Origin of the sequence: Streptomyces sp. NPDC002176 (genome assembly GCF_044903645.1) — a bacterium.
Taxonomy (GTDB): Bacteria; Actinomycetota; Actinomycetes; order Streptomycetales; family Streptomycetaceae; genus Streptomyces.
Map to the genome: position 1 here is coordinate 506,746 of NZ_JBJDQW010000003.1, position 111,348 is coordinate 618,093.

Sequence of the window (111,348 nt, forward strand, 5' to 3'; positions counted from 1 at the left end):
GCCCGCGGTGAGGGTGGCCAGCAACTGACGCAGCGACGTGGCGAAGTCCATCTTCCGGGCGGCGAGAGAGGGATCGGCCTCGTATGCGGTGAGCATCGCCTGTGACGGCCGGGCGTGGGTCCACACCGCCCCGATGCTCATGATCGTGAACGCCGCCAACTCCGATGCCTCGTCGCCCAGTTCGGGCAGGTGGGCGTCGGCGAGGGCGGCGAGCTCCGCCACGTTGGCGAGGGCGGCCCTCTTGTAGCGGGCCGCGACTTCGGAGGAGACGTTGTGCTCCAGCACCCCTGCCTGGGCACTGAAGAGGTCGCACAGCACGCTGCGGCCGGTGACGGACGCCGTGATGGCGGCGGCGAACTGCTCACCGCGCTCGCCCACTCCCGCCGTCGGGTCGATCCGGTCGGACAGGAGAGCGGGCAGGCCGGTCGTCCACCCCGTCCAGGCCCGGTCCAGCAGTTCCAGCAGGATTGCCTCGCGGGACTCGAAGTAGCGCATGACGTTCGACTTGGCCAGCCCGGCGCGACGGCTCAGTTCATTGAGGCTGACGGCGCTGACGGGCATTTCGTCGAGCATGGCGGCGGCGGTGTCGAGGATGGCCTGACGCCGGATCTCGCGCTGCTCCTCACTGCGTGCCCGCTGGAAGGATGTCATGCCCCGCATATTACAGACTCCCGGTCTTTTGACTTGAGACCGGCGGTCCCTTACGTTGGCGCACATAAGAGACCGCCGGTCTGCTCAATCCGAAGGAGTTCCCGCATGACACGCACCGCCGTCATCACCGGCACCACGTCAGGCTTCGGCCTCGACAGCGTGCGTCTGTTCGCATCCCAGGGATGGAACGTCGTGGCGACCGTCCGCAAGGAGGAGGACCTCGGCATCCACAGCGACGTGCCGAACGTCAGGACCCTCCTGCTGGACGTCGACGACGAATCGGCCGACGCCGCCTTCGCCGAAGAGGCCATCGCGCAGTTCGGCGGCGTCGACGCCCTCGTCAACAACGCCGGCTACTACCACATGGGCCCCGTCGAGGCTGCTTCCATGCGGCAGATCCACGGCCAGTTCCAGACCAACGTCTTCGGCCTGATGGCCCTGACCAAGGGTTTTCTGCCGCACTTCCGCAAGCAGCGCTCCGGCGTGATCGTCAACATCTCCTCGATCAGCGCCGATCAGGGGTACCCCTACACGGCCGTCTACGCCGCGTCCAAGGCCGCGGTCGCGGCCTTCTCCGAGGGCCTCCATGTCGAGATGGCCGACTTCGGTGTCTCGGTCAAGGCGATCTTCCCCGGCACCCACGCCACCCGCATCTTCACCAAGATCGACCAGGCCGCGGACGTACCCGAGGACTACCAGCCCGGCATCCGGCGCTTCTTCGGCGCCCAGGGCACCGGCTCCAGCCCTGCCGTCACCGCGAAGGTCATCTACGAGGCCGTCACCGACGGCAAGCTGGAGAAGGTGCGCTACTACACCGGTCCCGATGGCGTCGCCATCCCCCGCGCCAAGCAGCTCCTCGGCGCCGACTGGTACTGGGAGGAGTTCCGCAACGCCGCCACCGGCAACCCGAGCGACCTGTGGAAAAGCCTCGTGACGCAAGGCGAGGAACCCGTCGAGTTCGCTCTCTGAGCACCCCGACCGGCCGACCGGGGCCCAGTCGAGGGACGGCGACGCGGGCTAGTCGTCCCCCAGCGGCGGCCAGGCGTCGCCCCACTCGGCGTCACGGGCCGCCTTGTACAGCGTGCCGTGCCGCTTGGTGACGGTGGTCCGCCGCAGCTGCTCGTCCGCCTCGCAGAGATCGAGCAGCACCTGCCCCTTGCGGATCTGCGGGCGCCGGACGATCCGGGCGGGCGCCGGGTCGGCGGGCAGCCGGGTCGCGGCGACGTAGCTGAACTTCTCGTCCTCGTACGCCAGGGAGCCGCCCTTGACCTGGCGGTGCAGCGAGGAGCGGCTGACGCGTGCGGCGAAGTGGCACCAGTCGGTGCCGGGCACGATCGGGCACGGCGCGCTGTGCGGGCAGGGCGCGGCGATCCGGAACCCGGCCGCGATCAGCCGGTCACGGGCCTCGATGATCCGCTCGTACCCCGCCGGGGTGCCCGCCTCCACGATGACGACGGACCGCGCGGCGGTGGCCGCCGCGTCGACGAGGGCGGCCCGGTCGGGTTCGGACAGCTCGTTGAGGACGTAGGAGACGGTGACCAGGTCGGTGTCCGGCAACTCCAGCGCCGCCCCGATGCGGGCCCGCCGCCACTCGGCGCCGCGCAGCGCGGGGTGCGCCCCGGCGATCTCCCGGCCGAGGGCGAGGGCGGGCTCGGCCCAGTCCAGCACGGTCACCGGGCGTTCCCCGTCCCAGGTGGCGGCCACGGCCCAGGTCGCGGCGCCCGTACCGCCGCCGATGTCCACATGGCTGCCGGGCACCCACTCGGGCACCGCGTCGGCGAACGCCTCCAGTGCGGAGCGCACCGCCTCGAACGTCGCGGGCATCCGGTACGCGGCATAGGCCGCCACATCGGCCCGGTCCCGCAGGATCGGCGCGTTCGTCGGGGTGTCCCCCCGGTAGTTGGCGATGAGCCGCTCGACAGCGGACGCCGCCTGCCGCGGCGGCAGACCGTCCAGCACCCCGGCGAGGGTGGAACGGAGGGTATCGGCGGTGGGGGTGGGGGCGTTCACCGGACGATTCTCTCAGGTGCGGGGAGACAGGCCCTAGGAGACAACCCCTAGGCGTCCCGTACCGCCTTGGCCAGGCGGCTCGCCAGGGCCGCGCGGGGGTGGCTGTCGGGTCCGCGGCGTACCGGGTGGACCGTGTTCGCCAGCAGGACGAGGAACGTGTCCGTCGCCGGGTCCAGGACCAGGGAGGTGCCGGTGAAGCCGGTGTGACCTGCGGCGCCCTGTCCCGCCAGGGTGCCCATGAACCAGGGCTGGTCGATGGCGAAGCCCAGGCCGGGCGGGGTGAGGAGGAGTTCCACGAAGTCGGGGCCGAGGACGCGGGCGGGGCCGTACGCGCCGCCCGCGAGGAGGGCGCGGCAGAAGACGGCGAGGTCGGGGCCGGTGGAGAAGAGTCCGGCGTGGCCCGCGACCCCGCCGAGCGCCCAGGCGTTCTCGTCGTGGACGACACCCCGCAGCATCCCCCGGTCCGCCTTGGCCCACGGTCTGCGCTGGTCCTCGGTGGCCGCCGCCTCGGGGCGTGGCCCGTAGGAGGTCGCCGTCATGCCCAGCGGGCGGGTGATGCCGTCGGCGATCAGGACGTCCAGGGTGCGCCCGGTGATCCGCTCCAGCACGAACTGGACGAGCAGCATGCCGAGGTCGGAGTACAGGTACTCCCCCACCTTCTCGGTGGGCGGCTCGGCGCGCAGGCGGGCGAGGCGGGCGGTGAGGTCGGGGCAGTCGTAGAGCGGGAGTTCGGGCGCGAACCCGGCCGTGTGGGTGAGCAACTGCCGCACGGTGACGCCGTGTTCGGCAGCCCCGGTGAACTCGGGCAGGTACGCGCCCACCCGGGCGTCGATGCCGAGGGTGCCCCGCTCGATCTGCTGGAGGGCCGCGACGGACGTGAACAGCTTGGTGAGCGAGGCCAGGTCGAAGGGGGTGTCGAGGGTGACCGGCACCCGTTCGGCGGGCGGGAGTTCGACGCCGGTGCCGGACTCCGGGTCCCAGGCGGCGTACCGCACGGCCCAGCCCGACGGTTCGGCGACGGCGATCACCGGGCCGCGTCCGGCCACGGCCACGGCTCCGGCCGCCCAGGGATGCGTCCCGGCGGTGAGGGCGTGCAGGTCGTCGGTGAGGCGGGCCATCCCCGCGGGGTCCAGTCCGGCCCGCTCGGGGGTGCCGAGCCGGAGTTTCGGTGCGCTCAGTGGTCTCCTCCTTCTGGTCCCTCCGGGCCCGCGCCCGCCTTCCAGGGACGGCACAGTCCCATGAAGCAGGCGCCCGCCACCAGCGCGGCGGCCAGCTGGACGACGGCCATCGGGACGGCGGTGCCCTCCCCGGCGATCCCGACGAGCGGGGAGGCGACCGCGCCGATGAGGAACGAGGTCGTCCCGAGCAGCGCGGAGGCGGAACCGGCTGCGTGCCGGGTGCGCAGCAGGGCGAGGGCCTGGGTGTTGGGCAGGGTGAAGCCCATCGCCGACATCAGCACGAACAGCGCGGCGGCGACGGGCGCGAGCCCGACCTCGCCGAACACCCCGGTGGCCATCAGCAGCAGCGCGGTCGCGGCCAGCACGATCACCGCGAGACCGCAGCCGAGCACCCGGTCCAGCCGGACCCGGCCCACCAGGAGCTTGCCGTTGATCTGCCCGGCGGCGACCAGGCCGACCGAGTTGAGCCCGAACAGCAGACTGAAGGTCTGCGGGGAGGCGCCGTAGACCTCCTGGACGACGAAGGGCGACGCCGAGACGTAGGCGAACAGCGCGGCGAAGGCGAAGCCGCCGGTGAGGAGGAAGCCGGTGAAGGGCAGGTCGGCGAGGAGGCCGCGCATGGTGCGCAGGGACTCCTTCACGCCGCCCCGGTGCCGTTCGGCGGGCGGCAGCGTCTCGGGCAGCCGCAGCCAGACCAGCGCGGTGAGCACGGCGCCGATGCCGGTGAGGACGACGAAGACGCCCCGCCAGTCGGTCACCCGGAGGATCTGCCCGCCGATCAGCGGGGCGACGATCGGGGCGACCCCGGATATCAGCATCAGGGTGGAGAAGAAGCGGGCCATGGCGACCCCGTCGTAGAGGTCGCGTACGACGGCCCGCGCGATGACGATCCCGGCCGCGCCCGCGAGGCCCTGCGCCAGCCGGAAGGCGACCAGGGTCTCGACGGTGGGCGCGAGCGCGCACAGGGCGGTGGCGACGAGGTACACGGCGAGCCCGGTGAGCAGCGGGCGCCGCCGCCCCCAACGGTCGCTCATCGGCCCGACGACCAGCTGGCCGAGCGCCATCCCGGCCAGGCAGGCGGTGAGGGTGAGCTGCACGGTCGCGGCGGGCGCGTGCAGGGTGCGGGTGACCTCCGGCAGCGAGGGCAGGTACATGTCCATCGCGAGCGGGGTGGTCGCGGTGAGCGCCCCCAGCAGGAAGGTGACGAGCACCCCGCGCGGCGGCCCCGCGACCACGGCCGTCTCCTGGACGGCCGCCACCTCCGAAGCCGTCACGGCCTGCCGCTCACCCATGAAACCCCTCCCAGCCAACACCCCGGACGACGCCCCCCATGGTCTCAGCTCGAACAGGGTGCGGGGGACGTGTGTGCGAAGGTCGCCGACGGCCTCGGCGGACCGCCCGCCGCCGAGAGGTGTCAGCGGCGGTGGCGGCCGCCCTGCTGGGGGGCTTCGGTGGGCGTTTCCGTCGTACGGGCCCGGCGGCGGCCGCCCTGGCGCGGGACGGCTTCGGCGGGGGCGCCCGCCGTGCTCGCCCGGCGGCGGCGCAGCAGGGCCCAGGCGCCCGCGCCCAGCAGGGCCGCGGTGCCCGCCGCGCCCTCGGTTAGGCGGAGGGCGGACGGGCCGGGCGGGGTGGCGTCCGCGTGGGACGGATTCCGCTCCGGGACCGGGCTGACGGTCGGGCGGCTGCCGTTCGTGCCGCCGGGTGCGGCGAGCAAGCCGACCGGCTGGGCGGCGCGGCCGGGGCCGAAGCCCCAGTCGAGGAGGGCGGCGGTCTGCTCGTAGACGGCGTTGCTGCCCTCGGTGGGGTGCATCACGGTGACCAGCAGGGTGCGGCCGCCCCGGGTGGCGGCGCCGGTGAAGGTGTTGCCCGCGTGGCTGGTGTAGCCGTTCTTGACGCCGAGCAGCCCCGGGTACGGCGTGAGTCCGAACGCGCCCGTGAGCAGGCGGTCGGTGTTCTGGATCTGGAAGGTCTTCTTGCCGCCCGCCGGGAAGTCGGCGGTGCGGGTCCCGCAGTGGCGCCGGAAGTCGGGGTTCTCGAGCCCGGCGCGGGCGAACAGCGTGAGGTCGTACGCCGAGGAGATCTGGCCCTTGTGGTCGAAGCCGTCCGGGCTGACCACGTGGGTGTCGAGGGCGTGCAGGTACTCGGCCCTGGCCTGCATCTCGGCGACCGTGCGGGCGACACCGCCGTTCAGGTGGGCCAGCACGTGCACGGCGTCGTTGCCGGAGCGCAGGAACACGCCCTGCCAGAGCTGCTCGACGGTGTACGTGGTCCCGGCCTGGACGCCGACGAGGCTGGACCCGGACGGTATGTCGGCGAGGTCGGCGTCGGTGACCCGGTGGCGGACCGTCGGGTCGAACTTGGGCAGCACGGTGTCCGCGAACAGCATCTTCAGCGTGGACGCGGGCGCGAGGCGGCGGTGCGCGTTGAAGGAGGCGAGCACCTCCCCGGTGTCCCGGTCGGCGACGAGCCACGCCGCGGCGGTGAGCTTCCTCGGCAGACCGGCCGCGCGCACCTGGACCCCGCCGCGGGCCAGCCGTTCACCGCCGACGACGTTCGTCCCCGCGGATCTCGCCCCGGCGGCGGAGGCGGGGGCGGTGGCGGTCAGGGGGACGGCGGCGGCCGCGAGACCGAGGAGGGCACGTCGGCTGAGCGGGGAACATTCACGCACCCGGGGACCGTACACCGGCTCCGAAGGGCCCTTACCCCGGGGAGGTGTTTCCCCGGCCAGGACTTTGCACTCTTATGAAAGTCCGATGGACCGATGGCATGCCGTAGGTCGTGTGCCCTATGCCTGGCCTGTCTCAAAGCGGGAGATCCGGCCGTCGTCGGCCACGGTGAAGGTCCACCGGGTGCGCATCTCGCCCCAGGTGTCGTTGCGGTACCGGGCGACGAGCGCGCGGCCGCCCCGGGACTCGTTGTCCACCTCCAGGTGGCCGTGGCTGGAGAAGATCTCCTGGTCGATCCAGACGGCGAGGTCGTGGTCGGCGCCGTCGTCGGCCATGGTCGCGCCGGGCGCGAGGAGGGACATGAAGCCTTCGCGGTCATGGGAGTTGACGGCGTGCACGAAGGCCCTCACGGCCGGGTCGCGCAGCTTGGCGGGCTGAATCGTCATGGCGTCAGGCTCACACCGCTCCCCGCGCCCTGCCACCGGACGTCCGCCACCCGCGCCACCCGGACGCCCGGCCCGGGAGGCCGGACGGGGGACCCGGTGCGACGGTGGACGCAAGGGAAGGGAGTGACCATGACCTGTTACGACCGACGCGATGTGGGCCTGCTGCTGCTCCGGCTGAGCACCGGCGGGGTACTGGCCGCGCACGGCGCGCAGAAGCTGTTCGGCTGGTTCGGCGGACACGGCCTGGAGGGCACCGGCCAGTTCATGGAGTCGGTGGGCTTCGCACCGGGCAAGGCGAGCGCGACGGCGGCGGGCGCGGCGGAGGCGGGCGGCGGCGTCCTGCTGGCCCTGGGCCTCGCGACCCCCGCGGCGGGCGCGGCGGCGGCCGGCGCGATGGCCGGGGCGGCGGCCCTGCACGTCCCCAACGGCTTCTTCGCCCAGGAGGGCGGCTACGAGTACGCGGCGAGCCTCGGCCTGGCCGCGGCGGGCCTCGCCGTCACGGGCCCCGGCCGCCTCTCCCTGGACCATCTCCTCGGCCACGTCTTCGACCGCAACTGGATGGTCCCAGCCGCCCTCGGCGTCACGGCGGCGGCCACCGCGGTGGTCATCGGCGCCCGGAACCGGCGGCTGCGGGAGACGGTGGTGACGGAGCAGGAGGTGCTGTTCGAGGAGTAGAGCCCTCGGGGCTCGAGGTGGGGGTACGACAGACGAGTCGGGCTGTACGCCGAAGGAGAGCCACCGCAACGCTATGAACTGCGCGAACGTGTAGGGAGCGCACATGTGTGGCTACCTCGATGGCTACGAGGGATGCCATCACGCCCTGCAGTGCTCCCGAGGCGGTCTTCGTCGCTTTCGGTTACATGGTCTACCGATACGCCCGGAAGGGACTGGTCGCGCGCCGGAGCTGGAACCGGCCGAGGGGGGTCTTGCGGGAGTTCGCGAGTCCCGTCGCACGCGCACGCCATCCCGGTCGCGCACCGCGATCTGAAGCCGGACAACGTGCTGATCGCCGCTGACGGCACGGTCAAGGTGCTGGATTTCGGCATCGCGAAATCGACTGCGCGCAGATCAACCCGCTCGGCTGCATGTTGCACGACCTTCTCGCCGGGGAGTTGGTGTTCAGTGGCGACAACGAGTACCAGCTTCTGCACCAGCACATGAACGTGCCGCACTTGCAGCAACTGGGATCGGCAGCCGATTCCCGGCCCTCGCCCATGGCGGCTCTCTTTCCGAACTTCCCGACCCGACAGTGGTCTACCGCCAACCGAACGCACCCCTGCGACGGACCACGCCGCCCGTGCCCTCGCTCGGGCCGGTGGCGCCCGTCCCCGGTCCCGGCACGCGTCGACACCACGCTGTGGGACGCGATCCGGGACGTCTGCGCCAGGTCCGCGGACCTCGCCGAAAGCGGACGGTTCGCTCAGGCCGCGAATGTCCTCAACCGGTGATCGCCACGGCGGGACCGGGTGATGAAAGCACGCTGGAGTGCCGTCGGCACGCCGCCTACTTCCGGGCCAACCTGGGTCAGGCCACAGTCGCCTTACGGGAGTTCCAGGAGGTTCTGGAAGTCGTGTCCGAAGCGGCCGGGGACGCCTCCGAAACCGCTCTCGACCTGCGGCGCAGTATCGGCTTGCTCCTCTTCTCCGAGGGGCGCCGCACCGAGGCCGAGGGGGTCCTCGACGCCCTCCACGAGGACATGTGCGTCCTCCTCGGTGAGGACCATGAGGAGACTCGCGAGATCGCCGATCTCCTCGCTCGGCCGCGCGACCCGAAGGGACCACTCCCTTACTGACGTCCTGCCGGTGCGGTGCACACGCCGTCAGGCCTCGTCCTCGGCCTCTTCGCCGTGGATGCGCTGAGCCAGATTCCACAGACTCAGGCCATCCGACTGGAACCAGCGAGCCGTTCCCTGGTTGGCCACGGGTCGCTCGTCCCAGTCGGCGTCCGCCCACATCTTCGACACCAGCCCGGACGGCGAGTACTGCTGCTTGTCGTGCGCCCAGAGGATGGGCTTCGTCCGGTGATTGACCCAGGTCGCCTGACGTCGGCTTTCGTCTCCGGCAAGCCACTCTTCCATGGCGTCACGTTCGGGCTCGGTCTGAGCTACGTAACGAAGGGGGGATCCGTCCTTGATGGCACGACGGTCGACCAGGAGCGGCACGGTGTTCGGACGACGCGGCTTGCGCTCCTTCGCGGGAGGTGCGGGAATGGCGACGCCATCGGCCAGGTCACCGAGGACCTGCTTCGCGAGATCCCGGCACGTATCCACGCCCTGGAAAGCGGTCCTGATCTGGGGACGCGGCCCGTAGCGAGTGACGATCTGGTGCGTCAGCCGACGCACCAGGTCCGGTACGAGGGCGGGAATCTTCTCCAGCACCTCGCTCTCCCAATCGAAGTCGGGGTCATCGATGCTGGTGGCGCCGAGATGCTGAAAAAGCAGGTGAGTGACGAGAAAGCTACCGTGCTCGGTAGTAGCGGCCTCGCGGCTGTTCTGACCACTGCCCAGTTTGTAGACCGCGCTTCGTGCCGCGCGCAGCGTGAGCACGGAGCGCCACACCTTTTGCGGCGAGGGCTCGCGTTTGAACAACAGGGTGTGACTGCCCTTGGGGCCCTGTTCCCAGAGGTTCTCCGTCGAACTGGCGGCCCGGGCGGCCTGTTCCGCATCCGGGTACAGGCACGCGAGCGCGAGAGCAAGTTCGTCCAGTGAACAACCCGTCTGAGGCGCGGCGACCGGCTCACCCCGCTTGATCACGTACTGCTTGCGCAGTTCGGCGCGCAGGTTGGCCTTGATCGCCTGGTGCACAGGCTCGAGCGCGATGTGATCGCGCTGCTCGATGGCGTTCTGCCGGTTAGCCGCCTGCGAGACCTGGATGCCGAATTCCCGGTCTTCATGCGTGTTGATGACCTTGATGCTCAGAGTAGCGTTGGCCGCAGCCTCACCGTCGTCGTGCATGGCTCTGGCGACAGCCCGTACCGTCTGAGCGCCGTTGACGATACTTGCTCCACTCACGGTGAGAGTGGTCGGCCTGCTCTGCGGCGCCTTGGCGCTGTCGTGCTTCGCCGTGAGCGAGTCGCAGATCATGGTGATGCCGTTATTCAGGTGCCAGAACTTGGTTGGATCGGACGTGAGGGTCTGGCCGATCTCCGCATTGGTGACGGTCGTCCCGAGTGGGGCCCGGAGATTCTGCTCGAACAGGCCGGTACCGTGACTCTCGTACCACTCGGCCACGCTCTCGGCAGAAACCGTGCCCTGATAGGCGTCGAGCGGTCCCTTCTGCTGGTACCAGTCGTCAAGGCGGACGTCCAGGCAGATCGGGTCCGGCCGAAGATCTGCGTGGATCTGGTCATGGAAATCTGCCGCGTACAGCACCTCCACGCTCAAGCGGGCACCGTGCTTGTTGAACTCGTCGAGAGCGTTGTTGAGAACCTCGAGCGCTGGCGGAGAAGGCTCCGCCGTGCCCATCAGCGCGATGAGCAGGGTGGCCCTTTTGTTGATGATGAACGGCCTGGCTTCAAGCGCGAGGGCGCCGGCACGCTGGTTGAACTGGTCGTACAGTTCGTTCTCGATACGGTTCAGGCCGTCCACCATCGCCTTGGCGGCATCCACGTCGAAGGTAGCTGAGCCCTTGTCGCTCCACTTTGCCTGGACGAGCAGAGCCTGCCCGCTCTCCGGCAGGGGCGCGATGGCATCCAAGCCCTGATCCGCAATGCCGTCCGTGACGAACCGGGCCGCCTCGGCTACAGAGCATTGGGCCACGCGTCGTACCGCGAGGGCTGCGAGGGCGCGGGAGAGGAAGCGCTGCTCGTAGTTGCCCCCGCGGAAATGGGCGATGTCGCTGTCGAATATCACCCCGCCAAATGTCTCGTGCAGCTGCTCGCGCACCTGCGTGACCTGGCGAGGTGTGTCCGCCCCCGAGGTGGCCATGGGTGGTTTGCCTTCCTGCTGGTGGTGTCTTGTAGATGGCCTAGGCCGACGTCTTGATGCCTGAACCGTTGCCGCGCTGCCGGAGGCTGAAGTCCACGACCAATAAGGCAACACCAGCCGAGTGGATCGTGGCTTCCACCCAGTCCAAGACCGCTTCGAAGGGCACGCCGCTCGCGCCGAACCAACCGTCGCGCACCAGCTGGGCGAAGTGGGTCGGTGCCAAGTGGCGGGTGAGCGTGCTCGCGGAAGGGCCTGGGGTATTGGGTTCCGCCGCGGCTGAGATCGCTGCGGCGACCTGCTCGTAAGGGTAGATCGCACCGGAGCTCGTCCGCTGCAGAGCGGCGGTAAAGGGCACGGGCTCATGAATGCGGAGAAAGAGAGGGTTGTCCAGCAAGCTGAAATCGTCGGCGCTCCGCCGGTCGTGTCTCGGCAGGTGGTGAAAGCGGCTGTGGAACTCGTCCAGACTGTGCCGGGCGTCAGGCGTCAAGAGCCCGTTCGGGCCGGGACGTACATAACGCAGTATGACGAGCGTCCGGGTGTCGACGTGGTAGTAGTACGCATCGAGGGAGCCCTCCTCACCGTCCACCACCCGCTGATCGACTATCGACGTGGCCTCGAAGTCATAACTTCGGTTGCCTCCGCGATTCGCGAAGGCTTGGACGACAGTCTCACTGACGCCACTGAACCTCGTCGCTGCCCGCCCACGGACGTCGTCGAGCATCGGCTGAACCGCAGTCCCGACAAGCCCGCTGATAAAGGCTGTCCCGGCGACTGTCCTGTCCCAGAGACGTACCTCCGAGAAGTCGTTCGGGGCCAACCCCGCTATCTTGGCGAAGAGTAGAAGAGCGTCACGCTCGTCACGCCAGCGAAGCTCCCCCTCGGTCCAGCCTTCTGCGTCATCGAGTAGAGGCATCAGCCTCTGAACTTCGGCTTCGACATCAGAAGAGATCTGGCGGAGATTGGCAAACACGGTGTCCGCACCAACAGTGACAGGACCGCTTTCCGGCAACGACTTGGAAAGAGCGGCGTCTCGCTCAACGCCGGCGCCCCAGAGCCCTGAGACAAGCACCAGGTCTCGAAACCTTCGCGCACGGGCGACAATGACCTTCCGGTCTCGGTCGGTCTCATGAGCAGGGCGCACGATCCCCAGCCCCCAGATCCGCTCCGATTGCTCCCCTCCCCGTTCGTCGCCGTGCTGGTCTACAGGGGCCAGCAGGATCGCGAGGTGTGTCTTGACCTCGGGCCAGTCACGGCAGGATTGGGAGTACGACCTTTCCTTGGCGTCGTCGGCATCGAGCAGACGAAGCAAGTCATTGTCAGGGCGCAGAATCGCCAGCCGCGGCGAACGGGCCGAGGACGGGGATTCAGCCCGCCTCGATTGTGCGAATGTCATCCACTCCCCCGTACCGACCGCCACCGCAACAAGCCAGGCTCAAGGAGATCTTAGCGCGCCGGTCCGGCTTCCATGATCTAAATCTTCGCCGCCTGGACCCGCTTCGTGACGTTTTCGCACAAGTCGGGAGAGGGTCAGCAAACGCACCGATCGTCCGTTGTCCCGTACGGCCGCCGAGCTGAGCACCGAGGCTCTCGACCGCCACTTCGCAGTCCTTTGTCGGCCATGTCGGCTTGCACGGGACAGGTACGCCATCGGCGTCACGCCCAGCTCCGCGATCCTCGCCGCGCCTCCCTCGGTCCTGCCACTCAACCCAACGGTCAACGGCCTCCCGCAGCGCTCCAGGACTTGACCATCAGCCAAGCGTCGAAGCTCAAACCTGCGCAACACTTTGAAATTAGCCTAGTCCGAGGCAACACCTCGAGGTCAAAGCCATAGCGACAGACGAGTCGGGCTGTACGCCGGGTTCTGTACCGGGGGCCCTCGCGGGCGTCCCGGTGACGGCCATCCATCTAGGGCCGGTGTTGCCACCGGCCTCGTGCGGTCTACCCGCGGACTCGGGCGGGCAGCCCTCGATCGTCCGCGCAGAAACACCGGGGTGTTTCCTTTTGACCTTGCTCCGGGTGGGGTTTACCTAGCTGCCCAGGTCACCCTGGGCACTGGTGGTCTCTTACACCACCGTTTCACCCTTACCCCGCGCCGAGGCGCGAGGCGGTCTGTTCTCTGTGGCACTGTCCCGCGAGTCGCCTCGGGTGGCCGTTAGCCACCACCCTGCCCTGTGGAGCCCGGACGTTCCTCGGGAAGCCCCTTAAGGGACTCCACGCGGCCGTCCGCCCGGCTCGTCTGCCGTGCCGACCATGGTACCGGGCCGGGCGGGCGGCGCCGACCGCCGCCGGGGGCCCGTACGCTGGCGCGGAGGCCGAGAAGCGCCGAGAAACAAGGAGTTCGTCCGTGCTGGTCCTGTTGCCCCCGTCGGAGGGAAAGGCGTCCTCGGGCCGGGGTGCCCCATTGAAGCCCGAGTCGCTGTCCCTGCCCGGTCTCGCCGCCGCCCGGCAGGCCGTGCTCGCCGAACTGGTCGAGCTGTGCGCCGGGGACGAGGAGAAGGCCCGCGAGGTGCTGGGCCTGAGCGAGGGGCTGCGCGGCGAGGTCGCCAAGAACGCCGGGTTGCGCACGGCCGGAGCCCGTCCGGCGGGCGAGATCTACACCGGTGTCCTCTACGACGCCCTCGGCCTGGCCACCCTCGACCCCGCCGCCAAGCGCCGCGCGGCCCGCTCCCTGCTGGTGTTCTCCGGCCTCTGGGGCGCGATCGGCGTCACCGACCGCATCCCCTCCTACCGTTGCTCCATGGGCGTCAAGCTGCCCGGCCTCGGCGCGCTGGCCGGACACTGGCGGGCACCGATGGCCGAGGTGCTGCCCGAGGCGGCCGGGGACGGGCTCGTACTGGACCTGCGCTCCGCCGCGTACGCCGCCGCCTGGAAGCCCAAGGGCGAGATCGCGGGGCGCACGGCGACCGTACGGGTGCTGCACGCGCCCACCCGCAAGGTGGTCAGCCACTTCAACAAGGCGACCAAGGGCCGTATCGTCCGCGCCCTGCTCACCGAGGGCACCGCGCCGAAGGACCCGGCCGAGCTGGTCGTCGCGCTGCGGGACCTCGGGTACGAGGTGGAGGCGGCGGCGCCGGAGAAGGCCGGGAAGCCGTGGGCGCTGGACGTGCTGGTGGACGAGGTTCACTGAACGCGTTGCAGCATGTGCAACGTTCGTTGCGCACGCTGCTCCCCCTGGGCACGATGGCGTCCATGACCTCACCCTCCGTACTGGATCTCGCGCCCGTCCTCCCCGTCGTCGTGCTCTCCGACGCCGCCGACGCCGTGCCGCTGGCGCGGGCGCTGGTCGCCGGGGGGCTGCCCGCGATCGAGGTCACGCTGCGTACGCCCGCCGCGCTGGACAGCATCCGGGCCATCGCGGCGGAGGTGCCCGAGGCGGTGGTGGGTGCCGGGACGGTGATCACGCCGGAGCAGGTGACCCGGTGCGTGGCGGCCGGGGCGCGGTTCCTGGTCTCCCCCGGCTGGACCGAGTCACTGCTCGCGGCGATGCGGGGGTCAGGGGTGCCGTTCCTGCCGGGGGTGTCGACCACCTCCGAGGTGGTGGCGCTGCTGGAGCGCGGGGTACGCGAGATGAAGTTCTTCCCGGCCCAGGCGGCGGGCGGTACGGCGTATCTGAAGTCGCTCGCCGGGCCGCTGCCCGACGCCCGCTTCTGTCCCACGGGCGGGATCGCCGAGGCGAGTGCGCCGGAGTATCTGGCGCTGCCCAACGTGGGCTGTGTGGGCGGCAGTTGGATGGTCCCGGCGGACGCGGTGGCCGCCGGGGACTGGGCCCGGATCGAGGAGCTGGCGCGGGGTGCGGCCGGGCTCAGGGACGCAGGTGGGACGTGTCGTTGAAGAGCCGTACGCTCGCGTTGCCGTCGCCGTAGTACGCCACCGCCGACAGCGAGGCGGCCGACAGCTCCATCCGGAACAGGGACTCCGGCGGAGCGCCCAGGGCGAGCCGCAGCAGGGTCTTGATCGGCGTGACATGGGTGACCAGCAGGACCGTACGGCCCTTGTACTCGGCGACCAGCCGGGCGCGGGCCTCCTCGATCCGCTCGGCGGTCTCCGCGAAGCTCTCCCCGCCACCGGTGGGACGCGCCTCGGGGTCGCCTAGCCAGGCGTTCAGGTCGTCGGGGTAGCGCTCGCGGGCCTCCCCGAAGGTCAGCCCCTCCCACGCGCCGAAGTCCGTCTCGCGCAGCCCGTCGTCGACGCTCACGTCCAGCCCGAGCCGGGCGGCGACGATCGCGGCGGTCTCCCGCGTACGGGCCAGCGGCGAGGCGACGACCGCCTGCACGGTCCCCCGCCGCGCCAGCGACCCGGCCACCAGCCGGGCCTGCTCCCGCCCCACCTCGGACAGCGCGGGATCGCTCCCCCCGCTCCCGGAGAACCGCTTCTGCGGGGTGAGCGGCGTCTCCCCGTGCCGCAGCAGCACGAAGGTGGCGGGCGCCCCGAGATCGGGAGCGGCGCTCCAGCCGGGCGAGGAGGTGGTGGTCGCGGAGGCGACGGTACGGGCGGCACGGGTGTCGCTCCGCGCGGCATCGGGCGACTCCACCGGCTCGGCAGCGGGTACGGCCCGCCCCTTGGACAGAGCTGCCCTTGCGGCCGCTGCCCCGGCCCGGGCGTCCCCCGGGGGACCCTCGGGCTCAAGAACCGCCGGAACCCGAGGCGTCCACGTCTCGCCCTTCGCCCCCGCGTCCATCGCCTCGTTGGCCAGCCGGTCCGCGTGCTTGTTGCGCTCGCGCGGAATCCACTCGTAGGTGACCCGGCCGGGCGGGAAGACCGAGCGGGCCTCGGTGGCCAGCGGCCGCATGTCGGGGTGCTTGATCTTCCAGCGGCCCGACATCTGCTCGACGACGAGCTTGGAGTCCATCCGGACGGCGACCCGCGCCTCGGGGTCGAGGGCGTGGGCGGCGCGCAGGCCCGCGAGGAGGCCCCGGTACTCGGCGACGTTGTTGGTGGCGACGCCGATGAACTCGGCGGCCTCGGCCAGGGTCTCCCCCGTGGCCGCGTCACTCACCGCGGCCCCGTACCCGGCCGGGCCGGGGTTGCCGCGCGACCCGCCGTCGGCCTCGACCACGAACTCCCGCACGCCCAGCGCTCCCTACAGTCCGACTACAGACCCGACTCCGCCGTGCGCACCAAAATGCGGTGGCAGTTCTCGCAGCGGACCACGGCGTTGCGCGCGGCCGCGCGGATCTCGCTCAGCTCCGTGATCGCCAGCTCCTGGCGGCAGCCCTGGCAGGTACGGGCGTACAGCTTGGCCGCGCCGACACCGCCGCCCTGGCCGCGCAGACGGTCGTAGAGCTTGAGGAGGTCGGCCGGGACGGAGGCGGAGACGACCTCGCGCTCCTTGGTCACCGCGGCGGCCTCGTCGTCCAGCTCGCGGAACGCGGCGTCGCGGCGCCCGGTGGCGTCGTCGGTCTTGGCCTGCACGGAGGCGACGCGCTCGGTCAGCTCGGCGACCCGTGCCTGGGCGGACTCACGGCGCTCCATGACCTCGAGGACGACGTCCTCCAGGTCGCCCTGGCGCTTGGCGAGGGAGGTGATCTCGTGCTGGAGGCTGGCGAGGTCCTTGGGCGAGCTGACCGCGCCGGAGTCCAGGCGCTGCTGGTCGCGGGTGGCGCGGCGGCGCACCTGGTCCACGTCCTGCTCGGCCTTGGTCTGCTCGCGGGCGCAGTCACCCTCCTCGGTCTGCGCGGCCACCAGCAGGTCGCGCAGCTGGACGAGGTCCTTGCCCAGCGTCTCGATCTCGGCGTGCTCCGGGAGCGACGTCCGCTTGTACGCGAGCTGCTGCAGGCGGACGTCGAGGGCCTGGACGTCGAGGAGTCGGATCTGGTCGGCGGGCTCGGCGTTCAGTTGGGGGCTCCCATGGGGCTAGAGGTGACGGGGGACGCCGCGTGGGCGGTCCAGGGGTCGGTGACCGTCGTGGACACGTGGACCCGGAGGCCCCAGCCGTGACGGTCGGAGATCTGGTCGAGTTCGGCCGCGGCCAGCTCGCACCAGGGCCACTCGGTGGCCCAGTGGGCCGCGTCGATGAGCGCGAGGGGGCGCTCTCCGACGGACGCGGCGAACTCGGATGCCGGGTGGTGGCGCAGGTCGGCGGTGAGGAAGGCGTCCACACCGGCCGCGCGGACCCGGTCGAAGAGGCTGTCGCCGGAGCCGCCGCTGACGGCGACCTTGCGCACGACGGCGTCGGGGTCGCCGGCCACCCGGATGCCCTGCGCGGTGGCGGGCAGCCGCTCGGCGGCGCGCTCGGCCAGTTCGCGGACGGTCAGCGGGTGGTCCAGCTCGCAGATCCGGCCCAGGCCCCGGCGCCCGTCCGGGTCGTCGGGGTCGGGCACGAGGGGGCCGGTGACCCGGAGGTCCAGCGCGCCCGCGAGGGCGTCGGAGACTCCGGGGTCGGCCTTGTCGGCGTTGGTGTGCGCGACGTGCAGGGCGACGTCGTTCTTGATCAGCGTGTGCACGACCCGGCCCTTGGGGGTGTCGGCGGCCACCGTGGTCGTCCCCCGCAGATAGAGCGGGTGGTGGGTGACGAGCAGGTCGGCGCCGAGCCGTACGGCCTCGTCGGCGACCTCCTGGACCGGGTCCACGGCGAACAGGACGCGGGTGACCTCCTGGCCGGGATCGCCCACGACCGTGCCGACCGCGTCCCAGGACTCGGCCCGCTCGGCGGGCCACAGGGTCTCCAGCGCGGCGATGACTTCAGACAGACGGGGCACGAGGAAAGGCTACCTGTCCGTCCAGGGGGGCCGTACCGCGTACGGCGGCCTCGGGCCGGTACGCCCACCCCCGCCCTTTCCTCAGAGGAATCGCTTCTGCGCCACCCGTATGTGTGAAGTGGGCCGGACCCGGCCCCCCGGCCGTGCGTACGAAAACTAGCTTCGTCGCCGGAGGTGACCGAACGATGACGGCCTGTGCGATCGAATCCCCGTCGACCGGTGCGGAACACGAGGCGCCCACGACGCGGTACGCCATCACGGCGGACGGCGCGTACGCCGCGCGGCTCGCGCTGGACGGCGAGAGCTGGTTCCCGGAGCGCTGGACGCTGGACGGCCCGGAGCCGTACGCGGTGCCGCTGCCCGGCGGCCAGCCGGAGGAGCCGGGCACCGAGGTGCAGCCGATGGGCGACGGGCGGGTGCTGATCCACCGCCTGGTGGACCGGCGGCACGCCTTCTCCCTGCTGTACCCGACCGGTCCCGGCACCGGTGAGCTCCAGGTGGGCGCGGTCGAGTGCGACGCCGACACCTACGTCACGCTGCTGCCGCCCGCGCCGGGGGGCGAGCGGGCGTACGCGCTGGCGGTGTGCGAGACGTCCACGGCGGTGTGGCTGGTGGCGGGGGGCGCCGCCGGGCCGGAGCGGGTGGCCCAGGTGCCGGGGCGGTGCTCGGGCGGGGTCTGGCTGGACACGGCGGGGCGGATGCTGGCGCTCGACCGGGAGCTGGGCGGCCGGACCAAGACGGTCGTGGTGGACCTGGGGCGGGACGGCGCGGTCTCGCCGCTGCTCCAGATCACGCCCGACAGCGACGACCGGCTGCTGCTGGCCGACCCGGACAGCGGGCTGGTGGTGATCTCCTCGGACGCGGCCTCGCCGGGGCAGGAACGATTGGGCTGGGGGGTGATGGGCGGCACGCTGCCGGTCCGCTTCCCCGGCGCGCTGCGGCTGCCGGACTGCGTGGTGACACCGTTCGCCATCCAGCCGGGCCAGGTGCTGACGCCGGAGAACTGCGCGGTGGCGCTGCGGGTGGACGGCCCGCTGGGCACGTGGGTGGGCACCTGGCGCCCGGCCGAGCGCCGGGTACGGCACCTGCCCGCGCCCGAGGGCTGGCTGGCGGGGTCGGGGCTGTGGACGGCGGAGGGGGTGCTGCGGCTGCCGTACGCCACGGCGCAGACGCCGTGCGGGGTGGCGGAGCTGAACCCGCCGGGGGCGGAGGCGGCCATCGAGGAGCAGGAGCCCGCGGAACCGGAGGAGCCTCCGGCCCCGCGCCCGGTCCCGCTGCGGGAGGCCCCGCTCGGCAAGGTCGCGGTGGGGTAGCGGAGATCGGCATGGCCGCCTGGACCGGACCCCCGGTGGGTTGGTTACACTCTCCCGGCTGCAAGACGATCATGTTGACGGGGTGAATGCTTCCGATGACCGACACCAGCACGACGCAGCCGCTGTCCGCATCCGCGGATTCCGGGCTCCACCAGCCGGAATCCGTCTCCGCAGAGGCGGATGGGCACGGTCGCCACCGGGGCCCGGTCACCGACCGGGACGGGGAGAGCACCCCCCACGGGCGCCATCGCCGTCCGTCCGGCGGGACCGGCGACACGGCTGTCTGATCGATACGGCGAGGGGCGGGGTACGGGCCGGATGGCTCGCACCCCGCCCCTCCGCCTTTCCCGGCCGGGACATTTGTACTGCCGGAGTCCGTACGTACGCCTCTGCCCGGGGCCGCTGCCCGCTTCTACCGTCGTAGACATGACACAGACGCGATCGTCGTCCCGACGCGGGCAGCGGCTCTCGTTCCCTACCCTGGAGCGTCGACCCGCCGACCGGCGGGACGCGGTGGGGCGGGAGAAGCCGAGGGACACGGACATGACGTGGTGGGCGCGGGCGCGGCGCCGGGCCGGGGCGAGGCGGGCGCGGCGCGTCGGGCACGCGGGACCCCCGCCGACCGGCTTCGCGCTGCTGCCCTGGCTGCTGATGGGCCTGGGCTCGTTCTCCAACCTCCTCCAGGGCAAGACCGAGAGTCCGTGGATCGGCGGCCTGGGTCTGTTCACCTTCAACTCGCTCTACATCTACGTCACGTTCCGCGCCTTCGACCGCGTCAAGCGCGAGTCCCTCTCGACCCGGCTGGCGCTGCTGACGATGGGCCTGCTGACCACGGGGCTGGCGGTCGGTTACGGCGGGAACTGGCTGCTGTTCTTCCCGCTGCTGGGCCTCGCCACGGGCGCCACCCTGCGTGGCCGGTACCTGGGGCGGATCGGGCTGCTGCTCGCGGCGTACGGCGCGGTTCTCGCGGGCCTGCGCGAAGGCTGGCGGGAGGCGCCGAACATCGGGTACGCGACCTTCCTGTCCTGCATGGTCACGGCGGCGATCCTGAGCCTGTCGGAGGCGGTGCGGGAGCTGCGGGCGGCGCGGGAGGAGCTGGCGCGGCGGGCGGTGGAGAAGGAGCGGCTGCGGTTCTCCCGCGATCTGCACGACCTGCTGGGGCACACGCTGTCGGTGATCGTGGTGAAGTCGGAGGCAGCGCGGCGGCTGGCCGGGCGGGACCTGGACGCGGCGCTGGCGCAGATCGGGGACATCGAGTCGGTGGGACGGCAGGCGCTGACCGAGATCCGGGAGGCGGTGACCGGTTACCGCGAGGGCAGCCTGTCCACCGAGCTGACCCGGGCCCGTTCGGCGCTGGCGGCGGCGAGCGTGGAGCCGGTGGTCCGGCAGACGGGGGCGCCGCTGGCCCCGCAGACCGAGGCGCTGCTCGGCTGGGTGGTGCGCGAGGCGGTGACCAACGTGGTCCGGCACAGCCGCGCGACCCGCTGCGAGATCACCGTGGAAAGCGCGGAGGAACGGGTCCGGCTCACCGTCACCGACGACGGCACCGGCCCGGCGGTCGCGGGCACCGACGGCAACGGCCTGACGGGGCTGACCGAGCGCCTGGCCACGGCGGGCGGTTCGCTGACGGCCGGTCCGGCGCCACAGGGCGGCTTCACGGTGACGGCGGAGCTGCCGGTGGGTCCGCCGGACCCGTGTGCCGAGGACGCGGTGCCGGTCGCGCTGGAGTCCTGACGGCCGGGCGTCCCCTCGTTACCCTGGCGCGGTGAACGAGATCCGGCTCCTGCTGGCCGAGGACCAGGGCATGATGCGCGGCGCCCTGGCCCTGCTGCTGGGCATGGAGGACGACATCGAGGTGGTCGCGCAGGTGTCGGCGGGGGACGCGATCGTGGCGGCCGCCGTGGAGCACCGGCCGGACGTGGCGCTGCTGGACATCGAGCTGCCGGGCCTGAGCGGTCTGGACGCGGCCGCGCTGCTGCGGGAGCGGGTGCCCGGGTGCCGGGTGCTGATCCTGACCACGTTCGGGCGGCCGGGCTATCTGCGCCGGGCGATGGAGGCGGGGGCGGCCGGGTTCCTGGTCAAGGACGGCCCGGTGGAGGAGCTGGCCCGGGCGGTGCGCCGGGTGCTGGCCGGGGAGACGGTGGTCGACCCGGTGCTGGCGGCGGCCGCGCTGAGCGCCGGACCGAATCCGCTCACGGCAAGGGAGTGCGAGGTGCTGACCGCCTCCGTGGACGGCGCGACGGTCGCCGACATCGCCGCCCGGCTGCACCTCTCGGAGTCCACGGTCCGCAACTACCTCTCCTCGGCGATCGGCAAGACCGGCACCCGCAATCGGGCCGAGGCCGTGAGAGAAGCCCGTCAGCGCGGCTGGCTGTAAAGCACTGACACCCGGTCAGAAACCCATGTCTCGGTCAAGGATTCATTAGCGTCCCGAAGCAACGGAATAGTTTCCCGTGCATACGAGGTTCACCCTGCACGTATTCACGCGGGAGGACCCCATTTCCATGACCCACACCACGCCCGACCACGCCACCAGGAGAGCGGGCGGGGCCGTCGTCCCGGTGCTCGCCTTCGCGGGCATCGTGGTCGCGGTGATGCAGACCCTGCTCGTGCCGGTCATCAAGGACCTGCCGCAGCTGCTCGGCACCGAGCCGAGCAACGCGACCTGGGTCCTCACCTCCACCCTGCTCTCCGGCGCCGTCGCCACCCCGATCATGGGCCGCCTCGGCGACCTGTACGGCAAGCGCCGGATGCTGATCCTCAGCCTGTCCGTGATGGTGGTCGGCGCGCTGGTCAGCGCCTTCACCAGCCAGCTGCTCCTGATGATCGTGGGCCGGGTCCTCCAGGGCTTCGCCATGGGCGCGATCCCGCTGGGCATCGGCCTGATGCGCGACATGCTCCCGCGTGAGCGGCTCGCCTCGGCCATGGCGCTGATGAGTTCCTCGATCGGCGTCGGCGGCGGTCTCGCGCTGCCCGCCGCCGCCTTGGTCGCCCAGCACACCGACTGGCACGCCCTGTTCTACGGCGCCGCCGGGCTGGGCGCGCTCGCCATCGGCCTCACCCTGCTCGTCGTCCCCGAGTCCCCGGCCCGCGCGAAGGGCTCCTTCGACTACCCGGGCGCCGTCGGCCTCTCCGCCGGACTGGTGCTGCTCCTGCTGCCGATCACCAAGGGCAGCGACTGGGGCTGGTCCTCCGGCACCACGCTCGGCCTGTTCGGCGGCGCGCTCGCCGTGCTGCTGCTGTGGGGCGTGTACGAGCTGCGCGTACCGGCCCCGCTGGTCGACCTGCGCACCACCGCCCGCCGCGAGGTGCTGCTCACCAACCTCGCCTCGATCATGGTCGGCGTCAGCTTCTACGTCGTCTCGCTGGTCCTCCCCCAGCTGCTCCAGCTCCCCACCGCCACCGGCTACGGCCTCGGTCAGTCGATGGTGGTCGCGGGTCTGTGCGTGGCTCCGCTGGGCCTGACGATGATGTTCACCGCCCCGGTCTACGCCCGCCTCTCGGCCCGCTACGGACCCCGGACGACCCTGATCATCGGCCTGCTGGTCATCGCCGTCGGCTACGCGGGCGGGCTCGGCCTGATGCACGCCGCCTGGCAGACGATCATCACCTCGGTGGTCCTCGGCGCGGGCATCGGCCTGGCCTACTCCTCGCTGCCCGCGCTGATCGTGGGCGCGGTCCCGGCCTCCGAGACGGGTGCCGCCAACGGTCTCAACACCTTGATGCGCTCCATCGGCACCTCGGTCTCCAGCGCCGTCATCGGCATGGTGCTGGCCAACACCGCGCACGACATGGGCGGGGTCACGGTGCCGACGATGCACGGGTTCCGGGTGTCGTTCCTGATCGCCACCGCGGCCGTGCTGGTGGGCCTGACGCTCGCGCTGTTCCTGCCGCGCACCCCGCGTCCGACCCCTCCGCACACCCAGCTGCGGGCCAGCAGCGAGGAGGACGCGGTGCTGGAGCGCGCCGAGGAGGTGCTGCGCGGTTTCCGGGGCCGGGTGCTGGACGCGTCCGGCGCCCCGGTGGCCCGCGCCAAGGTCACCCTGATCGACCGCCGGGGCCGCCAGGCGGGCTCCACCCTGTCCGGCCATGACGGCGGCTACGCCCTCGCGGTGCCGTCCGAGGGCCCGTACGTGCTGGCCGCCCGCGCCGCCGGGCACGGCCCGCTGGCCTCGGCGGCCACGCACGCCGGGGACGAGCGCCCGGTCGAGCTGGACCTGCCGCTGCCGGGCGAGACCGTCACGGCGTAACCCCGTACGAGTCCCCCGCCACCGCACCCCCCGTCGTTCCTCGGCGGGGGGTGCGGCAGCATGAGGCGCCGAGAAGGACGTACGTCGAGAGGAACCCCCATGCCCGCGGTACAGAAGCCCGAGATCCTGGTCGCGTTCGAGGCGGCGAAGGGGTTCATGCCCGTGGACGAGGGGCTGGCGCTGTACGCGGCGGCGGTGGAGGCCGGGCGGCTGGGGCTGCCGCTGCTGGAGGTCGGCACCTACTGCGGGCGCTCCACCCTCCTGCTCGCGGACGCCGCCCGTAGGGCCGGGGTCACCGCGCTCACCGTCGACCACCACCGGGGCAGCGAGGAGCAGCAGCCGGGCTGGGACTACCACGACCCGGAGACCGTCGACCCCGAGATCGGCCTGATGGACACCCTGCCCACCTTCCGCCGCACCCTGCACCGGGCGGGCCTGGAGGACCATGTGATCGCGCTGGTCGGCCGCTCCCCGCGGGTCGCCGCGGTGTGGAACTCCCCCGTGGCGCTGGTGTTCGTGGACGGCGGCCACACCGACGAGCACGCGAACGCCGACTACGAGGGCTGGGCCCCGCACCTCGCGCCCGGCGGCCTGCTGGTCATCCACGACGTGTTCCCGGAGCCGGAGGACGAGTTCACCGGCCAGGCGCCCTACCGCGTGTACCTCCGGGCGCTGGCGTCGGGAGCCTTCACCGAGGTCTCCGCGACGGGTTCGCTGCGGGTGCTGAAGCGCACCGGGGACGGCATCTGACGAGCCGTCAGGGATGCGCGGGCCGGGCCGGTCCTGCCGTTAGGGTGGCCGGGTGTCGTACGAAGGCCCGGAAGACGAAGCCCCCCAGCCGCGCTCCCGGCGCGCGCTGACCCTCACGTTCGCCGCGCTGGTGCCGGTCGCCCTGCTGGGCTGGCTGGGCTGGTCGGCGCTCGGCGACGAGCCGGACCGCCCGGCGGCCGCCGCGAGCCCGTCGGCGTCCGCGGCGCCGGGCGGCACGAGTAGTCCCTCACCGAGTACGGGCTCGCTCGCCGGGAAGGTCGTCGTCATCGACCCCGGCCACAACACGGGCAACTTCCAGCACACGGCCGAGATCAACAAGCAGGTCGATGTCGGCAACGGCAAGAAGGAGTGCGACACCACCGGTACCGCCACCAACGCCGGTTATCCGGAGGCGAAGTTCACCCTCGACGTCGCCCACCGGCTGCGGGCGCTGCTGGAGAAGCAGGGCGCCACGGTGAAGCTGACCCACGACGGCGACCGGAAGTGGGGGCCGTGCGTGGACGAGCGGGCCCGGATCGGCAACACCGCCCACGCGGACGCGGCGATCTCGCTGCACGCGGACGGCTCGGCCGAGGGCAACCACGGTTTCCATGTGATCATGCCGGGCGCGGTGCACGCGGGCGCCGCGGACACCCGGCCGATCGTCGCCCCCTCCAAGAAGCTGGGCGCGCGGGTCGCGGACGGCTACCGCCGGGCCACCGGTGAGCCCTTCTCCAACTATCTGGGCGACGGCACCGGGATGGTCACGCGCACGGACCTCGGCGGTCTCAATCTGTCAACGGTTCCGAAGGTGTTCATCGAGTGCGGGAACATGCGGGACAAGTCCGATGTCGCCCTGCTGACCAGCGGTCCCTGGCGGCAGAAGGCCGCGCAGGGGATCTCTGAGGGAATCGTGAGTTTCCTGCACGAGTCGTGACCGCCGGGCGAAACCGTCCGCACGGCGGATCACACGGACGGTACTGTCTACCGACGACGAGACGACCTACGAAGGACCTGATGAAGTGAATATCCGATCCCTCACCAGAGGCGACGGCGTGGTGATCGGAGCGGCGCTGCTGCTGCTCATCGCGTCGTTCTTCGACAACTTTTCGTACGACGACCTTTCCGGCGACGTCGACATGCCGAACCTCTGGGAGAGCGGCCCGGTCCTGCTCAGCGTCGTCCTGGCAGGGCTGATCGCGGCCGCGCTCGTCGTCACCGCCCGCGCGCTGCCGCAGCCCCGCAAGGTCGCCGGTCTCGAACTCGGCGTCGTCGGCGTGGCGTTCGCGGTGTTCGCCGCGTGGAGCGCGCTGGGCAATGTGATCGATCCCGTGGGCGGCCTGGACAACATCGCCTCCGGCTCGAAGTCGCCGAGCGCCGGTACCGGCCTGATCCTGGCGCTGGTCGCGACGCTGCTGATGGCGGGCGCCGCCATCGCCACCCCGCTCGTCCCGGCGCTGCAGGCCGGGCTGATCCCGGCGCCGAAGCCCGTCGCCCCGCAGCCGTACGGCGCCCAGCCGCCCCAGGGCTACGGCTACCCCGGCGCCCAGGCCGCGTCGTTCGGCGGTCAGCCGCAGCAGGGGCAGCAGCAGAGCCAGGCATTCGGGCAGGGTGCTCCGGCGCAGCAGCAGCAGCCGCCCGCCGCCTTCTCCCCGTTCTGGTTCGCCGTGCCGGTGGCCCGCCCGCTGTACGCGGAGGACGGTTCGCCCAGCCCGGTCGCCGAGCTGGCTCCCGGCACCTGGTACCTGGCGGTCGAGCACCGCGGTGACGCGCTGGTCGCGCAGACCCAGGACGGCCGTCGCGGTGTCCTCCAGGACACCTCGGGCATCCAGCGCGGCTGAGCCCCCCGGACCGTCGTGCACGGCCCCTCGCCCCTTCCGGGCGGGGGGCCGTCGCCGTTCCGGGCCCGGCCCTAATCGTGTTGACCGCCCCCGGCGGACGGTGCTGGAGTCGGCGCGTGGACAGCATCCCCGCCAACCGGCGGCTCTGGAACCGGATCAGCGGCACCTACCAGCGCGCGCACGACCCGCGGATCGGCGCCGCGCCCCGGCTGTGGGGCATGTACTCCATCCCCGACGCGCAGCTGCGTGCCCTGGGCGACGTCACCGGCAAGCGCGTCCTCGAACTCGGCTGCGGTGCGGGCCAGTGGTCCCGGGCGCTGGCCGCCGAGGGCGCCGCCGTGGTCGGGCTCGACCTGTCCGAAGCCCAACTCGCCGCGGCGGCCGGGGCGATGGGAGCGGCCCGCTATCCGCTGGTGCAGGGCGCCGCCGAGCGGCTCCCGTTCGCCGCCGACAGCTTCGACCTGGTGTTCTGCGACTTCGGCGGGCTCAGCTGGGCGCCCCCGCACCTGGCGGTCCCCGAGGCCGCCCGCGTCCTGCGCCGGGGCGGGCGGCTGGTGTTCAACGTCGCCAGCCCCTGGTTCGAAGCCTGCTACGACGAGCCCGCCGCCCGCGTGACCACGACGCTGCGGCAGGACTACTTCGGGCTGGACACCATCGCCGAGGGCGACGGCGCGACCAGCTATCAGCTCACCTACGGCGACTGGGTCAGGGTCCTGCGCGGCGCGGGTCTCCTCATCGACGACCTCATCGAGCCACGGCCCGGAGTCGGAACACCCAACGGCTACAACGAGACCGACCCGCCCGACTGGGCACACCGCTGGCCCGCGGAACTGCTCTGGGTGACCCACAAACAGGATGTTCTCTAGCCCTTGGAGAGGTCCGAGGAGGACGGCACCTGGTCCTTGACCGGGGCACCCGCACTCGCGCCGGCGCTCTTCACCTCGTTGATGGTGTCCTCGAACGAACTCATCGCGTCCGTATCGCCGTTGCGCAGTTTGGACGGCAGGTTCTTCAGACTCTCGATGCCCGCGGTGAGCGGGGCGAGCGCCTTGGCGAGAGTGGGGTCGCCCTGGGCGTTCTTCTGGGCGGCCTTGAGCCGGTTGTAGGCGAAGGCACCGGCGAGTCCGGCCTTGACGAGGGCCACCTTGCGGCCGTCGGCACCCTTCTTGAAGGTGCCCGCCCGCCAGGGCTTCACGATCCACTGGTAGGTCGCCCCGGCCGCGAGGCCCGCGTTGGCGACGAAGCGGGTCTTGGCGAACTTCTGGCGTTCGGCGGACGTGCTGGGGCTCGGGGTGGCCGCGGCGGGGGTCTTGGTGCTGGTCTTGTCGTCACTGCCGCAGGCGGCGGTACCGGCCAGCAGGGCGCAGCACAAGATGAGCGCCACCCAGGTGCGGCGCAGCGGAACGGGCACGCGGTCCTCCGGACGTGATTCCCCGAGCGGGTGTCTCTGGTCCGAAGCCTTGCCCGGCCTCCGGGCCACCGCCAGCCGGGAGGCCCGTACGGGTCGTCAGGCCCGGTATTACGGGCCTGTGGCCGGTTTCAGCGGGCGTCCGGCGGCAATTCGAACACCATGTCTCGACACCACTCAGGCACCAACCAGGCCGGCCGTGTCATCGCCGTCATAGCGGACGTGATGGCCTTCATCCTCGGCCTCTGGATCTTGATGTACCTGTTGGACGCGAACCGGGCCAACGCCCTGGTCGACTTCGTCCATGACGCCGCGGCGTTCCTGGCGGGCTGGTCGCACGACCTGTTCACCTTCGACGAGGCGTGGGCCCGCGTCGTGGCGGGCTACGGCCTGGCCGCCGTGGTCTACCTCTTCATCGGCCACTTCATCGCGGGCCGCCTGCACCGCTGACCCGGCACCCCGGCTCGAGGGGCCCCGCCTGCGGCTAGTCGCAGCAGTCGGGGTCCAGGCCGCGGGGCAGGAGGTCGCCGCCGAAGACGGCGCCGGTCGCGTCGTGGCCGCCGAGGGCAGCGACCGCGAGCAGCAGGGAGCCTGCGGTCCAACTGGTCAGTTCCTGCGGCCAGATGGCGTCGTCGTCGAAGACGTAGCCGGTCCAGTACAGGCCGGACTCGGTGTCGCGCAGGTGCTGGATGGACTGGAGGATCTCCAGCGCGCGGTCGGACTCGCCCACCGCCCAGAGGGCCAGGGCGAGTTCGCAGGACTCGCCGCCGGTCACCCAGGGGTTGGGCACGACGCAGCGCACGCCGAGACCGGGTACGACGAAGCGGTCCCAGTCGGCCTCGACGCGCTCCTTGGCCTCCGCGCCGGTGACGGCGCCGCCGAGGACCGGGTAGTACCAGTCCATCGAGTACTGGTTCTTGTCGAGGAAGCGCTCGGGGTGCCTGCGGATGGCGTGCCGGAGCGCGCCCACCGCCAACTCCCAGTCGGGCTGCGGTTCTTCGCGCTGTTCGGCGATGGCGAGCGCGCAGCGCAGGGCGTGGTGGACCGACGAGCTGCCGGTGAGCAGGGCGTCCGTCGCGGGGGTGCCGTCCTCGGCGCGCCGCCAGCCGATCTCCCCGCCGGGCTGCTGGAGCCGCAGCACCCATTCGACGGCCGCGTACACGGTGGGCCACATCCGGTCCAGGAACGTGTCGTCCCCGGTGGACAGGTAGTGGTGCCAGACGCCGACGGCTATGTAGGCGACGAAGTTGGACTCGCGGGCGCGGTCGGTGACGTCGTCGTGGGCGCCGTCGGCGTAGGCGGCGTACCAGGAGCCGTCCTCGTTCTGGTGGTCGGCGAGCCAGCGGTAGGCGCGCTCGGCGGCCGCGTGCTCCCCGGCCGCGTCGAGGGCCATGGCGGCCTCGGTGTGGTCCCAGGGGTCGAGGTGGTGGCCCCGGAACCAGGGGATCGCGCCGTCGGGGCGCTGTACCGCGAGGATGCCCCGGACGGTGTCGGCGGCCTGCTCGGCGGTGAGGACCCCGTTCAGTACGAGGTGGTCGGTCCTGGGCGTCGTCACCGGGCGTCCGTCCCGGCCTCGTCGAGGCGGGGCAGGTGCGGCTTGGTGGCGTAGGCGACGAAGCTCTTGCCGATCAGCGGGTTGAGCGCCTGCTCGGCCACGCGCGTGGCCAACGGCTTCTTCATGATGTCCCAGACCAGCAGCTTGTGGTACGCCCGGACCGGCAGCGCCTTGTCGTTGTCGACACCGAAGGCGCACTTGAGCCACCAGTACGGGGAGTGCAGGGCGTGCGCGTGGTGGGTGCCGTACGGCTTGAGACCGGCGCCGCGCATCTTGGCGAGGAGTTCCTCGGCCCGGTAGATGCGGATGTGGCCGCCCTCGACCTCGTGGTAGGCGTCGGACAGCGCCCAGCAGACCTTCTCGGGACCGTACCGGGGCACGGTGACGGCTATCCGGCCGCCGGGCTTGAGGACGCGGACCATCTCGGCGAGGACACCCTTGTCGTCGGGGATGTGCTCCATCACCTCGGAGATGATGACGACGTCGAAGGACTCGTCGGGGAAGGGCAGCGCCAGCGCGTCGCCCTCCATCGCGGTGGCGGTGGCGCCCTCGGGGGCCTCACCGGCCTCCTTCATCGCCGCGAACCACTTGGCGACCTCGCGGATTTCCTCCGCGTTCTGGTCCAGGGCCACGACCTGGGCGCCGCGCCGGTAGCACTCGAAGGCGTGCCGGCCGGCCCCGCAGCCGAGGTCCAGGACACGGTCGCCGGGGGCGAGCGGGAACCGGGAGAAGTCGACGGTCAGCACGTGGCCCTGCTTTCGGAGGAGCTTTCGAGAGGTGCGGTGGAGACGCTTGCGACGGGGCGGCCGGGGACCGCTGCGGGAAGGGGGCGGCCGGTACGCGGGTAGGCCCGGTCGATCTCCTCGCGGTAGCGGGCCACGGTGCCCTCGGCCGCGCGGGCCCAGGTGAAGCGGGCGAGCACCCGCTCGCGACCGGCCGCGCCGAGGCGGGCGCGCAGTTCGCGGTCGCCGAGCAGCCGGGTCAGGGCGGCGGCGAGCGCGCCCGCGTCGCCGGGGGGTACGGCCAGGCAGGTCTCGCCGTCGGTCCCGGCGACCTCGGGGATCGCGCCGCCGGTGGTGGCGACCAGCGGGGTGCCGGTGGCCATGGCCTCGGCGGCGGGCAGCGAGAACCCCTCGTACAGCGAGGGCACGCAGGCGACTTCGGCGGAGCGGATCAGGTCGACCAGCTCGGCGTCGGAGATGCCCTTGACGAACTCGACGGCGTCCTCGAGGCCGTAGCGCTCGATGGCCTGGGCGACCGGGCCCTCCTCGGCGCGCTTGCCGACGACGACGAGGTGGGCGTGCGGCTGTTCGGCGCGCACCTTGGCGAGCGCCTCCACCAGGAAGACCAGGCCCTTGAGGGGCACGTCGGCGCTGGAGGTGGTGACGATCCGGCCCGGTATCTCGGGCACGGCCGGATTCGGCGCGAACAGGGTGGTGTCGGCGCCGATGTGCACGACGTGCACGCGGTCCTGGCGTACGCCGAGGTGGTCCGTGATCTCCTGGCGGGAGCTGCCGGAGACGGTGAGCACGGAGGGCAGGCGGCGGGCGACGCGCTTCTGCATGCGGGTGAAGGCGTACCAACGGCGCACGGAGAGGCGGCGCTTGAGGTCTTCGGCGGCGTCGAGTTCGAGCTGCCGGTCGACGGTGATGGGGTGGTGGATGGTGGTGACCAGGGGGGCGCCGAGGTCGCCGAGCAGGCCGTAGCCGAGCGTCTGGTTGTCGTGGACGACGTCGAACTCGCCTCTGCGGGCGCGCAGTTGGCGTCCGGCGCGCAGGGAGAAGGTGAGGGGCTCGGGGAAGCCGCCGGTCCACATGGTGGCCACTTCGAGGGCGTCGACCCAGTCGCGGTACTCGCCCCGCCCCGGGGTGCGGAAGGGGTCGGGCTGGCGGTAGAGGTCGAGGCTGGGCAGCTCGGTGAGGCTCAACCGGCCCGCGTAGTCGTCGTGTTCGTCCAGCACGGGGTAGGGCTGGGAGCCGATGACCTCCACCCGGTGGCCCAAGCGGGCGAGTTCACGGGAGAGGTGCCGGACGTAGACGCCCTGGCCGCCGCAGAACGGATTGCCCTTGTAGGTGAGGAGCGCGATACGCAGCGGTCGCTCGCCGTCGGCCGCGGTGCCCGGGAGAGCCGCCTGACTGGCCTCAGCGGTCACTCTGGGCCCCCTTCTGCCTGCACGGTCCCGCGAGACTACGACGGGACGACAATCCGGAACAAGTTTCGGACTTGATCATCCAAGAAGCTCTGAATCTACCGGCAGGTAGGGGCGCTGTGAGCAGTGGATCAGGTGATTCACGCCACGACCGGCGGCTTTGCGGCCCCCGGTAAAGTGGCGGGGTCGTCATACACCCGTACGGGGGGAAGCCGGTGTGATTCCGGCGCTGACCCGCAACCGTCATCCGGCGCCCCAGGGCCCGGTGAGCCGGAACGCCTCGGCGGGACGTTGACCGGCTCACGTGCGGGGCGCTGTGCCCCGCACGGCACCGTCGAGGCATACGGGGCCGGGCCGCCGGGGTCGTTCCCGCGCGCGTCGGCTCCTCGCAGGAGAGGCAGTCGCCGACCATGAACGTCCGCCGCAGTGCCGCGGCTCTCGCCGCCATAGGCGTGCTGGCCGCAGCCGCGCCCGCCACGGCCGCCGAGACCGCCCCGTCCCCGAAGGCGACGGTCCCGGACGGGCTGTTCGGCAAGGCCGACCCCACGTACGACGGCGTCTGGCGCCAGTCCCTCGCCCTGCTCGCGCAGCACACCGTCGGCGAGAAGCCCGCGGACCAGGCCGTGAAGTGGCTGACCGGCCAGCAGTGCGCCGACGGCGGCTTCGCCTCCTTCCGCGCCGACACCGGCACGGCGTGCGGCGGCAAGGGCGCCCAGACGGACACCAACAGCACGGCCGCCGCCGTCCAGGCGCTCGCCGCGCTCGGCGGGCACGACGACGTGACCGGCAAGGCCGTGCGGTGGCTGAAGGACCAGCAGAACAAGGACGGCGGCTGGGGCTACTCCCCCGGCACCCCGAGCGACACCAACTCCACCTCCGTCGTGGTCGGCGCGCTGGCCGCCACCGGTACGAAGCCGGCCGAACTGCGCGGCAAGGGGAGGACCCCGGACGAGGCGCTGGCCTCGCTGGCCGTGCCCTGCGCCGAGAAGGGCGGCGGCGCGCTCGCCTTCCAGCCGGACAAGAAGGGCAAGCTGGAGGCCAACGCGGACGCCACGGCCGCCGGTGTGCTCGGCGCGCTCGGCAAGGGCTTCGTGGTGGAGCCCGGCAAGGCCCGCGACAAGGCGCCCGCCTGCGCCGCCGACGGCAAGGCGACCCCGGCCCGCCTGGCCGACAACGCCTCCGCCTACCTCATCGGCGCCGTCTCCAAGTCCGGCCACCTGATGTCCACGATGCCCGGTGCCGAGCAGCAGCCCGACTACGGCAACACCGCCGACACCGTGGTGGCGCTGGCCGCCGACGGCTGGACGGAGCAGGCGAAGGCCCCGTACGCCTGGCTGGAGAAGAACGCCTCGAAGTGGGCGGAGCAGAGCGGTCCGGCCGCCTACGCCCAGCTGATCCTGAGCGCGCACGCCGTCGGCGCCGACCCGCGCCACTTCGGCGGCACCGACCTGGTCCGGAGCCTGGACAAGCTGAGCACGGTCCCGGCGAAGCAGGCCGTCGCGCCGGAGAAGAAGGCCGCCGAGAAGTCCGGCAACAGCGTCTGGTGGATCATCGGTGTCGGCCTGGTCGCGGGCATCGGCGTCGGCTTCCTGTTCAGCGGCCGGAAGAAGAACCGCCCGTGACCTCGGTCCGCCGTGCCGCGGCCCTGCTGGTCGCGTCCCTCCTCGTGCTGGCCGCCGCCGCGCAGGCGCAGGCCGCCGGATACCGGTACTGGTCCTTCTGGGACCGCTCCGGCGACCGGTGGACCTACGCCACCCAGGGCCCGGCGATGGAGCGTCCCGACGACGGCGAGGTGCGGGGCTTCCGGTTCGCGGTCAGCGCGGACTCCTCGGACGCCCACCAGCCGCGCGGCACGGCGGACTTCGGCTCGATCTGCGCGAAGACGCCCGCGAAGGCGGGCACCAAGCGCGTCGCCCTCGTCCTCGACTTCGGCACCCCGGCCGACGCCCCGTCCGGGGAGACCCCGCCCGCCGAGCGCACGGTCTGCGCCCGTCTCGCCCCGGACGCGACGACCGCCGACGCCCTGGCCGAGACGGCCAAGCCCCTGCGCTACGACACCAACGCCCTGCTGTGCGCCATCGCCGGTTACCCGGCACGCGGCTGCGGGGAGCAGGTGGCGGCCGGGGAGAAGAAGTCCGTGCAGGCGCCTGCCGACGACGGCCCCTCCCTCGGCCTCCCGCTGGGCGTCGGCGTGGTCGTGGTGCTCGGCGGGGCGGCGTTCTGGCAGGCGCGGCGGCGCCGGAATGCCTGACACCGGCGTCCGCGCCGCCCGCACCACCGTGCCCGTCCGCAGCCGGGCGCGCTTCGAACTGCACCCCGGCGCCTGGTGGTTGTGGTCGCTTGGGCTCGGCACGGCCGCCACCCGCACCACCAACCCGCTGCTGCTCGCCCTGCTGATGGCGGTGGCGGGCTATGTGGTGGCCGTCCACCGCTCCAGCGCGCCCTGGGCCCGGTCGTACACGGCGTTCGCCAAGCTGGCCGCCGCCGTGCTGCTGATCCGGCTCGCGTTCACGGCCGTGCTCGGTTCGCCGGTGCCGGGTACGCACATCCTGTTCACGCTGCCCGAGATCCCGCTGCCCGGCTGGGCGCAGGGCATCCGGCTGGGCGGGCCGGTGTCGGCGGAGGCGCTGCTGTTCTCCGGCTACAACGGCCTGAAACTGGCCGCCCTGCTGGTCTGTGTGGGCGCCGCGAACGCCCTGGCCAGTCCGGCCAAGCTGCTGAAGTCGCTGCCGGGCGCGCTGTACGAGGCGGGGGTCGCGGTGGTGGTCGCGCTGACCTTCGCGCCGCATCTCATCGCCGACGTGCAGCGGCTGCGCGCCGCCCGCCGTCTGCGCGGGCGCCCGGACCGGGGGGTGCGGGGCCTGTTTCAGGTCGGACTGCCGGTGCTGGAGGGCGCGTTGGAGCGCTCGGTCGCGCTGGCCGCCGCGATGGACGCCCGTGGCTACGGCCGCACCGCCGAGGTGCCCGCGCCGGTGCGCCGTACGACGACCGCGCTCACCCTGGGCGGGCTGCTCGGGGTGTGCGCGGGCACGTACGGGCTGCTCACCGCCGAGGGCGGGGTGTACGGGCTGCCGTTGCTGCTCGCCGGGGCGCTGTCCGCGCTCGCCGGGCTGCGCCTGGGCGGCCGCCGCTCGCCGCGCACCCGGTACCGCCCGGCACCGTGGGGGGTGCGGGCGTGGCTGGTGGCGGGGTCGGGCGCGGCCGTCACCGCGCTGCTGACGCTGGCGGCGGTGCGCGAGCCGGGCGCGCTGAACCCCGGTGTCGTCCCGCTGGCCGCCCCCGCGCTGCCCCTGTGGCCCGCGGCCGCCGTGCTGCTGGGGCTGCTGCCCGTGCTCGTCGTACCCCAGGACCGCAAGGAGCCGTCGTGATCCGCTTCGAGGACGTCGCCGTCACGTACGACGGGGCGGCCGGACCGACCGTCCAGGGCGTGGACCTCGAGGTGCCCGAGGGGGAACTCGTGCTGCTCGTCGGGCCGTCCGGGGTGGGCAAGTCGACGATCCTGAACGCGGTCAGCGGCCTGGTCCCGCACTTCACCGGGGGCACCCTGCGCGGCCGGGTCACGGTGGCGGGCCGGGACACCCGCACCCACCAGCCGCGCGAACTGGCCGACGTGGTCGGCACGGTGGGCCAGGACCCGCTCGCACACTTCGTGACGGACACCGTGGAGGACGAACTCGCCTACGGCATGGAGTCGTTGGGCCTGCCCCCGGAGGTGATGCGGCGCCGGGTGGAGGAGACGCTCGACCTGCTGGGCCTCGCCGATCTGCGGGACCGTCCCATCGCCACGCTGTCCGGTGGTCAGCGCCAGCGGGTGGCCATCGGCTCGGTGCTCACCCCGCACCCCCGCGTCCTGGTCCTGGACGAGCCGACCTCGGCGCTCGACCCGGCGGCGGCAGAGGAGGTCCTCGCGGTCCTCCAGCGCCTGGTGCACGACCTGGGCACCACGGTCCTCATGGCGGAACACCGGCTGGAGCGGGTCGTCCAGTACGCCGACCAGGTCGTCCTGCTGCCCGCGCCGGGCACTCCCCCGCTGCTCGGCGCCCCGGCCGACATGATGGCCGTCTCCCCGGTGATCCCCCCGGTGGTCGAGCTGGGCCGCCTGGCCGACTGGAGCCCGCTCCCGCTGACCGTCCGGGACGCGCGGCGCCGGGCGGGCCCGCTGCGGGAGCGGCTCGCCGGATGCGAGCGGGACCTCCCCCCGGCCGCCGTCCCGGCACCCCGCCGCCGTTTCCGGCGCGCCGCCGCCCCCGCCGAGCCGCAGGTCGCCGAGGTCCGGGACCTCGCCGTACGCCGGGGCCGGGTCGACGCGCTGCGCGGTGTGGACCTCACCGTCGCCCCCGGCGAGACCGTCGCCCTCATGGGCCGCAACGGCGCCGGGAAGTCGACCCTGCTGGGCTCCCTGGTCGGGCTGGTCGCGCCCACCTCCGGTTCCGTCCAGGTCGGCGGGGCCGCCCCGCACCGGCTGAAGCCCGCCGAACTGGTCCGCCGGGTCGGCCTGGTGCCGCAGGAGCCGCGCGATCTGCTGTACGCCGACACGGTGGGCGCCGAGTGCGTCGCCGCCGACAAGGACGCGGGCGCCGCTCCCGGCACCTGCCGGGCCCTGGTGTCGGAGCTGCTGCCGGGCATCGGCGACGACACCCACCCCCGCGACCTCTCCGAGGGCCAGCGTCTCGCCCTCGCCCTCGCCGTCGTCCTGACGGCGCGCCCCCCGCTGCTCCTGCTGGACGAGCCGACGCGCGGCCTGGACTACGCGGCCAAGGCCCGCCTGGTCGCCGTGCTGCGCGGGCTGGCGGCCGAGGGGCACGCCCTGGTGCTGGCCACCCACGACGTGGAACTGGCCGCCGAGATCGCGCACCGGGTGGTGCTGCTGGCGGACGGCGAGGTGATAGCGGACGGCGCCACGGCCGACATCGTGGTGTCCTCGCCGTCCTTCGCCCCCCAGGTCACCAAGATCCTGGCCCCGCAGCCCTGGCTGACGGTCTCCGAGGTACGGAAGGCACTGGCATGAGCCGTACCGCCGTCCGGGCCGTCCGGCTCGGCCCCCGTTCCGTCCTCGCGCTCGTGCTGGTCGGCGCGGTGGGGGTGGCCGCGTTCGGGTGGCCGTTCCTCGCGCCGCCGGACTCGCAGGTCGGCGCGCACGCCGAGGACGCGCCCTGGCTGTTCGCGGGGCTGCTGGTGCTGCTGGTCGCGGTGGTGGCGGCGACCATCTCCGAGTCGGGGCTCGGCCCGAAGGCCGTCGCCATGCTGGGGGTGCTCGCGGCGACCGGTGCGGCCCTGCGGCCGATCGGCGCGGGGACGGCGGGCATCGAGCCGATGTTCTTCCTGCTGGTGCTCAGCGGGCGGGTGCTCGGCCCCGGCTTCGGCTTCGTGCTGGGCTCGGTGACGATGTTCGCGTCCGCGCTGCTGACCGGCGGGGTCGGGCCGTGGATGCCGTTCCAGATGCTGGCGATGGGCTGGTTCACCATGGGCGCGGGCCTGCTGCCGGGCGCCGTCCGCCTGCGCGGCCGGGCGGAGCTGGCGATGCTCGCCTGCTACGGCTTCCTCGCGGCCTTCGCCTACGGCACGATCATGAACCTGGCGGGCTGGCCCTTCATGGGCGCCATGGCGTCGAACATCTCCTTCGACCCGCACGCGGCGGTCCCCGCCAATCTGGCCCGCTTCCTCGCGTACTGCCTGGCCACCTCCATGGGCTGGGACCTGGGCCGGGCCGTCTGCACGGTCGTCCTCACCCTGACCCTCGGCCCGGCCGTGCTGCGCGCCCTGCGCCGGGCCACCCGCCGGGCCGCCTTCGAGGCACCGGTCACCTTCGACGCGCCCGGTGCGTGAGGCACCCCATATGACCGAGGTCACCTACGGTCTCACATAGTAGACCGCTACGCCCTTTATGCACCTTCTTGCAACCCCGCTGACCTGCACTTTGAGAGCCCAGTCACACGAGGAGGCGGCTTCGGCGGTCCGGCCGCAACTAGTAAAAGGGGGTATTGCGGACGTTTCGGAAGCTTGCTTCTCTGGAGCCCGTCGCCTGGCGCCACGGTCCTCACGGGTCGCGGCGCCGACGCATGCGGCCACCACGCGGAGCGTGCTGGGACGCGAACGGCGACCCATCGTCCCCAACGTAAGAGGTTCTCGTGTCGTTCTCCGCCATCCGCCGCATCGCTTCCCCGAAGAAGGCCCTCACCGTGGCCGCCCTGGCCGCCGGTGTCGCCGGTGTCGCGCTCGGCGCCGCCCCGGCCCAGGCCGCGACCGCCCCGTCGCCGTCCGCGGCGCAGTCCGTCGCGCACAAGATGATCCCGAACTCCGCGCAGTACAACGCGTTCAGCAAGATCGTCGAGCACGAGAGCGGCTGGAACGTCTCCGCCAAGAACAGCTCTTCCGGCGCCTACGGCCTGGTGCAGGCCCTCCCGGCATCCAAGATGTCCTCGGCCGGTGCCGACTGGAAGACCAACCCCAAGACCCAGATCAAGTGGGGCCTGGACTACATGAACTCCCGCTACGGCAGCCCCGTGCAGGCGTGGAACTTCTGGCAGGCCAACGGCTGGTACTGAGCCGCCCCCACACTCGGGCCGTTCCCCCACCGGACTCACCCGGCGCACGACCACCCGCGGTCGACGGCCCATCCCTCCTTTTCTTTCGCGTACCCCCTTTCTTTCGCGCACCCTCGCCACCGCTCGGCGAGGGTGCGCGCGCATGTCCGCACCCCCGTGGTCCACTGGTCCGGCCCCGCCCGCCCGACCGGAGGACCGGATGCCGACGACGACCGCTCCGGCGCCGGAGCCCCGGCAGCGCGGGATGCGGCTCCCGCTGGTCCTGCTGGTGCTGACCGTGGTGAGCGGGCTGATCGACGCGGTCGGCTATCTGGGCCTCGGCCGCGTCTTCACGGCCAACATGACCGGCAATGTGATCGTCCTCGGCTTCGCCGCCGTCGGCGCCCCCGGCTTCTCCGTACCCCTCACGGCCACCTCGCTCGGCTGCTTCCTGCTCGGCGCGGCGGCGGGCGGGCGGCTCACCTCCCGCGTCCGGCGCGCGACCCGGCTGCGCTGGACCCGGCTGACCCTGACGGCGGAAGCGCTGCTGGTCGGCGCCTCGGCAGCCGTCGCCTTCGCGTGGCCCGAGGAGCCGGGCACCCGGTACGCGCTGATCGCCCTGACCGCGCTCGCCATGGGCCTGCGCAACGCGACCGTCCGCGCGCTGGGCGTCCCCGACCTCACCACCACCGTGCTCACGATGACCCTGACCGGCCTGGCCGCCGAGTCCCGGCTCGGCAGCGGCACCGCGCACCGCTCCCCGCGCCGGACGGCCGCCGTGCTGGCCATGTTCGGCGGAGCCTGCCTGGGCGCCTGGCTGGTCCTCCACCACGGCCTGGGCATCCCGCTGCTGCTCGCGGCACTGGCCTCAGCGGCGCTGGCAGCCCTCGCCTCGGACCGCGACTGAGCCGGGGCCCTCGCGGACATAGACCACGACCTGCGCACCCCACACCCGGACCCGCGCGCACTCCCGGAAGTAGGCCGCCAGCGTCCGCCGCTTCACGGCCTCCCACGGAAAGGGGTCGAGCGGCTGGCCGTCGGGGTCCGTCAGGGCGAGCACCCGGTGCGTGGCCAGGAGGCGGGCCCGGATGGCGTCCGGCGGCAGCTCGGTGCCCTGGAGGGTGCGGGAGGCGGCCGGGGAGCGGGCGAGCGCCAGATCGTCGAGGCGGGCGTGGAGCGCGGGGTACGACAGCAGCCACTCGCGGCGCCGGGACGGCAGGAACAGGACCCCGTCACCGGGCCGCGCCAGCTCCCGCACGGTCCGGGCGACCGCGGCCACGTCGTCCTTACGGCTCTCCGGCGCCCGGACCGCGAGGGACGCGGGCAGCCACGCGGCGACCAGGGCGGCGGCCAGCAGACAGGCAGCGCCCTTGCGCGGGCCGGTCCCGAGCAGCCCCGGCAGCCGGTCCAGCGCCACCCCGCCGAGCAGGGCGAGCCCGGCCAGGGCGTAGAGGACGTACCGGTCGACATACCAGGGCCGCAGCAGCGAACCGGTGATCAGCAGGCCGGGCGGGACGATCAGCAGCGGCAGGGCGAGCGCGGTCACCGTGCGGTCGGCCAGGGCGTGTCCGCAAAGTAGCGCCGTCTGCCCGGAGGGCAGGGCTCGCGGCGTCTGGTGCGTGCGATCGCAAGGCGGAGGGTCGCCCTCGTACTGGGCGTACGAGGGCGATCCCGACAACGCGGCGAGCGTGCATGCCAGGCGTCGCGAGCCAGGCGGGACTTTGCGGACACGCCCTGGGACCGGGACCCGGCTCAGCAGCAGGCCCAGCGCGGACACGGCCAGGAACGACAGCCACATGGCGAGGCTCGGGCGGCCCAGCCAGCCGAGCTGCCGGTCCGCCTGCCCGGCGCTGACCACCACCAGCGGCCCCACCGCGACCAGCGCCCCGGCCGCCGCCACGGCCCACCGGCGCCACGGTGCCCCCAGCAGCCGCAGGGTCACCGCGTGGGCGCACAGCACCAGCGCGGCGAACTCGTGCAGCCAGCACGCCACGGCCAGCAGCACCCCGTACCCCACCCACCAGCCGCGCGCGGTGGAGCCGAGCCCGCGCAGGAAGAGGTAGGTCGCCCAGACGACACCGGCGGTGACCAGGGCGTACGACCGGCCCTCCTGCGCGTACTGCTGGGTCGCCGGTAGCAGGGCGAACAGCGTGCCCGCGAGGACACCGGTCCGGGGTCCGGCGAGCCGGGTGCCGAGGGCGCCGACCCCGGCGGCGGCGAGGGCGGTGGCCAGCACCGAGGGCAGGCGCAGCGCGGGGAGTCCGCCGTCCCAGAGGGCGAAGACGCCATGCATCAGTAGGTAGTACAGCCCGTGCACGGCGTCGATACGGCCCAGCAGCGCGAGGAGTTCGCCGAGGGGGCGGTGGGCGACCTGGTAGGTGACGGACTCGTCGCGCCACATGCTGTCGTGGCGGGTCAGGCCCCACAGTCCGAGGGCCGTCGCGAGGACGGCGGGCACGATAATCGGTGCCGTGGCGCGCCTGTCCGCAGCGCGGGATGGGGTGATCGGGGGGGCGAGGTCACGCGTCGGGGTGGGCACGGCCGGGCGGATCAGCCGGAGGTGACCGGCTGTTCCCGCTTCCGGGGCTGGCGCTGGCCGGGGGGCCGTCCGACCTCGCCGGTGTCGGCGGCGATCCCGCGCGGTCCGATCAGCGCGTACCCGACGGCGAGGCCGCCGCCCACCACCAGCGCTCCGCCGACCGCGTCCAGCACCCAGTGGTTGGCGGTGGCGACGATCGCGGTGAGGGTGAGCAGCGGGTGCAGCAGCCCGAGCGCCTTCATCCACCAGCGGGGCGCGAGCAGGGCGATGACCAGCCCGCACCACAGGGACCAGCCGAAGTGCAGCGAGGGCATCGCCGCGTACTGGTTGGTGATCTCGGTCATCGCGCCGTAGTCGGGGTTGGCGAGGTCCTGGGCGCCGTGCACGGTGTCGACGAAGCCGAGGCCCGGCATCAGGCGCGGCGGGGCCAGCGGGAAGAGCCAGAAGCCGATCAGCGCGAGCAGGGTGGTGAAGCCGAGGGAGGTGCGGGCCCAGCGGTAGTCGACCGGGCGGCGCCGGTAGAGGACGGCGAGGACGGTCAGCGGGACGACGAAGTGGAAGGACTCGTAGTAGAAGTCCAGGAACCCGCGCAGCCAGCCCACCTGGACGACCGCGTGGTTCACGGCGTGCTCGACGTCGATGTGCAGGAACCGCTCGGCGTGGAGCACCAGCCGCCCGTGGTGCTCGGCGGTCTCGCGGGCGAGTTCGTCGCTGCCGCCGGTCGCGGCGAGCCGTACCTGCTGGTAGGCGGCGTAGGTGACGCGGATGAGCAGCAGCTCCAGCAGCAGGTTGGGCCGGGTGAGCGAGCGGCGCAGGTACGGCAGCAGCGGTACGTGCCGCGGCCGGGCCGGGACCTGGCGGGCGTACTCGGTGGGTACCGGGGCGTCGTAATAGGGGGAGGTGCGGGACAGGAAGGGGACGGCGGTGGCGGCGGCCAGGGCCGCGAGGAGGACGAGGTTGTCCCGCAGCGGGTACATCACCGGGGTGTTCGGCAGCATCATCGTCGCCGGGAGGGTGGTCACCAGGACCACCGCGACCGGCCAGACGGTACGGTCGGCGGCCCGCGTGCCGACCCGGCCGACCACCGCGAGCAGCACCCACAGCAGCTGGTGCTGCCAGCTCGTCGGGGAGACGGCGACGGCCGCGCAGCCGGTGACGGCCACGGCGAGCAGCAGCTGTCCGTCGCGGGCGTAGCCCACGGCCCGGCGCAGCGCGAGGACGGCGACGGCGGCGCCGAGCAGCAGGAAGAGCGCGATCTCCAGCGGGCCGCTGAGCCCGAGCCGGAGCAGGGCGCCGTGCAGCGACTGGTTGGCGACGGCGTCGGCGCTGCCGCCGAGGCCGACGCCCGCCATGTGGTGCACCCAGTAGGTGAGGGAGTCGCCCGGCATCGCGGCCCAGGCGAGCAGGGTGCCTCCGGCGAAGGTGGCGGCGGCGCTCGACGCGGCCCGGCGGCGGCCGGTGAACCAGAGCAGCGGCGCGAAGAGCAGTACGGTCGGCTGGAGGGCGGCGGCCAGGCCGACCAGCACGCCCGATGGGCGTTCGCCGCGCACGGTGAAGCAGCCCAGCAGGACCAGCAGCACCGGGATCACGCTGGTCTGGCCGAGCCACAGGGTGCTGCGGACCGGCAGCGAGACCATGAGCAGGCTGATGGCGACCGGGGCGGCCAGCAGGGCGGTACGGCGCCCCACGGGCCGGGGCAGCGCGCGGGCGGCGACCAGGCCGAGGGCGACGACCAGCAGCAGGGTGCCGAAGGTCCAGCCCCAGCCGAGGGCCTGTTCGGCGGCGCGGGTGAGCGGCTTGAGGACCAGCCCGGCGAAGGGGGTGCCGGTGAACCGGGTGGAGTCGTACAGGGAGCCGTTGACGTGCAGGACGCCCTCCGGGCCGACCCAGGTCTCCAGGTCGGTGAGGCGCTGTCCGCTCGGGGTGGTGAGGACGACGGCCAGCTGCCGGACGGCGAGTATGGCGGCCACCGCCCACAGGGCGAGCCGTGCGGCGCGCAGCCGTGCTCCGGGTCCGGGTGCCGCCAGGGCGTCCGCCGGCCGTCCGCCGTGCTCCACGTCCACCACGCCTCGTGGCCTCCCGCCCCATCGCGTCACCTGAGGTCCGTCACCCATTTGTCCGGATGACGATAGTCCGAAGGAGGGGCGGTTTCCGCTTCATGGCGCGATATGGATCACATTTTTGACGGGGATCATGCTCGGCGAACGGGGCAGAAGTCCCTGCGTAGAGCTGGTTTCTTTGCAGAATGCAACGTTCCGCTCGCAGGACGTAAGGGGTCCAAACTCTCCTATCGTCTCTTTTCTGCCTGACGCACGTCATCGCCGTCGTCGTCCGGCGTTGCCCGTGTCCCCGTCGAAAGGCAGGCGAGTTCCGTTTTGGCCGCCACCGCTGTCAGTCCCCGTCCGAAGAACCTTCGGACCTCGAAGACCCAGGCAGAGCCGACGGTCACCGATCCCGCACTCGTCAAGCGTGCCGTCAAGGCGGCCGCGCTGGGCAACGCGATGGAGTGGTTCGACTTCGGCGTCTACAGCTACATCGCGGTCACCCTGGGCAAAGTCTTCTTCCCTTCCGGGAACGCGACTGCACAGCTCCTCTCGACGTTCGGCGCCTTCGCCGCGGCCTTCCTGGTCCGCCCGCTGGGTGGCATGATCTTCGGCCCGCTGGGCGACCGGGTGGGGCGCCAGAAGGTCCTCGCCGTCACGATGATCATGATGGCGGCGGGCACGTTCGCCATCGGCCTGATCCCGTCCTACGCCTCGATCGGCGTCGGCGCCCCGCTGCTGCTGCTGGCGGCCCGTCTGGTGCAGGGCTTCTCCACCGGCGGTGAGTACGCGGGCGCCTCGACCTTCATCGCCGAGTACGCCCCGGACAAGAAGCGCGGCTTCCTCGGCAGCTGGCTGGAGTTCGGCACGCTGGCCGGTTACATCGGCGGCGCGGGCCTGGTCACGCTGATGACCGCCCTGCTCTCCACCGACGACCTGCTCTCCTGGGGCTGGCGCATCCCGTTCCTGATCGCCGGTCCGATGGGCATCATCGGCCTGTACCTGCGGATGCGCCTGGAGGAGACCCCGGCGTTCGCCGCCGAGGTCGAGAAGGCCGAGACCAACCGGCCGAAGGTGCCGCTGCGCGAGATGGTCACGGGCCAGTGGAAGTCGCTGCTGCTGTGCATGGGCCTGGTGCTGGTCTTCAACGTCACCGACTACATGCTGCTGTCGTACATGCCGAGCTTCCTCACCAGTGAGCTGAAGTACGACGAGACGCACGGTCTGCTGGTCGTCCTCGGTGTGATGGCGCTGATGATGATCGTCCAGCCGTTCGCGGGCGCCCTGACCGACCGGGTCGGCCGCCGTCCGGTCATCGCCGCGGGCTGTGCGGGCTTCCTGTTCCTGTCGATCCCCGCGATCCTGCTGATCCGCCAGGGCAGCCTGCTCGCCGTCGCGCTCGGCATGGGCGCGCTGGGTCTGCTGCTGGTCTGCTTCACCGCGGCCATGCCCGCCGCGCTCCCGGCGCTCTTCCCGACCCGGGTGCGCTACGGCTCGCTGTCGATCGGCTTCAACGTCTCGGTGTCCCTGTTCGGCGGCACGACCCCGCTGGTGGTCACCGCGCTGATCGGCGCGACCGGCAACCTGATGATGCCCGCGTACTACATGATGGCGGCCGCCGTCATCGGTGGTTTCGCGGTGTGGCGGATGAGCGAGTCCGCCGGACGCCCGCTGCCGGGCTCGCCGCCCGCGGTGGAGGCCAAGTAAGCACAGAACTGGGCGCGGGAACCGTTCGTACGGTTCCCGCGCCCACTTCTGTCTTTCCGGGGCGCGGCGCTGGGACCATCCGGAGGGAGCACCATGGACCCTGGCAGAGGGCCTTGGGCAGACACTCGGGAAAGGCAGCACACGCATGAGCGAGTCGCAGCGGTGGGACGACGTCGACCTCTACTTCGCCAGCCGTCTCGCACCGGACGACGACGCGCTGCTGGCGGCCCTGCGCGACTCGGACGCGGCCGGGCTGCCGTCCATCGCGGTGACCTCCACCCAGGGCAAGTTCCTCCAGCTCCTGGCGCAGATCCAGGGCGCCCGGACGGTGCTGGAGATCGGCACCCTCGGCGGTTACAGCACCATCTGGCTGGCTCGCGCCCTCCCGGCGGAGGGCCGGGTGGTCACCCTGGAGCACAGCGCGAAACACGCCGACGTGGCCCTCCGCAACATCGCGCGGGCGGGCCTGGAGCGGATGGTGGACGTGCGGGTCGGCCCGGCCCTGGAGTCCCTGCCCCAGCTGGCCGACGAGAACCCGGCCCCCTTCGACCTGGTCTTCATCGACGCCGACAAGGCGAACAACCCGCACTACGTCGAGTGGGCGCTGCGCCTGTCCCGCACCGGCAGCCTGATCGTCCTCGACAACGTCGTCCGCGGCGGCCAGGTCACCGACGCCACCAGCACCGACCCCGCCATCACCGGCACCCGCACCGCCATCGACCTCATCTCCACCCACCCCCGCCTGACCGGCACCGCCCTCCAGACGGTGGGCGCCAAGGGCTACGACGGCTTCGCGCTGGCGCGGGTGGTGGAGTAGCCGGTTCACGCAGCCGGTTCACGCCTCGTGGTAGAAGCCCACGTTGACGCTGCGCGGGGCGGTGCGGTCCTGGACGACGACCTCGCCGGAGGCTCCCCGGGGGAGGCGGACCGTGCCGCCGTAGGGGACGGTCTGGGCGTATTCGCCGACCGTGAGACGGACCTCGGAGGAGGGGTCGGGCTGGGAGCCGTGCAGCCAGGAGAGCTGCCAGCCGCCGTCGGGGCCGCAGAGGAACTCCAGATGGACCCGGGAGACGAAGAGCCAGTCCTCCGGGGTGACCAGTCGGCACACGGCGCCGTCCCGGCCCACGCGCAGCGCGGCGCCCGGTTCGCTGGGCGCCTCGGCCATGGTCATGCCTGCCGTGGCACCCGCGTCCTCGCTCGAGACGGCGGCCATGGTGAGTTCGAGCACGCGAGTTCCCCCTGAAGCCTCCTGGTGCGGGCCCCAGATCGCCGCACCGCCGCCGCATGATAGAACGCCCGGCTCGCCCACGTCCGGCACAATGGGGGTCATGACCGAGCGAAAGCCACCGGGTGTCCCGTTCGAGTCCTGGGTCGACCACCAGATCAACGCGGCGCAGCGCCGCGGGGAGTTCGACGAGCTGCCCGGCACGGGCGAGCCGCTGCCCGCCGGACTGGACGGCGCGTACGACGAACTGTGGTGGGTCAAGCGGAAGATGGCCCGCGAGGGCCTGGCCGTGCTGCCCCCGTCGCTCGCCCTGCGCAAGGAGGCCGAGGACGCGCTCGCGGCGGCGTACGCGGCCCCCTCGGAGCGGCGCGTCCGGGAGATCATCACCGCGGTCAACGTCAAGATCCGGGACATGATGTTCCGGCCGCCGCCGGGCCCGCCGCTGGGGAAGAAGCCGTACGACGTGGACGAGGTCGTCGCCGAGTGGCGGCGCCGACGCGGCACCGGCGCCTGAAACCCGCTTGCCCGCGCCCCGCGCGCCCCGCTGGGATGGCCCGCATGACGACGTGGACCATCGCCCCGGAGCCGTACGACTCCCCCGTGGCCGCCGCCCTCTGGCGGGCCTACTACACCGAGGTCAGCGACCGCTGGTACCTCCTGCACGAGGGACACCGCACGGACCCGGCCGAGCTGGAGCGCGAGATCGCGGCCCGCACCGGCGCCGAACTCGCCCACCCGACCGGCGAGTTGCTGGTGGCCCGGTGCGACGGCGCCCCGGCCGGGTCGGCGGGCGTACGCCTCCTCGCCCCGGACACGGCGGAACTGACCCGCGTCTTCCTGTACGAGGACACGCGCGGCCGGGGCGGCGCCACCCCGCTGGTCCGCGCCGCCGAGGAGGCGGCCCGCGCGCTCGGCGCCCGCCGGATGATCCTGGACACCCGCACGGACCTGGTCGAGGCCCGCACCCTGTACGCCCGGCTCGGCTACACCGAGACGGAACGGCACAACGAGGACCCGTACGCCGAGCACTGGTTCACCAAGGACCTCAGCCCGGCCTCCGCACCTGCGGGCGCTCCCGCGCCGACCCGCACAGCTCGGCGGTGAGTTCCTTCACCAACTGCACCAGATCCGTGGGCCGTCCGGGCTCCCACCAGTCCCCCAGCAGCTCCGACAGGGAGTCCTCGCGGGCCTTCGCCAGCCGCTCGGCGACCTCCGCACCGGCCGGGGTGAGCGACAGCTCCAGCCCGTCGCGCGCGGCCAGCCGCCGTTCCTCGACCTGGCGGGCGGCGGCCAGCACCGTGCTGAGCGGGACGGGACAGCGCTCGGCGAGCATGTACGGCTCCACGCGGCCGTTCCTGCGCATCCGCAGCAGCATCCAGCTCGCGGCGGGCAGCAGGTCGTACCCGGCGCGGGCGGTGATCTCCTCGTAGATCTCCCGCCGCCCCTCGCGGGTGCCGAGCGTGGACAGGGCGCGGCACACCTCCTCGTAGGAGGAGCGGTGGACCGGGTTGGGCGGGATGGTCTCGGAGGCGTCCGGCGCGGTGACCGAGCCGCGCAGCGGGTCCTCCTTGAGGAACCAGGCCAGCACGAAACCGGCGAACGCGACCGGTGCCGCGTAGAGGAAGACGTCGGTGATGGACGAGGAGAAGGCGTGCAGCGCGGCCGGGCGCAGCGGGGGTGGCAGCGCGCCGATGCCGCGCGGGTCGGCCTCCAGCGCGTCGGGCGAGATGCCGGGCGGCAGCCGGACGCCCCGGAAGGCTTCCGTCAGCTTGTCGCCGAGGCGGCTGGAGAAGACGGTGCCGAAGATGGCGACGCCGAAGGAGGCGCCGATGGAGCGGAAGAAGGTCGCGCCGGAGGTGGCGACGCCGAGGTCCTGGTAGGACACCGCGTTCTGCACGATGAGGATGAGCACCTGGAGGACCAGGCCGAGCCCGAGGCCGAAGACGAAGAAGTACAGGCTCATCTCCAGCGTGGAGCTGCGTTCGTCGAGCTGGTGCAGCAGGAGCAGGCCGAGCGCGGTGACGGCGGTGCCCGCGACCGGGAACACCTTCCAGCGGCCGGTACGGCTGACGATCTGCCCGGAGACGGTGGAGGTCAGCAGCAGCCCGACCACCATCGGCAGCATGTGCACGCCGGACATGGTGGGCGAGATGCCGTGCACGATCTGGAGGAAGGTCGGCAGGTAGGTCATCGCGCCGAACATGGCGAAGCCGACGATGAAGCTGATCACGGCGGCGAGGGTGAAGGTGCGGATGCCGAACAGCCCCAGCGGGAGCACCGGTTCGGCGGCCCGCCGCTCCACCGCGACGAACGCGACGGCGAGCACCACGCCCACCACGGCCAGCCCGATGATCTGCGCCGACGCCCACGGCCAGGTCGTCCCGCCGAGCGAGGCCACCAGCACCAGACAGGTGGCGACGGAGGCGATCAGCAGGGTGCCGAGGTAGTCGATGGTGTGCCGTTCGGTGCGGCGCGGGATGTGCAGGGCGGTGGCGATGACGACGAGCGCGACGATGCCGATGGGCAGGTTGACGTAGAACACCCAGCGCCAGCTCAGGTGCTCGGTGAACAGCCCGCCGAGCAGCGGCCCGAGCACGCTGGTCGCACCGAACACGGCCCCGAAGAGCCCCTGGTACCGGCCGCGTTCACGGGGCGGGACGATGTCGCCGACGATCGCCATCGACAACACCATCAGCCCGCCGCCCCCGAGCCCCTGGAGCGCCCGGAACCCGATCAGCTCGGGCATGTTCCGCGCCATCCCGCACAGCGCGGACCCGATCAGAAAGATCACGATGGCCAACTGGAACAGCCGCTTCCGCCCGTACTGGTCCCCGAGCTTCCCCCACAGCGGGGTCGCCGCGGTGGACGCCAGCAGATACGCCGTGACGACCCAGGACAGATGGTCCAGCCCGCCCAGATCGCTCACGATCGTCGGCAGCGCCGTCGACACGATCGTCTGATCCAGCGCGGCCAGCAGCAGCCCGAGCAACAGAGCCCCGATGGAGACCAGCACATTCCCGCTCACGCGCTCACCCCGGCGCACCTCCTCGGCAGCGCCATGCGTATCCAGGGCCATGAAGACCTCCCGAGGCTCGGATGCCCGGCTTCCATGGTCGGCGGTGGGAGGGGTTATGGCCTGTCGGGGGCGGGGGCGGACGAAGCGTTCGGGGACGGGGGGACCGGGGGTACGGCAGGGCAGCCGGGCGTGGCTCGCGTACGGCCGTATGGGGGACGGGAAGCCGCGAGCACCGGGATGGAAGCGATCTTCGCCGCGTCCAGGTGCTCCCAGATCAGCCCGGACGGCCGGTGCGGCGAGGAGCAGGTGATGATCTCGTCCGGCGTCACGATCACATCGACGCCGACGTCGTGCAGGGTCGCGGGCAGCTCCTCGTCGAGGACCTGAAGCGGATGCACGGTGGTGACGACGACGGTGTGGTCACCGATGAGCCCTGCCTCGGTGAGGAAGGCGAACTCCAGGTCGGAGTAACCGGCGCCCTTGCCGATACGCACCCCGGCCCGGTTCACGGCGACGCTTCCCAGCACGACCATGTCCACGGGGCGCAGGGCGTCCACACCCACCTTGGGGGCGATGACGGCGGCGACCCGGCTGGAGGCCGCTTCCTCCGGCGGGACGGTCAGGGCCGTGGGGTCGAGCAGATAGAAGGGGTGGCGGTCGGCGAGCCTGGGCACGGCCATGAAGACGGTCTTGCCTTCGGCCAGCGCGAGCGCCCGCACCGGGAGCTGGGCCCTGTCGGGCACAGCCTTGATCACCCCGGCCTGCTTCCAGACGGCCAGCCCACCGAGCGCGGCAGCCGCCTCCCGCGACCCGACGAAGTCCGGGATGCGCCCGTACGCGGTGTCGTCACGAACGGCCCCACCCGCGTCCAGCGCGCCCCAGACGCGTTCACGCACGCGCTGCTTTTCGCGGTCCATGTCCGTGAACATGTGGTCGTCGGTCATGCCGCCTCCATCAACCGCCGCACGGGAGTGGACGCCGTCGCTCGGTGTCCACCACCGTCGAGCGACCCGTGGACCCTCTCGGACTCAGCCCACCGTGAGCTGAACCCGGCCGTCGGGCAGCGCCGTGACCCGCACCTCGGTCAGGTCCCGTACCGTCACGTCCGGCCCGTGCTGAGCGGCGCGTGGGCCCACGCCCACCACGCGCATCCCCGCCGCCCGGCCCGCCGCGATGCCCGCGCCGGAGTCCTCGAAGACCACGCAGTCGGCGGGGTCGATGCCGAGTTCCGCCGCGCCCTTGAGGAAGCCCTCGGGGTCGGGCTTGCTGGCGCCGACGGACTCGGCGGTGACGCGGATCGCGGGGAGGGGGAGCCCGGCGGCGGCCATGCGCGCGGTGGAGAGGGCCACGTCGGCGGAGGTGACCAGGGCGTGCGGGGTGCCGGTGAGGGCGGCGAGGAAGGCGGTGGCGCCGGGGACCTCGATCACGCCGTCCATGTCGGCGGTCTCCGCGGCGAGCATGCGGGCGTTGTCCGCGAGGTTCTGCTCGACCGGGCGGTCGGGGAGCAGCAGCGCCATGGAGGCGTGCCCCTGCCTGCCGTGCACGACGCTCATCACGTGGTCGCCGTCGAGCCCCTGGTCGGCGGCCCAGCGCCGCCAGATGCGCTCGACCACGGCATCGGAGTTGACGAGGGTGCCGTCCATGTCGAGCAGGAGGGCGCGGGCGGTGAGAACGACGGGTTCGGTGGCCATCGGCAGCTCCAAAGACGCGAGGCCCCCGTGGGAGGGGGCCCGGAAGGGGACAAGGCGGCCCCGCCCGCCGGTCAGGGGAAGCGGGCGGGAGCCACTTTGTTCCTCTACGGTACAAAACGCGGACCGCATCCCGCCACCACGCCTCCCGCGAGCCGGACCGGCCGGGCTCAGCCGACGATCGCCTCGTACAGGCTCCACACGCCGAGGCCGACCATCAGCAGGGCCGCGATCTGGGTGATCAGCCGCAGCGGCACCCGCTTCATCAGGGCCTTCCCGCCGACGATGCCGAGCCCGGCGACCGCCCACAGGCCGAGCACCGCACCGAGGCCGACCGACAGCGGGTCGTCGTAGCGGGCGGCCAGGTTGGCGGTCATGATCTGGGTGAGGTCACCGAACTCGGCGACCAGGATGAGCATGAAGCCCGTACCCGCGACCTTCCAGAAGGACTGGTCGGCGGGCTTCTTGATCTCCTCCTCGCCCTCGTCCCGCTTCAGCAGCAGCACGGCCGCGCCGCCGAGGAAGAGGACGCCGGTGAGGGCGTGCACGATCTGCTGCGGCAGCAGGGTCAGTACGCTGCCCGCCGCGACGGCCAGTACGACATGCACCAGGAAGGCCGCGGCGACGCCGACGAACACGTACGAGGCGCGGTAACGGGCGCCGAGGACGAGACCGGCGAGCGCGGTCTTGTCCGGCAGTTCGGCGAGGAAGATGACGCCGAAGACGAGCGCCGTCACGGTGATACTGATCAAGGTTCCTCAATCGGTCGGGCCACCCCACCGAGAGTCGCGCTGAGCAGCGCGTGAGACACCTCGGCACGGCAGCACACGGTCCACCCGCGCCTGGTGGCACGGGCGTGCACTGCTTGCCGAAGGTCTCGCTGGCGGGTCCCACGGGATTCCGCCTCCGGGCGCCGGCTCAGGCTCGCTGAGCAGTATGTCGACGGTCCGGCGAAGAGCTACTCCCCTTCTGCACCGTCCATCGTACGGGACGTGAAAGTTCCGTCGTGAACCTTGTCGTGTCATGAACGCGTCACTAGCTTCTAACCGGGCGCTCACCCCACCGCAACGCCGCCTGGCGAGCATTCCCCTGCCTGCCCGCCAACACTCCTACCCCACAAGGGAGTTCATATGTTCCGCATGTCCCGCTCGTCCCGGTTCTACGCGCGTCGACGGCTCGGCGTCGTCGCCGCGGCGACCTGTCTGCTCGCCTCCGCCGCCCTGCTCAACTCACCGAGCGCCTCGGCCGCCCTGCCCACCCCGGTCAGCGGCGCCACCGCCCGCAGCTACCTCTCGCAGCTCACCGTGGCCACCGAGAACCGCACCGGCTACAACCGGGACCTGTTCCCGACCTGGATCACGATCAGCGGCACCTGCAACACCCGCGAGTACATCCTCAAGCGGGACGGTACGAACGTCACCACCGACTCCGCCTGTGTGGCGACCGGCGGCAGCTGGTACTCCCCGTACGACGGCGCGACCTGGGGCGCGGCCTCCGACGTGGACATCGACCACCTCGTCCCGCTGGCCGAGGCATGGGACTCCGGCGCGAGCAAATGGACGACCGCGCAGCGCCAGGGCTTCGCCAACGACGTCACCCGGCCGCAGCTCCTCGCGGTCACCGACAACGTCAACCAGGCCAAGGGCGACCAGGACCCGGCCACGTGGATGCCGAGCCTCACCTCGTACCGGTGCACCTATGTCCGGGCGTGGGTGCAGGTGAAGTACTACTACAACCTCTCGGTGGACTCCGCCGAGAAGAGCGCGCTGACGAGCTACCTGTCGGGCTGCTGACGGCGACCCGCCCCGACGGCCCGCCCCGCCACCCGGCCGGGGCGGGCCGTCGGCGTTCCCGGGGGGGTCCCGCACGACTCTCGGGGGTTCTCCCGCGACTTCCGGGGGTCCACCCGTGCGACTTCGGCCTCACCCGTCACGATCATGGCTGAATGTTGAACTTGCAAGTATGAGTGAGGCATACCTAACCTAGGTCCTCGTTCGGTACCCGCCGCCCCACATCCGGCCCCGAAAGAGGAGACCTCCCCCCATGTCCGCACGCCTCAACGCCGCCCAGCCCTACGCGCTCGGGCTCTTCCGCATCGTCATCGGCCTGCTGTTCGCCGTGCACGGCGCCGCCTCGCTCTTCGGCGTCCTCGGCGGTGCCGCGGGCACCCACGGAGGCACGATCGAGGCGGGCACCTGGCCCGGCTGGTACGCGGCGGTGATCCAGCTCGTCGCGGGCGGCCTGGTCCTGCTGGGCCTCGGCACCCGCGGCGCCGCCCTGATCGCCTCCGGTTCGATGGCCTTCGCCTACTTCGACGTCCACCAGCAGGCGGCGTTCTGGCCCATCCAGAACGGTGGCGAGCTGTCGGTCCTGTTCTGCTGGACCTTCTTCCTGCTGATCTTCACCGGCTCGGGCGCCTTCGGCCTGGACCGCGTGGTGGCAGCCCGCCGGGTGACTCCGGCCGAGGAGCGGACGCGGGAGCCGATAGCGGCCTGAGGGTCGGGTACGACACATGGGGCGGGACCACATATGGTTCCGCCCCATGTGTGCTGTGCGGGCGGTGACGCCCCCCCCTCAGCCCAGCAGTCCCAGTACCTCCGCCGCCGCCCGCCGCGCCCTCCATATAGCCGTTCCACACATCCGCGGTCTCCGCGCCCGCCCAGTGGACGCGTCCGCAGGGCTCGGCGAGGGCATGGCCGCACTGGGTCCAGACGCCCGCGCCAAGGCGGCCGCCATAACAGCCGCGAGTGAACTCCTCGTCCATCCAGTTCAGTTCGGCGTAGTCCACCGGCTCGGCCGCCTCCGGGCCGAACAGTTTGACCAGCGCGGCCAGTGCCGCCGCCCGGCGCTCGGCGGCGGGCAGCAGGGCGGCGCGGCGGGCGTGGGCGCCCTCGAAGAAGCCGACCAGGACGCCCGAAGACCCCTCCGGCGGGGAGTTGTCCAGGGTGACGCCGAGTGCGTCGTCCAGGTCGATGGCCCCCTGGGCGCCAACATCATCGTCGACCCGCGTACCGCCCGGGCCCTCGGCGCGCGTCTGGACGACGTGCGGAGCGGCCGGGGTGTGGTGCACAACGCGCTGCTGCTGGACCAGGTGGAACGCACCGTCGTACGGGGGCCGTTCCGTCCGGCGCCGCGCACCCTACTTAGCGGGGGCCGGCCGCTGATGCCCAAGCCGCCATGGTTCGTGGACAACCGGACGGCGGCGACGACCGGACGCCGCCTCACCGCCTTCGCCGCGCGCCCGAGTTGGCGAGCACTGCCGGGCATCTTCGCGTCGGCGCTGCGCGGTTAGCCGGTGACCCAGCCGAAGGGCACGGTGAAGCAGGCGACACGGGTGGCGCCGTCGCCTAGCCGGTCCTGAATGACCACGGAGGCGGCCTCCCCGCGCCGTAGCCCCCAGGTGTGCCGGTCGCTCGCGGCGCCCGCGCCCTGGGCGTCGGTGGTGAAGTCGAGCCGGACCTCGTTGTCGTCGGGGGCGCCGGGCTGGTTCTCGTAGCGGGCACCGGAGTCGGCGGGGAGGGCGCCGCAGGGACGCTGGTGGACCGACGCCCCGAACGAGTGATGGGGGCGTACGCCGGTGATGAGCAGGTCGATGGTGGTGACACCGCCCGCGCCGGTGTGCTGGCGTACCCGGATGGAGGCGGCGGCCGGGACATAGGACTGGTCGTACGTCACCGCCGCGGAGGGGATGAAGGCGGTGGGCGGCGCGAACCGGCCCTCGGCGTCGACGGTGTAGCCGCTGGTGGTGCCGCCCAACAGCACCGCCGCCGCCACCACGCTCAGGGTTGCCAGCATGGAGCACACCTTCTTTCCCGTAGCCGTCGCCGAAGCCGTAGTCGCTCCCCACATGTTGGTAAGCGACATGAGACCCGGCCGCCTCATGGGCGCGCCGCATGGGTGAAACGCGGCCTATGGGGCGGTCCTTCACCCTGGTGACGTGAACATGTTGTGTTGATCACTTGGTCCCCCCATGAACCTCCTGTCACGGGTCAGGCGTACGCTGTATGGCTGTAATCGGGGGAACGACGGGGAGTCATCGTGCTGGAGAGCGTGGGGTCACTGACCGCCGGTCCATGGATCTACGCCGTGGTGGCCGTCTCGGTCCTGCTCGACGTCTTCCTGCCGGTGCTGCCCAGCGGTGTCCTGGTCATCGCGGCGGCCACCGCGGCGGCGGCCGGTACGGGCGCGGCGGCGGGCCAGGTCCCGCACGACGTGCCGGACATCCTGGTCCTGATCCTGCTGGCGACGACGGCCTCCGTACTGGGCGACCTGGTCGCGTACCGCCTCGCCTGGCGCGGCGGTGAGCGGCTGGACCGCGCCATCGCCCGCTCCCGACGGCTGACCAAGGCGCAGGAACGTCTCGGCGAGGCGCTGTCGCGCGGCGGCGGCGCCCTGGTCGTCCTCGCCCGCTTCGCCCCCGCCGGCCGCTCGGTCGTCTCCTTCTGCGCGGGCGCCGCCCACCGCCGCGCCCGCGACTTCGTCCCCTGGTCCGCCCTCGCGGGCCTCTCCTGGGCCGCCTACAGCGCCGCCCTCGGCTACTACGGCACCCGCTGGCTGGGCACAGCCTGGCTGGCGACGGCGGTCTCGGTGGCAGCCCTGTGCGGCGCGGGCGCCGTGGCGGCGTACTTCATGCGACGACAGCCCGCGGAGTCCTGAGCGGACACTCCGCGAACCGGGCCACGTCGGCGCACACGGGGCAGACGGACGCGACACCTATGCGGCTGGCTCCGGACGACCCGGAGCTACTCCTCCTCGTGGGCGTGCTTCAGCTTCGCGCGGGCCTGGACGCGGTCCGTGACGGCTACCTCGGTCCAGTAGCGGTGGCCGGTGATGAAGACGGACAGTTCGTGTTCGCGGCGGCGGAGTTTCTCCACCTCGGCCTGTTCGTCGGGGGTCCAGCCGGGGGACGCGGGGCGTTCGATCTTGCGCCAGCCGGTGTCGTCGGTGAAGCCGTCCAGCGGCACGACCGACCAGGGCAGCCGCTTGAGCAGGGCCGACAGCTCGGCCCTGATCTGATGCAGCTCCTCCTGCCCGGCGAGCAGGTCACTGGGGAATTCATGGGACGCAGGCACACGGCAATGGTACGCCTGTTCGATTTTCAGTGGCGAGCTTCGCCGGGCAGTTCATTCGAACGAGTGGCCTCAGCCGATGCCGCCGCCCAGCTCCTTCACCAACCGCGCCGCCACCGGCACCGCCACCCCGTGCCGGTCGGCCGCGCGCAGCAACGCCCCGCCGATCGCGTCGAGTTCGAGGGCCCGGCCCGCCTCCGCGTCCCGCAGCATCGAGGACTTGGCCGCCGCCGGGAACAGGTCGTAGCGGGCGAGGGACCCGGCCGGGTCCGTCGGGGCACCGCAGGCCCGGCCGACCGCCGCCGTCTCGGCCACCAGGGCCTCAAGCTCCGCGCGGTAGCGCGTGCGGATCTCACCGATCGGGACCCCGTACCGCGTCGTGAGCAGGGCGGCCGGGGCGAGGAACGCCATCTTGGCCCACAGGGCCGCCGTCTCGTCGTCCACCACCCGCGTCGTCACCCCGGCCGCCGAGAGGGCCGTCGCCAGGGCGTCCAAGCGGGGCCGTACCGTCGCCGCGCCCGCGAGGTCGACCTCGGCGAAGGGGCTGCCGTGTTCGATCACCACACCCTCGCCCGCCCCGGCCGGGGTACGCGTGGACTCGACGCGGATCGTCGCGGGAGCGACCAGCTCGGGCGCGTAGACGGTGCGCAGCCTCGCCGGGTGTTCGACGCCGTTCAGCAGCGGTACGACCAGGGCGTCACCCAGTACGGCGGGCGGTACGCGGGTCAGCGCCGCGTCCAGCGTCGTGTGCTTGACGGTGATCAGGCAGGCGTCGACGGGCTCGCGCAGCTCGGTGTCCGCCTCCACGGCCGCGCCGAAGTCCCCGAACTGCCCGCTGCGCACCTGGATTCCGTCCCGGCGCAGCACCTCCGCCGTACCCTCCCGCGCCAGGCAGATCACCCGGTGCCCGGAACGGGACAGCAGGGCGGCGAGCAGGCCGCCGACCCCGCCGGGGCCCAGTATCGCGATGGTGGGCTTGTTCGTCATGAGGTGTCCTCTCCATCGGTCGGCCCCGAGATCCGGTGGCCGCCTGGAGCGATCATCGTTCACGCGCGGCCCGGTGGGAGGAGACTTGACACATGTGCCGGAGTATCAAGACGTTGCGGCCGCCCGTGTTGCCCGGTGAGGCCACCGAGGACGACATCCGCGCCGCCGCGCTGCAGTACGTACGCAAGGTCTCGGGCTTCCGGGCCCCCGCCGCCCACAACCGCGAGGCGTTCGATCGCGCCGTGGACGCCGTCGCCCGGGCCACGGCGGAGCTGCTGGACACCCTGGAGGTGCGGGGGCGGCCGGTACGGGAGGAGCCGGTCGGCGGACGACCATGAAAAAACGGCCCCCCGGACACTCCCGGAGGGCCGTCGCAAGCCTCTGACCTGCCACTTCTCACTGTGGGCGCGGACGGTTTCGAACCGCCGACATCCTGCTTGTAAGGCAGGCGCTCTACCCCTGAGCTACGCACCCGTGGTCCGGGCGCGTGGCCGGGACGAGTCGACAGCCTACCTTGCCCCGGCCGGTGTCCCGCAAACGCCGGAAACGCCGGGGCAGAGGTGAACTGACCGGGCCGTGTGTTCGTCTTCAACGGGTGGGAGAATGACACCCCCAGGGCCAACCGCAGCACGGGAGAGGGATGTGACGGCGAAACCGGGCACGTCAGCAACGCAGACCCACCCGCACCCGCCGTCCCCCGTGCGCGACGCCCTCACCCTGATGAGCCTCCCCGTACTCGCCGCCCTCACCCTGGCCGGCGCGTTCGCCGGGGGCGGCACCCGGCGCTGGTTCGGCGGGCGGGCCGAGAGCCAGCGGGCCGAGGCGCAGGCGGCGAAGGACGCCGCGGCGGCCGCGTTCTACGAACTCGACACCGCCCAGCGGGACCTGCGCATCTCCATCGAGACCATCTCCGCGGTCGACGACTCCCCCGCGGCCCGCCGCGCCGTCACCGACTTCGAGGCGCTGGGCCGCCGTATAGACGAGGCCAGCCAGACGTACATCCAGGCCGTCGACGCCCAGGACCTCGACCGCGACGACCTCGACGCGGGCACCGCGAACCGTGCCCGTGCCGAGCTGACCGCCGCCAAGGACGAGCTGGTCCGGGTCAAGGGGGAGCTGGACCGGTTCAGCACCTCCCTCGGCCCCCTCCTCGGCACCGCCGAGACCCAGCTGGCCCGGCTCGCCCCCGCCGTGGAGCGCGCCCGGCAGGCCCTGCTCGGCGCGAGCAACGCCCTGGACGCCGTACGCGAGCACCGGCTGAGCGCGGACGACCTCGCCGCCCGTCTCGCCGCCCTCGCCCCCGAGCTGACCCGGCTGAACCAGGGCGCCGGACAGCACGGCGTGACGGCCACGCTGGAGCGGGCCGAGCGGGTGCAGCGGGAGGCCGGGGCGATCCGGGCCGAGGCCGAGCGGCTGCCGGAGCGCGCCGCCGAGATCGACCGGCGCCTGGTCAGCCTCGGCACCCGCGCCCAGGCCCTGACCACCCGCAGCGGCCAGGTCGAGCCGGTGCTGAGCGAACTGCGGCGCCGGTTCGCGGCCGCCTGCTGGCAGGACCTCCAGCACGTGCCCGAGCAGGCCGCCGAGAACGTCCGCCAGGCCGAGCGCAAGCTGAGCGAGGCCAGTGCCGCGCGGGACGCCCAGCGCTGGCCGGACGCCACCTCGCTGCTGTCGACCGTACGGGCCCTGCTGAACACCACCGACGAGGCCGTCTCGGCCGCCGGGGACCGGCTGACCAGGCTGAACGCCGTCCAGAAGGACCCCCGGCAGGAGATCGAGCGGACCCGGTTCGCGCTGCGTGACGCCCAGCGGCTCGCCATGACGGGCCGCAGCGCGCCCGACCCCCGGCACGCCCGCCCGCTGGACGAGGCGGTGGCCCGGCTGGACCGCGCGGTCGCCGGTCTGGACAGTGGCCGACACCCCGACTACTGGCACTTCCTCACCGAGACCGAGGCCGTGCGGAGCACGGTGGCGCGGGTGGTCGCGCAGATCCGTGAGGAGCGCGGCGGCCCCGGCCAGTGACCCCGCACGGCCGCGCCCCTGTTGCCGGTGCGTGGGGTGCTGGTGAGTATTGAGGGGTACGGGACGGCCTCCGCACGCGCCCCCGAGGAGGCGACATGGCCGCACAAGCAGTGCACTCGCACGACAAACAGTCCACCCGGCGCCGGACGGTGCTCGACGAGCACCTGCCCGTCGACCACAAACTGAACCTCGTCTACCGCATCGGCGCCGGGCTCATCGGACTGTTCCTGCTGGTCTTCGGCATCCTCGGCGTGGTCGGCCACATCGGTGCCTTCAACGTCGGCAGCGACACCGTGGCGGGCCTGAACACCAACGGCGCGCTGAGCGTGCTCTCCATCTGCGTCGGCGTGATCCTGCTGGTCGGCATGGTGATCGGCGGCAACTTCGCCTCGACCCTGAACATGGTCTTCGGCGTGCTGTTCATCCTGAGCGGCTTCCTGAACCTGGGCCTGCTGGACACCGAGAACAACTTCCTGGCGTTCAAGATCCAGAACGTGTTCTTCACCTTCATCGTCGGCCTGCTGCTGATGACCTTCGGCATGTACGGCCGGGTCGGCTCGTCCCTCCCGCACGACAACCCGTACTGGCGCTCCCGGCACCCCGAGGCGGAGCGCGAACAGCCCGCCCTCACCACCCCGGACAAGCGCGCCGTCACCGGGCCGGACACCAAGGCCGAGTGACCTCCCCTCCCCACGGTCCGGCGGCTAACCTGTGCGCATGCCTCGCTACGAGTACCGCTGCCGGACCTGCGGCGACACCTTCGAACTCAGCCGCCCCATGGCGGAGTCCGCCGCGCCCGCCACCTGCCCCGAGGGCCACGACGACACGGTCAAGCTGCTGTCGGCGGTGGCCGTCGGCGGCTCCTCCGCCGCCCCGGCCCCCTCGGGCGGAGGCGGCGGCGGTGGCTGCTGCGGGGGCGGCTGCTGCGGCTGAGCGGCAGGTGAGAACGGCACCGGACATCCGGTGCCGTTTCGCTGTCCGCCGTACTCCTACGCGGGCTGCCGGGCCGGAACCACCGCGCCCCGCGCCACCCGCAGGAACTCGCGGGTGATCCGCTCCCCCGCCAGCACCCCGCGCTCGGCCACCGCGCCGACCGCGGCCGCGCTCCACCCGCTGTCGGCCAGCTCGCCGTGCCCGGGGCGCCAGCCGCGGTCGGCGGCCAGCAGCAGGTCGGCGTCCAGATGCGAGTCACCGGCGGCGAGCGTCAGCTCCGCGCCGGTGCGCCGGGCCACCTCGCGCACCGCCGCGCCCTTGGTGAGCGGCTGCGGCACGGCGTAGATCTTGCGGCCCTGGAGCGACACCGTCCAGCCCCGCTCCCCGGCCCACTCGGCCAGCTCGCCCACCCAGTCCTCGGGCAGCAGCTCCCGCTCGACCACCAGATACGCGAACAGGTCCTCCGCCACCCGCTGCTTGCGCAGCCAGACCGGGTCGGTGGCCCGGCGCAGATGGTCGGTGATCTCCGCGAGCGGCGCGCACTCGTCGGCCAGCCGGGCCTGTACCGAGGCGTGCCAGTCCTGGTCGGTGACGCCGTCGACCAGGAGATGGCCGCCGTTGGCGCAGATCGCGTACCGGGCGGGCGGGCCGGGCAGGTTGATCCGCCCGTACTGGGTACGGGTGCGGGTGGTCGTCGGCACGAACACCGCCGCGTCCGCCAGCTCGGTCAGCAGGGCGGCCGCCGTCTCCGTCATGAAGGACAGCGGACGGGCCTCGTGCACCTCCACGCAGAGCAGCCGGGGCGCCCGCGCGTCGGGCATGGTGAGGGCGAGGGCGCCCGCCGAGTAGATCAGGGTGCGGTCGAGGTCGCTGGCCACGAGTACCGTCATCAGACGTTCACCGCCCGGCCGTCGGCGCCGGTGGCGCCCCGCGTGTACTGGGGGTGGATCAGCCCGACGCAGGTGTACGGCAGGTCGTCGACCTCCTCCACCGGCACCCCGCGCTGTTCGGCGAGCAGCCGCACATGGTCGAGGTCGGTGCCCGCGCCCGCCTTGGCGAGGATCTTCCAGGGCACCCGGCGCAGCAGCACCCGCGTGGTCTCGCCGACGCCGGGCTTGACCAGGTTCACGTCGTGGATGCCGTACGCCTCGCTGATCCGCTCGACGGCCCGCCAGCCCTCCCAGGTGGGTGAGCGGTCCTCGGCGAGCAGCTCCTTCACGGCCGCGTCCACCTCGTCCCGGACCTCCGGGAAGCGGGCGGAGACGGTGTCGAGGAAGGCCACCGACACATCGGCGTCCGCGAGTTCGCGGTAGAACTTCGCGCCGTGGAAGTCGTCCGGGCCGACCAGGTCGGCGCGCAGCACGGTGCGCGATATCAGGCCGGAGACCGTGGAGTTGAGGCAGGCGGAGGGTATGAGGAAGTCGTCGCGGGTGCCGTAGGTGCGCACGCAGGAGCCGGGGTCGGCGAGGACGGCGATCTCCGGGTCGAAGCCGGTGACGCCCTCCGCGCGCTCGAACTCCTCGATGGCGTCCGCGAGTTCGCGGGTGATGGCACCCTTGCCGGTCCAGCCGTCGACGAAGACGACATCGCGCGGGTCGTGGTGCGCGGCCAGCCAGCGCAGCGCGTTGGCGTCGATGCCCCGGCCCCGGACGATCGAGACGGCGTAGTGCGGGAGTTCGACCCCGTACCGCTGCTCGGCCCAGCGGCGCATGAGCACGCCGACCGGGGTTCCGGCGCGGGCGAGCGAGACCAGGACCGGGGTGCCGCCGCGCTCGGTGAGGACGGTCTCGGTGACCACGCCGACCGCGCGGGCGATGCGGTCGGCGGAGGTGTCCAGGGCGGCGTGGAAGAGGGCCTGGTAGCGCTCGCTGGGCTGGTACTCCACCGGCAGCGACTCCGCGTAGTGCGCGCCGCCGCTCTGCACGGCCTCCTCGCGCTCCTCGGTCGGCGCCTCCAGGCTGACCGCGGAGAGGTCCTGGAGCAGCCAGCCGACCTCGTCGGGGGCGTACGAGGAGAAGGCGGGGCCGCGGAGGGGCTCGGGCAGCATGGCCGGCCTTTCGGGAAGGTGAGGCTGGTGGGCGGGCACGACCGCGAGCAGGACGTGCGGGGCGTGCGCCGCGAGGCGGGCGAGCAGGCCGTCCGGGGCGTGCAGGGCGGGGGTGTCGGCGGCGGAGTCGACGACGGCGACCACGGTGTCGAAGCCCGCGCCCGCCACGTTGTACGCGTACCGCTCGCCGGGGCCGTCCGCCGGGTCGTCGTGGGCGGGGAAGGCGAGCCGGGTGCGTATCGCGTAGCCGGGGTCGTCCACGGCGAGGACGGGTGAGCGGGTGGTGGTGGAGTAGCGCACCTCGGCACCGGCGGTCCGCTCCAGCTCGGCCGCGAGCCGCAGCGGGGCGTACATCAGCTCCTCGAAGCCGAGCACCAGCACGCGCCGGGAGCCCTCGGGCAGCGCCTCGGCGATCCGGGCGGCCATGGCGGGCAGCGCGGTCTCCAGCCGGGCGCGGTGGTCGGGGGTGAAGCCGTGCCGTCCGCCGTCCGGCAGCCCGGCCGGCCAGTCCAGCTCGACCCGCGTCACCTCGCCGTGCGGCGCCGGGGCGGGCGCGGCGCCCGCCGTCTCGTGCTCCGCGACCAGCGCCTGCCCCTTCTGCAGCACGCCCTCGGGCAGCCGTACGGTCCCGGAGGCGGTCGCGACCAGGTCGACGCGGGCGCCGATCTCGGCGGCGAACTCGTCCAGCCGGGCGGCGTCCTCGGCGGAGCGCATGTCGACCAGGGCGACCACCACATAGCGGCGGCGGGGGTGGCGGGCGTGCAGTTCGCGGATGGTGTTGAGGACGGTGTTGCCGGTGGAGAACTCGTCGTCCACCAGCACCAGCGGGCCGTCCCCGGCCAGCAGCGCCGGGTCTTCGGGGAGCAGCAGATGGGAGGTGGCGTGGGAGTGGGACTCCTCGAAGCCGCCTGCCGGGGTGACCCCGGCGACCGGGCGGCGGGTGGAGTGCAGGTACGGGGCGAGGGCGAGGCCGTCCGCGACCGAGTGGCCGAGGCCGGTGGCGGTCTCCGCGTAACCGAGGACGACCGCGCGGGCCGCCTCCGCGTCCCCGAGCAGGGCGCGCACCCGGTGGCCGAGCCGGAGCCCGTGCCCGTGGACCACGGCGGGCGACTGCGGGACGTGCTTGCCGAGCACCTTCGAGACCAGCAGATGGGCCCGCTTGGGGTTGCGGCGCAACGCCATCCCCAGCAGGTCGGTCAGGTGCTCGTCGCCCTCCAGTTCGACACCGAGTCGCCGTGCGACCCAGGTGCCGGACCAGACGCCGTCGTTCACTGCGTTTCTCATGCGTTCCTTGCGGCTCGGGGGGTGAGGAAGAAGAGGCTCTGTGCGAGGGGAAAGGGGCTCAGCCGGTCACACCGGCGGCCAGCAGGTCCACGAAGCCAATGTCCTCGTTGGCCACGCCGAAGACCTCCGCGCGCAGCAGGGTCCGCTCGGCCCAGGCGCGGTGCGGCTTCACCTCGTTCATCTTGTTCGTGTACGCGGACCTGAGGACTCCGCCGCCGTCGCTGTCCGGCCGGAGGATGTCCGCCGCGTCGCTGAACTCCTCGTGGCTGACCACGGACAGCGCGTGCACGGGCAGGACGTGGGAGGGATGGATGCAGGTCTTGCCGAGCAGACCGTTGGCCTGGTCCAGGGAGATCTCCCGCAGCAGGCCGTCCATGGCGTGTTCGATCAGCTTCTCGCGCAGTTCGACGGCGCGCACCTCCAGGAAGGGGCTCGCCCGCAGCTGGGGCTTGAACACCCGCTCGGGGACCCGGAAGTACTCCCACACCGGCCCGGTCACGGTGAACCCGCTGCCGTCGGCCCGGCCCAGCCTGTTGACCACGTCGGCGATGACGGAGGCGACGATCAGGACGTCGTACGCGGTCATGTCGGGGGCGCGGCGCAGCCCGTAGGAGGAGCAGAAGTCGGTGACGCCGAGGCGCAGGGCCAGCACCCGGTCGCGGTACTTGCCGACCGCGCGGGCGATGCCCTCCAGGGTCTCCACGCGGGACTCGCGGTACATCAGCTCGGGCGATTCGAGCACCGGCATGGCGAAGAGCCGTCTGCCGCAGGCGGTCTCGGCCGCGCCGAGCGCCTCCAGGAAGAGGACGCCGCGTTCCTCGGTGAACTTGGGCAGCACGAATCCGGACAGCAGCCGGACGCTGGAGCCGAGCCGCCGGACCAGGTCGGGGATCTGCTCGGGCGTGCGCACCCGGACGAACAGCAGGGGCGGCTCGGCGCCGGTCCGGGCGTTCAGCGCGTCCAGCTCGGCGAACTGCCGGACCAGGTTCTCCTCACCGGCCGGTACGTCCTCGTCGGCGATGGAGTCCTCCAGGCACAGCACCATCGAGACGACGCCGTTCCCGGTCTGCTTGACGATGTCGGCGGCGAGCCGGGGCCGCGTCGCCGGGCTGTACAGGGTGGCCCCCAGGGCCGCGGACAGCACCCGGGCCGGGGAGTCGGCGGTGAAGGCGCACGGCTCCTGGTGGAAGAGACGCTCCCGCGCTTCAGGGGCGATCTGCCCGAAATGACGCATAGGACTCCCTCATGGCGCCGAGTCTGAAACTGATGAGTCTGTGATTTCCGCAAAGGGTGGCCGGTAATAGTACGTAGAGACGCATGTCCGGGGTTCCCGGCCGGCATGAATTTCCGGTTACCCGCCCGTGTCCGACAGAACACCCCCCGCATTGTCGTGGCCAGGACCGAGAAGGCAGGATGAACCGCATGACGCACGCGATGCTGAAGGGGTCGAACGTCCCACTGGACGCCGCCACGGTCCGAGCCGTGCTGCGCTGGACGCCGGGGCAGGACGTCCCGGAGGTGGACGCCTCGGCGCTGCTGCTGGGCTCCGGCGGCCGGGTGCGCTCGGACGAGGACTTCGTCTTCTACAACCAGCCCCGCCACCCCTCCGGCACGGTGTGGGGGCTCGGCAAGAAGCCGGTCGCCGGGGGCCTGACCGACACCATCCAGGTGGACCTGGCCGGGGTCGAGCCCGGTGTGGACCGCATCCTGCTGGTGGCCTCCGCCGACGACGTCCCCTTCGACCGCGTCCCCTCGCTGTGCGTGCTGCTGTACGACGCCTCGGTGACCGACGCCGAGGCGCTGGCCCGGTTCGAGGTCAAGCCGGAGACCGGCGCGGAGACGGCGCTGATCTGCGGCGAGCTGTACCGGCGCGGGGACGCCTGGAAGTTCCGCGCGCTGGGCGAGGGCTACTCCAACGGTCTGGAGGGGCTGGCCACGGACTTCGGCATCTCGGTGGACGAGGCGGAGGCGGTGGCCGAGGAGCCGCGCCGCCAGGAGTCCCTGTCGGTGCCGCTGCCCCCGGAGCAGCCCGTGCCGCTGCCGCCGCTCCCGACCCAGCCGCCCGCCTACGGCTACCCGCAACCGGTCTCCGCCCAGCCCTCCGCCTACGGCTACCCGCAGCCCGCCTCCGCGAGCCAGGCCACCTACGGCTATCCCCAGCCCGCCACGACGCAGGCGCCGCCCGCCTACGGCTACCCCCAGCCCCAGCCGGTGCCCGCCGCGGCCCCGCTGGACCCGGACTTCCGGCTGCCACCGCAGGGGCCGCAGTTCCTCGGCCGCTAGGGCGGGCCCGGCGCGGTCACCGGTCCGCCTTGGACTTGTATCCGCGCCCCCAGGTCAGTCCCCAGCCGTAGAGCCGGTCCAGCTCGCCCTGGAAGCCGTAGACGAACTTCACCTCGCGGCGCACGACCAGCTCGCCCTTGACGTTCTCTATCATCACCACCGCGCACGAGCGGGCCTGCGGATGGCGTTCGTCGAGGCCGATCTCGATGCGCGGGCCGTTGCTCGGGTAGAGCGTGACCACCGCGTGGGTGCGGTCGAAGGCCGGGGTCTGGTCGTAGATGTACACGAAGACCAGCAGGCGTTTGATGGCGTCCCGGTGGTCCAGGTTCACGTACATCGTCTCGCCCGACGCGGAGCCGAACCGGTCGTCGCCGCTGAGCTTGACGTACGGCGGGGCGTTGACGTCGCCGAGATAGCCGCCGAGGGGCTGGACGACGCCCTTGGTGCCGTCGGTCAGCTCGAACAGGCAGCCGAGGTCCAGGTCGACGTTGACCATGCTCTGGCCGTGTCCCAGCACTTCCGGTGGTTTCAGCGCCTTGAAGGGATGCCGGAACAGGCTGCCGCGCTGGGGGCCGCCGAAGTCGGAGGTACGCATCCGCCAGGTCAGGTTGACCCGCAGGTTCCCGGTCGCCGCGCCCTGTCTGGTCAGTGACACCTGCTGGTGCCGCTTGGTGAGTTCGATCGCGTTGGACGCGGAGCTGCCCGAGTCGAAGTCGGCGGTCCGGCCGCCCAGCAGTCCGTCGAGAAATCCCATTCCCGCCCCCCTGGAAAAGTCGTCGGGGCGGCCGACCCGAGTCGGCCGCCCCATTCGAAGCGTTCCTCGCAGGGCGGGATGCCACACCCCGCCACGTCCCTGATCTTGCCCCTAGGGGATCGTCAGACCCCGGAGGAGATCTCCGTCTTCTCGCTCGACCCCGCGTCGCCCCCGGCGGCCGCCAGCGCGCGGTTGCGGCGCACCGAGGACCAGAAGGACCAGGCGATCAGGACGACGCCGACCAGACCGGTGACGACCTCGTTGATCTCGTACTGGATGGTGATCATGAGGATCACCGCGAGGGCGCCGATCGCGTAGTGGGCGCCGTGCTCCAGGTAGACGTAGTCGTCGAGGGTGCCCTGGCGGACCAGGTAGACGGTCAGCGAACGGACGTACATCGCGCCGATGCCGAGGCCCAGCGCCATCAGGACGATGTCGTTGGTGATGGCGAAGGCGCCGATGACGCCGTCGAAGGAGAAGGACGCGTCCAGGACCTCCAGGTAGAGGAACATGAAGAACGCGGCCTGGCCCGCGAGCTGCACCGCCGAGCGTGGCTTGCCGGAGCGGGCGGCCTGCTCCTCGGCCTCGTGCTCGGCTTCCTCCTCCGCCTCCAGCTTGTCCTCGAAGTAGCCGGAGAGACCGCCGACGACCATGTAGGTGATCAGTCCCGCGATGCCCGCGATCAGGACCGTCTGGGCCTTGTCGACATGGGCGCCGCCGTGCTGGTGGGCGTGGGTGGCGAAGGTGAAGGAGGTGATCAGCAGGACGATCAGGGCGATGCAGACCGACAGCATGTCGACCTTGCCGAGCTTGGCCAGCGGCCGTTCGATCCAGCGCAGCCACTGGATGTCCCGGTCCTCGAAGATGAAGTCGAGGAAGATCATCAAAAGGAACATGCCACCGAACGCGGCGATCGCCGGGTGGGCGTCGGTGACGAGTTCCTGATAGCGGTCCTTGTTGTTCAGCGCGAGATTGACGGCCTCGATCGGACCCATCTTGGCGCTGATGGCGACGATGACGACGGGAAAGACCAGCCGCATGCCGAAGACCGCGATGAGCACGCCGACCGTGAGGAAGATCTTCTGCCAGAAGGCGCTCATCTTCTTCAGGATTCCGGCGTTGACCACCGCGTTGTCGAACGACAGCGAAATCTCGAGGATGGAAAGGATCGCCACGATGCCGAAGCCCTGCCACCCCCCGTAGAAGACCGCCGCGACCAGGCCGAGCGCGGTCACCGCGAACGACCAGCCGAAGGTTTTCAGAAGCACTGGCTACCCCATCATCTTCCGGGGGTCCCCCCAGACCGCATCTGGGAGCGGGTTTCCCCCTTGCCGTACCCGGCTTTACGAAACGTTGACTCCGAAGTCTAGAGCGATGCCCCGAAGTCCGGACGCGTACCCCTGTCCGACCGCACGGAACTTCCATTCGCCCTGGTACCGGTAGAGCTCGCCGAAGATCATGGCCGTTTCGGTGGAGGCGTCCTCGCTGAGGTCGTAGCGGGCGAGTTCCTGGCCGTCGGCCTGATTGACGACGCGGATGAACGCGTTGGACACCTGGCCGAAGGACTGGCCGCGTTCGTCGGCCGCGTGGATCGAGACCGGGAAAATGATCTTCTCGCACTGGGGAGGTACCCGGGAAAGGTCCACCAGAATCGATTCGTCATCGCCCTCGCCCTCACCGGTGAGGTTGTCGCCGGTGTGCTCCACCGAGCCGTCGGGGCTGGTGAGCTGGTTGTAGAAGACGAACCACTCGTCCCCCAGCACCCGGTTCCCGGCGCCGCACAGCAGGGCGCTGGCGTCCAGGTCGAAGGCCGCGCCGGTGGTCGAGCGGGCGTCCCAGCCGAGGCCGATCGAGACGTTGGTGAGATTCGGTGCGGCCTTGGAGAGGGAGACATTGCCTCCCTTGGCGAGCGTGACACCCATGCTGATCCTCCCCTGTGGTGTTCTTGGTTCTCCTGCGCCTCCGGCGCCGCCCGCAAACGCGGAACGGCGCCGGAGGAGGTGCTGCCCGTACGGCGTCAGACGTTGACGCCGAAGTCCTGGGCGATGCCGCGCAGGCCCGAGGCGTACCCCTGGCCGATGGCGCGGAACTTCCACTCCGGGCCGTTGCGGTACAGCTCGCCGAAGACCATGGCCGTCTCGGTGGAGGCGTCCTCGCTGAGGTCGTAGCGGGCGAGTTCCTGACCGTCGGCCTGGTTGACGACGCGGATGAAGGCGTTGCGGACCTGGCCGAAGGACTGCTGGCGGTTCTCGGCCTCGTAGATCGAGACCGGGAAGACGATCTTGTCCACGTCGGCCGGGACCGTGGCGAGGTCCACCTTGACCTGCTCGTCGTCGCCCTCGCCCTCACCGGTGAGGTTGTCGCCGGTGTGCTCGACCGAGCCGTCGGGGCTCTTGAGGTTGTTGAAGAAGACGAAGTGCTGGTCGCTGGCCACCTTGCCGGCGTTGTTCACCAGCAGCGCGCTGGCATCGAGGTCGAAGTCGGTGCCGGTCGTGGTGCGCACGTCCCAGCCCAGACCGACGATGACGGCGGTCAGGCCGGGAGCCTCCTTGGTCAGCGAGACGTTGCCACCCTTGCTGAGGCTGACTCCCACGGGTCCTCCATGTGGTGTCCTGGGGCCGACAGCCCCGTAGTGCATCGGATACGGGATCAACGTGCCGATCCTAGTGACGGGTTCCCGCGAACCGCGGGGCCGTCACAGGGTGTCGAGCGCCTTCACGTAGTCGGTGAGGTCGCGGGCGTCGGGCAGACCGTTGACCACGGTCCAGCGCACGGTGCCCGTCTTGTCGAGGATGAAGGTGCCCCGCACGGCGCACCCCTTGTCCTCGTCGAAGACGCCGTAGCCCCGGCTGACGTTGCCGTGCGGCCAGAAGTCGCTGAGCAGCGGGTACTCCAGGCCCTCCTGCTCACCGAAGACGCGCAGGGTGTGCATGGAGTCGTTGGAGACGGCGAGCAGCTGGGTGTCGCGGTCGGTGAACTGCGGAAGGTTGTCACGCAGCTCGCACAACTCGCCGGTGCAGACGCCGGTGAAGGCGAAGGGGTAGAAGAGCAGCACCACGTTCTTCTCGCCCCGGAAGTCCGAGAGCCGCACGGTGCGGCCGTGGTTGTCCTTCAGTTCGAAGTCGGGTGCCTCGTCGCCGACCTGGATCGCCATCGTCCTGCATCCCTTCGCTGGGCTGTTCGGGTGGGCGCGGGTCACACGCCCGGTCCCACCCTACGCAGCGATCACGCCGGGGCCGCCGGGCGGACCGGGGAGTCCCGGCCCGCTCGGCGCGGCGATGACGCGTTCTTTCTAACGCTTGCCGGACTTGGCGGCCTTCGGCGTCGCGAGACGCGAGCCGCTCCAGTCCTTGCCGACGCTGACGCTCTTCGAAGCGGTCAGCCCTGCGGTGGTTGCGGCCTCCGAGATGTCGCTCGGCTCCACGTACCCCGTACGGCCGGTCTTCGGCGTCAGAAGCAGGATGGCGCCGCCCTCTTCGATGTACGTGGTGGCATCCACGAGTACATCGGTGAGGTCTCCGTCGTCATCACGGAACCACAGCACAACGGCGTCGGCCACGTCGTCGTATTCCTCGTCCATCAGGTCGCCTTCGACGGCTTCCTCGATGGCCTCGCGGAGCTCCTGGTCGACGTCCTCGTCGTAGCCGATCTCCTGGACCACCTGTCCGGGCTGGAACCCCAGCCTGGCGGCAGGGTTCGTCCGCTCCTCCGCGTGGTCCGCGGTCGCGCTCACGGGTTGCCTCCTGATCATGTCTTGGTGAATATCTGAGCCACGCGCGTGCGCGAAGCATTGGCCGTAGTCCACACGGGCGGGACGGATCGCGCAAGTACCCGGCCTTCTTGACCGCCGAAACGGTGACGTTCCGGGCCGCTTCGCCGCCCCGCACCGCCCTTCATGGCACCGTATCCCGTTTCCCGGGGAACCACATCACACCGATGTGCCCCTTATGCGCACTTCGGAATCATCCGTCGTTACGCCCATCGAACAACTTTGCCATGCCCGTCACACCCCGGGCGTATCGTCATGATTTGAGCGGTCAGGCATCAGCAACGGGGGGAACCAGTGGATGACGTACCACGTTCCCCAGGTACACGATGGGGAACGGTGTAGGCAGGTCCCTCCGACAGGTAAGGAACAGCGTGGCTTCCGGTTCCGATCGCAATCCGATCATCATTGGCGGCCTTCCGAGTCAGGTTCCTGACTTCGATCCCGAGGAAACGCAGGAGTGGCTCGACTCCCTCGACGCCGCCGTGGACGAGCGCGGCCGGGAGCGGGCCAGGTATCTGATGCTGCGGCTGATCGAGCGGGCCCGCGAGAAGCGCGTGGCCGTGCCCGAGATGCGCAGCACGGACTACGTGAACACGATCCCCACCAAGAGCGAGCCGTTCTTCCCCGGCAACGAGGAGATCGAGCGCCGCATCCTCAACGCGACCCGGTGGAACGCGGCCGTGATGGTCTCGCGCGCCCAGCGGCCCGGCATCGGCGTCGGCGGCCACATCGCCACCTTCGCCTCCTCCGCCTCCCTGTACGACGTGGGCTTCAACCACTTCTTCCGGGGCAAGGACGGCGGTGACGGCGGCGACCAGGTCTTCTTCCAGGGCCACGCCTCGCCGGGCATCTACGCCCGCGCGTATCTGCTGGACCGGCTCTCGGAGAACCAGCTCGACGGGTTCCGCCAGGAGCACTCCAAGTTCCCGGACGGGCTGTCCAGCTACCCCCACCCGCGCTCCATGCCGGACTTCTGGGAGTTCCCGACCGTCTCCATGGGCCTCGGCCCGCTCGGCGCGATCTACCAGGCCCGGATGAACCGGTACATGGAGGCGCGAGGCATCGCGGACACCTCGGACTCGCATGTGTGGGCGTTCCTCGGCGACGGCGAGATGGACGAGCCGGAGTCGCTGGGCCAGCTGTCCATCGCGGCCCGTGAGGGGCTGGACAACCTGACCTTCGTGGTCAACTGCAACCTCCAGCGGCTCGACGGCCCGGTGCGCGGCAACGGCAAGATCATCCAGGAGCTGGAGTCGCAGTTCCGGGGCGCCGGGTGGAACGTGATCAAGCTGGTGTGGGACCGGAGCTGGGACCCGCTGCTGGCCCAGGACCGCGACGGCGTGCTGGTCAACCGGATGAACACCACCCCGGACGGCCAGTTCCAGACGTACGCCACCGAGTCCGGCGCCTACATCCGGGACCACTTCTTCGGTGACGACCACCGGCTGCGCGCCATGGTCGAGAACATGACCGACGACCAGGTGCTGCACCTCGGCCGCGGCGGCCACGACCACCGCAAGATCTACGCGGCGTTCAAGGCGGCCAAGGAGCACAAGGGCCAGCCGACGGTCATCCTGGCCAAGACGATCAAGGGCTGGACGCTGGGTCCCAACTTCGAGGGCCGCAACGCCACCCACCAGATGAAGAAGCTGACGGTCGACGACCTCAAGGGCTTCCGCGACCGGCTGCACCTGCCGATCTCCGACCGTGAGCTGGAGTCCGGCGCCCCGCCGTACTACCACCCCGGCCGGGACTCGGAGGAGATGCAGTACATGCACGACCGGCGCAAGTCGCTCGGGGGCTACGTCCCGACGCGCGTCGTGCGCTCCAAGCCGCTCGCGCTGCCCGACGAGAAGGCGTACGCGAGTGTGAAGAAGGGGTCGGGTCAGCAGTCCATCGCCACCACCATGGCGTTCGTACGACTGCTGAAGGACCTCATGCGGGACAAGGAGATCGGCAAGCGGTTCGTGCTGATCGCGCCGGACGAGTACCGCACGTTCGGCATGGACTCCTTCTTCCCGAGCGCGAAGATCTACAACCCGCTGGGCCAGCAGTACGAGGCGGTGGACCGCGATCTGCTGCTCGCCTACAAGGAGTCCCCGACCGGACAGATGCTGCACGACGGCATCTCCGAGGCGGGCTGCACGGCCTCGCTGATCGCCGCCGGTTCGGCCTACGCCACCCACGGCGAGCCGCTGATCCCGGTGTACGTCTTCTACTCGATGTTCGGTTTCCAGCGCACCGGTGACCAGTTCTGGCAGATGGCCGACCAGCTCTCGCGTGGTTTCGTGCTGGGCGCGACCGCGGGCCGCACGACCCTGACCGGTGAGGGCCTCCAGCACGCGGACGGCCACTCCCAGCTCCTCGCCTCCACCAACCCGGCCTGCGTGGCCTACGACCCGGCGTACGGGTACGAGATCGCGCACATCGTCGAGGACGGGCTGCGGCGGATGTACGGCGGGGACGAAGAGCACCCGCACGGTGAGGACGTCTTCTACTACCTCACCGTCTACAACGAGCCGATCCAGCACCCGGCCGAACCGGCGGACGTGGACGTCGAGGGCATCCTCAAGGGCATCCACCGGCTGAGCGAGGGCTCCGGCGGCTCGATCCCGGCGCAGATCATGGCGTCCGGTGTCGCGGTGCCGTGGGCGCTGGAGGCGCAGCGGATTCTCGCCGACGAGTGGGACGTCCGGGCGGACGTCTGGTCGGCGACCTCCTGGAGCGAGCTGCGGCGGGAGGCGGTGGCCTGCGAGGAGCACAACATGCTGCATCCCGAGGAGGAGCAGCGGGTGCCGTTCGTGACGCGCAAGCTCGGCGGGGCGGAGGGGCCGTTCGTCGCGGTGTCCGACTGGATGCGGGCGGTGCCGGATCAGATCGCTCGGTGGGTGCCGGGGCCTTACCAGTCGCTCGGGGCTGACGGGTTCGGGTTCGCGGATACGCGCGGGGCGGCTCGGCGGTTCTTCCACATCGATGCTCAGTCGATCGTGGTGGGGGTGCTGACGGAGCTGGCGAAGGAGGGGAAGGTTGATCGGTCTGTGCTGAAGCAGGCGATCGATCGGTATCAGTTGCTCGATGTGAAGGCGGCTGCGCCAGGAGCTGCCGGCGGCGACGCGTAGCGCTGCGCGGCTTGGACGTGGCCGCGCGATCACCGTTCGTACTTCGGTGATCGCGCGGCTGCGGGAGCGTCGTGGCTGGTCGCGCAGTTCCCCGCGCCCCTAAAAGCGCCACCAGTACCCGGAACCTAGATGTGGCCCACTGCCGCGCCCGCCTCTGCGTTTTCGCCTCGGCGGGTCAGGAGGGCTACCAGGATCGCTACCGCCGCTACGCCTGCCGCTACCAGGGAGGCGAGGCTCATGCCGGAGATGAAGGTGTCGTGGGCGACGCCGGTGATCTTCTCGATCAGTGGCGGGGGCATCTGCTTGGTGACCGGGGCCACGCCGACCTGGACGGCCTGGGACGCCTGGTCGAGTTGAGTGGGGGTCAGCGGGGGCAGGCCCGCGCCGGTCCAGTTGCCCGCGAGGTCGCTGTCGACCTTGGAGGCCATCACGGCGCCCAGTACGGCGGTGCCGAGGCTGCCGCCGATCTGCATGGCCGCCTGCTGGAGGCCGCCCGCCACGCCGGAGAGGGCCATGGGGGCGTTGCCGACGATGACCTCGGTGGCGCCGACCATGACGGGGGCGAGGCCGAGGCCGAGCAGGGCGAACCAGATCGACATGGTGGCGCTGCCGGTGTCCGCCTTCAGGGTGGACATGCCGTACATGGCGACCGCGGTGAGCGTCATGCCGCCCGCGAGCGGGATGCGCGGGCCCAGCTTGGTGATGGCGAAGCCCGCCAGCGGGGAGCCGACGATCATCATGCCGGTGAGCGGGAGCAGGTGCAGACCGGCGTCGACCGGGCTGAGGCCGTGCACGTTCTGGAGATAGAAGGTCACGAAGAACAGACCGCCCATGAAGGCGATGGCCATCATCACCATCAGCACCACGCCCGCCGAGAGCGGGACCGAGCGGAACAGGGTCAGCGGGATCAGCGGTTCGGCGACCCTCGTCTCCCACCAGGCGAAGGCCACGAAGAGCACCGCCGAGGCGCCGATGAAGCCCCAGGTCCGGCCGTCGCCCCAGCCCCAGGCCGGGGCCTTGATCAGCGCCCAGACCAGGCAGAACATGGCGCCGGAGAGCAGCGCGATGCCGGGCAGGTCGAAGGAGCGCGGGGCGTTCTCCGCGCGGTGGTCGAGCAGGATCAGCGTGCCGAGCAGCAGGGCGAGCAGGCCGACGGGCACGTTGATGAAGAACACCGACTGCCAGTTGACGTGCTGGACCAGGACACCGCCGAGGATCGGGCCGCCCGCCGTGGAGGCGCCGATGACCATGCCCCAGATGCCGATCGCCATGTTGAGCTTCTCGGCCGGGAAGGTGGCCCGCAGCAGGCCGAGCGCGGCCGGCATCAGCAGGGCGCCGAACAGGCCCTGCAGGACCCGGAAGGTGACGACCGCCGGGATGCTGTCGGACAGCCCGATGGCGCCGGAGGCCAGCGCGAAGCCGGTCACGCCGATGAGGAAGGTCTGCCGGTGCCCGAAGCGGTCACCGAGCTTGCCCGCGGTGATCAGGGCGACCGCGAGGGCGAGGAAGTAGGCGTTGGTGATCCACTGCACGTCGGAGAAGCTCGCGTGCAGGTCCTTGGCGATGGCCGGGTTGGCGATGGCCACGATGGTGCCGTCGAGGGCCACCATCATGACGCCCACGGCGACGGTGATCAGGGTGAACCAGGGGTGCCCGCGCAGGCCCGCCGGTGCGGGCGGCGACACGTCGGTGGGTGACCCGTCCTCCGGTCCCGTCTTGTCGATGGTGGTCTGACTAGTCATGTAATGAGGCTAGTGACAGTCTCTGACAGTTGACAAACGCATTCACCAGTCAGTGGCTGACATATGACCGCCGTTCGCCCGAGCGCATAGGCTGAGCTGGAAGGACGTACAGGGAGAGGCCATGGAGACGCTGCGCGAGCGCAAGAAGCGGCGTACCCGCGAGGCGCTGGTACGCGCCGCCCTCGAGCTGTTCACCACCCAGGGGTACGAGCGGACCACCGTCGACGAGATCGTCGAGGCCGTCGATGTCTCGCAGCGCACCTTCTTCCGCTACTTCGCGGGGAAGGAGGACGCGGCCTTCGCCGTGCAGGAGGTGACGGAGGCCCGCTTCGTGGCCGCCGTACGCGCCCGGCCGCCGCACGAACCGCCGATGGAGGCGCTGCGGCAGGCCATGCTGGAGGGCTGGGACGACATACGGGAGACCGTGGAGTCGGTCGTACCGGTCGAGCTGTATCTGCGGATGTACCGCATGATCGAGTCCACGCCCGCGCTGCTCGCCGCGCATCTGCGCCGTTCGGCGGAGACCGAGCAGACCATCGCCCGGCTGCTCGCGGAGCGCGAGGGCGTCGACCTGGAGACCGACCCCCGCCCGCGGCTCACCGTGGCCGTGTTCGCCGGGGTGATACGGGTCACCGAGCGGCAGTGGAGCACCGGGGACGACTTCAGCCTGGCGGCCATCCGGGGGCTCACGGAGGCGTACCTCGATCAGGTGGGCCCGGCGCTGACGGGGAACTGGCGCGCGGCCTGAAATCGTTGGCGGACCAGGGGAGATCGTTTAGAAAGATCGTCCGTGGACCGGCCCCCGGCCCACGAAACGTGATCCCCGCCACTCGATTGCCCCGAGACCCTTCCGTTCTCCTAGTGTGTCCTCCCAGTGACTTCCTTCGACACCTCTCCCCAGCTCAGCGTATGGCGCACGCTCCTCGCGATGGCCGTCGTCTTCGTGATGCTCGCGACCACCGGCTGGACCGCGCTGCACACCCACCGCGAGTCGACCGCGCTCAGGTCCTCGCTCTCCGAGTGGGTGCGCGACAGCGTGCACGGCAAGCCGCTGCCGGACCCGGCGAAGACCTCTCCGGACCGGCTGGCCCGCTTCTTCGGCTCGCTCACCGCCCACGACCGCCACGACCTGGCGTCGCGCTACCCGCTGGCGGTGGGCAACATGAACGGCGCCCCCGTCTCGCTGCGCTACGAGGCCAACCGGGTGGCGCTGGAGCGGGAACGGGACGTGGAGTCGCGGCGCATGCACGACAACCGGCTCAGTACGGCCGGCCAGCAGGACGCCTCCCGCAGGCTGCACCGGTACGAGGCGCTGATGCGGCCCGAGCGGCACATCCTCGCCTTCGACCCCGAGGGCTCGGGCCGGATCGCCGAGGTCTTCGGTGATCTGCGCCGGGCCGACCGGATCTCCGTGGTGGTGCCCGGTGTCGACACCGACCTGCTCACCTTCGAGAAGTCCTACCGCCCGTACAGCGCCCCGGTCGGCATGGCCAAGTCGCTGTACTCCGCCGAGCGGCAGGCGGCGCCCGCCACCCGGACCGCCGTGATCGCCTGGGCCGACTACACCGCGCCCGCCGGGCTCGGCGTGGACGCGGCGACCGCGATGCGCGCCGAGGACGGCGCCGTCCGGCTGAACGCGCTGCTGCGCGGGCTGCCCGGCCGGGCCGAGGTGTCGATGTTCTGCCACAGCTACGGCTCGGTGGTCTGCGGGGTCGCCGCGCCCGGCATGCCCCGCCGGGTCAGCGACATCGCGGTGGCCGCGAGCCCCGGCATGCGGGTGGCCACGGCCGCCCATCTGAACCGCACCGCCCGGGTGTGGGCGATGCGGGACGCCACCGACTGGGTGCAGGACGTGCCGTATCTGGAGGTCGGCGGGCTCGGGCACGGCGCGGACCCGGTGTCCCGCGCCTTCGGCGCCCGGGTGCTGTCCTCGCGCGACGCGCAGGGCCACGCCGGTTATTTCCAGCCGGGCACGGACAGCCTGCGCAATCTCGCCGAGGTCGGCGTGGGGGCGTACGGCGACGTGACGTGCGCCCGCGGGGACGAGGCGTGCCGGGCCGATGTGCCGGACGCGCCCGCCGCGGGACGCGCGTAGAGACAGCAGGAAGTGCGGTCCGCGCGGGTGGCGACGGAGGGACATGTGCCGCATACGATGAGCCGCATGGGTGACGTACTGGCGGGTTTTCAGGCCGTCTGGGAGTTCGAATCCGACTCCGTGCTCATCCGCTACGAGCGGGGGGTACGCACACCGAAACTCTTCCAGGCGCTCGGTGAACGGCGGGTCCCGCTCACCGCGCTGGAGGGCGTGAGCCTGGCCGAGGGAAAGCGGGGAACCGTCGTGCTGCGGCTGGAGCCGCGCGCCGGAGCCGACCCGCTGCTGGAGGCGGCGGCCGGGCAGCTCCCCGAGGGCCTGGACCCGTACCGGCTGGTCATGCCCGCCGAGCGGGAGACCCTGGCCGAGTACTACGCCGACGAGCTGAAGGCCGCGCTGACCGAATCCGGCCCCGCCGACCGGCATCTGATCGACGCCCCCGAGGCCCCGCGCCGGTTCAAGGCGTACGACGGCAAGGCGTCCTTCGACGGCACCTCGGTGCGTTTCCGCTGGTCGTGGACGGGTGCGTCCTCGGCGAAGTGGAAGGCGGGCGACCAGCGGTTCGCGGTCACGGACCTCGGCGGGGTCGAGTGGCGCTCACCGGAGGCGTTCGAGGGGTATCTGCGGCTGCTGCCGAACGGCCCGGCGGCCACCGGCGACCCGGTGCCGCCCGACCAGGACGCGGCGACCGTGGTCTTCGGGCTCGGGTACGGGCCGGTGCACGAGTCGCTGCCGTTCGCGGCGGCCGTCCTCGCGGCGGTACGGACCCGAGGGGCGGTACCGGCGATTCCGGCCGCGCCCCGACGGGACCCCGCCGACATCGCCGAGCGCATCCGCCACCTGGGCGAGCTGCACCAGGCCGGTCTGGTGACCGACGAGGAGTTCTCCGCGAAGAAGGCCGAACTGCTGGCGGAGCTGTAGGCGTTACTGCTCCCGGCCCGCCGAGGTGAACGTCATGTCGGCGTACCGGTCGCCCGCGACCTGCCCGGCGATCGGCTCCAGCAGGGCCAGCTCCTCCTCGGTCAGGACGAGGTGCGCGGCACCCGCGTTCTCGGTGACCCGCTCGGCCTTGCGGGTGCCCGGGATCGGCACCACCGCGAGGCCGTACACCGCCGCCCGCTGGTGCGCCCAGGCCAGCGCGACCTGGCCGAGGGTCGCCCCGTGCGCCTCGGCCACCTGGCGGACCGGCTCCAGCAGGGCCGCGTTGGCGGTCGCGTTGTCGCCGGTGAAGCGGGGCTGGGAGCGGCGGAAGTCGCCGTCGGTCAGCTCCTTGGCGGCGTCGGTGAAGGCGCCGGTGAGGAAGCCCCGGCCCAGCGGGGAGTAGGGCACCAGGCCGACGCCCAGCTCGCGGGCGGCCGGGACCACGTGAGCCTCGATGTCCCGGCTGAACAGGGACCACTCGGACTGCACGGCCGCAATCGGGTGGACGGCGTGCGCGGTGCGCAGTTCCTCCGCGGTGACCTCGCTCAGCCCCAGGTGCTTCACCTTGCCCTCGCGCACCAGGTCGGCCATGACGCCGACGGTCTCCTCGATGGGCACGTTCACATCGCGGCGGTGCATGTAATAGAGGTCGATGACGTCGACGTCGAGCCGCTTCAGGCTGTCCTCGATGGCCTGCCGGATGTACGGGGCGTCGTTGCGGATGATCCGCTTGCTCGGGTCCTCCGGCGGGATGGACAGGGCGAACTTGGTGGCGATGACCACCTCGTCGCGGTGCGCCTTGAAGAAGGGGGCGAGGAACCGCTCGTTGTCCCCGTTCCCGTAGGCGTCCGCCGTGTCGTACAGCGTGACGCCGAGGTCGAAGGCGCGCTCCAGGGCGGCCCGCGACTGCTCGGTGTCGGCGGGGCCGTAGCCGAAGCTCATGCCCATGCAGCCGAGGCCCTGGACGCTGGTCTCCGGGCCGGTCTCGCCCAGGCGTACGGTCGGCATCGTGCGGTCGGTCATCGGGGGGTCCCCTCCGTGGCGTAGAAACCGATCTTCAGGTCGAGCACGGCGAGCGTGTCGCGCAGCTCGTCGATCCGGGCGAGCACGTCCCGGCGGGTCGACTCCAGCAGCTCGCGCCGCTCGTCGTAGGTGCTCTCCCCCTGCCGCACCAGCTCGGCGTAGCGGACCATGTCGGCGACCGGCATGCCGGTGAGCCGGAGCTTGGTGACGAAGACCAGCCAGTCCAGGTCGCGGTTGGTGTAGCGGCGCTGACCGGTGTGCGAGCGGTCGACGTGCGGCATCAGGCCGATCCGCTCGTACCAGCGCAGGGTGTGCGCGGTCAGTCCGGTGAAGGCGACGACCTCGCTGATCGTGTACCGGTCCTGCCCGTCGGGCCGGGGATGGCGCGGCGGGGGGCCGGAGCAGATGTCCTGGCCGACCGGCGCCGCTTGCGTGGTCTGCATCACCGTCATGCCCTCAACGCTATGACCTTCGAGCGCACTCCAAGCAAGCGGTATCCGGCAGAAATGGCCAGGACGGGAGCCGGGACGGGACGCTAGCGTGCCGCGCATGAGTCTCGTACGCCGGGCCGTGCCCGAGGACGCGCGGGAAGTGCTCCGCCTGCGCCAGGTGATGATCGACTCCGTCTCCGGGGGTGACGCGGGGACCTGGCACGAGGAGTCCCTGCCCGCCCTGCGCGCCCGGCTGGCCGACCCGGAGGGCACCTTCGCCGCCTTCGTGGTGGACCACCCGGAGCGGCCGGGCGTGCTGGCCGCGCTCGCGGTCGGGACGGTGGAGTACCGGATCGGGCGCGAGACCAACCCCGGGGGCATCGTCGGCTTCGTCTTCAGCGTCGCCACCGACCCCGGCACCCGCCGCCGGGGCTACTCCCGCGCGTGCGTGGACGCGCTGCTGGCCTGGTTCCGCGAGCGCGGCGCCCGGCAGATCCAGCTGACCGCGTCCGCCGACGCCCGCCCGCTGTACGAGTCGCTGGGGTTCAAGCCCAAGCCGGACCCCTTGATGGAGCTGCGGCTGTGACCCGCATAGGCTCGTCGGCATGTCGTTGCAGAGCCTGGCGCTGATCGAGAACTGGCCCGTCCCCACCGCCGCCGCGGGCGTCGTACGAGCCGACGGGACCGTACGGGGCACCCACGGCCCGGTGGACCACCGCTTCCCGCTGGCCTCGGTGACCAAGCCGCTGGCCGCCTACGCGGCGCTGGTCGCGTACGAGGAGGGTGCCGTCGAGCTGGACGAGCCCGCCGGGCCGCCCGGGGCGACGGTCCGCCATCTGCTGGCGCACACCTCCGGGCTGGCCTTCGACGAGCACCGCACGATGGGGGCGCCCGGTGAGCGGCGGCTGTACTCCAACGCCGGGTTCGAGCAGCTCGGCGACCACATCGCCAAGGCCACCGACATCCCCTTCGCCGAGTATCTGCGCCAGGCGGTGCTGGAGCCGCTGGGCATGACGTCGACCGCGCTGGAGGGCTCGCCCGCCAAGGACGGGGTGTCCACGGTGGCGGACCTGCTGCGCTTCGCGGCCGAGCTCCAGGCGCCGCGCCTGCTGGACCCCAGGACGGTCGCGGAGGCGATGACCGTGCAGTACCCGGGTACCAAGGGCGTACTACCGGGATACGGACACCAGAACCCCAACGACTGGGGCCTCGGCTTCGAGATCCGGGGCGCCAAGTCCCCGCACTGGACCGGGAGTTCGTCCTCCCCGCGCACCTTCGGCCACTTCGGCCAGTCCGGCACCTTCCTGTGGACCGACCCGGACGCCCGGGTGGCCGCCGTCGCCCTCACCGACCGCGCCTTCGGGCCCTGGGCGATCGAGGCGTGGCCGGTGTTCACGGAAGCGGTGCTGGCGGAAGTCCGCGGCTGACCCTAGGGACCCATCTCCCACACCAGCACCTCGGCCGCCGTCACCCCCAGCGCCGCGAGCCCCTCGGCGCCGGTGATCCGGGCCGAGTCGCCGGGGCCCAGCGTCTCCCCGGCGAGGCCGACCTCGCCGCGCACCACGTGGACGTACAGGTGCGCGGCGTCCGGCAGCGCCGTCCGCTCCCCCGCCGCCAGCCGCCGCACGTGCAGCATCGCCCCCGCGCCGGGCAGGGCGTACGGGGTGGAGTCGGCGATGCCCGGCACCACCTCGTAGGACGGTTCGCCGCCGGGCTTCAGCGGGGCCAGCCACATCTGCACGAAGGTCAGCGGGACCGGGCCGTCGTTGCGCTCGACGTGCCGGACGCCCGCCGCCGCGCTCAGGTGCTGTACGTCACCGGGGCGGACCACGCTCTCGTGCCCGGCGGAGTCGCGGTGGGTCAGCTCGCCCTCGACGACCCAGGTGACGATCTCGGTGTGGCTGTGCGGGTGCTCGTCGAACCCGGCGCCGGGCGCGAGCCGTTCCTCGTTGCAGGCGATCACCGCGCCGAAGCGCAGGTTCGCGGGGTCGTAGTGCGGCCCGAACGACAGGGCGTGCCGGGAGTCGATGCCCGCCTCCGGGTCTCCTCCGTGGTAACGCTCAGCGGCGCGCCGTACCTCCATCACGGCCCCCACGGTAGTGCGCGCGGTGCCCGTGCCGCAGGCATGTACCAGCCGGTGCGAAAGAGCGGGACGGACCCGGCGGCACATGCGCGCGTCCCGATAAGGCAGTCTTGTCCACGTGCCCGAACCCGAATCCCACCCCGGCGACCCCGCAGGACATGTCGTCCACCCGCACACCGCGACCCTGAGGCGGCTGGAGAAGTCCTCCGGGAATCTCGCCGCGCAGGCCATCGCGCGGATGGACGACACCCTGCCGTGGTACCGGGCCATGCCCCCGGAGAACCGGTCCTGGATCGGACTCGTGGCGCAGGCCGGTATCGCCGCCTTCACCGAGTGGTTCCGGCACCCCGAGGCGCCCCAGGCCATCTCGACCGACGTCTTCGGCACCGCGCCCCGTGAGCTGACCCGCGCGATCACGCTGCGCCAGACCGTGGAGATGGTGCGCACCACCATCGAGGTCATGGAGAGCGCCATCGACGAGGTGGCCGCGCCCGGCGACGAGCGCGTGCTCCGCGAGGCGCTGCTGGTCTACGCCCGCGAGATCGCCTTCGCCACCGCCCAGGTCTACGCCCAGGCCGCCGAGGCACGCGGTGCCTGGGACGCCCGGCTGGAGTCCCTGGTGGTGAACGCGGTGCTCAGCGGCGAGGCCGACGAGGGCGCCGTGAGCCGGGCGGCCGCGCTGGGCTGGAACTCGCCGGAGCACGTCTGCGTGGTGCTCGGCACCGCCCCGGACGGGGACAGCGAGCTGACCGTGGAGGCGATCCGGCGGGCCGCCCGGCACGCCAAGCTCCAGGTGCTCACCGGGGTCCTCGGGGACCGGCTGGTGGTGATCGCGGGCGGCAGCTCGGTGCAGCCGCTGAACGTGGCCAAGTCGCTGATCGGGCCGTTCGCGCCGGGTCCGGTGGTGGCGGGGCCGGTCATGCACGACCTCCAGGCCGCGACCCGGTCCGCGCAGGCCGCGGCGGCGGGGCTGAAGGCGTGTACCGCCTGGCAGGACGCGCCCCGGCCGGTACTGGCGGACGATCTGCTTCCGGAGCGCGCCATCGCGGGTGATCCCAGTGCGCGCGAGCAACTGGTGGAGGAGATCTACAGACCGCTGGAGGAAGCGGGCTCGGCGCTCCTGGAGACCCTGAGTGTCTACCTGGAGCAGGCGAGCAGCCTGGAGGGCGCGGCGAGGATGCTCTTCGTTCACCCGAACACCGTGCGCTACCGGCTGCGACGTGTGACTGACGTCACCGGCTGGTCGCCCTCCGATGTACGATCCGCCTTCACGTTGCGGATCGCCCTGATCCTGGGGCGGCTCACCGATGGGGAGTCCCAGCCCTAGCCTTTTGTCGGGGGCCCACAAAAGCCTTCCGAGTTATTCGTCCCTGTCCCCACGGGCGGCTGCGGCCGTCTCCAAGAGAGAGTGTGAGAGTGCTCGTACTCGTCGCTCCCGGCCAGGGTGCCCAGACGCCCGGCTTCCTGACCCCCTGGCTCGAACTCCCCGGTGCCGCTGACCGCGTCGCCGCGTGGTCCGACGCCATCGGACTGGACCTCGTCCACTACGGAACCCAAGGCGACGCGGACGCGATCCGCGACACCGCCGTGGCGCAGCCGCTGCTGGTCGCCGCCGGACTGCTGTCCGCCGCGGCACTGGGTGACATCGCGCCGGGCGCGGTCGCGGGCCACAGCGTCGGCGAGATCACCGCCGCCGCCTTCGCGGGCGTGCTGGACGACATCTCCGCCCTGAACCTGGTCCGCAAGCGGGGTCTGGCCATGGCCGACGCCGCCGCGATCACCGAGACCGGCATGTCGGCGCTGCTCGGCGGCGACCCGGAGGTCTCCGTCGCGCACCTGGAGAAGCTGGGCCTGACCCCGGCCAACATCAACGGCGCGGGCCAGATCGTCGCCGCGGGCACGCTGGAGCAGCTGGCCGCGCTGATGGAGGACAAGCCGGAGGGCGTCCGCAAGGTCGTCCCGCTGAAGGTGGCCGGTGCCTTCCACACCCGTCACATGGCGCCCGCCGTCGAGACGCTGGCCGCGGCCGCGGCCGAGCTGGCTCCGGCGGACCCGAAGGTGACCTACGTCTCCAACAAGGACGGCGGTACGGTCGCGTCGGGCACCGAGGTGCTCCAGCGGCTGGTCGGCCAGGTCGCCAACCCGGTCCGCTGGGACCTGTGCATGGAGACCTTCAAGGAACTGGGCGTCACCGCGCTGATCGAGGTGTGCCCGGGCGGCACCCTGACCGGCCTGGCCAAGCGCGCGCTGCCCGGTGTACGGACGCTCGCCCTGAAGACCCCCGAGGATCTCGACGCGGCGCGCGCGCTCATCGCCGAGACCGCGACTCCTGCCGCTGACGCGGCGGGCGCCTGACAAGGAGCCCATGCCAATGGCGAAGATCAAGCCCAGCAAGGGCGCCCCGTACGCGCGCATCCTCGGGGTCGGCGGCTACCGTCCGACCCGGGTGGTGCCCAACGAGGTGATCCTGGAGACGATCGACTCCTCCGACGAGTGGATTCGTTCCCGCTCCGGTATCGAGACCCGGCACTGGGCGGGCCCGGACGAGACGGTCGCCGCGATGTCGATCGAGGCGGCGGGCAAGGCGATCGCGGACGCGGGCATCGCCGCCGAGCAGATCGGCGCCGTGGTGGTCTCCACCGTGTCGCACTTCAGCCAGACCCCGGCCGTGGCCACGGAGATCGCGGACAAGCTGGGCACCGACAAGGCCGCCGCGTTCGACATCTCGGCGGGCTGCGCGGGCTTCGGCTACGGCCTGACCCTCGCCAAGGGCATGGTGGTGGAAGGTTCCGCCGAGTACGTGCTCGTCATCGGCGTGGAGCGGCTCAGCGACCTGACCGACCTGGAGGACCGCGCGACGGCCTTCCTGTTCGGCGACGGCGCGGGCGCGGTCGTGGTCGGTCCGTCCCAGGAGCCCGCCATCGGCCCCACCGTGTGGGGTTCGGAGGGCGACAAGGCCGGGACCATCAAGCAGACCGTGCCGTGGGACCGCTTCCGGATCGGCGACGTCTCCCAACTCCCCCTGGACAGCGAGGGGAACATCAAGTTCCCCGCGATCACCCAGGAGGGCCAGGCGGTGTTCCGCTGGGCCGTGTTCGAGATGGCGAAGGTCGCCCAGCAGGCGCTGGAAGCGGCCGGGATCTCCTCGGACGACCTGGACGTCTTCATCCCGCACCAGGCCAATGTGCGGATCATCGACTCGATGGTGAAGACTCTGAAGCTGCCGGAGCATGTCACGGTCGCCCGTGACATCCGCACCACCGGCAACACCTCGGCCGCGTCGATCCCGCTCGCCATGGAGCGGCTTCTGGCGACCGGCGAGGCGAAGAGCGGCGACACGGCGCTCGTCATCGGTTTCGGGGCGGGTCTGGTCTACGCCGCCACGGTCGTTACCCTCCCCTAGGCACTCCGTGCCGGGCCATCCGGTCCGCTGCGGGGAAAAATGCCAACAATTGTCTGAACATCGAAGAACACCGAAGAAGGAGAGCGCCTGACATGGCCGCCACCCAGGAAGAGATCGTCGCGGGCCTTGCCGAGATCGTGAACGAGATCGCCGGCATCCCCACCGAGGACGTCCAGCTGGACAAGTCCTTCACCGACGACCTCGACGTCGACTCCCTGTCCATGGTCGAGGTCGTCGTCGCCGCCGAAGAGCGCTTCGACGTGAAGATCCCGGACGAGGACGTCAAGAACCTCAAGACCGTCGGTGACGCCACCGAGTACATCCGCACGCACCAGGCCTGAGTCACCCCTCGGTCCTAGCTGCTAGGCCCCGCCACCCGGCGGTGGCGCCGTAGATCCCGCATCTGTTGGAGAAAGAATTCCCGTGAGCCCGACCAATCGCACCGTGGTCGTCACCGGTATCGGCGCAACCACACCGCTGGGTGGCGACGCAGCTTCCACCTGGGAGGCCATGCTGGCCGGCCGGTCCGGCGTCAGCCGCCTCGAGCAGGAGTGGGCGGCCGAACTGCCGGTCAAGATCGCCGCGCAGATCGCCGTCGAGCCGGGTGAGATCATCCCCCGGCCGCAGGCCCGAAAGCTGGACCGGTCGGCGCAGTTCGCGCTGATCGCCGCTCAGGAAGCCTGGAAGGACGCCGGTTTCACCGCCAAGGCCGGTGAGGACCAGTCCGTGAATCCCGACCGGCTGGGCGCGGTCGTCGCCTCCGGCATCGGTGGCGTGACGACCCTCCTGGACCAGTACGACGTACTCCGGGAGAAGGGCGTACGCCGTGTCTCCCCGCACACCGTGCCGATGCTGATGCCCAACTCCCCGGCGGCCAACGTCGGCATCGAGCTGGGCGCGCGCGCCGGTGTGCACACCCCGGTCTCGGCCTGCGCCTCGGGCGCGGAGGCCATCGGGTACGCGATCGAGATGATCCGCACCGGGCGTGCGGACGTGGTCGTGGCCGGTGGTACCGAGGCCGCCATCCACCCGCTTCCCATCGCCGCCTTCGGCAACATGATGGCGATGTCCAAGAACAACGACGACCCCGAGGGCGCCTCCCGCCCCTACGACGCGGGCCGTGACGGCTTCGTGCTCGGTGAGGGCGCCGGTGTGATCGTGCTGGAGTCCGAGGAGCACGCCAAGGCGCGTGGCGCCCGGATCTACGCCGAGGCGGTCGGCCAGGGCATCTCCGCCGACGCCCACCACATCACGCAGCCGGAGCCCTCGGGCAACGGCATCGCGCAGGCCCTGCAGAACCTGCTGGACTCCACCGACCTGAAGCCCGCGGAGATCGTGCACGTGAACGCGCACGCCACCTCGACGCCCCAGGGTGATGTGGCGGAGATCAAGGCGCTGCGGAAGGTCTTCGGCGACGACGTCGACCACATGGCCATCTCCGCGACCAAGTCGATGACGGGTCACCTGCTGGGCGGCGCGGGCGGTATCGAGACCGTCGCGTCCATCCTGGCCCTGGTGAACCGGACGGCCCCGCCGACCATCAACGTCACCGAGCTGGACGCGGAGGTCAACGCGGATGTCGTCGTCGGCGAGCCGCGGCAGCTTCCCGAGGGCCGGATCGCGGCCCTGAACGACTCGTTCGGCTTCGGCGGCCACAATGTCGTTCTGGCGTTCCGGACGGTCTGAGTCGCCGTAAAGCTGTGATGGCCCGGTCTCCTTCGGTGGAGGCCGGGCCATTCGCCGTTGATGGATCTTCTCGTCGCCGGGTGCGGGTGCGTCGTGGCTTGTCGCGCAGTTCCCCGCGCCCCTGGGGTCGGCTGCCCTTGACCCCGTCGAAGAAGCTCGCTCACACCACCTGGTGCAGCCAGCGGACCGGGGCGCCCTCGCCAGCGTGGCGGAAGGTCTCCAGTTCGTCGTCCCAGGGCTTGCCGAGGAGCTTGGACAGTTCGGCCTCAAGGTCGGTCTCGCCCTGTCTGCTGCGCTGGAGGGCGGCGCGGAGGCGGTCCTCGGGGATGAGGATGTCGCCGTGGATGCCGGTGACGGCGTGGAAGATGCCGAGTTCGGGGGTGCAGCTGTAGCGCTCGCCCTCGGCGGCGGCGGAGGGCTCGGCGGTGACCTCGAAGCGGAGCAGCTGCCAGCCGCGCAGCGCGGAGGCGAGCTTGGAGGCGGTGGCCGCCTCGCCCTGCCAGGAGAACTCCGAGCGCCAGGTGCCGGGGGCGGCGGGCTGCCTGATCCAGTCGAGGCTGACGCGCGTGCCCAGCACCCCGGCGATGGCCCACTCGACATGCGGGCACAGCGCGCGCGGCGCGGAGTGCACGTACAGAACTCCACGTGTCGTCACCGGAACCTCCGGGCTGAGCGGGACATCTTGCGGGCTGGCGACGCGGCCGTGACGCGACGGCCGCGTTGATGGCGAGGCTACCCTGCGGGGATGCAAGGAGTGTGACGTACCGTCGGTCCCGGTGCCAGGAATCCTCTGCCATTCACCCAGGGGGACGCTTGTACGGGGGTGTGCCGTTCCCGCCCGGCCGGACGGGAACCCTCGCACGTTGTGAAGGGTGGGCGTACCGGCGGTCGGTGCGCGGACGAGCGAGGGGACCTGCGGGGATGCGGAAACCAGGCCACCGGGCGCGAGCCGTGCTCGCGGTGCTGACGGCGGCCGTGCTGGCGACGGGGTGTGACTCCATCCGGGGCGGCGGCGCGGGTACGGGCGTGTCCCGGCCCTCCGCGAAGCCCTCGCCGGTGTGGGACGCGCACCCGGACTCGATCGCGGCGGTGGGTGATTCGATCACCCGTGGCTTCGACGCCTGCCAGGTGCTGTCGGACTGCCCCAGCGTCTCCTGGGCGACCGGCGGCGACGCGGCGGTGGACAGTCTGGCGGTGCGGCTGCTGGGCACGCAGGGGGCGGCCGAGCGGGGCTGGAACTACGCGGTGACCGGCGCCCGGATGGCGGACCTGCCCGGCCAGCTGGCGCAGGCGGCCACGCGCAGGCCGGAGCTGGTGACGGTGATGGTGGGCGCCAACGACGCCTGCCGTCGCTCGGTGTCGGCGATGACCCCGGTGGCGGACTTCCGCAGGGACTTCGAGCGGTCGATGGCGGCGCTGCGCGAGAAGCTGCCGAGGACGCAGGTGTACGTGGCGAGCGTGCCGAATCTGCTGCGGCTGTGGTCGGAGGGGCGGGCCGATCCGCTGGGCAAGGAGGTGTGGAAGCTGGGCATCTGCCCCTCCATGCTGCGCGGCGCGGACGATCTGACCGAGGCGGCGACGGTGCGCCGGGAGGAGGTCCAGCGGCGGGTGGAGGCGTACAACGCGGTGCTGGCCGAGGTGTGCGCGAAGGACGAGCGCTGCCGCTCCGACGGCAACGCGGTCTTCGACTACCGCTTCGGCACCGGGCAGTTGAGCCGGTGGGACTGGTTCCATCCGAGCCGGGACGGTCAGGCGAGGCTCGCCGAGATCGCGTACCGGACGGTCACGGAGAGCGGACCGTGACCTAAGGTTTCCCACATGGGCGAACTTTTCGGCACACTTTCCGACGGGACCCCGGTGCACCGCTGGACGCTCGAGCGCGGTGGGGTACGGGTCCGGGTGCTGTCGTACGGCGGGATCGTGCAGTCGGTCGAGGTGCCGGACCGGGAGGGGCGCACCGCTGACGTGGTGCTGGGGTTCCCCTCCGTCGAGGGCTATGTGGACCATCCGGGGCCGTATCTGGGCGCGTTGGTGGGCCGGTACGCCAACCGGATCGCGGGCGGCCGGTTCCCGCTCGACGGGCTGACGTACGCGCTGGCGGTGAACAACGGGCCCAACTCGCTGCACGGCGGTGAGCGTGGCTTCGACCGGTACGTGTGGGAGGCGGAGCCGGTCGCGCACGGGGTGCGGCTGAGCCGGGTCAGCCCGCACGGCGAGGAGGGCTTTCCGGGGCGTCTGGAGGTCTCCGCGACGTACACGCTGGACGAGCGGGGCGCGCTGCGGATCGCCTACGAGGCGGTGACGGACGCGCCGACGGTCGTGAACCTCACCAATCACTCGTACTGGAACCTGGGCGGTTCGGGGCACGCGGGCGGTCAGGAGCTGCGGCTGGACGCCTCGCGGTACACGCCGGTGGACGACGGGCTGATCCCGGTGGGCGAGCCGCTGGACGTGACGGACTCGCGCTTCGACTTCCGCGTCTCCCGCAAGATCGGCTCGGGGTACGACCACAACTACGTGCTGGACAAGGGTGTGACGGCGGCGGCCGAGGAGGTGGCCGAGCTGTACGACCCGGCGTCGGGGCGGGTGCTGACGGTGGCGACGACCGAGCCCGGCCTCCAGCTGTACACCGCCGACCATCTGGGCGCTCCGTTCGCGCCGGGCGACGGGATCGCGCTGGAGACCCAGCACTTCCCGGACTCGCCCAACCGTCCGGACTTCCCGACCACCCGGCTGGAGCCGGGCGAGGTGTACCGCTCCGCGACGGTGTACGGCTTCGGGACGCGCTGAGCCGCCCCGGACGCATTCAGCCCCGGTCCGGGGGTCAGGTTCCGGGACCGGGGCTGATGTCGACGGTAGTCCGCGCCGGGCGGCCGGGGCTGCGGTTCGGGGGTCCGGGCGGCTTCCCCTACGAACCCTTCACGCGCGGGTCACGAGTTCGCCGCGTCGGCCGCCCCGCGGGTTCAGGCGGTGATCGGCTGGTCGCTCTCCGACTGCTCCTCCGCGCGGGGTTCGCCGAGGAGGTCGCGGGTGAGGAGGGTGGCCCCGGCGACCGCGCCGGGCATCAGGAACACCGCGACGACGGGCACCAGGAAGGCGAGGCCCAGCGGGACGCCGAAGCCCCAGGCGAGCATCTTGCGCGAGCGCAGCAGGGTGAGCCGGGCGCGCAGGTCGACGTCCCGGCGCTGGAGGGCGACGGCGGTCAGCTCCTCGGTGAGGAAGAACCCGGTGACGAAGAAGCCGAGGACGGGGACGACGGTCTGGCCGACGACGGGCAGGAAGCCGAGCGCGAAGAGCAGCACGCCCCAGACGCAGGCGCGCACCAGGATGCGCAGGCTGTCGCGGGCGGATATCCACAGCTCGTGCCCCATGGACCGGTCGGAGCTGGGCGCGGTGCCGTCGGGCGAGACGTCGGCGTCGGTCCGCTCGGACAGGCTCTCGTAGAAGGGCTGGCCGATCAGCAGGGTGGCCGCGGTGAAGGTGAGGACGGCCAGCAGCAGGCCGAGGGCGAACAGGACGACGGCGAGGAAGCCCCGGAACACGCCCTGCCAGGGGCTGGACCAGTCGTCGGCGAACGGGGTCGCCCAGGAGACGGCGTCCGTGCCCCACAGGGCGAGCGCGACCAGCGCCGCCGTGTAGAGGACGAGTGTGATCAGGCCGGGCAGCAGCCCGAAGCCGTACTGCCGTCCATGCCGGGCCACCCACCGCTGACCGGCCAGGAGATACCGGAACCCCACCCCGAAGTCACGCATGCCGGGGACTTTACCCGGAGCCCCGTGTTTCAGGCGTCCAGCATCCGGCGCAGCAGGTCGCGCAGGGAGGAGCGTTCGGCGGTGGAGAGGCCGGCCAGGGGTTCGCGGGCGAAGCGCAGGCCCTCGCGCAGTTCGCGGGCGACCCGCTGGCCCTCGTCGGTGGCGGCGGCGAGCTTGATCCGGCGGTCGGCGGGGTCGGGGCGGCGCTCGACCAGGCCGCGCGTCTCCAGCCGGTCCACGATCCCGGTCACGTTGGACGGCTCGCACTTCAGCCGGTGGGCGAGCTTGCGCATGGGCAGCGGCTGCAGGGCGAGGAGGCTGAGCAGGCGGGCCTGGGGTCCGGTGAGGGTGTGGGTGGCCGCGGCCTCCTCGTAGTCCGCGTGGAAGCGGGCCACGACGTCGCCGATCAGCTCGACGACCTCCATGGTCAGGGGGTCGGCGGCGCGGTGACGGGCGGCGGGACGCGGCGGCTGGGTGGACATGCCGTCCAGGATACCGGGTTACTTGACATCATGAAATATTCAGGCGCATGGTTGTTTCAGGTACTGAAGCTTTTGAGGAAGAAGGTCGACCCCCCATGTCCGACTCCCCCACCCTTCCCGCCGTGAGCCGCGAGTGGCAGCTGCTGGAGCGCCCGGTCGGCTGGCCGAAGCCCGAGGACTTCGCGCTCGTCGAGGTGCCGATGCCGGTGCCCGGCGAGGGCCAGGTGCTGGTGCGGAACGAATACCTCTCGGTGGACCCGTACATGCGGGGCCGGATGAGTGCCGCGAAGTCCTACGCCCAGCCGTTCGGGCTGGGCGAGCCGATGGAGGGCGGCGCGGTGGGCGTGGTCGTCGCCTCCGACTTCGACGGCATCGAGGTCGGTGACCACCTGCTGCACTTCCTCGGCTGGCGCGAGTACGCGGCGGTGGACGCGAAGAAGGCCGTCAAGGTCGACCCGGACGCCGCGCCGCTCTCCACGTACCTCGGGGTGCTCGGCATGACCGGCCTGACCGCGTACGCCGGTCTGCTGCGCACCGCCGGGTTCAAGGAGGGCGACGTCGTCTTCGTCTCCGGCGCGGCCGGTGCGGTGGGCAGCCAGGTCGGGCAGCTCGCCAAGCTGAAGGGCGCCTCGCGGGTCGTCGGCTCGGCCGGGTCCGACGACAAGGTCCGTCTGCTGGTGGACGAGTACGGCTTCGACGCCGCGTTCAATTACAAGGACGGCCCGGTGGGCGAGCAGCTCCGCGAGGCCGCCCCGGACGGCATCGACGTGTACTTCGACAACGTCGGCGGCGACCACCTCCAGGCGGCCATCGCCGAGCTGAACCTGCACGGCCGGATCGCCATCTGCGGCGCGATCTCGGTGTACAACAACACCGAGCCCGCCCCCGGCCCGAACAACCTCACCCGGCTGATCCAGACCCGCGGCCGCATCGAGGGCTTCCTGGTCGGCGACCACTACGACCTCCAGCCCGAGTTCGTCCGCGAGATCGCGCCCCTGGTCGCCTCGGGCGAGCTGAAGTACCGCGAGACGGTCGTGGACGGCATCCAGAACATGGTGGAGGCGTTCCTCGGGATGCTGCGCGGCGAGAACACCGGGAAGATGATCGTCAAGCTCTGAGCCCGGCCCGGTGACTTCTCGCCGGTACCGGTCGTTGGACCTCGCGGAGGCCGCATCCCTGGACGTGGGGTGCGGCCTCCGCCATGTCCCGCGGTGACTCTGCTCAGCCGCCGAGCGCCGCCCGGTGCACCGCGGCCGCCAGCCGGTCGTTCTCCGGGGCCGCGCCGCCGGGGTGGGCGAAGCGGCGGCGGGTGTAGCCGTAGGCGAGGCCCGCGCGCGGGTCGGCGAACGCCTGCGAGCCCGCCGCGCCGCAGTGGCCGACGGTGCCCGCGCCGAGGAACGGGTGCCAGACCTCAGCCGTGCACTCGAAGCCGAGGCCGAAAACCCCGTGAGCACGGTTCACCAGGTCATGTCCGGCCGAGTGCGGCTGCCCGAACTCCGCGAGGGTGTCGCTCTTCAGCAACGGCGCCTTCTCGTCGACCTCGCTGATCATCGCCGCGTACATCCCGGCCAGACCGCGCGCCGAGGCGACGCCGCCCACGGATGCCGGGCCGCTCGCACGGACGGCGCGGTCGTTCGGCAGCGACGGCAGGTCGGTGGGGATCGGGGCGTGCTGGTTGACGGCGATGGACGGGAGGGAGTGCGGGCCGGTGCGGCGCAGCTCGGCCTCCGCCTGCTGGGCCGGGGTGGGCATCATCGGCTGGGTGCTGCGGAAGCGGGGCTCGCGCGAGGCGGGCAGACCGAGGTGGAAGTCCAGCCCGTAGGGGACGCGGACCCGCTCCTCGTACAGCTCCTGGATGGTGTGGCCGGTGGCCCGGCGGACCACCTCGCCGGTGAGGGCGCCCATCGTCAGCGCGTGGTAGCCGAAGGCGGTGCCGGGGCGCCAGAACGGGCGCTGGTCGGCGAGGCGTTCGGCGAGCGCCCGGTCGTCGGCCAGCTCGGCCGCGCTGAAGCCGGTGTCGGTGCCGACGAGTCCGGCGCGGTGCGCGAGCAGGTCGCGCAGGGTCAGGGCGCCCTTGCCCTCGACGCCGAACTCGGGCCAGTAGTAGGTGATCTTGCGGTCCAGTTCCAGGGTGCCGTCCTGGACCAGGAGGGCCGTGACCAGGTGGGCGGCGCCCTTGGTGGAGGAGAAGACGCCGTACAGCGAGCCGCCGTCGACGTCCTCACCGGCCCACAGGTCGACGACCCGGCGGCCGTCCACATAGGCGCACAACTGGCCTTCGTAGTCCGGCTGTTCACCGGCGACGAAGGCGGTGAACTCCTCGCGGACCGCCTCGAACCCGTCGGCGACCGTGCCCTGGACGGTGCTGTTCTGCCTCATCCGTTCTCCTCAACTGAGCCGCTGCTCGCTGCTCCTCCTCGCACGGCGCCGGGCCCGGCCGACGCATTCCGAGGTCGTGTACGGCGAGATGTACCTGTTCGACTCAACCGCCGCGGGGCCCGCTCGGTCGCCTACCCGCGACCTGGCCGCCCACCACAGGTCATGACGTTCGCCGGGAGCGGTCCGGCATGACCTAGGCGCACCACCACAGGAAGCGGTCGCAGGTCTTGGTGGGAGTGGGGGCCGGGGTGGGTTTCGAGGTGGTGGGGGCCGCGGTGGGGGTGGGGGTGGCTTTGGCGGGAGCGGGGTCGGCGGGGGCCGGGGCCGTGTTCCGGGGGGTGGTGGCGGCCGGGCGCTCGGTGGTCGGTGTGGACGACGGGGTCTCGGACGCCGTCTCGCTCGCGGACTCGGACGGCGACGCGGAGGGCGAGTCCGACGGTGAGGCGGAGGGGCTGCCGGTGCTGGACGCGCCGGGCGAGGCGTCGGCGCGCGGGGCGCCGGTCGGGTCCGGGGAGGCGTCGGAGGACGCGCCGCCGTCCGGGGAGGCGTCGGAGGACGCGGGCCGGTCGAAGGAGAAGGGCGCGTCGGTGCCGAGTTCGGCGAGGCTCAGCGCGGCCGCCGCCAGCACGAACCCGGTCACCACCAGGAGGGTGCGGCGCCTGCGGCGGCGGTGCGCGGCGGCCTTGCGGTCGCGGCGGCTGCCGTCGAAGGCGGGGCCGGGGGCGTCGGACGGGCCCTCGGGGGCGGTGTCCTCGGGGGCGGTGGGTTCGGTGGGCGGCTCGTACGCGCCGCGTCGGTCGGCCTGCCGGGGCACCTTCGGCTGTTCGGGGGCGGGCGGGGCGTCCTGCCCGTAGGGGGCGGCGGGGGTGCTCTGCCCGTAGGGGTCCGCCGCCGTGCCCGCGGGGACGGTGGCGACCGGCGTGACGGCTGTCAGCACGGGAGCGCCGCAGCCGGGGCAGGCCAGGGCGCCGTTGAGGTGCCGTCGGCACGGGTGGCAGTAGTCCATGACGCGGGAAGACTAGGTTCCACTCGGGTCACGTTCCTAGATGCCGCTGTGAAGGTTTGGTGCGGGAGAGACGCCTGCGTACACGCCTTTGCCGGAACCGTTACGTGTTCGACCCATTGACACCCCCCGCACCCCCTCCCTACTGTCACGCCAGCATTTCGAACGCATGACGAAATTTCGAACACCGAGGGGTGGACGGGCGTGCGTATCACCGGAATCAGCACCCATGTGGTCGGCACACCATGGCGCAATCTGACCTATGTGCAGGTCCACACGGACGAGGGGCTCACCGGGGTCGGGGAGACCCGAATGCTCGGCCATACGGACGCCCTGCTGGGCTACTTGCGGGAGGCGGAGGCCAACCACATTGCGGGCTCGGACCCGTTCGCCGTGGAGGACCTGGTGCGCCGGATGAAGTACGGCGACTTCGGGCGGGCCGGGGAGATCGTGATGTCCGGGATCGCGGTGGTCGAGATGGCCTGCTGGGACATCAAGGGCAAGGCACTCGGCGTACCGGTGTGGCAGCTGCTCGGCGGGAAGGTCACCGACCGGGTCAAGGCGTACGCGAACGGCTGGTACACCACCGAGCGCACCCCGGAGGCGTACCACGAGGCGGCCCGCGCGGTGGTGGCGCGGGGGTACCGGGCGCTGAAGATCGACCCGTTCGGCACCGGCCACTTCGAGCTGGACCACGAGCGCTCGCGGTACGCGGTCTCCCTGATCGAGGCCGTACGGGACGCGATCGGGCCGTACACCGAGCTGATGCTGGAGATGCACGGCCGCTTCTCCCCCGCCACCGCGATCCGCCTCGCCCGCGAGCTGGCGCCCTTCGACCCCGCCTGGCTGGAGGAGCCGGTGCCGCCGGAGAACCTGAAGGCGCTGGAGAAGGTGGCCGGGAAAGTGGACGTCCCGGTCGCCACCGGGGAGCGGATGCACGACCGGATCGAGTTCCGGGAGCTGTTCGAGAGCCAGGCGGCGGACATCATCCAGCCGGACGTCGGCCACATCGGCGGCATCTGGGAGACCCGCAAGCTGGCCGCGACCGCCGAGACCCACTACGTCCTCGTCGCCCCGCACAATGTGGGCGGCCCGGTCCTCACCGCCGCCTCGCTCCAAGTCGGCTTCAGCACACCGAACTTCAAGATCCTGGAGCACTTCAACGATTTCGCGGACACGGAGATCAAGAACGTGGTGAAGGGTGCCCCCGAGGTGGTCGACGGCTACTTCCAGCTCTCCGACGCCCCCGGTCTCGGCGTCGAGCTGGACACCGACGCGGCCGCCGAATTCCCGCAGCAGCAGGCCCGGTTCGACCTGTGGGCCGAGGGCTGGGAGCGGCGGCGGCCGAAGGGGACGAAGTGAGCGTCCAGGTGGCGGTCGAGGCGCCGGGCGCACACCGGCTGGAGCCGCACACACCCCGCCCGCCCGGCCCCGGCGAGGCGCTGGTCGCCGTGCACGCGGTGGGGATCTGCGGCAGCGACCGCGAGCTGTACCGGGGCAACCGGCCCGCGCCGTACGTGCGTTACCCCGTGGTCCCCGGCCATGAGTGGTCCGGCACGGTACGGGAGGTGGGCGCCGGGGTGCCGGAGCGGCTGGTCGGCCGCAAGGTGGTCGGCGAGGGCTTCCGCAACTGCCAGGTGTGCGCCCGCTGTCACGCGGGCGAGACCACGCTGTGCGAGGCGGGGTACGAGGAGACCGGCTTCACCCACCCCGGCGCGATGGCCCCCACCCTCACCCTGCCCGCCCGGCTGCTGCATTCGCTGCCCGACGACGCCGACCTCACCGCGGCCGCCCTGCTGGAGCCCGCCGCCTGTGTCGCGGCCGCCGCCCTCCTGGCCGACGCCCGGCCCGGCGAACGGGTCGCGGTGGTCGGCACGGGGACGCTGGGGATGCTCGCGGTGCGGTTCCTCGCCGCGGTCTCGCCGAGGGAGCTGCTGGTGGTGGGCCTGGACCGTGAACGGGAGGCGCTGGCAAAGGAGTTCGGCGCCACGGACTTCGCGCTGAGCGGCCCGGATCTGCCCGGCGGCTACGACGTGGTCATCGAGGCCGCGGGCTCCGCCGAGGCAGCCCGCACGTCCGCCGCGCTGCTCCGGCGCGGCGGGCGCCTGGTCCTGACCGGCATCCCGGCGCCGGGCGCCGTCGGCCTGGACCCGGCCGACCTCGTCCTGCGGCGACTGGAGGTGCGCACGGTCTTCGGGGCGCCCCCGGCCGCCTGGGCGCACGCGGTGCGGCTGTTCGGCGCCGGGCTGCTGGACCCGCTGCCCCTGGTGTCGCACCGGCTGCCGCTGACCGAGTTCGCGCGTGCGGTGGAGACAGCCGGGCCCGGAAAGGTGCTGCTGCTGCCCTGACATGCACTTTTCCGGCCGAAGTTCCGAACCCTGTCCGGCATACCGAACACGAAAGGCAGCCCGTGACCGACCTTTCCGCTCCGGCAGTCCGCAGGCCCGGTGAGCAGGCGCTCGCCGCTCTGGGGCTGGCCGCGCCCGCCCCCGACCCCGCCGACGCCTCCCCGCACCGCTTCCCGGGCGGCGGGAGCTGGCGTACCGAGATCCCGTCGTGCGAGGGCCCCGAGGCGCTGGCCGTCGTGCTGGCCGAGGCGGCGCGGCTGGACGTGCCGGTGCACCGGATCAGCCAGGGCAGCGGCGTCTGGATGCTCACGGACGCCGAGATCACCGAGATGGCCGGGGCGACCCGCGAGCGTGGCATCGAGCTGTGTCTGTTCACCGGGCCGCGCGGCACCTGGGACACCGGCGGCGCGGTGCGCTCCGACTCGGGCGGCGGCGGCCCGCGCGCCCGGGGTCACGACGCGGTGGCCGGTTGTGTCGAGGACGCGGTCCGCGCGACCGAGCTGGGCGTGCGCTGCCTGCTGGTGGCCGACGAGGGCGTGCTGTGGGCGCTGCACCGGGCGCGGGAGTCTGGGGTGCTCCCGGCGGACACCACGCTGAAGGTCTCCGCGCTGATCGGCCCGGTCAACCCGGTCTCCTACGCGGTGTTCGAGCGACTGGGCGCCGACTCGATCAACGTGCCCGGCGATCTCACCCTCGCCCATCTCACCGAGATCCGCCGGGTGTCCGGCGCCCCCATGGACATGTACATCGAGGCACCGGACGACCTCGGTGGCCAGGTACGGATGTACGAGGTGGCCGAGCTGATCCGGCGCGGCGCCCCGCTGTATCTGAAGTTCGGCCTGTCCCGCGCGCCCGGCATCTATCCCTGGGGCGCCCACCTCCGGACCGTCGCCCTGGACACCGCGCGGGAGCGGGTACGGCGCGGCCGACTGGTCCTCGACCTGCTCGCCCGGCACGGCGCGGACCACGGCATGGCCCCGCTCGGCACCCGCCTCCCCGGCCCCCTGCACCGCTTCCCCACGACCGCGTGACCCCGCTCCACCGCACGGCCCGACCCGCTCAACGCCGAGACGAACAAGGACGGTTCCCCATGCGCGACCGGTACACCGCACGCCCCCGCAGAGTCGCCCTCGCCGCGACCGCCGTACTCGCCCTCACCCTGACCGCCTGCGGGCAGAGCGGGGAGGGCGGGAGTGACGACAAGGGCGGTGACGCGAAGGGCGGCACCATCGGCGTCGCCATGCCGACCAAGTCCTCCGAGCGCTGGATCGCGGACGGCGCCAACGTCGTCAAGAACCTGCGCGCCAAGGGCTACCGGACCAAGCTGGTCTACGGCGAGGACGACCCGGACCAGCAGGTCGCCCAGATCGAGAACCTGATCACGCAGGGCGTCAAGGGCCTGATCATCGCGGCGATCGACAACAAGTCCCTGAACAACGTGCTCCAGGAGGCCGCCGACGCCCACATCCCGGTCATCGCCTACGACCGGCTGATCCTCGGCTCCAAGAACGTCGACTACTACGCCTCCTTCGACAACGAGAAGGTCGGCGAGCTGCAAGGCACGTACATCACCCACAAGTTGGGGCTGGACAGCGGCAAGAAGGGGCCGTACTCCCTGGAGTTGTTCGCCGGGTCCAACGACGACAACAACACCAAGTACTTCTTCGGCGGCGCGATGAAGGTGCTCCAGCCGTACATCGACAAGAAGCAGCTCGTGGTGAAGTCCGGGCAGACCTCGCTCAACCAGGTCACCACGCTGCGCTGGGACGGCACCACCGCCCAGCACCGCATGGAGGACGTGCTGACCTCGGCGTACCGGTCCGGCCGGGTCGACGCGGTGCTCTCGCCGTACGACGGCATCTCCATCGGCATCCTGTCCGCGCTGAAGTCGGACGGGTACGGCGGGAAGGGCAAGCCGCTGCCGGTCGTCACCGGGCAGGACGCGGAGCTGGCCTCGGTGAAGTCGATCATCGCCGGGGAGCAGACGCAGACCGTCTACAAGGACACCCGCAAGCTCGCCGAGGTGGCCGCGAACATGGTCGACGCCACCCTGGGCGGCAAGAAGCCCGAGGTCAACGACTCCAAGACCTATGACAACGGTGCCAAGGTGGTGCCCGCCTACCTCCTCCAGCCGGTCAGCGTCGACAAGGGCAACTACCGCGAGGTGCTGGTCGACGGCGGCTACTACACCGAGTCCCAGCTCAAGTGACGGCGGCCATGACGGGACCCGTCCTCGAGATGCGCTCGATCGTCAAGACGTTCCCCGGCGTCAAGGCCCTCTCCGACGTCACCCTGACCGTCCGGCCCGGCGAGGTGCACGCCATCTGCGGGGAGAACGGCGCCGGGAAGTCCACCCTGATGAAGGTGCTCTCCGGGGTTCATCCGTACGGCAGTTACGAGGGCGAGGTGCTCTTCGAGGGCGAGGAGTGCCGGTTCCGGGACATCCGGGCCAGTGAGCGGCAGGGCATCGTCATCATCCACCAGGAGCTGGCGCTGGTGCCCTATCTCTCCCTCGCGGAGAACCTGTTCCTCGGCAACGAGCACGCCCGGCGCGGTCTGATCGACTGGACCGAGACCCTGCGGCACGCCACGAAGTTGCTGCGCCGGGTCGGCCTGGACGAGCATCCGGAGACCCGGGTCGCGGACATCGGGGTCGGCAAGCAGCAGTTGGTGGAGATCGCCAAGGCGCTGGCGAAGTCGGTGCGGCTGCTGATCCTGGACGAGCCGACGGCCGCCCTGAACGACGAGGACAGCGGCAAACTCCTGGATCTCATACTGGAGTTGAAGGCCCAGGGCATCACCTGCATCGTGATCTCGCACAAGCTGAACGAGATCCGCCGGGTCGCCGACTCGGTGACCGTGCTGCGCGACGGCCGCTCGGTGGAGACGCTGGACGTGCGGGCGCCGGAGACCACCGAGGAGCGGATCATCGCGGGCATGGTCGGCCGCGACCTCGACCACCGCTTCCCCGAACGCCCGCCGCACCAGGCGGAGTCGGGCGCGGCACCGGCGCTGGAGGTGCGCGGCTGGACCGTGCGGCATCCGATCGACCGGCAGCGCAAGGTCGTCGACGACGTGTCCATCGAGGTGCGCCGGGGCGAGATCGTCGGCATCGCCGGGCTGATGGGCGCGGGCCGCACCGAGCTGGCGATGAGCGTGTTCGGCCTCTCCTACGGCCGGTACGCGGGCGGCACGGTGCTCAAGGACGGCCGGGAGATCCGCACCCGGACGGTGGCGGAGGCGGTCGGGCACGGGATCGCGTACGTCACCGAGGACCGCAAGCACTACGGGCTGAACCTCATCGACACCGTGCACCGCAATGTCTCGCTGACCGCGCTGGGCAAGGTGGCCCGGCGCGGGATCGTGGACGAGCACGCGGAGCGGCGGGCGGCGGAGGGGTTCCGTACCGCGATGAACATCAAGGCGCCGACCGTGCTGGAGCCGGTCGGGCGGCTGTCCGGCGGAAACCAGCAGAAGGTCGTCCTCAGCAAGTGGATCTTCGCGGACCCGGACGTGCTGATCCTGGACGAGCCGACGCGGGGCATCGACGTGGGCGCCAAGTACGAGATCTACACCGTGATCGGGCGGCTCGCGGCGGAGGGCCGGGCGGTGGTCTTCATCTCCTCCGAACTGCCCGAGCTGCTCGGCATGTGCGACCGGATCTACACCATGGCCGCAGGCCGGCTGACCGGCGAGGTGCCACGGGCCGGGGCCACGCAGGAAGCGCTGATGCGCCTGATGACCAGAGACGAAGAGGTGACGCCATGAGCGCGGACGTGACCGCCCCGGCCCCGCCGGAGCGCGGCGGGCCGCCCGCCGGGCCGGGCGTGCTCCGGCTGATGCTGGACGGCCTGCGCCGCAACATGCGCCAGTACGGGATGGTGATCGCGCTCGGCCTGATCGTGGTCCTGTTCGCGGTATGGACTGATGGGGACCTGCTGCTGCCACGCAACGTCTCCAACCTGGTACTGCAGAACAGCTACATCCTGGTACTGGCGATCGGGATGATGCTGGTGATCATCTCGGGGCACATCGATCTGTCGGTGGGCTCGCTGACCGCGTTCGTCGGGGCGTTCCTGGCGGTGCTGAACGTACGGCACGACGTGCCCTGGCCGCTGGCGCTGGTGCTGTGTCTGCTGGTGGGCGCGGCGGCGGGGGCGGTACAGGGATATCTGATCGCCTATCTCGGTATCCCGTCGTTCATCGTGACGCTCGCCGGGATGCTGCTGTTCCGGGGGCTGACGGAGATCCTGCTGAAGGGGCAGACCCTAGGACCGTTCCCGGACGGGCTGCAGAAGATCGGCAACGGCTTCCTGCCCGCGTTCGGCCCCGACACCGACTACCACAATCCAACGCTGCTGCTGGGGCTGGTGCTGATCGCGGCCGTGGTCTGGCAGGAGGTCCAAGGCAGGCGCAGGCAGCGGGAGTTCGCGCTCCAGGTGCCGCCGCTGAGGCTGTTCGCGCTGAAGCTGGCCGCGCTGGTCGCCGCGATCCTCGCCCTCACCCTGCTGCTCGCCAGCTACAAGGGCGCCCCGATCATCCTGATCGCCCTCGGCGCCCTGGTCGTCGGCTACGGGTACCTCATGCGCAACGCGGTCTTCGGCCGCCATGTGTACGCGATCGGCGGCAACCTGCCCGCGGCGAAGCTGTCCGGGGTGAAGGACAAGAAGGTCACCTTCCTGGTCTTCCTGAACATGGGCGTCCTCGCGGCGCTGGCCGGACTGGTGGTCGCCGCCCGGCTGAACGCGGCCTCGCCGAAGGCGGGCGTCAACTTCGAACTGGAGGCCATCGCCTCGTCGTTCATCGGCGGCGCCTCCATGAGCGGAGGCGTCGGCACGGTCCTCGGCGCGATCATCGGCGGGCTGGTGCTCGGGGTGCTGAACAACGGGATGAACCTGCTGAGCGTCGGCACCGACTGGCAGCAGGTGATCAAGGGGCTGGCGCTGCTGCTGGCGGTCGGCTTCGACGTGTGGAACAAGCGCAGGTCGGGGGCGTGAGGGCGGTGAAGTGGCCCGGCCCGGAACCGGGTTGAACACCGCCCCCGAGTCCTCCGTATGCATGGATGGCCCGCGTCCCCCGCGCGGGCCACCCTTCGACGGAGGTCCCCTTGCCTGACAACGTCACCTCGTTGTTCCGCAGCACCCCCGCGCACAGCCCTTCGATGGCGGCGCTGGCGCGGGAGAGCGACGGTACGGGTCCGGTGGACTTCTGCATCCCCTGCAACCCCTATTTCCCGACCCCGGCCATGTTCGAGGAGATGGCGTCCCGGCTGCGCGAGATCATCACGTACTACCCGAGCGGCGCCGACACCATCACCGCCGAGCTGTGCCAGCTGCTCCAACTGCCTCCGCAGTGCGTGGCGATGGGCAACGGCTCGACCGAGCTGATCACCTGGATCGACCATCTGCTGGTCCGCGAGTCGCTCGCGGTGCCGGTGCCGACCTTCGGCCGCTGGACCGACCAGCCGATGGAGACCGGCAAGCGGGTCGACATGTTCCCGCTGCCGGAGGCCAACGGTTTCGCGCTGGACCTCGGCCGGTACGCCGAGTTCATCCGGGCGCGGGGCACGCGGGTGGCGGTGATCTGCAACCCGAACAACCCCGACGGGGGCTTCCTGCCCCGGCAGTCGGTGGTGCAGTTCATGGACGCGATGGCCGACCTGGACCTGGTGGTGATCGACGAGTCGTTCCTGGAGTTCGCCGACGCCGAGTCGGAGCCGAGCGTGGTGCAGGAGGCGATGCTCAGACCCAACGTGATCGTGCTGCGCAGCCTCGGCAAGAACTTCGGGCTGCACGGCATCCGGTTCGGCTATCTGGTGGCTAACCCGGGCCTCGCCAACAAGGTCCGCTCGATGCTGCCCAAGTGGAACCTCAACTCCTTCGCCGAGTACGTGGTGTTCATGCTGAAGCAGCACGGCGCCGAGTACACGCAGAGCCTGCTCCAGGTGCGGCGCGACCGGCTGGAGATGGCCAGCCAGTTGTCGGCGCTGCCGGGGCTCACCGTCTATCCCTCGCAGGGCAACTTCCTCTTCGTGCGCCTCCCGCTCGGCGCCGAGGGCACCGTGGTCCGGGACCGGCTGCTCACCGAGCACCGGATCCTGGTCCGCGAGTGCGGCAACAAGATCGGTTCGTCCAGCCGCTTCCTGCGGCTCGTGGTGCGCCCCGAGACCGACGTCCACCGCCTGGTGGCCGGTCTGGAGCAGGTGCTCTACGAGCCCGCCGTGCCGGAGCTGAGTCCTGGGACCAGTTACAGCTCGGGCACCGCGGCGGTGGACCGGCTGGTCGGCGAGACCAATGGGGCCGGAGCCAGGCTGGCCGCACCGGCCGTCTCGTCCGGCTCCCCCGTGATCGCCGCCGCCCTGGCCGCCGGTACCGGTATGCCGCTCCCCGCCGCCGGGCCCCCACCGGGCGGCGGGATACCGGTACCGGCGGCCCAGCCGGTACCGGTATCCCAGCCCGCGTACCCGCCCCAGGCCGTCCCGCAACAACCCGCGCCGCAGCAGCCGGTGCCGCAGCGGGCCCCCGCCCCGCCGCCGCAGCCGACGCCCATGGCACCCCCCGCACCCATGGCACCGCCGCCGGTCCCGACACCGGCACCCGCGTCCCCGTACCCGGTGCCCGCACCGGCCGCCGCGGCCGTCGCCGCCCCCGCGCCCATGGCCGCCCCCGTCCCCGCGCCCGCCGCCGCTCTCGGCCCGACCCCGCCCGGTGTCCCGGCCCGCGGCGGCCTGACCGCCGCTCAGGTGCGCGGCATGACCGCACCGGGCACCCCCGCCGCCCCGGCGTCCCCCGGCCTCGCCCCGGCCGGCGCGACCGGCTGGCCCAACGCCCAGAGCTGGCCGAACGCGGCGGGCGCGACCCCGGCGGGCCAAATGGGTTAGGGGGTGTCATGGCCCACGCGCCCCGCACGTCCGTGCGAACCTCCGGTGCGGCGGCGATTTCCGCGCGCTTCACCGGGGCGCCATCCCCCCGTACCGGGTGATTCGCCCGCGCCGAGGGCCCCTTGGGTCGGCCGGGGGCGGGCGGGGCGTGGAGAATGGCCGGACCCACGCTCCTTATGGGGTCCGACCGGAGGACGACCTTGGCGCTCAGCAGACGTACTTTCAGTGCCCTGACCGGCTGTGCCGCGCTCGGCTTCGCCATGGGCGGCAGCGGCGGTCCGGGAGCGCCCTCGGCGTTCGCGGCCCGGAGCGTGCCGACCGGTCCCCCGCCCGCGCCGCCGCGCGCGGACGGCCGTCGGCACACCATCGGGTACGACCCGTACTCGCTGCTGGTGGACGGGCGGCGGCTGGTGGTGTGGTCGGGCGAGATGCACCCCTTCCGGCTGCCGAGCCCGTCGCTGTGGCGGGACGTGCTGCAGAAGATGCGGGCGCACGGCTTCAACACGGTGAGCGTGTACGTCTCCTGGAACTACCACTCCCCCGCGCCGGGCACCTTCGACTTCTCCGGCGTCCGTGACCTGGACCTGTTCCTGCGCACGGCGGCCGAGACGGGGCTGTACGTCATCCTGCGGCCTGGTCCGTACATCAACGCCGAGGTCGACGGCGGCGGTTTCCCCGGCTGGCTGACCGCGACCAAGGGCACCGCGCGCACCGCCGACCCCACCTATCTGAGGCATGTCGACGCGTGGCTGACGCAGGTCGACCGGATCGTCCGGCGGCACCTGTACACCCAGGGCCGGGGCACGGTGCTGCTCTACCAGCTGGAGAACGAGTACGACTCCCACGTCACCGAGGCGACCGGCCGGGCGTACATGTCCCACCTGTACAAGAAGGTGCGGGCGGACGGCATCGACGTGCCTCTCTTCCACAATGACAAGGGTCGCAACGGCTATTGGGTGCCCGGCTCCTTCGACACCGGTGGCGAGGAGGGCGGTTATCTGTACGGCTTCGACGGCTACCCCTCGCCCTCCCAGAACCCGCCGGACTCGGGGAAGTTCGGGCCGGGCGGGCCGAAGGGCGGGGCCACCGCCTCACCGAACACACCGGGTTTCGTACCGGAGTTCGGCGGTGGCTGGTTCGACCCGTGGGGTGGGGCCTGGTTCGACGGCAAGGGGTACCCGGAGGCGCGGCGCACCCGTGACTCGGCCTACGAGCGCCGCTTCTACCTGACCAACCTGGCCAACGGCCTCACCCTGCACAACGTCTACATGACGTTCGGCGGCACCAGTTGGGGCTGGCTGCCCGCGCCGGTCGTCTATACGTCGTACGACTACGGTGCGGCCATCGACGAGGCCCGCAACGTCACCGCGAAGATGGCGCCGATGCACCAGCTGGGGCATCTGTTCCAGCGGGTGCCGGACTTCGCGCGGCTCGACCGGGCGGCGGACGTGACGGTGGCGGGGCTGAAGGTCTACCACCTGGCCAACCCGGACACCGGCGCCCATGTGTACGTCACCCGGAACGACGGCACGAAGCCGGTCACCGCCGAGCTGCCGACGAACGCCGGGAAGCTGCGGATCACGGTGCCCGCGCGGGACGCCCGCATGCTGGCGACCGGGCTGCGGCTCGGCAGGCGGACGATGAAGTACAGCACCGCGCAGCCCGTGCTGTGCGTGACGGCGGGCAAGCGGGACGTCGCCGTCTTCGCGGGCCGCCGGGGCGACCTGGCGGACCTGGTGCTGGACTGCCCGCAGGAGCCGAACGTCACCCGTCTCGACCCGGAGGCGGGCTGGGCGTACGAGCGCGGTGAGCTGCACGTCGGCGCCCCGCTCGGGGAGGCCGGGCTGAGCCGGGTGCTGGTGAGCGGCGGCGGGACCGAGACGCCGCTGGTGCTGCTCTTCGCGGACGACGCCACCTCGATGCGGATCTTCCCCTACGACACCCCGTCCGGCACCCTCGTGGTCTACGGCCCCACATTGCTGCGCCACGCGGAGGTGCACGGCTCCGAGGTGCGGCTCACCGGCGACCTGGCCGACGATCCGGTGATCGAGGTGTGGGGGCCGCGCGGCATCGACACCCTGGTGTGGAACGGGCGCCGGGTGCCGACCCGGGTCACCCTCTCCGGCAGCCTGATGACCACCGGCACGCTGCCCGGCGTACCCGAGGTGCGGCTCCCGGAGCTGACCGGCTGGCGCATGCGCACCGAGAACCCCGAGGCGGGCCCCAGCTTCAACGACTCCCGGTGGCGGCGGGCGGACCGCACGACCTCGTACAGCACCACCCCGGTCCCCAAGGGCGGCCCGGTGCTGTTCGCGGACGACTACGGCTTCCACTACGGGGATGTCTGGTACCGGGGTACGTACAGCGGGGGTACCGGTATCGAGTCGGTCCGGCTCTCCTACAGTTCCGGTACCCAGGGGCTGTTGATGGCCTGGCTGGACGGGGAGCCGCTGGGCACCCACCGGCTGCCGGTGCCGGACGCGACGACCACGATCCGCAAGGGCACCTGGGAGGCGACGGCCACCTTCCCGGTGCGTCCCGAGCTGCGCACGCCCGGCCGCCATGTGCTGTCGGTGCTGGTGCGGCGCATGCAGCACGACCAGGACGGCAAGGGCGACGACACCCACAAGGCGGCGCGCGGTCTGACCTCGGTGTCCTTCACGGGGGCGGCGCCGAAGGTGTCCTGGCGGCTGCAGGGCGAGCGGGCCGTGGACCCGGTACGGGGACCGCTGAACAACGGCGGGCTGTACGGGGAGCGGGAGGGCTGGCATCTGCCCGGCTTCCCCGACCGGGACGACCGGGAGTGGGAGCCGGTCACCTTCCCGAGGGAGGAGCGGCGGCAGGGCGTGACCTGGTACCGCACCACGTTCCGGCTGTCGGTGCCGGGCGACGTGGACGCCTCGGTGGGGCTGCGGCTGGAGGACGATCCGTACCGGGCCTACCGGGCGCAGATCTTCCTCAACGGCTGGAACATGGGCCAGTACATCAACAACGTGGGTCCGCAGCACACCTTCGTGCTGCCGAACGGGATTCTGCGCACACGTGGCGCCAACACACTGGCGCTCGCGGTGCTGTCGGAGTTCACCACACTGTCCGGACCGGGCAAGGTGAGCCTGACCCTGCTGGGCGCGGCCGCCGGTGGGCTCCCGGTGACTCCGGTGCCCTCTCCCGGCCACTGAACTCCGGTAGGCACACGGGTGGTTCCGGGTTGAACGAGGCCCGCTGATCCGCATGACGTGGACACACCCGTGCGCGTACCCTCGGACGGTCCGGCGACGGCGTCGGGGGGTGAGGGAGGAGAGGGCGGCACATGGTCAGCGCGGACGCGTGGGCGCGAGCGGCACGGCTGGCCGCCCGGCTGCGTCCCTCCCGGCCGGGGCACGCGATGCGCTCGCTGGCCAGGAAACTCGCCGCCGAAATCGCCGAGTTGCCCGAGGCCCCGACGGACGTGGACGGTGTGTGCCGTGCCCTGTGCGCGGTGATGAGCGCGCGGCGCGGCGGCCGGCCGGTGGAGCTGCGGTTCGAGCACTTCCCGGACGAGATCGAGGTCACCGGGCTGTGGGTGGAGTTCCAGGACTTCGATCTGGTCATCGTGGAGGAGCGGGCCGAGGCCGTGCAGCGACTGGTCATCCTGGGCCATGAGTTGTGGCATCTGCACGCCGGGCACCGGCACCATCCGCCGCTCGGCGACGCCACCCTGGCGCTCGCGGAGGGGTCCGGCTGGGAGGAGCGGGCGCTGACGGTGGCTGCCCGGGACGGCTCCCGCGAGGCCGACGAGGCGGCCGCCGAGGACTTCGGCCACCGGCTGGCCGCCCTGTTCCGCTCCCGGCTCGGGCGTCCGGCGGAGCCCCTGGACCCCGTGCAGCGCTCGCTCGGCTATCGCGGCCGGGGCGGGGCCGCGCGGTGAGCGTGGCGGCCATGGAACCCGCCGCCACCCTGCGGGACTTCTCGATCTCCTTCTGGATTCCGGCGGCGGTGCTGAGCATCGCGCTGGTGATCAAGCTGCCCACGATCATTCGGCTGTGGCGGGACCCGCTGCTGCGCGCGGTCGGCGGTCTGCTGCTGGTGGCCAGTGCGGTCTTCGTGTTCTGCTCGCCGTCCACCATCGCCCGGGTGAACCGGCTGACCGGCGTGCCCAACATCTCCGCGCCCTGGTGCTATTCGCTGCTCATGGCGTTCAGCGGCTCCTGCCTGCTGCTGATCATCACCTGGCGCAACGGCCCGGCCGACCGCTCGGCCGTCACCCGGCGGGCCCGGCGCTGGGTGGTGTCGGTGTACAGCGGGGTGATCGCCGCCCTGTGGGTGCTGTTCCTGCTGGCCGACGTGCCGGTGGAGCGGCTGCGGGACCTGGACACCTACTACGCCACCACCCCGTTCATGCGCGAGGAGATCCTGCTCTACCTCTGCGCGCACGCCCTGGCCTGTCTGATCACCGCGCGGCTGCTGTGGAACTGGGTGCGCGGGGAGGGGCTGGACGCCTGGCTGCGCTGGGGGCTGAAGCTGCTCGGCGCGGGCTACGTACTGAACCTGATCTTCGACGCGGTCAAGCTGGTCGCGGTCGGCGCGCGCTGGCTGGGCGGCGATCTGGACTGGCTGAGCACCGACCTCGCGCCGCCGGTCGCCGCGCTGTCCGCCATCCTGATCGCGGTCGGCTTCATCCTGCCGCACGCCGGGCAGTACGCCCGTGACCGCTGGCGGGTCCGGCTCGCGCACCGCGAACTGCGGCCGCTGTACCTGCTGATGCGTGCGTCCGCCGGGGAGGGTGTGCCGTTCGTGCTGCGGGCGGCACCGGAGCTGCGGCTGACCCGGCGCGAGACGTTCATCCGGGACGTGCTGCTGCCGCTGGCCCGGCACCTCGACACCGCCCTCGGCGCCCGCGCGTACGCCGCCGCACTGGGCCTCGGCCACCCGCCCGAGCGGGCGCGGGCGCTGGCCTCGGCGGTGACCATCCTGGACGCGGTCGAGGCCAAGCGGCGGGTGCCCGAGCCGCCCGCGACGGCGGCCGCGCCGGACACCACCGACCTGCTCCAGGAGATCGGGGCCGTCTCCCGAGCCCTCCGCCGTCCCGAAGAGATCGCGGCGGTCCGCGCCCGTGCGGCCGCCGACCCAGCAGAGAGCGTTGGCGCACATGAGTGAACTGAAGCCCACGGCCGTCGTGCTCGGCGGCTCCCTGGCCGGTCTGCTCGCGGCCCGCGCGCTGGCCGCCACGGGCGCCCGTGTCACGGTGGTGGAGCGGGACGCGCTGCCCGCGGGGCCCGAGCCGCGCAAGGGGCTGCCGCAGGCCCGCCATGTCCACCAGCTGTGGTCGGGCGGTGCCCGCGCGCTGGAGGAGCTGCTGCCGGGCGCGCGGGCGGCGCTGAGCGCGGCCGGGGTGCGCCGGGTGCCGATGACCGCGGACATGGTGGCGCTGTCGGCGCACGGCTGGTACCGGCGCTGGCCGGAGTCGGCGTTCATGCTGCCCGCGGGCCGCGACCTGCTGGACTGGGTGATCCGGGAACGGGTGCTGGCGGACGGCGCGGTCGAGCTGCTGGACCGCACCGAGGCCCTCGGCCCGACCGGCACCGGCCGGGCGCTGACCGGGGTGCGGGTGCGCACCGACGGCACCGAACGCACCTTGGACGCCGATCTGGTGGTGGACGCCACCGGGCGCGGCTCCCGTGCCGCGCACTGGCTGGCCGGGCTGGGCCTGCCCGAGCCGGAGCGCCGGGAGGTCGACTCCGGACTGGCGTACGCCAGCCGTCTGTTCCGGGCGCCGGAGGGGGCGCGGGACGGCTTCCCTGTGGTCAACATCGAGCCGGACCAGCGGGGTTCGCGCATCGGGCACGGCGGGGCGCTGCTGCCGATCGAGGACGGCAAGTGGCTGGTCACCCTGATCAGCGGCCGCACCGACGAACCCCCGTCCACCGGGGCCGAGTTCCTCCGCTACGCGCACGACGGGCCGCGCCATCCGCTGCTCGGTGAACTGCTGACCCACGCCGAACCGCTGACCGACGTCACGGTCACCCGGACGACCGCCAACCGGCGCCTGTTCTACGAGCGGTTGCCCGAGTGGCCCGAGCGGTTCGTCGTCCTCGGTGACGCCCTGTGCGCGCTGAACCCGGTGTACGGGCACGGCATGTCGGTCGCGGCCCGGTCGGCGCTGGCCCTGCGGGACACGGTGCTGCGGCAAGGCGGGCTCGGTGCGCCCGGCCTGGCCCGGCGGGCGCAGCGGGCGGTGGGCCGTACGGTGCGTACCGCCTGGGACCTGGCGATCGGCACCGATGTGTTCTACCCCGGCGCCACCCCGACCGGCCCCACGGTCCGGGACCGGCTGGTCGCCGCGTACGTCGGGCGGCTGCTGGTCACCGCCGCGGGCAACGGCCGGGTCGCCCGCCGGGTCACCGACGTGACCTCGCTGGAGGCGGGCGCGGAGGCGCTGCTCGCGCCGCGCATGCTGCTGGCGGCCGCCGTGGGCCCGCTGCGCCCACCGCTGTCCGGACCGCCCCTGACCACGGAGGAGCGGAAGGCCGCGGGACTCGCCTAACGCCTATCCGTCGAACGGCGGCTGGGGCAGACCCTGGCCCGCGTCCGGCACCACCAGGACCGAACCCGACAGCGGGGTGGGCGCGGTGAGGCCGACGCGGGCGGTGGTGATGTACAGGTCGGTCAGGGCGGGGCCGCCGAAGGCGCAGGCGGTGGTGCGCGGGACCGGCAGCCGGATCTCGCGGTCCAGGACGCCGGAGGGGGTGTAGCGGCGGACCGCTCCCCCGTCCCACAGCGCCACCCAGACGCAGCCCGCCGCGTCGACGGTCAGCCCGTCCGGGAAGCCCGCGCCGTCCTCGATCACGGCCAGGGTGCGCCGGTTCCGGACGCCGTCGCCGTCGTGGTCGAAGACGTCGACGCGCCGGGTGGGGCTGTCGACGTAGTACATGCGGGTGCCGTCCGGGCTCCAGCCGATGCCGTTGCTCACGGTGACGTCCGACAGGATCGTCTCGGCCGTGCCGTCGCCGGTCAGCCGGGTCAGGGTGCCGCCGCCGGTGGCCTCGTCGTAGCGCATGGTGCCGGCCCAGAGGGAGCCGTCGGGGGCGACGGCCGCGTCATTGGCGCGGCGGTCGGGCACCGGGTCGCGGTGCAGCCAGCGGAAGGTGTCGTCGGGGTCGAGGAGGGCGACGCCGTCGCGCAGGTTGAGCACCAGGCCGCCGTGGGTGCGGGGCTTGGCGGCGCCGACGTGCTGGCCGGTGGTGCGGACCGTGCGGCGGCCGGTGGCGGGGGCGTAGGTGTGTACGCGGCTGCCCAGGACGTCCACCCAGAGCAGGCGGCCGGTGGCCGGGTCCCAGGTCGGGCCCTCGCCCAGCTCGGCCCGGGCCGCGACGGCGACCTCGTAGCCGCTCACGCCGCCTCCCGGTGGCCGAGCCGCTCGGAGAGTTCGGCGGCGCCCCGCACGACCAACGCCTCCAGTTCGGTACGGCGTTCCTCGCTCCAGCGGACCGTCGGTACCGAGATGGACAGGGCGGCGACCACGCGTCCGGTGCGGTCGCGGACGGGCGCGGCGACGCAGCTCACGTCCGGGTTGGACTCGCGGCGCTCCACCGCGACGCCCCGGCGCCGGATCTCGGCGAGGGCGTCCCGCAGTGCGCCGGGGTCGGTGAGGCTGTCGGGGGTCATCGCGGCCAGCTCGGCGCCGTCCGGGACGCGTGCGGCCAGCTCCGGCGCGGGCAGCGAGGCCAGCAGCATCTTGCCGACCGCCGTGCAGTGCGCGGGCAGCCTGCGCCCGGCCGCGGAGACCATGCGGACGGCGTGCGTGGAGTCGACCTTGGCGATGTAGATGACGTCGGTGTCCTCCAGCAGCGCCACATGGACCGTCTCGTCACAGGTCTCGGCGACACCACGGGCGACCTCCCGGCCCTCGGCGGCGAGGTCGAGCTGCTCGGCGTACCGGCTGCCGAGCTGGTACGGGCGCACGCCGAGCCGGTACCGGCCGGGCTGTCCCGGTACCGGTACCAGGTAGGAGCGGGCGGCGAGGGTGGTGACCAGTTCGTGCACGGTGGTGCGCGGGAGGTCGAGTCGGCGCACGATGTCGGGTGCGGAGAGGGTGCCGTCCCCGTCGAGGAACAGCTCCAGGATGTCGAAAGCCCGCGTCACGGCGGGCACGAGGCGTCCCACGTCCGGCCTCCTTGCCTGCTCTACGGGCACGGTGGCCCGTGTTCGATACCCCGACCGGCGACCGGTGGGGCGAACACAGGCTAGTCAGCGCGGGTCGCACGGGCAACGGTCGCCCGGGTGCCGGGCACCATGGGGCGCATGGCTCTCGACTTCTCCCTGGTGCTGCTGCGCCGCATGGCCGACCACAATCCGGAGCTGGCGGAGGACGCCCGCAGGCGGCTCGGCGCCTCGGCGACCGAGATGCGGGAGGCGAACAAACACTGGCAGGCGATGGCCCGTTCGCCCAGGTCACGGGCTGCCGCGACTCGTTATCGCGCGGTGCTGGGCGAGCCGGAGTCGGTCGAGCCGCGCCGGGTCGGCGACCTGGAGTGCGAGGCGTGGCGGTGGGCGCTGCCCCTCTGGCCTGCCTTGCGCTTCGAGGTGCTGGTCGGGCAGGGCGGGGCGGTGTGGAACGAGTGGCTGGTGCGCGCCCCGGACGCCCCGGCTCCCCAGCTGAGCACGCTGGAGGACCTCACCCCGTGGTCCTGCACCCTGGAGGAGGTGGCCGCCGCCTTCGCCCCGGCCCGCCCGATCCAGGGCACCGCCCCGAGCCGCCAGGCGCTCGCCTTCACCGCGCCGGACCGGGACGGGGTACGGCACGAGATGGCCGCCGAGTTCACCTGGGGCCTACTCCAGCGGACGGCCCTGCGGGACTGAGCCTCAACTTCCCTTGGCCGCCTCGATGATGAGCTGGGCGACGCGGGGCCGGGACTCCGGGTGCAGGTCGAGGAAGAGGTGGGGCTCGACGAGTTCCAGCTCCAGCACGCAGGGCTCCCCGTCCTCGCCGTCGATGAGGTCGACCCGGCCGTAGTGCAGCCGCTCGGCACCGCCGGGTACCGACGCCAACGCCCGCTCGGCCACGTCCAGTTCGGCTGCTGTCGGCTGCCATTTCGCCAGGCTCGGGTGGGCGGTCTTGGCGGCGTCGAAGGGCGTGCCCGAGGCGAGGACGGCACCCTTGCGGCTGGCGTGCAGCAGGCGGCCGCCGAAGAAGTGCAGCGCCCGCTCTCCGCGTTGGTCGACGCTCCGCATGTACGGCTGCACCATCGCGGTCAGGCCCTCGGCGTGCATGTGCGCCAACTGCCGCACCGCCAGCTCTC

108 protein-coding genes, 1 tRNA gene, 1 other RNA gene and 1 riboswitch (2 of these 111 cut by a window edge) are annotated in these 111,348 nt (G+C 72.1%); of the genes, 61 read left to right on the forward strand and 49 right to left on the reverse strand.

Translation table 11 applies throughout. The features are described 5' to 3' along the window. Nucleotides 1-651, reverse strand: the 5' portion of a protein-coding gene (locus ACI2LY_RS16100) for a TetR family transcriptional regulator (RefSeq protein WP_404707675.1). The gene continues 24 nt to the left of window position 1, outside the view; only the first 651 of its 675 coding nucleotides appear in the window; it begins with the start codon at nt 649-651; its stop codon lies beyond the left edge, outside the window. 105 nt (nt 652-756) lie between these two features. Here ACI2LY_RS16100 and ACI2LY_RS16105 point away from each other — a divergent pair, with 105 nt between their 5' ends. Beyond that, nucleotides 757-1,620, forward strand: a complete 864-nt coding sequence (locus ACI2LY_RS16105) for an SDR family NAD(P)-dependent oxidoreductase (protein WP_404707676.1) — start codon at nt 757-759, stop codon at nt 1,618-1,620. A gap of 48 nt (nt 1,621-1,668) precedes the next feature. On the opposite strand, the gene ACI2LY_RS16110 is transcribed toward ACI2LY_RS16105, so the two are convergent. From ACI2LY_RS16110 to ACI2LY_RS16130, 5 genes are all read right to left on the reverse strand, one after another. Beyond that, nucleotides 1,669-2,661 (reverse strand): small ribosomal subunit Rsm22 family protein, encoded by a 993-nt coding sequence (locus ACI2LY_RS16110; RefSeq protein WP_404707677.1) that lies wholly within the window; start codon nt 2,659-2,661, stop codon nt 1,669-1,671. 47 nt (nt 2,662-2,708) lie between these two features. Beyond that, entirely contained in the window at nt 2,709-3,893 is a 1,185-nt protein-coding gene (locus ACI2LY_RS16115) for a serine hydrolase domain-containing protein (RefSeq protein WP_404707678.1), read from the reverse strand. Continuing rightward, on the reverse strand, nt 3,836-5,131 hold the full coding sequence (locus ACI2LY_RS16120) for a multidrug effflux MFS transporter (RefSeq protein WP_404707679.1): 1,296 nt from the start codon (nt 5,129-5,131) through the stop codon (nt 3,836-3,838). The genes ACI2LY_RS16115 and ACI2LY_RS16120 overlap by 58 nt, the downstream gene beginning before the upstream one ends. Before the next feature lie 122 nt (nt 5,132-5,253). Next, nucleotides 5,254-6,507, reverse strand: coding sequence for a D-alanyl-D-alanine carboxypeptidase (locus ACI2LY_RS16125; RefSeq protein WP_404707680.1), 1,254 nt, complete (start codon nt 6,505-6,507; stop codon nt 5,254-5,256). A gap of 117 nt (nt 6,508-6,624) precedes the next feature. After that, on the reverse strand, nt 6,625-6,951 hold the full coding sequence (locus ACI2LY_RS16130) for a nuclear transport factor 2 family protein (RefSeq protein ID WP_404707681.1): 327 nt from the start codon (nt 6,949-6,951) through the stop codon (nt 6,625-6,627). Between the two features lie 129 nt (nt 6,952-7,080). On the opposite strand from ACI2LY_RS16130, the gene ACI2LY_RS16135 reads away from it, so the two are divergent. From ACI2LY_RS16135 to ACI2LY_RS16145, 3 genes are all read left to right on the forward strand, one after another. Continuing rightward, nucleotides 7,081-7,626 (forward strand): DoxX family protein, encoded by a 546-nt coding sequence (locus ACI2LY_RS16135; RefSeq protein ID WP_393911055.1) that lies wholly within the window; start codon nt 7,081-7,083, stop codon nt 7,624-7,626. Between the two features lie 132 nt (nt 7,627-7,758). Then, nucleotides 7,759-8,112: a protein kinase gene (locus ACI2LY_RS16140; protein WP_404707682.1), complete on the forward strand. Its 354-nt coding sequence runs from the start codon at nt 7,759-7,761 to the stop codon at nt 8,110-8,112. Between the two features lie 283 nt (nt 8,113-8,395). Then, complete coding sequence (locus ACI2LY_RS16145; RefSeq protein WP_404707683.1) at nt 8,396-8,743, forward strand: hypothetical protein; 348 nt, start codon at nt 8,396-8,398, stop codon at nt 8,741-8,743. Nucleotides 8,744-8,770: 27 nt separating this feature from the next. On the opposite strand, the gene ACI2LY_RS16150 is transcribed toward ACI2LY_RS16145, so the two are convergent. The 3 genes from ACI2LY_RS16150 to rnpB form a co-directional block, all read right to left on the reverse strand. Further along, complete coding sequence (locus tag ACI2LY_RS16150) at nt 8,771-10,876, reverse strand: AIPR family protein (protein ID WP_404707684.1); 2,106 nt, start codon at nt 10,874-10,876, stop codon at nt 8,771-8,773. A gap of 40 nt (nt 10,877-10,916) precedes the next feature. Then, nucleotides 10,917-12,269: a hypothetical protein gene (locus ACI2LY_RS16155; RefSeq protein ID WP_404707685.1), complete on the reverse strand. Its 1,353-nt coding sequence runs from the start codon at nt 12,267-12,269 to the stop codon at nt 10,917-10,919. 441 nt (nt 12,270-12,710) lie between these two features. Then, an RNA gene (rnpB, locus tag ACI2LY_RS16160) (RNase P RNA component class A) lies at nt 12,711-13,111 on the reverse strand. A gap of 109 nt (nt 13,112-13,220) precedes the next feature. Between rnpB and yaaA the strand changes: the two genes are divergently transcribed. Together yaaA and ACI2LY_RS16170 are read left to right on the forward strand one after the other, a co-directional pair. Next, nucleotides 13,221-14,003: a peroxide stress protein YaaA gene (gene yaaA, locus ACI2LY_RS16165; RefSeq protein ID WP_404707686.1), complete on the forward strand. Its 783-nt coding sequence runs from the start codon at nt 13,221-13,223 to the stop codon at nt 14,001-14,003. A 62-nt stretch (nt 14,004-14,065) separates the two neighbouring features. Then, entirely contained in the window at nt 14,066-14,707 is a 642-nt protein-coding gene (locus ACI2LY_RS16170) for a bifunctional 4-hydroxy-2-oxoglutarate aldolase/2-dehydro-3-deoxy-phosphogluconate aldolase (protein WP_404707687.1), read from the forward strand. On the opposite strand, the gene ACI2LY_RS16175 is transcribed toward ACI2LY_RS16170, so the two are convergent. From ACI2LY_RS16175 to ACI2LY_RS16185, 3 genes are read right to left on the reverse strand one after another with little or no spacing between them, the layout of a single operon-like run. Further along, nucleotides 14,679-15,944: a bifunctional RNase H/acid phosphatase gene (locus tag ACI2LY_RS16175; RefSeq protein WP_404707688.1), complete on the reverse strand. Its 1,266-nt coding sequence runs from the start codon at nt 15,942-15,944 to the stop codon at nt 14,679-14,681. The two genes, ACI2LY_RS16170 and ACI2LY_RS16175, sit on opposite strands and share 29 nt — an antisense overlap. Nucleotides 15,945-15,967: 23 nt before the next feature. Then, nucleotides 15,968-16,711: a zinc ribbon domain-containing protein gene (locus ACI2LY_RS16180; protein WP_388994437.1), complete on the reverse strand. Its 744-nt coding sequence runs from the start codon at nt 16,709-16,711 to the stop codon at nt 15,968-15,970. Beyond that, the gene (locus ACI2LY_RS16185) at nt 16,708-17,574 is read right to left on the reverse strand and encodes a Nif3-like dinuclear metal center hexameric protein (protein ID WP_404707689.1); all 867 of its coding nucleotides are present in this window, start codon (nt 17,572-17,574) and stop codon (nt 16,708-16,710) included. The genes ACI2LY_RS16180 and ACI2LY_RS16185 overlap by 4 nt, the downstream gene beginning before the upstream one ends. A gap of 185 nt (nt 17,575-17,759) precedes the next feature. Between ACI2LY_RS16185 and ACI2LY_RS16190 the strand changes: the two genes are divergently transcribed. The 8 genes from ACI2LY_RS16190 (at nt 17,760) to ACI2LY_RS16225 (ending at nt 26,594) form a co-directional block, all read left to right on the forward strand. Then, entirely contained in the window at nt 17,760-18,887 is a 1,128-nt protein-coding gene (locus tag ACI2LY_RS16190; protein ID WP_404707690.1) for a hypothetical protein, read from the forward strand. A 543-nt stretch (nt 18,888-19,430) separates the two neighbouring features. Then, a complete protein-coding gene (locus ACI2LY_RS16195) occupies nt 19,431-20,621 on the forward strand; it encodes a sensor histidine kinase (RefSeq protein ID WP_404708153.1) in 1,191 nt (396 codons plus the stop codon). 31 nt (nt 20,622-20,652) lie between these two features. Further along, complete coding sequence (locus tag ACI2LY_RS16200) at nt 20,653-21,264, forward strand: response regulator (protein WP_404707691.1); 612 nt, start codon at nt 20,653-20,655, stop codon at nt 21,262-21,264. Between the two features lie 127 nt (nt 21,265-21,391). Beyond that, the gene (locus ACI2LY_RS16205) at nt 21,392-23,137 is read left to right on the forward strand and encodes an MFS transporter (protein ID WP_404707692.1); all 1,746 of its coding nucleotides are present in this window, start codon (nt 21,392-21,394) and stop codon (nt 23,135-23,137) included. Between the two features lie 99 nt (nt 23,138-23,236). Further along, a complete protein-coding gene (locus tag ACI2LY_RS16210; protein ID WP_404707693.1) occupies nt 23,237-23,887 on the forward strand; it encodes a class I SAM-dependent methyltransferase in 651 nt (216 codons plus the stop codon). Nucleotides 23,888-23,939: 52 nt separating this feature from the next. Continuing rightward, the gene (locus ACI2LY_RS16215; RefSeq protein ID WP_404707694.1) at nt 23,940-24,824 is read left to right on the forward strand and encodes an N-acetylmuramoyl-L-alanine amidase; all 885 of its coding nucleotides are present in this window, start codon (nt 23,940-23,942) and stop codon (nt 24,822-24,824) included. Between the two features lie 85 nt (nt 24,825-24,909). Next, nucleotides 24,910-25,728 carry a DUF5336 domain-containing protein gene (locus tag ACI2LY_RS16220; protein ID WP_404707695.1) on the forward strand — a complete coding sequence of 273 codons (819 nt, stop codon included), beginning with the start codon at nt 24,910-24,912 and terminating at the stop codon, nt 25,726-25,728. Between the two features lie 116 nt (nt 25,729-25,844). Then, on the forward strand, nt 25,845-26,594 hold the full coding sequence (locus ACI2LY_RS16225) for a class I SAM-dependent methyltransferase (RefSeq protein ID WP_404707696.1): 750 nt from the start codon (nt 25,845-25,847) through the stop codon (nt 26,592-26,594). On the opposite strand, the gene ACI2LY_RS16230 is transcribed toward ACI2LY_RS16225, so the two are convergent. Further along, nucleotides 26,591-27,139, reverse strand: coding sequence for a hypothetical protein (locus tag ACI2LY_RS16230; protein ID WP_404707697.1), 549 nt, complete (start codon nt 27,137-27,139; stop codon nt 26,591-26,593). The genes ACI2LY_RS16225 and ACI2LY_RS16230 overlap by 4 nt on opposite strands. A gap of 159 nt (nt 27,140-27,298) precedes the next feature. On the opposite strand from ACI2LY_RS16230, the gene ACI2LY_RS16235 reads away from it, so the two are divergent. Further along, nucleotides 27,299-27,586 carry a hypothetical protein gene (locus ACI2LY_RS16235; protein ID WP_404707698.1) on the forward strand — a complete coding sequence of 96 codons (288 nt, stop codon included), beginning with the start codon at nt 27,299-27,301 and terminating at the stop codon, nt 27,584-27,586. Between the two features lie 34 nt (nt 27,587-27,620). Here the strand turns inward: ACI2LY_RS16235 and ACI2LY_RS16240 are convergent, their stop codons facing one another. Genes ACI2LY_RS16240 through ACI2LY_RS16250 form a run of 3 tightly spaced genes read right to left on the reverse strand, consistent with a single transcriptional unit; the run spans nt 27,621 to nt 30,843 of the window. Beyond that, nucleotides 27,621-28,691 (reverse strand): prenyltransferase, encoded by a 1,071-nt coding sequence (locus tag ACI2LY_RS16240; RefSeq protein ID WP_404707699.1) that lies wholly within the window; start codon nt 28,689-28,691, stop codon nt 27,621-27,623. Beyond that, nucleotides 28,688-29,437: a class I SAM-dependent methyltransferase gene (locus ACI2LY_RS16245; RefSeq protein WP_388992940.1), complete on the reverse strand. Its 750-nt coding sequence runs from the start codon at nt 29,435-29,437 to the stop codon at nt 28,688-28,690. Before ACI2LY_RS16245 ends, ACI2LY_RS16240 begins: the two co-directional genes overlap by 4 nt. Next, on the reverse strand, nt 29,431-30,843 hold the full coding sequence (locus tag ACI2LY_RS16250) for a glycosyltransferase family 4 protein (RefSeq protein WP_404707700.1): 1,413 nt from the start codon (nt 30,841-30,843) through the stop codon (nt 29,431-29,433). Before ACI2LY_RS16250 ends, ACI2LY_RS16245 begins: the two co-directional genes overlap by 7 nt. A 203-nt stretch (nt 30,844-31,046) precedes the next feature. Then, a riboswitch (cobalamin riboswitch) is annotated at nt 31,047-31,120 on the forward strand. A gap of 130 nt (nt 31,121-31,250) precedes the next feature. Here ACI2LY_RS16250 and ACI2LY_RS16255 point away from each other — a divergent pair. From ACI2LY_RS16255 to ACI2LY_RS16285, 7 genes are all read left to right on the forward strand, one after another. After that, on the forward strand, nt 31,251-32,462 hold the full coding sequence (locus ACI2LY_RS16255; protein ID WP_404707701.1) for a prenyltransferase/squalene oxidase repeat-containing protein: 1,212 nt from the start codon (nt 31,251-31,253) through the stop codon (nt 32,460-32,462). Beyond that, nucleotides 32,459-33,091, forward strand: coding sequence for an SCO2322 family protein (locus ACI2LY_RS16260; RefSeq protein WP_404707702.1), 633 nt, complete (start codon nt 32,459-32,461; stop codon nt 33,089-33,091). Before ACI2LY_RS16255 ends, ACI2LY_RS16260 begins: the two co-directional genes overlap by 4 nt. Next, nucleotides 33,084-34,208 carry an energy-coupling factor transporter transmembrane component T gene (locus ACI2LY_RS16265; RefSeq protein ID WP_404707703.1) on the forward strand — a complete coding sequence of 375 codons (1,125 nt, stop codon included), beginning with the start codon at nt 33,084-33,086 and terminating at the stop codon, nt 34,206-34,208. Before ACI2LY_RS16260 ends, ACI2LY_RS16265 begins: the two co-directional genes overlap by 8 nt. Continuing rightward, complete coding sequence (locus ACI2LY_RS16270) at nt 34,205-35,848, forward strand: ABC transporter ATP-binding protein (RefSeq protein ID WP_404707704.1); 1,644 nt, start codon at nt 34,205-34,207, stop codon at nt 35,846-35,848. Before ACI2LY_RS16265 ends, ACI2LY_RS16270 begins: the two co-directional genes overlap by 4 nt. Continuing rightward, complete coding sequence (locus ACI2LY_RS16275; protein WP_404707705.1) at nt 35,845-36,666, forward strand: ECF transporter S component; 822 nt, start codon at nt 35,845-35,847, stop codon at nt 36,664-36,666. The genes ACI2LY_RS16270 and ACI2LY_RS16275 overlap by 4 nt, the downstream gene beginning before the upstream one ends. Before the next feature lie 302 nt (nt 36,667-36,968). Further along, nucleotides 36,969-37,385, forward strand: coding sequence for a transglycosylase SLT domain-containing protein (locus tag ACI2LY_RS16280; RefSeq protein ID WP_404707706.1), 417 nt, complete (start codon nt 36,969-36,971; stop codon nt 37,383-37,385). A 199-nt stretch (nt 37,386-37,584) separates the two neighbouring features. Beyond that, complete coding sequence (locus ACI2LY_RS16285) at nt 37,585-38,271, forward strand: YoaK family protein (RefSeq protein WP_404708154.1); 687 nt, start codon at nt 37,585-37,587, stop codon at nt 38,269-38,271. Here the strand turns inward: ACI2LY_RS16285 and ACI2LY_RS16290 are convergent. Together ACI2LY_RS16290 and ACI2LY_RS16295 are read right to left on the reverse strand one after the other, a co-directional pair. After that, nucleotides 38,233-39,822, reverse strand: coding sequence for a glycosyltransferase family 39 protein (locus ACI2LY_RS16290; RefSeq protein WP_404707707.1), 1,590 nt, complete (start codon nt 39,820-39,822; stop codon nt 38,233-38,235). The genes ACI2LY_RS16285 and ACI2LY_RS16290 overlap by 39 nt on opposite strands. Before the next feature lie 92 nt (nt 39,823-39,914). Next, nucleotides 39,915-41,969, reverse strand: a complete 2,055-nt coding sequence (locus tag ACI2LY_RS16295; RefSeq protein WP_404707708.1) for a bifunctional glycosyltransferase 87/phosphatase PAP2 family protein — start codon at nt 41,967-41,969, stop codon at nt 39,915-39,917. Between the two features lie 309 nt (nt 41,970-42,278). On the opposite strand from ACI2LY_RS16295, the gene proP reads away from it, so the two are divergent. Further along, nucleotides 42,279-43,652 carry a glycine betaine/L-proline transporter ProP gene (gene proP / locus ACI2LY_RS16300; RefSeq protein ID WP_404707709.1) on the forward strand — a complete coding sequence of 458 codons (1,374 nt, stop codon included), beginning with the start codon at nt 42,279-42,281 and terminating at the stop codon, nt 43,650-43,652. Between the two features lie 145 nt (nt 43,653-43,797). Further along, the gene (locus ACI2LY_RS16305) at nt 43,798-44,469 is read left to right on the forward strand and encodes an O-methyltransferase (RefSeq protein ID WP_404707710.1); all 672 of its coding nucleotides are present in this window, start codon (nt 43,798-43,800) and stop codon (nt 44,467-44,469) included. An 18-nt stretch (nt 44,470-44,487) separates the two neighbouring features. Here the strand turns inward: ACI2LY_RS16305 and ACI2LY_RS16310 are convergent, their stop codons facing one another. Next, the gene (locus tag ACI2LY_RS16310; protein WP_404707711.1) at nt 44,488-44,880 is read right to left on the reverse strand and encodes a hypothetical protein; all 393 of its coding nucleotides are present in this window, start codon (nt 44,878-44,880) and stop codon (nt 44,488-44,490) included. A 100-nt stretch (nt 44,881-44,980) separates the two neighbouring features. Between ACI2LY_RS16310 and ACI2LY_RS16315 the strand changes: the two genes are divergently transcribed. Both ACI2LY_RS16315 and ACI2LY_RS16320 read left to right on the forward strand, forming a co-directional pair. Further along, nucleotides 44,981-45,391 (forward strand): DUF1992 domain-containing protein, encoded by a 411-nt coding sequence (locus tag ACI2LY_RS16315; protein WP_393911027.1) that lies wholly within the window; start codon nt 44,981-44,983, stop codon nt 45,389-45,391. Nucleotides 45,392-45,435: 44 nt separating this feature from the next. Next, nucleotides 45,436-45,981 (forward strand): GNAT family N-acetyltransferase, encoded by a 546-nt coding sequence (locus tag ACI2LY_RS16320; protein WP_404707712.1) that lies wholly within the window; start codon nt 45,436-45,438, stop codon nt 45,979-45,981. On the opposite strand, the gene ACI2LY_RS16325 is transcribed toward ACI2LY_RS16320, so the two are convergent. The 4 genes from ACI2LY_RS16325 to ACI2LY_RS16340 all read right to left on the reverse strand — a co-directional run bounded on the left by ACI2LY_RS16325 (nt 45,923) and on the right by ACI2LY_RS16340 (nt 50,333). Further along, entirely contained in the window at nt 45,923-48,010 is a 2,088-nt protein-coding gene (locus ACI2LY_RS16325) for a DHA2 family efflux MFS transporter permease subunit (protein ID WP_404708155.1), read from the reverse strand. The genes ACI2LY_RS16320 and ACI2LY_RS16325 overlap by 59 nt on opposite strands. Then, nucleotides 48,007-48,837 (reverse strand): 5-formyltetrahydrofolate cyclo-ligase, encoded by an 831-nt coding sequence (locus ACI2LY_RS16330; RefSeq protein WP_404707713.1) that lies wholly within the window; start codon nt 48,835-48,837, stop codon nt 48,007-48,009. Before ACI2LY_RS16330 ends, ACI2LY_RS16325 begins: the two co-directional genes overlap by 4 nt. Before the next feature lie 84 nt (nt 48,838-48,921). After that, nucleotides 48,922-49,584, reverse strand: coding sequence for an HAD-IA family hydrolase (locus tag ACI2LY_RS16335; RefSeq protein WP_404707714.1), 663 nt, complete (start codon nt 49,582-49,584; stop codon nt 48,922-48,924). A gap of 167 nt (nt 49,585-49,751) precedes the next feature. Continuing rightward, entirely contained in the window at nt 49,752-50,333 is a 582-nt protein-coding gene (locus ACI2LY_RS16340) for a TMEM165/GDT1 family protein (protein ID WP_388993009.1), read from the reverse strand. 387 nt (nt 50,334-50,720) lie between these two features. Between ACI2LY_RS16340 and ACI2LY_RS16345 the strand changes: the two genes are divergently transcribed. Together ACI2LY_RS16345 and ACI2LY_RS16350 are read left to right on the forward strand one after the other, a co-directional pair. Beyond that, nucleotides 50,721-51,374, forward strand: coding sequence for an HNH endonuclease family protein (locus ACI2LY_RS16345; RefSeq protein ID WP_404708156.1), 654 nt, complete (start codon nt 50,721-50,723; stop codon nt 51,372-51,374). 250 nt (nt 51,375-51,624) lie between these two features. After that, a complete protein-coding gene (locus ACI2LY_RS16350) occupies nt 51,625-52,077 on the forward strand; it encodes a DoxX family protein (RefSeq protein WP_404707715.1) in 453 nt (150 codons plus the stop codon). On the opposite strand, the gene ACI2LY_RS16355 is transcribed toward ACI2LY_RS16350, so the two are convergent. Further along, nucleotides 51,983-52,651 carry an FAD-dependent oxidoreductase gene (locus ACI2LY_RS16355; RefSeq protein ID WP_404707716.1) on the reverse strand — a complete coding sequence of 223 codons (669 nt, stop codon included), beginning with the start codon at nt 52,649-52,651 and terminating at the stop codon, nt 51,983-51,985. The two genes, ACI2LY_RS16350 and ACI2LY_RS16355, sit on opposite strands and share 95 nt — an antisense overlap. Between ACI2LY_RS16355 and ACI2LY_RS16360 the strand changes: the two genes are divergently transcribed. Then, the gene (locus ACI2LY_RS16360; protein ID WP_404707717.1) at nt 52,643-52,873 is read left to right on the forward strand and encodes a hypothetical protein; all 231 of its coding nucleotides are present in this window, start codon (nt 52,643-52,645) and stop codon (nt 52,871-52,873) included. The two genes, ACI2LY_RS16355 and ACI2LY_RS16360, sit on opposite strands and share 9 nt — an antisense overlap. Here the strand turns inward: ACI2LY_RS16360 and ACI2LY_RS16365 are convergent. Continuing rightward, entirely contained in the window at nt 52,870-53,376 is a 507-nt protein-coding gene (locus ACI2LY_RS16365) for a superoxide dismutase family protein (protein WP_404707718.1), read from the reverse strand. The two genes, ACI2LY_RS16360 and ACI2LY_RS16365, sit on opposite strands and share 4 nt — an antisense overlap. 243 nt (nt 53,377-53,619) lie before the next feature. On the opposite strand from ACI2LY_RS16365, the gene ACI2LY_RS16370 reads away from it, so the two are divergent. Further along, nucleotides 53,620-54,237: a DedA family protein gene (locus ACI2LY_RS16370; RefSeq protein ID WP_404707719.1), complete on the forward strand. Its 618-nt coding sequence runs from the start codon at nt 53,620-53,622 to the stop codon at nt 54,235-54,237. 86 nt (nt 54,238-54,323) lie between these two features. Here ACI2LY_RS16370 and ACI2LY_RS16375 read toward each other — a convergent pair whose 3' ends face one another. After that, nucleotides 54,324-54,653, reverse strand: a complete 330-nt coding sequence (locus ACI2LY_RS16375) for a hypothetical protein (RefSeq protein ID WP_404707720.1) — start codon at nt 54,651-54,653, stop codon at nt 54,324-54,326. 69 nt (nt 54,654-54,722) lie between these two features. Next, a complete protein-coding gene (locus tag ACI2LY_RS16380; RefSeq protein WP_404707721.1) occupies nt 54,723-55,637 on the reverse strand; it encodes a ketopantoate reductase family protein in 915 nt (304 codons plus the stop codon). 92 nt (nt 55,638-55,729) lie between these two features. Between ACI2LY_RS16380 and ACI2LY_RS16385 the strand changes: the two genes are divergently transcribed. Next, nucleotides 55,730-55,975 carry a DUF2277 domain-containing protein gene (locus tag ACI2LY_RS16385; RefSeq protein WP_404707722.1) on the forward strand — a complete coding sequence of 82 codons (246 nt, stop codon included), beginning with the start codon at nt 55,730-55,732 and terminating at the stop codon, nt 55,973-55,975. 64 nt (nt 55,976-56,039) lie between these two features. On the opposite strand, the gene ACI2LY_RS16390 is transcribed toward ACI2LY_RS16385, so the two are convergent. Continuing rightward, nucleotides 56,040-56,111: transfer RNA gene (locus ACI2LY_RS16390), tRNA-Val, on the reverse strand. A 168-nt stretch (nt 56,112-56,279) separates the two neighbouring features. Here ACI2LY_RS16390 and ACI2LY_RS16395 point away from each other — a divergent pair. The 3 genes from ACI2LY_RS16395 to ACI2LY_RS16405 all read left to right on the forward strand — a co-directional run bounded on the left by ACI2LY_RS16395 (nt 56,280) and on the right by ACI2LY_RS16405 (nt 58,589). Further along, the gene (locus ACI2LY_RS16395; RefSeq protein ID WP_404707723.1) at nt 56,280-57,656 is read left to right on the forward strand and encodes a hypothetical protein; all 1,377 of its coding nucleotides are present in this window, start codon (nt 56,280-56,282) and stop codon (nt 57,654-57,656) included. 95 nt (nt 57,657-57,751) lie between these two features. Beyond that, the gene (locus tag ACI2LY_RS16400; protein WP_404707724.1) at nt 57,752-58,336 is read left to right on the forward strand and encodes a DUF4383 domain-containing protein; all 585 of its coding nucleotides are present in this window, start codon (nt 57,752-57,754) and stop codon (nt 58,334-58,336) included. A gap of 37 nt (nt 58,337-58,373) precedes the next feature. Next, the gene (locus ACI2LY_RS16405) at nt 58,374-58,589 is read left to right on the forward strand and encodes a zinc ribbon domain-containing protein (RefSeq protein WP_086694161.1); all 216 of its coding nucleotides are present in this window, start codon (nt 58,374-58,376) and stop codon (nt 58,587-58,589) included. Between the two features lie 56 nt (nt 58,590-58,645). On the opposite strand, the gene ACI2LY_RS16410 is transcribed toward ACI2LY_RS16405, so the two are convergent. From ACI2LY_RS16410 to ACI2LY_RS16420, 3 genes are read right to left on the reverse strand one after another with little or no spacing between them, the layout of a single operon-like run. Further along, nucleotides 58,646-59,479, reverse strand: coding sequence for an HAD family hydrolase (locus ACI2LY_RS16410; RefSeq protein WP_404707725.1), 834 nt, complete (start codon nt 59,477-59,479; stop codon nt 58,646-58,648). Then, on the reverse strand, nt 59,479-61,920 hold the full coding sequence (locus ACI2LY_RS16415; protein ID WP_404707726.1) for a phosphoribosyltransferase: 2,442 nt from the start codon (nt 61,918-61,920) through the stop codon (nt 59,479-59,481). Before ACI2LY_RS16415 ends, ACI2LY_RS16410 begins: the two co-directional genes overlap by 1 nt. Nucleotides 61,921-61,978: 58 nt before the next feature. Further along, nucleotides 61,979-63,154, reverse strand: coding sequence for an HpcH/HpaI aldolase/citrate lyase family protein (locus ACI2LY_RS16420; protein ID WP_404707727.1), 1,176 nt, complete (start codon nt 63,152-63,154; stop codon nt 61,979-61,981). A gap of 188 nt (nt 63,155-63,342) precedes the next feature. On the opposite strand from ACI2LY_RS16420, the gene ACI2LY_RS16425 reads away from it, so the two are divergent. After that, nucleotides 63,343-64,203: a TerD family protein gene (locus ACI2LY_RS16425; RefSeq protein ID WP_404707728.1), complete on the forward strand. Its 861-nt coding sequence runs from the start codon at nt 63,343-63,345 to the stop codon at nt 64,201-64,203. A 16-nt stretch (nt 64,204-64,219) separates the two neighbouring features. Here ACI2LY_RS16425 and ACI2LY_RS16430 read toward each other — a convergent pair whose 3' ends face one another. From ACI2LY_RS16430 to ACI2LY_RS16455, 6 genes are all read right to left on the reverse strand, one after another. Continuing rightward, a complete protein-coding gene (locus ACI2LY_RS16430) occupies nt 64,220-64,957 on the reverse strand; it encodes a Tellurium resistance (protein WP_404707729.1) in 738 nt (245 codons plus the stop codon). A 122-nt stretch (nt 64,958-65,079) separates the two neighbouring features. Next, on the reverse strand, nt 65,080-66,225 hold the full coding sequence (locus ACI2LY_RS16435; RefSeq protein ID WP_404707730.1) for a DUF475 domain-containing protein: 1,146 nt from the start codon (nt 66,223-66,225) through the stop codon (nt 65,080-65,082). Between the two features lie 75 nt (nt 66,226-66,300). Beyond that, on the reverse strand, nt 66,301-66,879 hold the full coding sequence (locus ACI2LY_RS16440; RefSeq protein WP_388993063.1) for a TerD family protein: 579 nt from the start codon (nt 66,877-66,879) through the stop codon (nt 66,301-66,303). Between the two features lie 95 nt (nt 66,880-66,974). Further along, nucleotides 66,975-67,550: a TerD family protein gene (locus ACI2LY_RS16445; protein WP_384359362.1), complete on the reverse strand. Its 576-nt coding sequence runs from the start codon at nt 67,548-67,550 to the stop codon at nt 66,975-66,977. Nucleotides 67,551-67,652: 102 nt separating this feature from the next. Continuing rightward, a complete protein-coding gene (locus ACI2LY_RS16450) occupies nt 67,653-68,111 on the reverse strand; it encodes a peroxiredoxin (RefSeq protein ID WP_404707731.1) in 459 nt (152 codons plus the stop codon). Nucleotides 68,112-68,249: 138 nt separating this feature from the next. Then, nucleotides 68,250-68,690, reverse strand: coding sequence for a DUF3052 domain-containing protein (locus ACI2LY_RS16455; protein WP_018545328.1), 441 nt, complete (start codon nt 68,688-68,690; stop codon nt 68,250-68,252). A 407-nt stretch (nt 68,691-69,097) separates the two neighbouring features. Here ACI2LY_RS16455 and aceE point away from each other — a divergent pair, with 407 nt between their 5' ends. Beyond that, a complete protein-coding gene (gene aceE, locus ACI2LY_RS16460) occupies nt 69,098-71,845 on the forward strand; it encodes a pyruvate dehydrogenase (acetyl-transferring), homodimeric type (RefSeq protein ID WP_404707732.1) in 2,748 nt (915 codons plus the stop codon). Nucleotides 71,846-71,970: 125 nt separating this feature from the next. Here aceE and ACI2LY_RS16465 read toward each other — a convergent pair whose 3' ends face one another. Further along, nucleotides 71,971-73,587 (reverse strand): MFS transporter, encoded by a 1,617-nt coding sequence (locus ACI2LY_RS16465; protein WP_404707733.1) that lies wholly within the window; start codon nt 73,585-73,587, stop codon nt 71,971-71,973. A gap of 121 nt (nt 73,588-73,708) precedes the next feature. Between ACI2LY_RS16465 and ACI2LY_RS16470 the strand changes: the two genes are divergently transcribed. The 3 genes from ACI2LY_RS16470 to ACI2LY_RS16480 all read left to right on the forward strand — a co-directional run bounded on the left by ACI2LY_RS16470 (nt 73,709) and on the right by ACI2LY_RS16480 (nt 76,600). Then, on the forward strand, nt 73,709-74,335 hold the full coding sequence (locus ACI2LY_RS16470) for a TetR family transcriptional regulator (protein WP_404707734.1): 627 nt from the start codon (nt 73,709-73,711) through the stop codon (nt 74,333-74,335). A 126-nt stretch (nt 74,336-74,461) separates the two neighbouring features. Continuing rightward, on the forward strand, nt 74,462-75,682 hold the full coding sequence (locus tag ACI2LY_RS16475) for an alpha/beta hydrolase (RefSeq protein WP_404707735.1): 1,221 nt from the start codon (nt 74,462-74,464) through the stop codon (nt 75,680-75,682). A 66-nt stretch (nt 75,683-75,748) separates the two neighbouring features. After that, nucleotides 75,749-76,600 (forward strand): DUF4429 domain-containing protein, encoded by an 852-nt coding sequence (locus ACI2LY_RS16480; RefSeq protein ID WP_404707736.1) that lies wholly within the window; start codon nt 75,749-75,751, stop codon nt 76,598-76,600. 3 nt (nt 76,601-76,603) lie between these two features. Here ACI2LY_RS16480 and ACI2LY_RS16485 read toward each other — a convergent pair whose 3' ends face one another. Next, nucleotides 76,604-77,623 carry an aldo/keto reductase gene (locus ACI2LY_RS16485; RefSeq protein WP_404707737.1) on the reverse strand — a complete coding sequence of 340 codons (1,020 nt, stop codon included), beginning with the start codon at nt 77,621-77,623 and terminating at the stop codon, nt 76,604-76,606. Next, nucleotides 77,620-78,075: a MerR family transcriptional regulator gene (locus ACI2LY_RS16490; protein WP_404707738.1), complete on the reverse strand. Its 456-nt coding sequence runs from the start codon at nt 78,073-78,075 to the stop codon at nt 77,620-77,622. The genes ACI2LY_RS16485 and ACI2LY_RS16490 overlap by 4 nt, the downstream gene beginning before the upstream one ends. A gap of 97 nt (nt 78,076-78,172) precedes the next feature. On the opposite strand from ACI2LY_RS16490, the gene ACI2LY_RS16495 reads away from it, so the two are divergent. Together ACI2LY_RS16495 and ACI2LY_RS16500 are read left to right on the forward strand one after the other, a co-directional pair. Beyond that, a complete protein-coding gene (locus ACI2LY_RS16495; protein WP_404707739.1) occupies nt 78,173-78,640 on the forward strand; it encodes a GNAT family N-acetyltransferase in 468 nt (155 codons plus the stop codon). A 19-nt stretch (nt 78,641-78,659) separates the two neighbouring features. After that, on the forward strand, nt 78,660-79,481 hold the full coding sequence (locus ACI2LY_RS16500; RefSeq protein WP_404707740.1) for a serine hydrolase domain-containing protein: 822 nt from the start codon (nt 78,660-78,662) through the stop codon (nt 79,479-79,481). 2 nt (nt 79,482-79,483) lie between these two features. Here ACI2LY_RS16500 and ACI2LY_RS16505 read toward each other — a convergent pair whose 3' ends face one another. Then, the gene (locus ACI2LY_RS16505; protein WP_404708157.1) at nt 79,484-80,137 is read right to left on the reverse strand and encodes a pirin family protein; all 654 of its coding nucleotides are present in this window, start codon (nt 80,135-80,137) and stop codon (nt 79,484-79,486) included. 118 nt (nt 80,138-80,255) lie between these two features. Between ACI2LY_RS16505 and ACI2LY_RS16510 the strand changes: the two genes are divergently transcribed. The 5 genes from ACI2LY_RS16510 to fabF all read left to right on the forward strand — a co-directional run bounded on the left by ACI2LY_RS16510 (nt 80,256) and on the right by fabF (nt 85,226). Next, nucleotides 80,256-81,464, forward strand: a complete 1,209-nt coding sequence (locus ACI2LY_RS16510; RefSeq protein WP_404707741.1) for a PucR family transcriptional regulator — start codon at nt 80,256-80,258, stop codon at nt 81,462-81,464. A gap of 89 nt (nt 81,465-81,553) precedes the next feature. Further along, entirely contained in the window at nt 81,554-82,492 is a 939-nt protein-coding gene (locus ACI2LY_RS16515; RefSeq protein WP_404707742.1) for an ACP S-malonyltransferase, read from the forward strand. Between the two features lie 16 nt (nt 82,493-82,508). Beyond that, nucleotides 82,509-83,540 carry a ketoacyl-ACP synthase III gene (locus tag ACI2LY_RS16520; RefSeq protein ID WP_404707743.1) on the forward strand — a complete coding sequence of 344 codons (1,032 nt, stop codon included), beginning with the start codon at nt 82,509-82,511 and terminating at the stop codon, nt 83,538-83,540. A gap of 92 nt (nt 83,541-83,632) precedes the next feature. Beyond that, complete coding sequence (locus ACI2LY_RS16525; RefSeq protein WP_388993109.1) at nt 83,633-83,881, forward strand: acyl carrier protein; 249 nt, start codon at nt 83,633-83,635, stop codon at nt 83,879-83,881. Nucleotides 83,882-83,963: 82 nt separating this feature from the next. Further along, complete coding sequence (gene fabF, locus ACI2LY_RS16530; protein WP_404707744.1) at nt 83,964-85,226, forward strand: beta-ketoacyl-ACP synthase II; 1,263 nt, start codon at nt 83,964-83,966, stop codon at nt 85,224-85,226. 160 nt (nt 85,227-85,386) lie between these two features. On the opposite strand, the gene ACI2LY_RS16535 is transcribed toward fabF, so the two are convergent. Beyond that, the gene (locus ACI2LY_RS16535) at nt 85,387-85,881 is read right to left on the reverse strand and encodes a DUF3145 domain-containing protein (protein ID WP_350899801.1); all 495 of its coding nucleotides are present in this window, start codon (nt 85,879-85,881) and stop codon (nt 85,387-85,389) included. A 266-nt stretch (nt 85,882-86,147) separates the two neighbouring features. Between ACI2LY_RS16535 and ACI2LY_RS16540 the strand changes: the two genes are divergently transcribed. Together ACI2LY_RS16540 and ACI2LY_RS16545 are read left to right on the forward strand one after the other, a co-directional pair. Beyond that, nucleotides 86,148-87,029, forward strand: coding sequence for an SGNH/GDSL hydrolase family protein (locus ACI2LY_RS16540; RefSeq protein WP_404707745.1), 882 nt, complete (start codon nt 86,148-86,150; stop codon nt 87,027-87,029). 15 nt (nt 87,030-87,044) lie between these two features. Next, on the forward strand, nt 87,045-88,016 hold the full coding sequence (locus tag ACI2LY_RS16545; protein WP_404707746.1) for an aldose epimerase family protein: 972 nt from the start codon (nt 87,045-87,047) through the stop codon (nt 88,014-88,016). A 173-nt stretch (nt 88,017-88,189) separates the two neighbouring features. On the opposite strand, the gene ACI2LY_RS16550 is transcribed toward ACI2LY_RS16545, so the two are convergent. Together ACI2LY_RS16550 and ACI2LY_RS16555 are read right to left on the reverse strand one after the other, a co-directional pair. Next, a complete protein-coding gene (locus tag ACI2LY_RS16550; protein ID WP_404707747.1) occupies nt 88,190-88,978 on the reverse strand; it encodes an EI24 domain-containing protein in 789 nt (262 codons plus the stop codon). Nucleotides 88,979-89,007: 29 nt separating this feature from the next. Then, nucleotides 89,008-89,460: a MarR family winged helix-turn-helix transcriptional regulator gene (locus ACI2LY_RS16555; RefSeq protein ID WP_404707748.1), complete on the reverse strand. Its 453-nt coding sequence runs from the start codon at nt 89,458-89,460 to the stop codon at nt 89,008-89,010. A gap of 95 nt (nt 89,461-89,555) precedes the next feature. Between ACI2LY_RS16555 and ACI2LY_RS16560 the strand changes: the two genes are divergently transcribed. After that, on the forward strand, nt 89,556-90,578 hold the full coding sequence (locus tag ACI2LY_RS16560; protein ID WP_404707749.1) for an NADP-dependent oxidoreductase: 1,023 nt from the start codon (nt 89,556-89,558) through the stop codon (nt 90,576-90,578). Between the two features lie 103 nt (nt 90,579-90,681). Here ACI2LY_RS16560 and ACI2LY_RS16565 read toward each other — a convergent pair whose 3' ends face one another. Both ACI2LY_RS16565 and ACI2LY_RS16570 read right to left on the reverse strand, forming a co-directional pair. Further along, nucleotides 90,682-91,839 carry a serine hydrolase domain-containing protein gene (locus ACI2LY_RS16565; protein WP_404707750.1) on the reverse strand — a complete coding sequence of 386 codons (1,158 nt, stop codon included), beginning with the start codon at nt 91,837-91,839 and terminating at the stop codon, nt 90,682-90,684. A gap of 193 nt (nt 91,840-92,032) precedes the next feature. Beyond that, the gene (locus tag ACI2LY_RS16570; RefSeq protein ID WP_404707751.1) at nt 92,033-92,845 is read right to left on the reverse strand and encodes a hypothetical protein; all 813 of its coding nucleotides are present in this window, start codon (nt 92,843-92,845) and stop codon (nt 92,033-92,035) included. Nucleotides 92,846-93,046: 201 nt separating this feature from the next. Here ACI2LY_RS16570 and ACI2LY_RS16575 point away from each other — a divergent pair, with 201 nt between their 5' ends. The 11 genes from ACI2LY_RS16575 to ACI2LY_RS16625 all read left to right on the forward strand — a co-directional run bounded on the left by ACI2LY_RS16575 (nt 93,047) and on the right by ACI2LY_RS16625 (nt 108,593). After that, nucleotides 93,047-94,204 (forward strand): mandelate racemase/muconate lactonizing enzyme family protein, encoded by a 1,158-nt coding sequence (locus tag ACI2LY_RS16575; RefSeq protein ID WP_404707752.1) that lies wholly within the window; start codon nt 93,047-93,049, stop codon nt 94,202-94,204. Further along, nucleotides 94,201-95,190 carry a zinc-binding dehydrogenase gene (locus tag ACI2LY_RS16580; protein ID WP_404707753.1) on the forward strand — a complete coding sequence of 330 codons (990 nt, stop codon included), beginning with the start codon at nt 94,201-94,203 and terminating at the stop codon, nt 95,188-95,190. Before ACI2LY_RS16575 ends, ACI2LY_RS16580 begins: the two co-directional genes overlap by 4 nt. 62 nt (nt 95,191-95,252) lie before the next feature. After that, nucleotides 95,253-96,221: a hypothetical protein gene (locus tag ACI2LY_RS16585; protein WP_404707754.1), complete on the forward strand. Its 969-nt coding sequence runs from the start codon at nt 95,253-95,255 to the stop codon at nt 96,219-96,221. Nucleotides 96,222-96,280: 59 nt separating this feature from the next. Then, a complete protein-coding gene (gene chvE, locus ACI2LY_RS16590) occupies nt 96,281-97,399 on the forward strand; it encodes a multiple monosaccharide ABC transporter substrate-binding protein (RefSeq protein ID WP_404707755.1) in 1,119 nt (372 codons plus the stop codon). Nucleotides 97,400-97,407: 8 nt separating this feature from the next. Continuing rightward, entirely contained in the window at nt 97,408-98,958 is a 1,551-nt protein-coding gene (gene mmsA, locus ACI2LY_RS16595) for a multiple monosaccharide ABC transporter ATP-binding protein (protein WP_404707756.1), read from the forward strand. Further along, nucleotides 98,955-100,187, forward strand: coding sequence for a multiple monosaccharide ABC transporter permease (gene mmsB, locus ACI2LY_RS16600; protein ID WP_135785786.1), 1,233 nt, complete (start codon nt 98,955-98,957; stop codon nt 100,185-100,187). The genes mmsA and mmsB overlap by 4 nt, the downstream gene beginning before the upstream one ends. Before the next feature lie 110 nt (nt 100,188-100,297). Then, the gene (locus ACI2LY_RS16605) at nt 100,298-102,070 is read left to right on the forward strand and encodes a pyridoxal phosphate-dependent aminotransferase (RefSeq protein ID WP_404707757.1); all 1,773 of its coding nucleotides are present in this window, start codon (nt 100,298-100,300) and stop codon (nt 102,068-102,070) included. Between the two features lie 200 nt (nt 102,071-102,270). Beyond that, complete coding sequence (locus ACI2LY_RS16610; protein WP_404707758.1) at nt 102,271-105,249, forward strand: beta-galactosidase; 2,979 nt, start codon at nt 102,271-102,273, stop codon at nt 105,247-105,249. 131 nt (nt 105,250-105,380) lie between these two features. Next, nucleotides 105,381-105,977 (forward strand): toxin-antitoxin system, toxin component family protein, encoded by a 597-nt coding sequence (locus ACI2LY_RS16615; RefSeq protein WP_404707759.1) that lies wholly within the window; start codon nt 105,381-105,383, stop codon nt 105,975-105,977. Between the two features lie 11 nt (nt 105,978-105,988). Beyond that, the gene (locus ACI2LY_RS16620) at nt 105,989-107,206 is read left to right on the forward strand and encodes an MAB_1171c family putative transporter (RefSeq protein ID WP_404707760.1); all 1,218 of its coding nucleotides are present in this window, start codon (nt 105,989-105,991) and stop codon (nt 107,204-107,206) included. Continuing rightward, on the forward strand, nt 107,199-108,593 hold the full coding sequence (locus tag ACI2LY_RS16625; RefSeq protein WP_404707761.1) for an NAD(P)/FAD-dependent oxidoreductase: 1,395 nt from the start codon (nt 107,199-107,201) through the stop codon (nt 108,591-108,593). Before ACI2LY_RS16620 ends, ACI2LY_RS16625 begins: the two co-directional genes overlap by 8 nt. A gap of 3 nt (nt 108,594-108,596) precedes the next feature. Here ACI2LY_RS16625 and ACI2LY_RS16630 read toward each other — a convergent pair whose 3' ends face one another. After that, nucleotides 108,597-109,442: an SMP-30/gluconolactonase/LRE family protein gene (locus ACI2LY_RS16630; RefSeq protein ID WP_404707762.1), complete on the reverse strand. Its 846-nt coding sequence runs from the start codon at nt 109,440-109,442 to the stop codon at nt 108,597-108,599. Next, nucleotides 109,439-110,212: an IclR family transcriptional regulator gene (locus tag ACI2LY_RS16635; RefSeq protein ID WP_404707763.1), complete on the reverse strand. Its 774-nt coding sequence runs from the start codon at nt 110,210-110,212 to the stop codon at nt 109,439-109,441. Before ACI2LY_RS16635 ends, ACI2LY_RS16630 begins: the two co-directional genes overlap by 4 nt. A gap of 138 nt (nt 110,213-110,350) precedes the next feature. Here ACI2LY_RS16635 and ACI2LY_RS16640 point away from each other — a divergent pair, with 138 nt between their 5' ends. After that, a complete protein-coding gene (locus tag ACI2LY_RS16640; RefSeq protein WP_404707764.1) occupies nt 110,351-110,908 on the forward strand; it encodes a hypothetical protein in 558 nt (185 codons plus the stop codon). A gap of 3 nt (nt 110,909-110,911) precedes the next feature. On the opposite strand, the gene ACI2LY_RS16645 is transcribed toward ACI2LY_RS16640, so the two are convergent. Continuing rightward, a protein-coding gene (locus ACI2LY_RS16645) for a RimK family alpha-L-glutamate ligase (RefSeq protein WP_404707765.1) crosses the window boundary here: on the reverse strand, nt 110,912-111,348 show its final stretch. It continues 442 nt past the right edge of the window; 437 of the gene's 879 nt are visible here — the last part of the coding sequence; its start codon lies off the right edge, out of view — the gene reads right to left on this strand; its stop codon occupies nt 110,912-110,914.

What these genes read in the sequence shown, in the direction of transcription:
- ACI2LY_RS16385 (WP_404707722.1), top strand. Translation starts at nt 55,730, where the DNA reads ATGTGCCGGAGTATCAAGACGTTGCGGCCGCCCGTGTTGCCCGGTGAG.
- ACI2LY_RS16480 (WP_404707736.1), top strand. Translation starts at nt 75,749, where the DNA reads ATGGGTGACGTACTGGCGGGTTTTCAGGCCGTCTGGGAGTTCGAATCC.
- ACI2LY_RS16415 (WP_404707726.1), bottom strand. Translation starts at nt 61,920, where the DNA reads ATGAGAAACGCAGTGAACGACGGCGTCTGGTCCGGCACCTGGGTCGCA.
- ACI2LY_RS16265 (WP_404707703.1), top strand. Translation starts at nt 33,084, where the DNA reads ATGCCTGACACCGGCGTCCGCGCCGCCCGCACCACCGTGCCCGTCCGC.
- ACI2LY_RS16235 (WP_404707698.1), top strand. Translation starts at nt 27,299, where the DNA reads ATGTCTCGACACCACTCAGGCACCAACCAGGCCGGCCGTGTCATCGCC.
- mmsB (WP_135785786.1), top strand. Translation starts at nt 98,955, where the DNA reads ATGAGCGCGGACGTGACCGCCCCGGCCCCGCCGGAGCGCGGCGGGCCG.
- ACI2LY_RS16285 (WP_404708154.1), top strand. Translation starts at nt 37,585, where the DNA reads ATGCCGACGACGACCGCTCCGGCGCCGGAGCCCCGGCAGCGCGGGATG.
- ACI2LY_RS16150 (WP_404707684.1), bottom strand. Translation starts at nt 10,876, where the DNA reads ATGGCCACCTCGGGGGCGGACACACCTCGCCAGGTCACGCAGGTGCGC.
- ACI2LY_RS16335 (WP_404707714.1), bottom strand. Translation starts at nt 49,584, where the DNA reads ATGGCCACCGAACCCGTCGTTCTCACCGCCCGCGCCCTCCTGCTCGAC.
- ACI2LY_RS16615 (WP_404707759.1), top strand. Translation starts at nt 105,381, where the DNA reads ATGGTCAGCGCGGACGCGTGGGCGCGAGCGGCACGGCTGGCCGCCCGG.
- ACI2LY_RS16105 (WP_404707676.1), top strand. Translation starts at nt 757, where the DNA reads ATGACACGCACCGCCGTCATCACCGGCACCACGTCAGGCTTCGGCCTC.
- ACI2LY_RS16505 (WP_404708157.1), bottom strand. Translation starts at nt 80,137, where the DNA reads ATGGAGGTACGGCGCGCCGCTGAGCGTTACCACGGAGGAGACCCGGAG.
- ACI2LY_RS16210 (WP_404707693.1), top strand. Translation starts at nt 23,237, where the DNA reads ATGCCCGCGGTACAGAAGCCCGAGATCCTGGTCGCGTTCGAGGCGGCG.
- ACI2LY_RS16565 (WP_404707750.1), bottom strand. Translation starts at nt 91,839, where the DNA reads ATGAGGCAGAACAGCACCGTCCAGGGCACGGTCGCCGACGGGTTCGAG.
- ACI2LY_RS16140 (WP_404707682.1), top strand. Translation starts at nt 7,759, where the DNA reads ATGCCATCACGCCCTGCAGTGCTCCCGAGGCGGTCTTCGTCGCTTTCG.
- ACI2LY_RS16485 (WP_404707737.1), bottom strand. Translation starts at nt 77,623, where the DNA reads ATGACCGACCGCACGATGCCGACCGTACGCCTGGGCGAGACCGGCCCG.
- ACI2LY_RS16620 (WP_404707760.1), top strand. Translation starts at nt 105,989, where the DNA reads ATGGAACCCGCCGCCACCCTGCGGGACTTCTCGATCTCCTTCTGGATT.
- ACI2LY_RS16135 (WP_393911055.1), top strand. Translation starts at nt 7,081, where the DNA reads ATGACCTGTTACGACCGACGCGATGTGGGCCTGCTGCTGCTCCGGCTG.
- ACI2LY_RS16195 (WP_404708153.1), top strand. Translation starts at nt 19,431, where the DNA reads ATGACGTGGTGGGCGCGGGCGCGGCGCCGGGCCGGGGCGAGGCGGGCG.
- mmsA (WP_404707756.1), top strand. Translation starts at nt 97,408, where the DNA reads ATGACGGGACCCGTCCTCGAGATGCGCTCGATCGTCAAGACGTTCCCC.
- ACI2LY_RS16430 (WP_404707729.1), bottom strand. Translation starts at nt 64,957, where the DNA reads ATGGGATTTCTCGACGGACTGCTGGGCGGCCGGACCGCCGACTTCGAC.
- ACI2LY_RS16465 (WP_404707733.1), bottom strand. Translation starts at nt 73,587, where the DNA reads ATGACTAGTCAGACCACCATCGACAAGACGGGACCGGAGGACGGGTCA.
- ACI2LY_RS16405 (WP_086694161.1), top strand. Translation starts at nt 58,374, where the DNA reads ATGCCTCGCTACGAGTACCGCTGCCGGACCTGCGGCGACACCTTCGAA.
- ACI2LY_RS16130 (WP_404707681.1), bottom strand. Translation starts at nt 6,951, where the DNA reads ATGACGATTCAGCCCGCCAAGCTGCGCGACCCGGCCGTGAGGGCCTTC.
- ACI2LY_RS16190 (WP_404707690.1), top strand. Translation starts at nt 17,760, where the DNA reads ATGACGGCCTGTGCGATCGAATCCCCGTCGACCGGTGCGGAACACGAG.
- ACI2LY_RS16410 (WP_404707725.1), bottom strand. Translation starts at nt 59,479, where the DNA reads ATGACGGTACTCGTGGCCAGCGACCTCGACCGCACCCTGATCTACTCG.
- ACI2LY_RS16640 (WP_404707764.1), top strand. Translation starts at nt 110,351, where the DNA reads ATGGCTCTCGACTTCTCCCTGGTGCTGCTGCGCCGCATGGCCGACCAC.
- ACI2LY_RS16205 (WP_404707692.1), top strand. Translation starts at nt 21,392, where the DNA reads ATGACCCACACCACGCCCGACCACGCCACCAGGAGAGCGGGCGGGGCC.
- ACI2LY_RS16625 (WP_404707761.1), top strand. Translation starts at nt 107,199, where the DNA reads ATGAGTGAACTGAAGCCCACGGCCGTCGTGCTCGGCGGCTCCCTGGCC.
- ACI2LY_RS16570 (WP_404707751.1), bottom strand. Translation starts at nt 92,845, where the DNA reads ATGGACTACTGCCACCCGTGCCGACGGCACCTCAACGGCGCCCTGGCC.
- ACI2LY_RS16305 (WP_404707710.1), top strand. Translation starts at nt 43,798, where the DNA reads ATGAGCGAGTCGCAGCGGTGGGACGACGTCGACCTCTACTTCGCCAGC.
- ACI2LY_RS16500 (WP_404707740.1), top strand. Translation starts at nt 78,660, where the DNA reads ATGTCGTTGCAGAGCCTGGCGCTGATCGAGAACTGGCCCGTCCCCACC.
- ACI2LY_RS16420 (WP_404707727.1), bottom strand. Translation starts at nt 63,154, where the DNA reads ATGCGTCATTTCGGGCAGATCGCCCCTGAAGCGCGGGAGCGTCTCTTC.
- ACI2LY_RS16540 (WP_404707745.1), top strand. Translation starts at nt 86,148, where the DNA reads ATGCGGAAACCAGGCCACCGGGCGCGAGCCGTGCTCGCGGTGCTGACG.
- ACI2LY_RS16495 (WP_404707739.1), top strand. Translation starts at nt 78,173, where the DNA reads ATGAGTCTCGTACGCCGGGCCGTGCCCGAGGACGCGCGGGAAGTGCTC.
- ACI2LY_RS16525 (WP_388993109.1), top strand. Translation starts at nt 83,633, where the DNA reads ATGGCCGCCACCCAGGAAGAGATCGTCGCGGGCCTTGCCGAGATCGTG.
- ACI2LY_RS16330 (WP_404707713.1), bottom strand. Translation starts at nt 48,837, where the DNA reads ATGACCGACGACCACATGTTCACGGACATGGACCGCGAAAAGCAGCGC.
- ACI2LY_RS16170 (WP_404707687.1), top strand. Translation starts at nt 14,066, where the DNA reads ATGACCTCACCCTCCGTACTGGATCTCGCGCCCGTCCTCCCCGTCGTC.
- ACI2LY_RS16380 (WP_404707721.1), bottom strand. Translation starts at nt 55,637, where the DNA reads ATGACGAACAAGCCCACCATCGCGATACTGGGCCCCGGCGGGGTCGGC.
- ACI2LY_RS16365 (WP_404707718.1), bottom strand. Translation starts at nt 53,376, where the DNA reads ATGCTGGCAACCCTGAGCGTGGTGGCGGCGGCGGTGCTGTTGGGCGGC.
- ACI2LY_RS16120 (WP_404707679.1), bottom strand. Translation starts at nt 5,131, where the DNA reads ATGGGTGAGCGGCAGGCCGTGACGGCTTCGGAGGTGGCGGCCGTCCAG.
- ACI2LY_RS16490 (WP_404707738.1), bottom strand. Translation starts at nt 78,075, where the DNA reads ATGACGGTGATGCAGACCACGCAAGCGGCGCCGGTCGGCCAGGACATC.
- ACI2LY_RS16155 (WP_404707685.1), bottom strand. Translation starts at nt 12,269, where the DNA reads ATGACATTCGCACAATCGAGGCGGGCTGAATCCCCGTCCTCGGCCCGT.
- ACI2LY_RS16545 (WP_404707746.1), top strand. Translation starts at nt 87,045, where the DNA reads ATGGGCGAACTTTTCGGCACACTTTCCGACGGGACCCCGGTGCACCGC.
- ACI2LY_RS16550 (WP_404707747.1), bottom strand. Translation starts at nt 88,978, where the DNA reads ATGCGTGACTTCGGGGTGGGGTTCCGGTATCTCCTGGCCGGTCAGCGG.
- ACI2LY_RS16560 (WP_404707749.1), top strand. Translation starts at nt 89,556, where the DNA reads ATGTCCGACTCCCCCACCCTTCCCGCCGTGAGCCGCGAGTGGCAGCTG.
- ACI2LY_RS16255 (WP_404707701.1), top strand. Translation starts at nt 31,251, where the DNA reads ATGAACGTCCGCCGCAGTGCCGCGGCTCTCGCCGCCATAGGCGTGCTG.
- ACI2LY_RS16315 (WP_393911027.1), top strand. Translation starts at nt 44,981, where the DNA reads ATGACCGAGCGAAAGCCACCGGGTGTCCCGTTCGAGTCCTGGGTCGAC.
- ACI2LY_RS16425 (WP_404707728.1), top strand. Translation starts at nt 63,343, where the DNA reads ATGACGCACGCGATGCTGAAGGGGTCGAACGTCCCACTGGACGCCGCC.
- ACI2LY_RS16520 (WP_404707743.1), top strand. Translation starts at nt 82,509, where the DNA reads ATGGCGAAGATCAAGCCCAGCAAGGGCGCCCCGTACGCGCGCATCCTC.
- ACI2LY_RS16345 (WP_404708156.1), top strand. Translation starts at nt 50,721, where the DNA reads ATGTCCCGCTCGTCCCGGTTCTACGCGCGTCGACGGCTCGGCGTCGTC.
- ACI2LY_RS16450 (WP_404707731.1), bottom strand. Translation starts at nt 68,111, where the DNA reads ATGGCGATCCAGGTCGGCGACGAGGCACCCGACTTCGAACTGAAGGAC.
- ACI2LY_RS16275 (WP_404707705.1), top strand. Translation starts at nt 35,845, where the DNA reads ATGAGCCGTACCGCCGTCCGGGCCGTCCGGCTCGGCCCCCGTTCCGTC.
- ACI2LY_RS16320 (WP_404707712.1), top strand. Translation starts at nt 45,436, where the DNA reads ATGACGACGTGGACCATCGCCCCGGAGCCGTACGACTCCCCCGTGGCC.
- ACI2LY_RS16400 (WP_404707724.1), top strand. Translation starts at nt 57,752, where the DNA reads ATGGCCGCACAAGCAGTGCACTCGCACGACAAACAGTCCACCCGGCGC.
- ACI2LY_RS16470 (WP_404707734.1), top strand. Translation starts at nt 73,709, where the DNA reads ATGGAGACGCTGCGCGAGCGCAAGAAGCGGCGTACCCGCGAGGCGCTG.
- ACI2LY_RS16440 (WP_388993063.1), bottom strand. Translation starts at nt 66,879, where the DNA reads ATGGGTGTCACGCTCGCCAAGGGAGGCAATGTCTCCCTCTCCAAGGCC.
- ACI2LY_RS16555 (WP_404707748.1), bottom strand. Translation starts at nt 89,460, where the DNA reads ATGTCCACCCAGCCGCCGCGTCCCGCCGCCCGTCACCGCGCCGCCGAC.
- ACI2LY_RS16350 (WP_404707715.1), top strand. Translation starts at nt 51,625, where the DNA reads ATGTCCGCACGCCTCAACGCCGCCCAGCCCTACGCGCTCGGGCTCTTC.
- chvE (WP_404707755.1), top strand. Translation starts at nt 96,281, where the DNA reads ATGCGCGACCGGTACACCGCACGCCCCCGCAGAGTCGCCCTCGCCGCG.